Source organism: Pseudomonas japonica, from assembly GCF_900188455.1.
In the GTDB taxonomy this organism is placed as follows: domain Bacteria; phylum Pseudomonadota; class Gammaproteobacteria; order Pseudomonadales; family Pseudomonadaceae; genus Aquipseudomonas; species Aquipseudomonas japonica.
This window is the reverse complement of the sequence record NZ_FZOL01000026.1, coordinates 1-101,472: the sequence shown is the minus strand read 5'-3', so window position 1 is coordinate 101,472 and position 101,472 is coordinate 1. Positions and strand designations below refer to the sequence as shown.

Sequence of the window (101,472 nt, the reverse complement as noted above, 5' to 3'; positions counted from 1 at the left end):
GCCGGCGGCGTCGCCGTCACCCCAGGTCGCCGAGCTGACCAGGTTGAAGGTGCCGTACAGCGTGCCGTTGCCGCCCAGGCCCTGGTCGCCGCTGACGCCGTACTTGATGAAACCTTCGCGCCAGGTCGAACCGCCCGGCGTGCCGTCGTAGTTCTTGCGGCTGTTGAACATGCCCCAGACCGCGAGCATGTCGGCGTTGAGGTGCGTGTCGTCGTCCGCGTACAGCTCGTAGGCCAGCGTCGGCTGGGCCGCTGCCAGTGTGATCAGGCTCAGGCCGACGGCCCGGGCCAGCGGTAACAGGCGATGTTGCTTGTCCATTGGTGTTCCCCCATTTCTTGTTGGCAGTTGTGCTGTAGCGAGGGGTTATTAGGGCGCTGGCGGCCGGGCCAAGTCTTGTTCGTGGCTGCCAGCGCTCTTGATCGCAATGGCCAGTAATCAGCCATTACGCTCCAGGGTGGCGAGGGTCTCCGGCAGCGTGGCGCCGCCATCGACGATCAGGGTCTGGCCGGTGATGTAGGCGGCGTTGTCCGAGGCGAGAAAGAGCATGGCGGCGGCGATGTCCCGCGGTTCGCCGAGACGGCCCAGGGGCACGCTGCCGGCGATCCGGGCGTTGAGGCTGGCGTCGCCGAGGTTGTCCATGGCCGGGGTACGGATCATTCCCGGTTCGACGCCGTTGACCCGCACGCCATCGGCCGCCAGTTCCAGCGCCGCGCTGCGGATGAAGCCGTTGACCCCGGCCTTGGACGCGGCGTAGTGGCTGAGCCCCGGATAGGCCACCCGTGGCCCGGTGACCGAGGAGGTCACCAGCACGTTGCCGCGCCCCTGGCGGCGGAACAGCGGCAGCGCGCCCTGGGTCAGCCAGAACAGCGCCGACAGGTTGACGTCCAGGGTGCGCCGCAGCAGCGCCTCGTCGATCCGCTCGAACGGCGTCAGCGGAAAGTACGCGGCGTTGTGCACCAGCACATCCAGGCGCGGCAGGCTGGCGAGGAGGGCGACGACGGCCTCGCGGTCGGCCAGGTCGATACCGGCGACCCGTACCGGGTGCCCCTCATCCTTGAGCCGGTCGGCCAGGGCCTGGGCCGTGTCGCGGTTGAGATCGGCGATCAGCACCTCGGCCCCGGCGCGGGCGAAGCCCTCGACGATGGCCTGGCCGATGCCTTGGGCGCCTCCGGTGACCAGCACCTGCTGGCCGCTGAAATCGAAGCGTGCGTTCATGCGGGCGTCTCCAGGTGGGTGTAGGCCAGGGTCGGTACGTCGACGATAGTCGAGCCACCGTCGGCGGCGATCACCGCGCCGGTGACGATCGATGCCTCGGGGCCGATCAGGAACTGGCACAGCGCGGCGATCTCGTCCGCCGTGGCCGGGCGGCGCAGCGGCACATCGGCGGTGACCCGGCGATAGGCGGCGTCGAGGTCTTCGCCGTAGTGATGCATCAACGGCTGCATTTCCTCGTCGGCCATCGGCGTGCGCACCCAGCCCGGGCAGACGCAGTTGACCCTCACCCCCTGCGGCCCGAAGTCCCGCGCCAGCGAGCGGTTGAGCCCGACCAGCGCGTGCTTGGCGGTGGTGTAGCCACACACCTCGGGGCCCGCCGCCAGCGAGGCGATGGAACCGAGCAGGACGATGCTGCCACGCCGCTCGACCAGCAGCGGCAGGCAGGCCCGGGCGCTGTGGAAGGCGCTGTGCAGGTTGCCGCGCAGGGCGGCTTCCCAGGCCTCGTCGCTGGTGTCCACGGCGCTGCCCAGGCCATGCCCGCCGGCGCAGCAGATCAGCGCATCGAGACCGCCGAAGCGGGCGCGGATCTGCTCGACGAAGCCGGCCCAGGTGGCGCTGTCGGCGGCGTCGCCGGCCAGCACCAGGGCATCGCTCCCGGCCGCCACCTGTTGCAGCGCCGCGCGCCGCCGGCCGACCAGCACCAGGTTGTCACCCAGGGCGGCCAGGCGTTGCACGCAGGCCGCGCCGATGCCGCTGCCGGCACCGGTGATCAGCACGGTGCGCTTCATGCTTCGTGAACCGTGGTGTTGATCAGGTTGCAGTAGGACGACACCGGGAAGTTGCTGAAGGCATCGAAGCTGCCTTCGGCATAGCCGAAGATCTTGCCGTCGCTGCGGTGCTCGCGCAGGTCGATCATCACCAGGCCCAGGGTCGGGATGATCTTCTCGCGCCAGACGAACAGGTACAGCTCATCGGCGATCTTGTAGTAGTGGCAGCGGTCGGTGTCGCACAGGCCCTGCTCGACGCCCTTCAGGCACTGCCAGGTGTAGTAGTTCTCGTTGAGGTAGATGTGCTCGTATTCCTCGGTCGGGCTGTAGCGGTAGCGGTTGCGGATGCCCACCAGCTCGCTGCTCGGTGCGTGCGGGCAGGCGCCTTCCTGCCAGGGTTTGTCGAGGCTGCCGTGGAGGAACTGCGCCTCGACGCAGGTCAGGTTCTTGCCGGACAGGGCGCGCTGGTAGATGCCCTGCCGGGTTTCCTGCTCGGACGGCATGTTGCCGATCACCGCGGTGAAGGACTGGCTCAGGGTGTCGATGACCAGGGTGATCGACCAGGTCTGGCCCTGCTCGGTCTTGAGGAAGTCCACCAGGTAGATGCCCGGGCGCACCGAAGTGGCGCGGTAGGGCGCGCTGCCGCTGGAATGGCCGTCGGCGGCGTGCCAGTGCAGTTGCTCGGCGTCGAAACGGTGTTCGATGACCCAGCCGTTGGCGAAGTGCAGGGTCAGTTGCTGCCCGGCCAGGTCGGCCAGTTGCGGCAGGATGAAGGCTTGCGGGGCGAAGCCCTCGGCCAGGGCGCCTACGGTGATCCAGTCGGATTGGGTGGTCATGCAAGTGGCTCCACAGTGTTGTCGTTGGGAGCCGTGATGGTGACGCGGGGCGGGCGAGGGCGGTATCAACCGGATGGTTGAGGCGGCCTGGTATGCCAGTCATCTGTTTGTCATGCGCTGGTAGTAATGTGCCATCACTCAGCGGCAGGAATGAATTGCAGTGATCCGCCGGTTCCTTTCTTCCTTCAACCTTGTGCAGTTTCTGCTGCTGGCCTCGGCGCTGGCGATCCTGCTGTTCGTCTGGGTCTCGTACTTCCAGCAGCGGGCCACCTCGGAACAGCAGGCGCTCGCCGCCAAGGCCGCGGAGCACCTGAATCTGGCGAGCATGGCGGCGGAGAACCTCAGTCAGTTGGTGGACCGCGCGCAGACCATCGGCCGCGCCGCCCAGGCCGATCTGCGCGACAGCGGGCCGGGCCACTGGGGCCTGGTGCGCATGCTCGCCGAGGACCCGGTGCTCAAGCGCATGAGCCTGTACCGCTTCGACGGCAGCCTGCTGTCCGCCAGCCACAGCGACGAGCCGCGGCAGTTGCCCGAGCCCTGGCTGCTGGCCCTGCGCGAGCATATCGGCCGGCACGGCTTCAAACCCTTCCTCGCGCCCCTCGACGCCTCGGCCCGCGAAGCGGCGCAGATCAACTGGCGCCTGCCGTTCCTGCTGCCGCTGCTCGGGCCGTCCGGCGACCAGCCGGACAGCATCCTTCTGGTGCAACTGGACATCGGCTACCTGGCGCAGTTGTTCCAGCATATCGACCTGGGCAGCAGCGGCCTGATGCGCCTGCTCGACAGCGCCGGCCACGAGCGCCTGCGCATCGGCAACAGCGGCGTGGTGGTGGCGGGCGAAGCGCTCAAACCGGACCTGCCGGCGCAGGGCGAGGCGTCCGGACGGCTCGTTCAGTACAGCCTCGACGGGCGCTACCAGAGCCTGTTCCGCAAGGACCCGCCGCGCGCGTTCAGCATCGCCGTGAGTCAGCGCGAGGACGAGATACTCGCCCCCTCGCAGTTGCTCTACGCGCGTCAGTGCTGGGTCAACCTGAGCATGACCCTGCTGATCCTCGCCGGCCTGTTGTGGAGCTGGCGGGTGCTGGGCAAGCGCGAAGAAGCCTTCGGCGCCCTGGAGCAGGCGCAGCAGATCAACCAGCAACTGATCCAGCGCCTGGAAGAAGAGCATCGGCGCAGCAGCCACGCGGCGGCCACCGATCACCTCAGCGGCCTGCACAATCGCCGCCAGTTCCTGGAGACCGCGGCCAGGGCCCTCGCCGAGCAGCGCGGCAAGCGGCGCTTGATGGCGATCCTGTTCATCGACATGGACCGCTTCAAATCGATCAACGACTCCCTCGGCCACAAGGTCGGCGACCTGTTGCTGCAGGCCGTGGCCGGGCGCATCAAGCGCGCCCTGGAGGCCGGCGACGAGGCCGCGCGCTTCGGTGGCGACGAGTTCGTTGTGCTGCTGGCCGGGTCACGCACCGAAGAGCAGATCGACCTGTGGGTGCGCATGCTGCTGAACAAGCTGTCGGCGATCTACTCGCTGGACCAGCACGAACTCAACAGCAGCCCGAGCATCGGCGTGAGTATCTGCCCGCGCGACGGCGTGGCGGTGGACGAACTGATCCGCCATGCCGACGCCGCCATGTACTCGGCCAAGCAGGCCGGGCGTGGGCAGTACCGCTTCTTCGACCCGTCGCTGAACGTGGTCGATGTCGGCGAATTCGCCCTGGAGCAGGCCTTCGGTCCCGCCTTGAAGGAGGGCCAGTTCGTCCTGCATTTCCAGCCCCAGGTGCGTTTCGACTCGATGCGGGTCGAGGGCTACGAGGCCCTGGTGCGCTGGCAGCATCCGCAGTTCGGCCTGCTCTATCCGGACCGCTTCATTTCCCTGGCCGAGCGCAGCGGCTTCATCGTCGCCCTGGGCTGGGAGGTCCTGCGCCTGGCCTGCGCGGAGCTGGTGCGCTGGCAGGCGCGGGGCATCCAGGCCGGGCTTGCGGTCAACGTCTCGCCCCTGCAGTTGCGCCAGCCGGACTTCAGCGCGCGGCTGCTCGACGAACTGCGCCGGCATGCTGTCGAGCCGCAGCGCCTGGAGCTGGAAATCACCGAAACCACCGTGCTCGACGACGAAGGCCAGGGCATCAAGCACCTGCAGGCCCTGCGCGACGCCGGCCTGAGCATCAGCCTCGATGACTTTGGCCAGGGCTATTCCGGCTTCTCCCACCTGCAGGCGCTGCCGATCAACCGCCTGAAGATCGACCGCGCCCTGATCGCCCAGCTGTCCAACAGCCATGACGACAGCCCCATCGTGCTGTCCACCATCATCCTCGCCAAGCGCCTGGGCCTGGAGGTGGTGGCCGAGGGCGTGGAGACCCGCGAGCAGGTGGTCTACCTGCGCCTGGCCGGTTGCGACTTCGCCCAGGGCTATCACTTCAGCCGTCCGCTGAGCGTGGCCCAGCTGGAGCAATACCCACCCTTCATCGATGCGACGGAAACGGCATGCGAACACTGACCTGGCTGACCGGCCTGCTATTGACCAGCCTGCTCTCGGCACCGCTGTCCGCGGCCTGCCAGCAGACGGCGCTGCGCATCGGGGTGATTCCGAAGAAGAGCATGGACGTGCTGATCCGCGATTATCAGCCGCTGCTGGAGCGCCTGCAGGCCGACCTCGGCGTGCCGGTGTCGATGGTCCCGGCGTCGTCCTACGAAAGCGTGGTGGATGCGGTGGTTTCCGGCGGCGTGGACGTCGCCTGGCTGGGACCGGCGGCGTACGTCCTGGCCCAGCAGCGCGACCCGCGGATCGAGCCCTTCGCCAGCCTGGCGATCCGAAAGGGCTACTTCACCCCGGCCGGTCATCACTATCAGGCGCTGCTGCTGGCGCGGCGCGGCAGCGCGGCGGATGTGCAGGCGCTGCGCGGCAAGCGCGTGGCCCTGAGCGATCCGGCCAGCACCTCGGGCAGCGTGGTGCCGAACGTCGAGTTCGCCGCCCGGGTGGGCCAGCCGCTGGCGCGCTTCTTCGCCTCGGTGGCCTACAGCGGCTCCCATGACAAGTCGCTGGACGCCTTGCTCGAAGGACGGGTGGACGCGGCGTTCGTCGCCAGCGTGCGCGCCGATGCCTACCTCAACAGCGGGCGGATCACGCGCGATACCTTCGATGTGCTGTGGCGCTCGACGCGGATCTACTACGACCCCTATGTGTTTCGCGGTGGCCTGTGCGCCGAGTACAAGACGCGGATTCGCGCGGCGCTGCTGGAGAACCAGGAGGGGCTGGCGGGGTTCCTGGCATCGCAGGATGCCAGTGCCATCGCCCCGGTCGGCCGCGCGGAATATGCGTCGCTGGTGCGCATGATGCAAACGCCGTGATCAGCTTCGCCACCAGGTCGGCTGGCCGTCTTCGAACGAGTGGCTGTGCGGCTTGAGTTCGGCGCGTCCGGGCTCGTCGAAGGTGCCGGCCAGCAGGGCGATGGTCGGTGCGTCGTCGATCGCGCCGAGAGAACTGCCGCAGCGCGGACAGAAGGCGCGGCTGGAATAGTCCGAGGAGCGGTACAGCGCCGGCGCGCCGCCTGCGCCGGTCCACTCGATCTGGTCGCGGGGGAATTCGACCCAGAGCGCGGTGAGCGCGCCGGTGTGCTGCTGGCAGTTGCGGCAGGAGCAGGTGTGCGGGTTGGCGGCGGGGCCGCGGGCGCTGTAGCGGATCCAGCCGCAGAGGCAGCCGCCGTGGTGGGAGGTGGAGGGCATGGGGTCGTCCTTGGTGGGAGTGGGGGTGGTAGCTTAGAGCAGCAGTGATGAGCATAGGTATCTACACATCTTCGAAGGCTTGTCGGGGGACCGCATCAAGGCCGCCAGGTGCCTGTCTTGAGTCTTGCATCGCTCTCCAGATCGAGCGCCGCCCGCGCGGCGCATCGCGGATGAATCCGCTCCCACATTTGTTGCAACGTGCCATGGCCTGTGGGATTTGGGTTGTCAGCCTTTGTTTTTTCGGCGATGTATCGCGGGGAGGCTGTTGGGCACGACTCGGTATCGAGTCGAACCAACAAGGCGGTCAACCATGGCCTGACAGACATAGGTACGTTGCAACAAATGTGGGAGCGGATTCATCCGCGATGCGCCGCGCGGGCGGCGCTCGATCTCAAGAGCGCTGCAAGACTCAAGACAGGCACCTGGCGGCCTTGATGCGGTCCCCCGACAAGCCTTCGAAGATGTGTAGCTACCCATGCAGCGATAAACCCATGACCATCACTACAAGAACAACACCCCCACCAACTCCGTCCGATTCCGCACCCCCACCTTCCTGAACAGATTGATCAAATGCGTCTTCACCGTCGGCAACCCCAGCCCCAGCTCCCGTGCCAGGGTCTTGTTGCAGGCACCTCCTTGCAGCAGCAAGGCAATCTCCCGCTCCCGCGGAGTCAACCCGCCCAGCCGGTCCGGTGCGGGCGCCGGCAGTTGTCGCGCGGCCATCTGCATCAGGCCATGCAACGGCAGCAGCCGCTCCAGCTCCGCGGTGCTGAACGCCCCCAGCGAGCCCTCGCGCAGCAGCGAAACCCCCGCCGCCAGGCGCCCATCCACCCAGGCCATGATCTCCACTACATCCACCACCCGGTGCTGATCGAGAAAACCCAGGTACTCCCGGCCATGGGCCGCGTCGTGATGGGCCAGGCCCTGGCGCAGCGACACCACTGGCAGGCCGATGGCCTTGCAGTTGTCCGGCTTGAGCGGGTCGAGATGGCGATAGTGCTCCAGGTAGCGGTGATGCATCGGCGCCTGCATGCCCAGCAACTGGAAGTCGCAGGCCTGCAACTGGTCGTCGATGCGGTAGAACGCGGCCAGGCTGGCCGGTACCTGCTGGCTGAAGGCGTGCAGGCAGTAGCGGCCGAGCTCCTGCGCGCTGTTCATGCCGCGTCCAGCAGGGCGCGGACCCTGTCCACGGCCGCCCGGGCGCAGTTGGCATCCAGCGCTTCCGAGGCGCCGGACACGCCGATGGCGCCGATCACCTGGCCGTCATGCAGAAACGGCTCGCCACCGCCGAACAACGCCAGCCCGGGCTGCAGCGGCAAGCCTTCGCGTACCGCCGCCGAGGCTTTCTGCAGGCGTTCTTCCCATGCCGAGGTGGACACGCCGAAGCCGGCGGCGGTCTGGGCCTTGTGCAGGGCAATGGTCTGGCACGGACGCGGCGCGCCGTCCATGTGCGCGCTGTGGATCGGCTGGCCGCTGGCGTCGACCAGCACCAGGCTGACCCGCAGGCCGGCCTGTTCGGCGAAGTCGACGGCGGCACTCAGGGCGTCCATGGCCAGGCGCAGGGTGAGGCTGGATTGCTGACGCAGCAGGGCAGTCATGGGGTGGATTCCTCTACGGGAGATTCGGAAGCGCCACGCAGGCGCAGCAGTACCTGCCAGAGGCAGTACAGCACCAGCAGGGCGGCGGCGATGTTCATGGCCCAGGGCCCGCCCAGATGGGCGGCGAGCACCCCGGCGAGCAGGCCGCCGATGGCGTCGAAGCCGAAGCGGGTCGAGGTGTAGATCGACACCACGCGGCCGCGCAGGGCCTCCGGGGCCTGGCTTTGCAGGAGGATATTGGTGCCGACGTTGTTGATGGTCACGCCGAAGCCGAGGATCGCCATGGCCAGCAGCGACAGGGGCAGGCTGCGGCTGCTGGCGAACAGCAGCAGGCCGAGGGCGCTGGCGATGGCGGAAAACAGGATCAGGCCGCGCAGCCTGTCGGCGCCCTGGTGCCCGGCCAGCAGCAGCGTGGACAGCAGCGAGCCAAGCCCGGCGGCGCCCCACAGCCAGCCAAGGGTGCGCGCGTCGCCGGCGAAGATGTCGTGGGCGAATACCGGCAGCAGCACGGCATAGGTCGAGGCGGTGAGGTTGACCACCAGCACGCCGAAGATCAGGCCGCGCAGCGAGGCCGAGCGCAGGACGTAGTCGAGGCCTTCGCGGAACAGGTTGCGCATGTCGCCGCGGGCCTTTTCTCCGGGCGCCAGGCGGATCGCCAGCAGGCCGAGGATCAGTCCGCCATAGGACAGCGCGTTGAGGGCGAAGCACAGCGCCTCGCCGGTCAGGGCCAGGAGCAGGCCGGCCAGCGGCGGGCCGACGAAACGCGAGCAGGTGAACAGCATGGCGTTGAGGGCCAGGGCGTTGGGCAGGTCGTCGCGGTCGTCGACCAGGCGGCTGAGCAGTGACTGGCGCAGCGGCGTGTCCACCGCGTTGAGGATGCCGAGGGTGGCGGCGAGCAGGACGATCAGGGTCGGGGTGATCAGCTCCAGCCAGGTCAGCCCGGCGAGGACCAGGGCCTGGATGCCGAGCAGACTCTCCACCTGCATCAGCAGGCGGCGCTTGTCGTGGCGGTCGATCCAGGCGCCGGCGATCGGCCCCACCAGCAACTGCGGCAGCAGGGTGGCGCAGGTGGTGATGCCGAGCAGCGCCGCCGAGCCGGTCAGTCGATAGACCAGCCAGGACAGGGCCACGGTCTGCACCCAGGTGCCGAGGGTCGAGACCGCATGGCCGATGAAGTACAGACGGAAATTGCGGTGATGCAGGGCCCGCAGGACATTGGGCCAGCGGTTCGGGTGCGCAGCTTTCAAGATCGGAGACGCCATTTGCCGGAGGAAGAGCGGGGCCGCCGCCAGCGACCCCCGCGCCAGACTCTACCGGCTTGCACCACCGGCGTCTTGCCTGTGCCTGTCGCCGGCATGGATCTGCCTGCCAGATCGCCGCGGCATGCTGGCACGGACGGTCAAGTGCCCGGCACCCGGGTGCAAGACGTAGCCGGCGCGATTCCGGTCAACTCGTGATTTTTCACTGCCGAACGGTGGGCGCTGATGTTTTTCAGGAACGATCATTGGGTGCGGGAACTGCAGGCGCTGCTGGCGCGGGTCAGTGAGGGGCAGCGCTGGGCCGATCTCGAAACACCGCAGTTGCAGCGCCACCCGGCCGTGCTCGCGGCCCTGGGCGGGCTGGCGGCGCGGCGCGAGCAGGAGCAGCGCCAGCTCGACGAAGCGCGCAGTCTGGGCCAGGCCTTGCGCGCGCAGGTCGAGCAGGCGCAGGACCAGGGCCACGCCGCCGCCGCGCAGGTCGAGCGCCTGGAGCAATGCTGCGCCGACCTCCAGGCCAGCCACGACGAACTCCAGCGCCAGCTCGACGGCCAGCGCCAGCAGGCGGCGATCTGGGCGCAGCTGGAAGCCACCATCACCGAAGGCACCTGGGACATCAAGGTGGTCCAGGGCGATCTGCAGCACCCCGACAGCCATATGCGCATCTCCAATCAGTTCCGCGCGGTCATGGGCTACGCCGCGGGCGAGTTGCCCGATGGCTGGGATGCCCAGGTCAGCATCACCCACCCGGACGACCTGGCGCAGGTCCTGGCGCTGTTCGAGCGTGAGATCGTCAAGCCCGGCGGCACTGGCGAGTACGTCTGCGAATACCGCATGCGCCACAAGACCCGCGGCTATATCTGGTGCCGCGAGCGTGGCTGCGCGGTGCGCGACGAGCGCGGTGCGTTGACCCGGGTGATCGGCGCGGTGCGCGATATCAGCGACGAACGCAGCGCCCAGGACAGCCATGAACGCATGCTCGCGCAGAACCAGACCACCTACGCGCAGATCGCCACCGTGGTCGGGGTGATCAAGAGCATCGCCGAGCAGACCAACCTGCTCGCCCTCAACGCTGCCATCGAGGCGGCGCGAGCCGGGGAAGTGGGGCGAGGGTTTTCGGTGGTGGCCGAGGAAGTGAAGAAACTGGCGAACAGTACGCGCCAGGCCACGCAGCAGATTCAGTCGATGCTGGAGGAACGCTGAAACAATCTCCGGCGCTGAATTCCGGCGCCGGTATTCTGTCGTGGAATACCACTGATAAATATTCCCATCCATGCATTGACCGAACATTCATTGATTCAGGTCATTGTTTTGCAAAGTTGATTTAATTATCCGCGCGCGGTTTTTTATATATTGAACAGCCCGTGAATAATATTCGCCGGAATAATGGCTATGCGCCATTAGTGAGCGTAAGCTATGCGCCGTCCCCGCTTGGGGCTTCCCGGCCAGCAAGGCGAATCGTGACCTGCACAGCAACGCTGCGCGGTGGCGCGCGTTCGTCCGCGGCACTGTCAACCTGTGCGTTCGGATCGCGTTGATGCCCATTAGCCAGAATCTTTCTGAGATCTTCATACAAACACTCGAGCAGGCCATCGATAGTGTCGTGGCGATCGACGCCGATAATCGTGTGGTGCTGTTCAACAGTGCCGCGGAAAAGTTGTGGGGTTTCACGCGGGACGAAGTACTGGGCAACAACGTCAGCATGCTGGTCCCGGAAACCATCCGCGGCCGGCACGACGGTTATGTCGATGCGAACCGCCGGACCGGCATCAACAAGATCGTCGGCACCACCCGCGACGTGCCGATCCACAAGAAGGACGGCAGCCAGCGCTGGGGGTCGATGTCGATCTCGCGGGTCGAGAGCGCCGGGCAGATCCTCTACACCGCCTTCGTCAAGGACGTCACCGAGCAGCGCAAGGAGCGCAAGCGCGCCAAGCTGCTGTCACTGGTCGCCGACCAGACCGACAACGCGATCTTCATCACCGATGGCGGCGGCAAGGTGGTGTACGTCAACAAGGGTTTCGAAAAGCTCTTCGGCTACAGCCTCGACGAAATCGAATGCTGCCGCCCGGCGGAGCTGCTGGTGCCGCAGTTGCCGTTGCAACGCATGGCCGAACTGCGCCGGGGCCTGCACGACGGGCGCTCGTTCCGCGTCGAGGAACTGCTGCAGGTCAAAGGTGGCGAGCGGATCTGGTGCAACGTGGCGATCAACCCGGTGTGCGGCGCCAATGGCGAACTGGCCCAGACCGTCACGGTGCTCACCGACATCACTGCCTCGAAGATCCACCAGGTGCTGCAGCACTGCATCCTCGACGCCATGGTCCGCGAGATGCCGCTGGAGTCGGTGATGGACCTGCTGTGCCGGGAAATCCAGCGGATGTCGCCGGATGTGCGCGCGGCGGTGATCCAGATCGGCGAAGACGGCACCCTGCACCCGCTGGCCGCCCCGGGTTTTGCCGAGCGCTATGGTCAGTTGCTGGAGGGCCGGCCGATCCGCGACTGCATCGGTTCGTCGAGCGTCGCCGCCTGCCGCGGCGAGATGATCTACGTCGGCGATATCGGCAGCGACCCGCACTGGACCAGCATCCGCGACGACTGCCAGGCGCTGGGCATCCGCAGCTCCTGGTCGATTCCGATCAAGGACTCCAAGGGCCTGGCCATCGGCGTGCTGACCTTCTATTACGCCGAGCACCGCACGCCGTCGGCCCTGCAGCAGCAGATCGTCGAGGTGGTCATCCCGCTCTGTGCCCTGGCCATGGAGCGCGAGGTCGACCGCGAGAGCATTCGCCAGCTGGCGTTCTACGACAGCCTGACCCACCTGCCCAACCGCAGCCTGCTGCTCGCCAAGGCCGACCATGCGCTGATCGAGGCGCGGCGCGCCAAGCGTGCGCTGGCGGTGCTGTTCATCGACCTCGACCGTTTCAAGCAGATCAACGATTCCCTCGGTCACCCGGCGGGCGACGAACTGCTCAGGCTGATCGCCCAGCGCCTGAGCGCCAGTGCCGAGATCGTCGGCCGGCTGTCCGGCGACGAGTTCGTCGTGGTCTTGCCGGACTGCGATGCCGAACGGGTCAACGATGTCATCGAGGAGCTGCGTCAGGCCATCACCCAGCCGTGCCAGATCGCCGGCTCCTGTTTCTCGCCGTCGGCGAGCATCGGCGTGTGCCTGTACCCGCGCGATGGGCACGACATGAGCACGCTGATCCACCGCGCCGACATGGCCATGTACCAGGCCAAGCATTCCGGGCGCGGTCGTTTCAGCTTCTTCAGCCATGAGCTGAACGAGCTGGCGCAGCAGCGCCAGGCGCTGGAGAGTGCCCTGCGCGAGGCCATCGAGCAGGGCGCGCTGCAACTGCACTACCAGCCGCAGGTGAATATCGAGGACGGTCAGATCTACGGCGTCGAAGCCCTGGCCCGCTGGACCCACCCGGAGTTCGGCGTGGTCTCGCCGGCGCGCTTCATTCCCCTGGCCGAAGAATGCGGGCTGATCACCGAACTCGGGCACTGGGCGGTCAGGGAAGCCTGCCGGCAACTGGCGGTCTGGCGCGGCAAGGGTCTGAAGATCCCGTCGGTGTCGGTGAACCTGTCGCCGAGCAATTTCCACAACCTCGACCTCGCCGGGATGATCAGCGAGGTCCTCGACCAGCATGGGCTGGCGGCCCGGGACCTGACCATCGAACTCACCGAGAACCTGCTGCTGGACACCAATCCGAGCACCCTGAAAGTGCTCCACGACCTCAACGCCCAGGGTATCCGCCTGGCCATGGACGATTTCGGCACCGGTTATTCCAGCTTGAGTTATCTGCGCAAGCTGCCGATACAGGAGTTGAAACTGGATCGCAGTTTCGTCCTCGATCTGGAAGCGGATGAAACCAGCCGGGCGCTGAGTGACGCAGTGATGCGCATCGGCGACAGCCTGCGCCTGAAAGTGGTGGCCGAAGGTGTCGAAGAACACGGCCAGTACCGGATTCTCAAGGACCAGGGTTATCACGTTGCCCAGGGCTACCTGCTGTCGAAGCCACTCACGCCGCAGGACCTGGAAGACTGGATGATGAGGTGTTGAAGCATTGACCGTGCAAGCTGCCTGTCACTTTCGCAAACTCTGGAGGTAACCCTCATGTTTTCAGCTTACCGGCGGCTCAAGCAGGAGCTCGCCCAGGCCCGCGACCTGCTGTCGTCACTCGAACAGGTCAAGCAGAGCCTGGACAGCGAGATGCTCGTGCTGCAATTGAGCTCGCGGGGTGACGTCACCTCGGTCAACGCCAGGTTCCTTGGCGAAATGCAGTACGCGGCAAACGCCGTGCAGGGCAAGGTGCTGTTCGACCTGGTCCCGGAATACGCGCGCGGGACCAATCACTTCAACCTGATGAAGCGTGCGATCCACGGCGGCGAGCACTGGGCCGGGGCCCTGCAGCTCAAGCGCGGCGATGGCAGCGAAGCCTGGCTGCGGGCGATCGTGCAGCCGATCCGCGACAAGGATGGCCAGATCATCTATGTGTCGCTGTACGCCAACGACCTGACCCGCACCATCGAGAGCTCCCGCGAGCGCGAGAACCTGATCGAAGCGCTGCAGCGTTCCACCGCAGTGGTCGAGTTCGACCTGCAGGGCAATGTGCTGAATGCCAACGAGCGTTTCCTCCAGGCCATGGGCTACAGCCTCAAGGACCTGCGGGGCAAGCATCACCGGGTGTTCTGCGAGACGGCGGAATGCACCTCGCCGCAGTACGAGCGCTTCTGGGAGAAACTGCGCCGCGGCGAGTTCATCGCCGATCGCTTCAAGCGCATCGACAGCCATGGCCGCGTGGTCTGGCTGGAGGCGACCTACAACCCGATCTCCGATGCCCATGGCCGGTTGTACAAGATCGTCAAGTTCGCCACGGTGATCACCGACCAGGTCAACCGCGAGATCGCCGTGTCCGAGGCCGCGGAGATCGCCTTCAGCACCTCGCGGCACACCGATGACAGTGCGCGCCGCGGCAGCGTGGTGATCCAGAAAACCGTCGACGTGATCCAGGGCCTGGCGGTGCAGATGGCGGCGGCGGTGGAGGGCATCGCCGCGCTGGACAAGCAGTCGCAGCTGGTTGGCAGCATCGTCAAGAGCATTGGCGGCATCGCCGACCAGACCAACCTGCTGGCGCTCAACGCGGCGATCGAGGCGGCGCGGGCCGGCGAGCAGGGTCGTGGTTTCGCCGTGGTCGCCGACGAGGTGCGCCAGCTGGCTTCGCGGACCACCAAGGCCACCGAGGAAATCGTCGACGTGGTGACGCAGAACCAGAAACTGGCCGAGGAAGCTGTGCGCATCATCGAGCAGGGCAAGCTGCATGCCGAGCAGGGGTTGGCACTGTCGGCGCAGGCCGGCGACGTGATCGTGGAAATCCAGGACGGGGCGCAGAAGGTGGTGAACGCGGTGGGGCAGTTCACCAATCAGTTGTCCAGTTGAGTGTGGGGTTGTAGGGGCTGGTTTGCTTGCGATCGGCATGGGCAACGTTGACGGTATGGCGGGAAACCACATCAAGGCTGCCAGGCGCCTGCCTCAAGCCTTGCAGCGCCCTCCAGATCGAGCGCCGCCCGCGCGGCGCATCGCGAGCACGCTCGCTCCTACATTTTTTGCAACGTGCCATGGCCTGTGAGAGCGGCGTTGCCAGCCTTTGGCGCTTGGCGATTTATCGCGGGGAAGCTGTTGGGTCGACGCGATACCGCGTCGTGCACACAAGGCGGTCAACTATGGCCTGTCAGGCATAGGTACGTTGCAAAAAATGTAGGAGCGAGCGAGCTCGCGATGCGCCGCGCGGGCGGCGCTCGATCTGGAGGGCGCTGCAAGACTCAAGACGGGCACCTGGCGGCCTTGATGCGGTTTCCCGCCAGGCCGTCAAAGATGTGTAGATACCCATGCTGCGATCGGCGGCGCAGCCGTCGTAAACCCTGAATCCGCAGTGGGTCTGGCACACCGCGGATGCTGATTTTACGACGGCTGCGCCGCCGATCGCAGGCAAGCCAGCTCCTACAACATCAGGCAAACCTATTCGTACATGAGCTAACGCCCAGCACCATCCTGTGCCGCCTGCAGCACCCGCAACAGATTCCCGCCCCAGATCGCCGCCAGGTCGTCTTCGTCATACCCCGCCTGCAACAGGCGCTGGCTGATCAGCGGCAGCTGGCTGACATCCTCCAGCCCGGTCACGCCGCCACCGCCATCCCAGTCCGCACCGATGCCCACATGCCGCGGGCCGACCACCTCCAGAACATGCAGCACATGCTTCATGAACACATCGAGATCGGCGCGCGGCTGGGCGTAGCGCCGGTCGATCTCCGCCCGTTCGGCGAACAGCGCGCGGGTCTGCTGCGGGTCGAGGGCGGCGAGGTTGCGAAAGCGTGCGCCCAGGGCCGCCAGGGCCTTGTTGCGCTCGGGGTTGACCGCCAGGGGGATCAGGTAGTCGCTGTAGGCGGTGACCTGGATCACCCCGCCCTTGGCCGCAAGCTGGCGCAGGCGCTCATCGTCGAGGTTGCGCGGGTGGGCGTTGACCGCGCGGCTGCTGGAGTGGGAGGCGATGATCGGCGCGCTGGACAACTCCAGAACCTGGTCGAAGGTCGCGTCGGAGGCATGCGAGACATCCAGCAGCAGCCCCAGGCGATTGGCCTCGCGCACCAGGGCGCGGCCCTTGTCGTTGAGGCCGTGCCACTCCGGCAGGGCGGTGGCCGAGTCGGCGAAGCTGTTGCTGGCGAAGTGCACCAGGCCAAGCATGCTCAGGCCCTGGCGCTGGTAGGTGCGCAGCAGCCCGGGGTCGGCGGCCAGCGGCTCGGCGTTCTCCATGCTGATGAACACCACGCGCTTGCCGCCGGCGGCGATGCGCCGGGCATCCGCGGCGCTGCGGGCGAGAGCGAAGTCCTCGGGCTGGCGGTCGATCATGTCGCGGATGCGCTGCAGGGTGGCCAGGCCATAGGCGCTGGCCTGGGCCAGCCCGGCTTCGTCGCGCGGGCCCTGGGGCGTATAGATGACGAAGAAACCGCCATCGAGGCCGCCCTCGCGCATGCGCGGCAGGTCCACCTGGCTGCCGTCGGTCTGGCTGTCGTGGCGCAGGTTGATGTCCCAGCCGGGGCGGGTCAGTTGCAAGGGGGTGTCCAGGTGGCTGTCGAGCACCAACAGGCGTTGGTGCAGGGCCAGCACCTCGGGGCTGACCTGGGGCTCGGCGGCCTGGGCGGCCAGGCTCGCCAGGGCGAGCAGCGGAAACAGGATGTTCATGGGCGGTTCCACCGATAGGGGGCCGCACCCGCGGGTGCGGCCGCGGGCTTAGAAGTCGACGCTGAGGGTGGTCTGGAAGGTCCGTGGCGAGCCCGGACGGAACACCGCCGGACCGCTGGTGCTGGTGAGGATGTAGCCCAGGTAGTCCTTGTCGAACAGGTTGTCGATGTTGAAGCGCAGCTTGACGCTCTTCAGCGCGCCATCGCCCCAGGCCGCGCCGCCCAGGTCGAGGTAGGCGCTGTAGAGGGTGTAGCCGGGCACCTGCTCGCTGTTGGTGAAGTTGCTGTAGCGTTCACCGATGAAGCGCGCCGAGAGGTTGACGATCGCCCACGGCGTGATCTCCCAGGTGATGCCGCTCTGGGCCAGCCAGCGCGGGCTGTCGGGCAGGTCGTTGCCGTCCAGGGCCAGGCCCGCGGCATCGTTCTGGAACTGCGCGCGGTTGTAGGTGAGGGCGCCGTTGAGCACCACTTTGTCGGCGAGCACCCCGGGTTTCCACTGGCCGCTCAGTTCGCTGCCCCAGGCCTGGGCCTTGCCGACGTTCTGGTACCAGGTCTCCACCTGGCTGCTGCCGGGCACCGGCGCGGCGAAGGCCTGCAGGCGGTTGTCGAAGTCACTGCGATACAGCGCCCAGGCCAGGTTGAAGGTCGGCCGGTTGAGGCGCCAGCCCAGCTCGTAGTTCTTCGCCCGTTCCGCTTCCGGCGCCGGCGCCTGGGGGCTGGCGGCGCGGTAGATGTCATCGGCGCCACGAGGCAGGGCCATGTTCTCCGAGTACGAGGCGAACACCTGGCTGCTGTCGGTGAGGTTGTAGACCGCGCCGACCTGCGGCAGGAAGCCGTCGCGCCAGGTGGTGGACAGGCGCGGGCTGCGGTGGTTGATGTAGTCGCCGGCGTTGCGCTGGCCTTCGATGCGGTAGTCCAGTTCCAGGCGCTTGAAGCCGTACTGCAGGAGCAGGCGGTCGTCGAGCAGCGACCAGGTGTCTTTCAGGTGCAACTGCAGCGAATCGCGGGTCGAGGTGAAGTCGCCCTGGCGGTGTACCGGCTCGTCGAGCAGGGCATCCCCCGCCGGGCTGCCGTCGGTGAGGTTGTAGCGCGCCTGCAGACGGTTGAACACGTCCTTCTCCGCCCACACCCCGGCTTCCAGGCGGTGGTCACCCAGTTGCCACTGCAGCCCGGTGCGCCCGCCGTAGCGATGCCCGCTGAGGGCCGAGAGGCCGTACTGCACGCCGCGCGGGGCGAACAGGCCGGGCACGCCGGCCTCGGCCTTGTTCAGGGCCAGCGAGGTGGCGTAGGCCTCCGGCGACACGCCGTAGCCGCGCTTGCCCTCGTAGTAGAGGGTGGCGTACTGGGTCAGGTCGTCGTTCAGGCGCAGTTCGCCGCCGAGGCTGTAGAGGGTGTCGCGGCGCTGGTTGATGGCCTGCTTGTAGTACTGGTTGTAGCCGCTGTTGCTGTACTTCACCCCCGCTGCGGTCGGCTTCAGGTCGGGCAGGTAGTCGAGGTAGGCGAAGTCGCGTCCGGAACGGCCGAAGGCATCGTTGGCGGTGCCGTGGTACTGGGCCAGGCTGACGTAGGGCGAGTCGAAGTCGTGGAAGGCGTTGTGCACCGCCCGCACCCACACACTGTTGCCCTCGCCGAAGCGGTAGCGCACCTTCGCTTCGAGGTGTTCGCGGTCGATGGTGCCGGGGCCGCGCCACAGGTCGCCGTCGATCTTCGAGCGGCTGACGTAGGCCGACAGGCCCTGGTACTCGCCGGTCTGCAGGCGCACGAAACTGCGCCGCAGGCTGTCGCTGCCCAGGGTGTAGGACAGGCTCGCCCCGGGGGTGGGCGACGGGTCGCTGGTCTGGTAGTCGACATAGGGGCCGAGGGAGGCGTAGCCGGACTGGGTGACATCGCCGGCGCCGGTGGAGGCGGTGACCCGCTCGGTGTTCTCGTTGTCGACGTAGCGGTAGATCGGGCTGCCGCCGAACTGGTCGCTGCGGCCCAGGGGCACGCCGTCGATGGAGAAGCCGATCTGCTGCAGGTTGAAGGCGCGCACGAAGACCGAGTTGCCGAATTCGTACAGGCCGAGGGCGTCGTTGACCTGGACGTTGAAGCCGGGCAGGGCTTCGAGCATCTTCAGCCCGGAGGTGCCGGCCGGTGCCGAGAGCAAGGCCTGGTGGGAGATGGCCAGGGTGTTGCTGATGCGGTCTTCGCCGATGGCGGCGCTGGCCTCGGTGACCCGCGCGCCGACTACCTGGACCTTGTCCAGGGTGGTCTCGGCGGCCCAGCCGGGACTGCTGAGCAGGCCGCCGAACAGCAGGCCGTAGAGGGGGCGCGGAGGGAGCAGGGGGAAACGCTGGTTCATGGGCATTCCTTGGCGAACGGTTCAGTCAGAGCCCGGCGTGGGCCTGGGCGAGGTAATCGGGGCTGACCCAGGCGTGCAGGTCGAAGTCCTGTTGCAGGTAGCCGTGGCGGACCAGGAACTGCTTCTTCAGGTCCAGCGCGGCGAGGTTGCGCGGCGCCAGGTTCGGCACCAGCTCGCGACCGCGCAGGCTGTCGACGATGAAGGCGGCGTCCGGCAGGAAGGTCACCCGGGTCAGCAGCGACGCCGCCGCCTCGGGGAACTGCTCGATCCAGCGCCCGGCGCGAATGGCCGCGCGGAGGAAGGCCACCACCACCTCGGGATGGGCCTCGGCGAAGGCGCGATCGACGGTGGTGACGTAGGGACCGTTCTGGTTTTTCAAGGTCCAGTCCGGACGCTGCTCAAGGTCCTCGATGACGCTGAACTGGCCGCTGGCCAACAGCTTCGGCACATGCCCGGCCTGCACATGCAGGGCGTCCACGCGGCCATCGAGCAGGGCCCGCAGCTCCGCGCCGGGGCCGCTGTGCAGGTTGCGCAACTGGCTCCACAGCGCCGCGGGGCGCTGCGCCGGACGCAGGTCGTGGGGGTCGCCGTGGTCTTCGATCGGCACCCGCTCGACCTGTTCGGGGCGTAGCCCGGCCAGTGCCAGGGCGCTGTCGATGCCTTGTTCGGCGAAGGCCTTGAGCACGTCGATGCGCTGGGTGGCGCGGCTCACCGGGACACCGATGCGCTTGTCGACCAGGTCGGCGACGCGGCGGATCTGCCCGTCGGCGCGCACCAGGATCTGCCCGGCGCGCTGGCTGGCGGTGGTCGCCAGGAGCAGGGTGTCGGCCTTGTCGGCCCGCGCCCAGAGGGCGGGGGTGGCGCCACCATCGCGGATCAGGCCGGGTTGCTCATGGCTGAAGTGGCTCAGCCAGCCGCCGTTGTCGGGCAGCGAGCGCAGGTAGCGCGGCACGGCGCCGACGCGCTCGAATTCTTCATCGAGCCAGCCCAGTTCCACGGCCAGGTTCGAGGCCACCAGCAGCGGGCAGATGCTGTACAGGGTCGTCACGGGTTCGCTCATCGCAGTCTCCATCAGGGTTGGGTATCGGTATCGGGGTGGCGGGCGCGGGCCTGGGCGAAGGCCTGGTCGAGGTCGGCGAGCAGGTCGTCGACCGCTTCCAGGCCGACATGCAGGCGCAGCAGGTGGCCGGGTGGCAGTCCGTCGGGGAAGGCGCGCTGGCCGTGGGCAATGCGGATCAGGCTTTCGAAACCGCCCCAGCTGGCGCCCTGGGCGAACAGCCGCAGGCTGTCGAGAAAGGCGTGCAGGGCGACTTCGGGGATGGGCCGCAGGACCACGCCGAACAGCCCCGAGGCACCGAGGAAATCCCGTTCGAACAGGGCGTGTCCGGGGCAGTCGGGGAGCGCCGGATGCAGCACCTTGAGCACCTCCGGGCGACGCGCCAGCCAGCGCGCCACGGCGAGCGCCGAGCGCTGGTGCTGGCGCAGGCGCACGCCGAGGGTGCGCAGGCCGCGCAGGCCGAGATAGGCATCGTCGGCGCTGGCGATGTAGCCGAGCAGGCGCACCCGGTCGCGCACCTGGCTGTAGAGGGCTTCGGTGGTGGTGATCACGCCGAGCATGGCGTCGCTGTGCCCCACCAGGTACTTGGTCGCCGCCTGGATCGACACATCCACGCCATGCACGAACGGCTTGAAGAACAGCGGCGTGGCCCAGGTGTTGTCCATCACCAGCAGGGCGCCGCCGGCGTGGGCGGCGCGGGCCAGGGCGGGAATGTCCTGGACCTCGAAGGTGTTCGAGCCCGGCGCCTCGGCATACACCAGGCGGGTGTTGGGGCGCATCAGCGCGGCGATATCGGCACCGAGCAGCGGCGGGAAATAGCTGACCTCCACGCCCATCTCCCGCATGACCCGGTCGAACACCTGGCGGGCGTGGCCGTAGCAGTTGTCGGTCACCAGCACATGGTCGCCGCCGCGCACCAGGGCCAGCAGGGTGCCGGCGATCGCGGCCAGCCCGGAGGGCATCACCAGGCTGCGGAAGCCGCCTTCCAGGGCCGCCACCGCATCTTCGAAGGCGGCGGTGGTGGGGTTGCCGTTGCGCCCGTAGATATGCTCGCGCAGATGCGGATCGTCGGCCTGGCGCAGGTAGCGCGGCAGGGTCTCGGCGCTCGGCCAGATGAAGGTCGAACTGCGGTACACCGGGGTGTTCACCGTGCCGCCGTGGCTGGCCGGGTCGCGCCCGCCATGGGTCAGGCGCGTGTCGTCGCGCCAGGTGTTCAGTGGCTCCATCGCAACTCCAGATACCGGGCCCAGCGGGCCAGGGGGTAGACGAACAGGAAGAAGGCGGCGAAGGCCAGGGCGTAGGCGGGCAGCAGCACGTCCGCGCGCAACTGGCCGGAGAGGTGGCTCTGCAGCACGCTCATCAGTTCCTCGACACCCAGCAGGCTGCCCAGCGAGGTGGACATGCACAGGGTGCAGAACAGGTTCATCCAGGGCGGCAGCACGCTGCGCAGGGCCTGCGGCAGAATCACCCGGCGCAGCGTCTGGCGCCGCGACAGACCCAGGGCCAGCGCGGCTTCCCACTGCCCGAGCGGTACCGTGCGCAAGGCGCCGCGGAGCATCTCGGCGACGTAACCGCTGGCGGGCAGCGCCAGGCCCAGGGCGACCTTGAGCCAGTCGGCCAGTTGCAGCCAGTGCCCGCCGACCTGTACCTCGTAGGGCAGCAGGTAAGCGACGTAGAACATCACCACCAGCCACGGCAGATTGCGCAAGCCGCGCCCCAGGTGTCCGGCGAGGTTCGCCACGGGCGTCGGCGCGAGCACCTGGAGCAGGGCCAGCGCGCCGCCGGCGAGGCTGGCCACGGCCATGGCCAGCAGGCCCATGCCGATGTTCAGGGCGAAGCCCGCGCCGAGCGACGGCAGCCATTGCCAGAACAGGCGCCAGAGGGCGTCTTCAGCGAACATCGCGGGCCTCCTGTCCGGGCAGTCGCAGGTGCGCTTCGAGGCGACCCAGCAGCCAGCTGCAGGTGCCGATCAGGACCAGCCAGGTGAGCAGCAGCACCTGCATCATTTCGCCGACGTTGAAGCGCTCCGACCAGATCCGGTTGGCCGCGTAGAGCAGTTCCGGCGCGGCCACCGCATAGGCGACCGAGGTGGCCTTGAGGGTCTGCACCAGGTTGTTGCCCAGGGCCGGCAGGCTGTTGCGCAGGGCCAGCGGCAGGAGGATGTGGCGCCACAGCGACAGGCCGTGCAGGCCCAGCGCCGCGGCGCTTTCATGGATGCCGCGGGGCACCGTGTCGATACCGGCGCGCAGCGCTTCGATCTGGAAGGCGCCGCTGTACAGGGCGATGGCGATGATCGCCCAGCCGGTGCCGCCGAGCAGGCGCACCGGGCTGCCGTCGTCGCCGACGGTCAGTGGCAGCAGGGCGCCGAGGCCGAAGTAGAAGAAGAACAGTTGCACCAGCAGCGGGGTGCTGCGCCACAGCGCGACGTAGCCGTCGACCAGGCCGCGCAGCCAGCGTCTGGGGCTGCGCTGGGCGGCCACACCGAGGGCGCCGATCAGCAGCGAGGCGAGGCCGGCGACCACGGCCATGAGCAGGGTCAGGCCCAGCCCGGCGAGCAGGCGCTCGCGGTCGGTCGGGTCCCACAGCACGCTGAGGGTCAGGCCGTGGTCTTGCAGCCACAGGCGCAGGTCGGGCTCAGTCATGCCGGGCCACCGCCTGGCGTGCCTGCTGCTGCTCGACCAGCCAGGGGCTGGGCGCCAGGCCATAGTGGCGCTCCAGGGCGATGATCAGGCCCTCGGCGTGCCAGCCCTCGACGATCCGCGAGAGTGCGCTGAGCAACTGCGGCTGGCCCTTGCGCACGGCGATGCCCCAGGGGGCCGGGTCCTGGCCGGGGAGTTTGACTTCGTAGTCCTCCCAGCCCGGGGTGGCCGCCAGGGCGCGGTACAGCACATCGTCGCCGAGGGCGCCGAGGCAGCGCTGGTCGGCCACCGCCTTGCGCACTTCGGCACTGCCGTTGAAGGAAATGAAACGCACGCCGTAGCGCTCTTCCAGCGGTCTGATCCAGACGCTGGTGGCCGGCGCGCACAGGGTCTTGCCGCGCAGGCTCGACCAGTCCGCCAGCACGCTGGCCTTGGGCGCGAACACCGTGGCGGCGGACTGGTAGAAGCCGGGGCTGGCGATGTCCACCTGCTCGCGCCGGGCGGGGGTGTCGAGCATCGAGGTCATCAGCAGGTCGCAACGGCCCTGCTGCAGGAACAGGATGCGATTCACCGGATTGACCTGCACCAGACGCAGCGTCAGCGCCTTGCCGGTGGCGGTCGCCAGCTGGCGGTGCAGGTCGTCGATCAGGTCGGGGATCAGCCCGGCGGGGCGTCCCTGCGCATCGAGGAACTTGAACGGCGGGAACTCGTCGCCGCTGCACACGTTGAGGACTCCGCGGTCCACCGCGCGTTCCAGCAGCGGCTCGGCGCTGAGCCCGCCGCTGACCAGCAGCGCGGCCAGCCAGGGCAATTGGCGCAGGCCGATCATGAGGCCACCCAGCCCTGTCGCGAGCGCGCCGCGGCGCCGGCCGGGAAGGGTTGCGGCGTGCCCAGCTGGGCCGCGAGCCAGGTCAGGTGGGCCGACTCTTCGAGGTTGATCAGCAGGCGGGTGGCGGCCAGGGCATCGCGCTCGCTCCAGGCGAACGGCCCGTGGTTGGCCAGCAGCGTCGCTGGTGCCCGCGGATGCGCCTGCAGCGCGGCGATCACCGGTTCCGGCGCATAGCGCGGGCCCCAGGCGGTGAGGGGGATTTCCTGGTCTTCATCGAGGACCCCGAGCAACTGGCTGGCATGCGCGCGCAGCGGTCGGCCGGCGATGGCGAAGGCGCTCAGGTACGGCGAATGGGTATGGATCACCGCGCGCACCTGGGGCCGCTGGCGGTAGATGGCGACATGCAGCGCGGCGACTTCGCGCAGGTTGTCGTTGAGCCGGCCCTGGCTCTGTTCGAGGTCGAAGTCGAGCACGGCGGCGCGGCCGGCGTCGGGGCCGTTGAAGGCGGCGATCAGCAGGCGCTCCTGGCCGGGCAGGCGCAGGCTGAGGTTGCCCGCTTCGTTGGCCGAGAGCGCCTGGTGGCGCTGCAGCAACTGGTGGGCGCTGGCGACGTCCTGTTCGAATTGCTGGACGAGCAGCAGCAGGTCCGCGGGGGGTGTCTGGCTGGTCATGACGGTCTTCCTGTTCAGGGGGCGGGTCAGAAGTGGTAGTTGGCCTTGAGGTAGTAGTACGCACCCTCGGCGCCGGCCGGCGAGATGCTCTGGTACTGCACGCGACCGCCGACGAAGCGGTTGGCCACGTCGATCTTGTCCGGGTAGCTGTCGAACAGGTTGTTGGCCCCGGCGGTCAGGGTGAGGGCCGAATCGACGTCATAGGACAGGCTGGCGTTGCTCACCCACTGGCTGCCGAAGGTCTGGTCGAAGGCCGGGCCGGTGTTGGAGTCGAGGGTGTAGCGGCCGTAGCGCAGGGTGGTGAACGCCGCCGACCAGGGCCCCTGGCGCCAGTCGGCGCCGAGCACCAGCTTGCTTTGCGGGCTGGCGCTCTGGACGTAGCTCAGGGCCTCGCGGTTGATCAGGATGACCCCGCTGCCGCTGAGCGGGCCGGGGTTGTCCTGGATATCGGTGACCTGGGTCTTGCTCCAGTTGAAGCCGGCGTTGAAGGTCACCTGGCCGACCTGGGGCAGGGCCAGGCGGTAGTGCCCGATCAGGTCCAGGCCATGGGTGCGGGTATCGAGGGCGTTGGTGAAGAAACTCACCCCGGAGTAGTTGCCGTAGCCCTGGCTGGCGAGGATCTGGTTGACCGTGCTGCCGCGCAGGGTCTCCGACAGGGCGATGCGGTCCTTGATGCGGATCTGGTAGGCGTCGAGGGTCAGGCTGGCGTCCTCGACCGGCTGCCAGACCAGGCCCACGGAAATGTTCCGCGACTTCTCCGGTTTCAGGTCCTGGGCGCCCAGCGCGCGGGCCACGCCGGTGTCGACGCTGAGGGTGCCGACCTGGTAGGCGGTGGGGTCGCCGGCGAGGAACTCGGTCTGGGTCGCCGAGGTGCCGATCTGGCCGAGGGTCGGCGCGCGATAGCCGCTGCTCAGGGTGGAGCGCAGGCCGAAGTGCTCGTTGAAGTCGTAGCGCAGCGAGAGCTTGCCGGTGCTGGTGTTGCCGAAGTCGTCGTAGTGTTCGCTGCGCGCCGCCACGCCCAGTTGCAGGGCCTGGGTCAGTTGCTGTTCGAGCCCCAGGTAGGCGCCGAGCACCTTGCGCGAATAGTCGCCTTCATCGCTCGGCCGGGTGCCGGGAAAACCCTGGGCGCCACCGGCCCGGGACGGCAGGACGCGGCCCTGGACCCAGGACGCGGTGTCCCCGGCCAGCACTTCGTAGCCCTCGTGGCGCCAGGCCAGGCCGCTGGAGAACACCAGCGGCGCGGCGCTGTAGCCGACGGCGAATTCCTTGACATGGTCGAGGCTCAGTTGGGCCTGGTCGTTGATCAGCGCGCCGGCATCGAAGCTGCGCGGGCTGGCGGGACCGAGGCTGGCGTTGAGCGAGTCGCCGAGGTGGTAATCGATGCGGTTGCGGCCATAGGTCGCGCTGAGGTCGAAGCGGCCCAGCGCGTCATCCTCGTACTTGATACCGGCGGTGCCGGCGGCATCGCGCGAGCGCACGTCGAGCAGGGGCAGGAAGCCGTCGGGATAGACACTGACGATATTGTTGGCGTCGATCGGCCGACGGTACACGGCCTGGGACTCGGCGGTGCGGTCCTGATAGGTGGCGAAGCCGTACAGCTCGGTGTGTTCGGTGATGAAGGCGCCGGCGTTGGCCCCCAGTTTCCAGTCATCCAGCCCCGGCGAGCCGTAGCGCCAGTGCCGCTCGGCGTTGGCTTCGCGGGGGTCGCCTGCCGGGTAGAAGCGGCGCAGGTCGGCGCCGTCGGTGGAGGTGCGTTCGCTTTTCACGCCTTCGGCGCTGACGGTCAGGTAGCCGTCGCCCGGCAGGCTGAAGCCCTGCCAGCCCGACAGCGAGCGGCTGAAACCGTCGCCCTTGCTGTACTGGCCGGTGCTGGCCTGGGCCTCGCCGCCCTGGTCGCGGTCCTTGAGGACGATGTTGATCACCCCGGCGATGGCATCCGAGCCGTATTGCGCCGAGGCGCCGTCGCGCAGCAGTTCGATATGGTCGACGGCGGCCACCGGCAGCGTCGACAGGTCCACCGCCTGCGAGCCGCGACCGAGCGTGGCCTTGGTGTTGACGAAGGCCGAGGCGTGCCGGCGCTTGCCGTTGACCAGCACCAGCACCTGGTCGGCGGCGAGGCCACGCAGCAGCACCGGGCGCTGCGCGGAAACGCCGTCGGTGCCGTTGATCTGCGGGTAGCTGACCGAGGGCACCAGGGTTTCCAGGGCCTTGGCCAGGCTGTCGTGGCCGGTGCGCCGCAGCGCCTCGCCCTGGATGATGTCCACCGGCGCGCTGGCCTGCAGGGCGCCGATGTCGCTGCGCCGGGTGCCGATCACCTGGACCGTGCCCAGGCGTGGCGCGGCCGCCGGGGTCAGCGGCGCGGCGGCGGCGCTGTCGTCCAGGCGGTGGATGCGCACCGCGCCACTGGGGCTGCTGCTGTGGCCCAGGCCGCTGCCGCGCAGGGCGGTGTCCAGCGCCTGCTGCGCGGTGAAGCGGCCCCGCACGGCGGGACCGTGCAGACCGGCGACCTGCGCCTGGTCATAGACGATGGCCTTGCTGCTGCGTTGCGAAATCGCCAGCAGCACGTCTTCGAGGCTGCCGGCGGGAATGTCGTACTCGACCTGTTGCTGCTGGCTGGCGGGGGCTGTGGCGCTGTCGGCGAACACGGTGGCGGGCAGGCCCTGGATGGCCAGGACGCAGGCCAGGGAGGCGAGGGTGAATCGTTGGTGCATGAATGACTCCAGATCGGTTCAGCGCGGGCTGTTGTTTCCGACCTTGAGCGATGAGCGCCCGGGATTTTCAGCGCCGCGATTAGAACATCTGGTTGCATCGATATAACGGCTGCGACCCTCGGGCCAGAGCTGTCGCGCGGGTATAAGCACGTAACCAAACGATCTGTACGGGCAGTGAAAACTTTGCGCCTCCGGCCCACACACAAGCGGAACCGGTCGAGCCGACACGCCAGCTACGGAGTGTGTGGTCGACGGTGCCGAACCCCTTGCGTACAACCTGAAGAGGCCTGCTCCATGACCAGCTTGCAGCATCCTGATCCGACGACCTTCGACTCCGCCGTGGTGCTGGCCGCCACTGTCGAGGAAAACACCGTGCCGCGCGGCATGGTCCACCGCGCGGCGGTGAGCGAGGTGTTCCTGACCGGCGCCCAGCGCGTCGCCGAGGGCCATTTCCGCTGCCTGGCGCAACTGCCGCGGACCCACAGCTACTTCAGCGAGCACACCCACCGCGACGCGCACTACGACACGCTGTTGCTGCTGGAGGTGTTTCGCCAGGCCTCCATCTATGTGTCCCACGCCTTCCTCGACGTGAGCACCAGCGACAAGTTCATCTACCTCGACAGCGACACCTCGATCGTCGAGCGCGAAGCCCTGGTGGTCGGTGCGCGGCCGGCGTCGGCGCTGATCGACGTGCGGGTGGTGGGCGAGTACCTGCGCCACGGCCAGCGCAGCGGCGTGACCCTGGACATGACCCTGAGCGTGAACGGCCGGGTCGCGGCCCGCCATGACGGCATGTCGATCCGCTGGATGAGCGATACCGCCTGGAACAAGATCCGCACCCCGGCGCTCGCCGCCAGTGCCGCGCAGCATGACCCGCTGGCCCAGTCACCGGCGCCGCTGGCACCGTTCCAGGTCGGCCGGCACTGGCTGAGCAATGTCGTGCTCGGGCGCGAGATCGTCGTGGAGGACGGCCATCTGGTCGCCGCGCTGATCGTCGACCAGTCCAACCCGGCGATCTTCGATCACCCGCTGGACCATATCCCCGGCATGCTCCTGCTCGAAGGCTTCCGCCAGCTCGCCCTGGTCGGCGCCAAGCGGCAACTGGGCCTGGCCCCCGACGAACTGCTGCTCGGCCGGGCCAGGGTGGCGTTCACCCGCTTCGGCGAGTTCGGCCTGGCGACCCAGGTCAAAGCCAACCTGGACAGCCTGCGCGTGCTGGACGATGGCCGGGCTGTGGTGAACCTGTCGGTGGAGCAGGGCGGGGCGCAGCTGGCGCATGCCGAGGTGGAATTGCAGCGTCTGTTCCAGCCACTGGCGCTGGCCGCCGCGGGAGGTGCCTGATGAGTGCCATCGAGCGGGTCTGGTTCGATTTCGGCGGTGTGCTGTCGCCGCCCATCGACGCGTTGTTCGCGCAGTACGAAGTGAAGACCGGTCTGGCCCCCGCGGTGTTGCAGCGGGCCTTCGCCGAGGTCGCCGAGGCGCTCGGCGTGCCGCCGCTGGCACCGATCGAAAACGCGCTGCTCAGCGAAGACGAGTGGGGGCGCCGTGTCGAGCTGGCGTTGAGTCGCCAGGAGCCGCCGGCGGACCTGTCGCGGGCGCGCCTGCGGCGCTTCGGCGAGCAGTGGTTCGCCGGCGTGCAGGCCAACGCCGCGATGGTCGCGGCGGCGCGCAAGCTCAAGGAGTCCGGGTTCGCCATCGGCATCCTGACCAACAACGTGGTCGAGTGGGAACCCTACTGGCGCGCCATCGTCGGCCTCGACGAAGTCGCCGACCTGATCGTCGACTCGTCGAAGGAAGGCTGCCGCAAACCCGATGCGCAGTTCTTCGACATCGCCCGGCAGCGCGCCGGGCTGCCCGCCGCGGCCAATCTGCTGATCGATGACCTGGCCGAGAATGTCGCCGCTGCCGCTGCCCTGGGCTGGCGCACTGTGCATTTTCGCGACAACCGCCAGGCCCTGGGCGACATCACCCACGCCACCGGTGTCTGCGTTTTTTCCGTGCAGCAGCCTGAAGGAGCACCTGCCTGATGAACATCGCCCTCGACAGCCTGCCCGGCGCCGCCGCCCGGCTCGCGGATATCGACATCACCCACATCGCCAACCTGGATGCCGCGCCGGCCTACCGGCCGCTGCCCGCCGAAGGCGGTTTCCAGCGCATCCTGCTGCCCAGCGGGCACAGCGCCATCCACCTGACCCGCTATGCCGAGGTGCAGGCGCTGCTGCTCGACAACCGCGCCATCCGCGCGCCGTGCAACGAGGAGGATGGGCCGAGTTTCCTGCCCACCATCACCCCGCCGGAGCTGCTGCTGAACAACGACATCCCCGACCATGGCCGGCTGCGCAAGGTGGTGGCGCGGGACTTCAGTCCCAGCGGCGTCGCGGTGTTGCGCGAGGCGGTGCGGCAGGTCACCCATGCGCGCATCGACCTGCTGCGCCAGCAGGGGCGCGGCGCCGACCTGTTCAGCCTGGTGCTGGAGCAGGTGCCGTCCACCGTGGACTGCCAGCTGCTCGGCATTCCCCTGGCCGACCGCGACTACTACCGGCCGCTGAGCCACACCGTGCAGATCGCCTCGGACCACGATGTGCCTGACCTGCTGCGGCAGTTCTGGGGCGTCTACGACTACCTCACCGACCTGGTCACCGGCGCCCGTCCCAGCCTGCCGGACGGTTTGATCCAGCGTTTCATCGCCGCGCGCAACGACAGCGAGCCGCCGCTGAGCGACAAGGAACTGGTGGGGATTCTCCTCGGTGTGCTGATCGGCGGTGACCAGAACATCCTCAGCGTGCTGACCAAGGCGGTCTATGTCCTGCTCGCGCAACCGGTGCTGTACCGCAGCCTGGTGGACGACCCCGGGCTGATTCCGTCGGCGGTGGAGGAACTGTTGCGCCTGCTGCCGCTGGGCACCATTTCGACCTTCCCGCGCCTGGCCAGCAGCGATATCGAAGGGCCCTGGGGGCTGATCCCGGCGGGCAGCGTGATCTACGCCGATGCGTTCGCCGCCAACCGCGATCCCGAGGTGTTCAGCGATCCGCTGGCTATCCGCCTCGACCGCCAGGAGGCCCGGCACCTGCAGTTCGGCTACGGCATGCACAACTGCATGGGCGCCGCGCTGGTGCGCCTGGAGATCGCCACGGTGCTGGAGATTCTCGTCGAGCGCCTGCCCGACCTGCGCCTGGACATCGCGGCGGAGCAGGTGCCGTGGGTCGAGGGCATCATCCTGCGCCGTCCGACCCGCCTGCCGGTACGCGGCTTCACCTCTCTCTGAACCTCTGGACGGCCCCATGAACAGCAAGCTTTCGGACAACGCCCTGCTGGGCACCATTCTCCTGGCGATCTTTGTCGTCCCCAGTTCCATCTCCGGCACCGCGCTGGCCCTGCCGGCGATCGGCAATGACATTCAGGCCTCGCTGGCCCAGCTGCAGTGGGTGGTCAACGCGTTCAACCTGACCTTCGCCTGCTTCACCCTGGCCTGGGGGGCGCTGGCTGATCGCCTGGGCCGCAAGCGCTGCTTCGTGGTCGGCGCCGGCCTGTATGTGCTGGCTTCGGTCATCTCGGCCCTGGCCAGCCAGGCCTGGGTACTGGATGCCGGGCGGGCGCTGGCCGGGATTGGCGCGGCGGCGATCTTCTCCTGCGGCATCGCCATTCTGTCCACGCACTTCGACGGCGCGGCGCGGTTGCGCGCCTTCGCCCTGTTCGGCACGGTCGCCGGCCTTGGCGTCAGCCTCGGCCCGACCCTGTCCGGCCTGCTGATCGAACACTTCGGCTGGCGGGCGATCTTCTGGGCTCATCTGCTGACCCTTGGCCTGGTGCTGCTGGGCACGCCGTTGATCACCCGCGACGGCCAACTGGCCGAACGCACGGCGCGTTTCGACCTGCTCGGTTCGTTGCTGTTCATCCTCGCCCTGCTGGCCTTGATGGTGGCCATCGTCCAGGGCTCGCAGTGGGGCTGGCGCAGCCAGGGCGTGCTGGGGCTGGTGGCGCTGTCGGCGGTGCTGCTGGTGCTGTTCGCCTGGCAGGAACGTCGTCACCGGCAACCGATGCTCGACCTGTCGCTGCTGACCAGCGGGCCTTTCGTCGGGCTGGCGCTGGTTACGGTGGCGGCGTCGTTCGGCTTCGTGACCCTGCTGACCTACCTGCCGAGCTATCTGTTCGGGGTCTTGCGCCTGGCGCCGACCCAGGCCGGGCTGGCCATGCTGCTGCTTACCGTGCCGATGCTGTTCTGCCCGATTCTCGCGGGTAAGTGGGCGGCCCGGGGCGTTTCCGCGGTGGCCATCCTCAAGGCCAGCCTGCTGGCCTTGCTGGCCGGGGTGGTCGGCCTGGCGCTGCTGGCCCAGGCCCATGCGGCGCTCTGGCATCTCGCCGCACCGCTGTTGCTGGTGGGCGTGGGCATGGGGCTGTCCGCCGGCCTGGTGGATGGCCTGGCGCTGAAGACCGTGCCGGAGCAGAAGGCCGGCATGGCCGCCGGCCTGCTCAATACCTTCCGCCTGGGCAGCGAGGCCATTGCCGTGGCGGTGTACGGCTCGTTGCTGGCGACTCTGCTCGATGACCAGTTGCGTCAGGAACTGGCCCGCCTCAGCAGCGACCCGGCCACCGTCCGCGGCTGGATCGACAGCGTCGCCGCCGGCAACCTCGAAGGCGCGCTGCGCGGTGTGGCGCAGCCCGAGCTGGTCGGTGATCTGCTGCGCGGCGGTTACGACGCGGCGTTCCACGGCGTGCTGTGGTTCCTGGCGGCGGTGATCGTGGTTCTGATCCTGGTCATCGGCGCCTTGCTGCGGCCACTGCGCCAGCAGGAAAGGGGGGCGCTGGCGGTGCAGTGAGCACGGCCGCCACGGGTCTTTGGCCAGGGTGGCGCAGCCGGTCTGCCGCGGGCATCCGGCGGCGCTGGCGCGCCATTCTGGTCAAGGATGGATATGCATTAATTGAATGTTTGTAACGTTTTTTATTATTTTTCAGGATGATTGCCCTGATGCAGACTCGACTCAACTGCCAGGGAAGCAGTCAACCGATCACCTGACCGGCCACCACCTTCTTGTCCGATGGCGTGTGCAGTCCCGCAGAAGATTGTCAGACCATGAATGGACAAAACCTGCTCAAGCAGCAGACCGTGACCCGCATCTTCCAGCAGCATTATCTTTGGCTGTGCTCACGCCTGGCGTTTCGCACCGGTTGCAACCACAGCGCCGAGGACATCGCCGCGGAAACCTTCCTGCGTGTCTGGATGCTCCCCGATCCGACGGCGATCCGCGAGCCACGGGCGTTGCTGACGACCATCGCGCAGCGCCTGATGTACGAGACCTGGCGCCGCCGCGACCTGGAAAAAGCCTACCTGCAGTCACTCAGCCTGGTCCCCGAGGAACTGCACCCCTCGCCCCAGGAGCAACTGATGCTGATCCAGAGCCTGGTGGCCATCGACCGCCTGCTGGAAGGCCTGTCCCGCCAGGCCCGCAGCGTCTTCGTCCTCAGTCAGCTGGAGGGCCTGACCTACGTGCAGATCCAGCAGCGCCTGGGTTTGTCCCTCGGGCGTATCCACCAGCTCATGGCCCAGGCCCTGCGCTGCTGCTACCTGGGGCTGGAAGAATGAACCCGCAGCGCCTCGACGATCCGGTGGCGGAGGAGGCCATCGAGTGGATGGTGCGCCTGCAGTCGGGGGCCTTCGATGACGGCCAGCAGGCTGAACTGGAGCATTGGCGCAACCGCTCCAGCCATCACCGCCAGGTGTATCAGCGCCTGCTGGCGGGGCTGGCGCCGTTTCGCCAGTCGCCGTGGCGCGGTCGCGCCAGCCAGCCGTTGCTGAGCAGCCTCGAACAACCCGATGGCCGCCGGGCGTTCCTGCGAACGGCGCTGGGCCTCAGTCTGCTGGTCGGTGGCGGCGCCTGGCTCGGCGGGGTGCAAGGGTTTGCCGGCGGCGCCGCGCAGGAGTACCGCACCGCCACCGCCGAGCGTGGCAGCTGGCGCCTGAGCGATGGCAGCCAGTTGCAGCTCAATGCGCGCAGTCGGGTGTCGTTGTGGTTCGATGGCGAACAGCGGCGCCTGCGCCTGCACGAAGGGGAAATGCTGCTGCAGGTGGCGCCGCTGGCCAGTCGGCCGCTGGCGATCGAGACCGCTTCCGGCACCCTGTACAGCCACGGTGGGCAACTGGCGCTGCGCGAACTGGCGGACCGTTCGCGGCTGGTCAGCCTGCGCGAAGACATTCGCCTGCAGCCCTCCGGCGCAGCGGCGCTGTCCCTGCGCGCCGGGCGGGTGACCTGGTTCGACGCCCGCGGGGTACTCGAACAGGCCCCGATGGGCTCCATGGAAACCGCCTGGCTGCAAGGCTGGCTGGTGGTGCACAACGAACCGCTGGGCAACCTGATCGAAGCGCTGCGCGCCTACCGCAAGGGCTGGATGCGCCTGGAACCGGCGATCGCCGAGCTGCGGGTGAGCGGACGCTTCCCCCTCGACGACAGCCGCCAGACCCTGGAGATCCTCCAGCAGAGCCTGCCGATCCAGGTGCTCCAGGTGACCGACTACCTGCTTCTGATTCGCGCCCAGCGGGCCTGAACCGGCGGTTCAGCGTCGGCCGTTGAAGAACCCGGACAGCTGGTGCAGGGTCTTGGCCGCGGTGAGGATCGCCGGGCGGAAGTTGTCCTTGCCGATGATCCGCGCGTGCTTCACCGAGGCAATCAGGTCGTAGCGGCTGGAGCCTTCGGCCATGCCCTCGGCGAGGATCTTGCAGATGATATGGCTCGGGGTGACGCCGAAGCCGGAGTAGCCCTGAACATAGAAGGCGTTGCGCCGACCGCTGAGGGTGCCGATCTGTGGGAACAGGTTGGCGCTGGTGGCCATCGGGCCGCCCCAGGCGAGGTCGATCTTCACGTCCTTGAGGTAGGGGAAGATCTTCAGCATCAGCGCGCGGTTCCACGCCTTCAGGTCGTTGGGGATGTGTTCCACGAACGGCGTGGCGGCGCCGAACAGCAGGCGATTCTCGTTGGTGACCCGGTAGTAGTCGATGACTGGGCGGATATCGCTGTACGCGCCGCGGATCGGGCTGATGCGCTGGATCAGTTCTTCCGACAGCGGTTCGGTCATCAGCTGGAAGGCATAGGTGTTGATGGTGCGGCTGTGCAGTTCCGGCTCCAGCTTGTTGAGGAAACTGTCGCAGGCCCACAGCAGCTTGCCGGCCTTCACCGAGCCGCGGCCGGTGCGCACGGTGATAGTGTCGCCGTAGCGCACTTCGAGGGCGGCGCTGTGTTCGTAGATCCGCGCGCCGTGGCCGACCAGGGCCTTGGCTTCGCCGAGCAGCAGGTTGAGCGAGTGCACATGACCGCCGCCCATGTGCAGCAGGGCGCTGCTGTAGGCGTCGGAGCCGATGATCTGCTTGACCTCGCTGCCGGCGAGGAAGCGGATCTCGTCCTTGGTGTTGACCTTGCGGAATTCCTTTTCCCAGGTGCGCAGGGTCTGTTCCTGGCGGGCGTTGAAGCCCATGTAGCCGTAGCCGTGACAGAAGTCGGCGTCGATGGCGTACTTGGCGATGCGCTCCTTGATGATTCCGGCGCCCATTTCGGCGATCTCGAAAATCTGCTGCAGGCCCTTGTCGCCGACGCTGCTCTTGATCTTCTCCAGGTCGTGGCCGATCCCGGCCATGATCTGTCCGCCGTTGCGCCCGGTGCCGCCGAAGCCCAGGTAGCGCGCCTCCAGCACCACGATATTGGTGATGCCTTTCTCGGCCAGTTCCAGGGCGGTGTTGATCCCCGAGAAACCGCCGCCGATCACCACGACATCGGCTTCGATATCGTCTTCCAGGGTGGGGAAGGCGAGGTTGTACTTCTTGGTGGCGGAGTAATAGGTGGGGGCTTCGACGTTGATCATGGTGGCGGCCTGAATAATTGGAGTTGGCTGAGGCGGCAAGGGCGACCGGGAGCGATTGTTACACTTTGCATTAAATGCCTAACGAGCGGTAGGTTCTTGACTCAGCCTGCTATCGGATTTGATCGGGGCTGCCAGGGGGAGGGTGAAGATGGAGGGGGTTGCACGGACCCTGTGGGGGCTGGCTTGCCAGCGATGAGCATGGGTATCTACACATCTTTGACGGCCTGGCGGGGGACCGCATCAAGGCCGCCAGGTGCCCGTCTTGAGCCTTGCAGCGCTCTGAAGATCGAGCGCCGCCCGCGCGGCGCATCGCGAGCGCGCTCGCTCCTACATTTGTTGCAACGTACCTATGCCTGACAGGCCATGGTTGACCGCCTTGTGTGCACGACGCGGTATTGCGTCGACCCAACAGCTTCCCCGCGATAAATCACCAAGCGCCAAAGGCTGGCAACGCCGCTCTCACAGGCCATGGCACGTTGCAAAAAATGTAGGAGCGAGCGCGTCGGGGCGCCGAACCGTCGCGATGCGCCGCGCGGGCGGCGCTCGATCTGGAGGGCGCTGCAAGGCTCAAGACAGGCACCTGGCGGCCTTGATGCGGTTTCCGCCAGGTTTCCAGAGATGTGTAGATACCCATGCCAATCGCTGGCAAGCCACACCACAGGGTTTTGTGGCCAGCCACGAGAGTGTGGTCTGGCCGGGAGAATGAACTTACAACCGGCCCACGGCCGCCAACTGTCCCGCCGACGCCTGCGCCTCGGGAATCGCCGAGCCATCCTGCGGGGTCACCGGGAAGATGGCATTGATCTGCCCGGTCGCCGACGAACCGAAGTACGGCGTCACCACCTCGGCCTTGCCGTCGTACTTCGACCAGCCCAGCGCGCCCAGCAGCATCGCGGTGTCATGCATGAAGCCTTCGCCGTGGCCCTTGACCGCGTACTCCGGAAGCATGCTGCAGAACGCTTCCCACTCGCCGTCTTGCCACATCTGCACCACACGATGGTCGAGGGTTTCCAGGAACGGACTCCAGACCTTGTCGGCGAATTCCGGGGCCTGGCCATTCTGCGCGAAACGGTGCGACAGCGAGCCGCTGGCGAGGAAGGCCACGGTGCCGTCGTAGTGGTCTTCCACCGCCTTGCGCAGCGCCCAGCCCAGGCGCGCGCTGTCGTTGAGGTAGTGCGAGGTGCACAGCGCCGAGACCGAGACCACCTTGAAGTGCTGGTCGGCGTTCATGTAGCGCATCGGCACCAGGGTGCCGTACTCCGGGCCGAGGCTGGTGGCGTCGTGGGCCATGGTCTCGACCCCGTAGCGATTGGCTTCCTCGGCCATCAGCCGGCCCAGCTCGGCATTGCCCGGCACTTCGTAGTCCATGTTGGCGATGAAGTGCGGCAGCTCGTTGCTGGTGTAGGTGCCCTTGAAGTGCGGGTTGCAGTTGATGTGGTAGTTGGCGTTGACCAGCCAGTGGGTGTCGAACACCACCAGGGTATCGACGCCCAGCTCGCGGCAGCGCCGGGAAATCTCTTTGTGGCCATCGATCGCGGCCTGGCGATAGCCCTGGCGCGGGCCGGGCAGTTCGGACAGGTACATGGAGGGAACGTGGGTGATCTTGGCAGCCAGAGCAAGTTTGCCCATGACGGTAACTCCTGGTGGCGGACGCCCTCGGTCGGGGCGCGGCGATTATGGGGGTGTTGGCACGCAGGCGATACCGGCCATTGTCGGCTCTTGTTGGTCAGGCCTGGCACCTCCCGACCCGGGAAATGCAGGCTGCCCATTGGACACGGTTGCCCGGCGCGCTGCTTGCCTTCCTCTGCCACCCATTTGATTCAGCTTGCCACGGGCTGTCTGGCCTCACCAGTCAGGCCCACCAGTAGCGGACGAAATGAAAGAAGATCGGTGCGGCAAAGCACACCGAATCCATGCGATCGAGCATGCCGCCATGGCCCTCGATCATGTGCCCCCAGTCCTTGACCCCGCGGTCGCGCTTGATCGCCGACATCACCAGGCCGCCGAAGAAGCCCATGACGTTCACCACCAGCGCCATCAGCGCCGCCTGCCAGGGGTTGAACGGGGTGATCCAGTACAGCGCGGCACCGACCAGGGTGGCCAGGGCCACGCCGCCGACCAGCCCTTCGAGGGTCTTCGACGGCGACAGCGCCGGCGCGACCTTGCGCTTGCCGAACAGCTTGCCGCAGACGTACTGCAGCACGTCGCTGATCTGCACCACGAGGATCAGCCAGGCGATCAGCAGCAGGTTGCGCCCCTCGAAGCCGGGGATGTCCAGGGTCATCAGCGCCGGCACCGAGGACAGGCAGTACACCGCGATCATCAGCCCCCACTGCACCTTCGAGGCGCGTTCGAGGAAGCGCGTGGTGTCGCCGCCGAAACTGGCGAGGATCGGCAGGAGCAGGAACAGGTAGACCGGAATGAAGATGCTGAACAGCCCGTACCAGTCGAAGCCGATCAGCAGGTACTGCACCGGCAGCGCCACGTAGAAGGCCAGGACCAGCGCCGGGTAGTCGCCGCGCCGGGTCGGGGTGAGGGTGATGAACTCGCGCAGGGCGTAGAACGACACCAGGTAGAACAGCACGATCACCCCGGTCTTGCCGAAGATGAAGGCCAGGCCGATGACCAGGACCATCACCCACCAGGCGTCGATGCGGGCGTTGAGGTTGTCGATCACCGCGTGCGGGCCGGGGCCGACGCGCCATTTCAGGATCCGTCCGACGATGCTGGCGAGCAGCAGCAGGGCGCCGATGCCGGCGAACAGGGGCCAGGTGTTGTGTTCCATCTCAGACCTCCTTCGGCGCGAGTGCGAGCAGGGCCTGGCTGGCCCGCTCGATGAAGGCCTGCTTGCTCTCGTCCGCCCGCAGTTGCAGCGGCTCGCCGAAGCTCAGGGTGCACAGCAGCGGCAGCGGCAGGGTGCGGCCCTTGGGCATGACCCGGTTGAGGTTGGCGATCCACACCGGCACCACCTCGATGTCCGGGCGCGAGGCCGCCAGGTGGAACAGCCCGCTCTTGAACGGCAGCAGCGGCTCGTCGCCGAGATTGCGCGTGCCTTCGGGGAAGAAGATCAGCGAGTCGCCCTGGGCCAGGGCGTCCTTCACCGGTTGCAGCGGGTCGGCCTGCGGTTCGCTGCGCTGGCGATCCAGCAGTACGCCGTTGAACACCTTCTGGATCAGGAAACTGCGCACGCCGGGCTTGAGCCAGTAGTCAGCCCCGGCCACCGGCCGGGTACGTCGGCGCAGGGTGTCCGGCAGTGCCGCCCAGATCAGCACGAAATCACCGTGGCTGCTGTGGTTGGCGTAGTACAGGCGCTGGATCGGCAGCGGCGTGCAGCCCAGCCAGAGGGCGCGGGCGCCGGTGACCAGACAGGCGAAGGAGGTAATGAGGAAGGCGGTGAAGGTGGCGAGCATGACGAGTCCTTATGCAGCCAGTGGAAGCCAGGGGAGAAGCAGCAGAGCGAACAGCGCCAGGGCGACCTGCAGGCCGAGGCAGATGGCCTGCCAGCGCAGCAGGCGCAAGGCGCCGCGACAGCGCGACAGCCAGTCCCGCTCGCGGCCGGCGGCCTTGAGCCCCAGTTCGTGCAGGCTCTGGTCGAGGGCGCGGGTGCGGCTGCTCAGGCGTCCGGCGTCGTCGGCCAGGTTGCCGATCAACTCGGCATCCAGCGCCACGCGTAGGGCATGGTACTTCTGCGCCAGACCGAGGATCAGCAGCAAGGCGCAGAGCATGCCTGTCAGCAGCGGGTGGCGGGCCGCGATGAACAGGGGCGCCAGGCCAACGGTCAGGGCGATCAGGCTGATGCCGTCGGACAGGCGTTCGAGCTGGCGGCCGCGGCGCAGCATGCGCGCGGTCAGGGCCAGTTGCGGTTCTTCGCTCATGGGCAGGTTCCCGGGGGCAATTGGGCCAGCACGTGGCGATGGGCGGGGTGCAGCACCACGCCGGGGCGGGCACGGCGGATCAGCGCTTCGGCGCCCTCGACGTCGGCGCAGCGCCCGCTCAGCACCAGCCAGGCCGCCACCGCGCTGGCGCTGCGCGAGTAGCCAAGGGCGCAGCAGACCAGCAGCGGGCCGTGGCCGCGCAGGGACTCGATGGCGTGGGCGGCGTCACGGCAGAGGGTAGTGTCCGGCGCCACCAGATCCAGGCTCGGCAGGTTGCGGTAATGCTGGCCAGGCTCGGGTTTTACTGGCAGTTCGGCGCACAGGTCGATCAGGCTGGCGAATTGTCCGGCTTCGCCGCGCGCCGGCAGGCGCCCGAGGAACACGCCGTCGCAGACCTCGTCGGCCTGGGGATGGCGGCGGGTCCACAGCCGCGAATTGATCCAGGCCGCGGCCAGGTAGGGCGCCAGCAGCCAGCGCACGGCGCAGGACTGACGGCCATCGGCGCGTTTCTGGAAGCCGCCGGCACCGATCAGCGCGTAGTTGAGCGCCACCAGCAACAAGGCCACGCCGGGCCACAGCAACCACAGCCAGCTGCCTTGCAGGACGAAGGCCAGCGTGGCGAACAGCGCGGCGCCGACGGCATAGCGCGTGGCCAGCCGATAACGCTGGGCCGAGGCGGGCGGGCGCGCCAGGCGCAGCGGCGAGGCCGCTTCCCGCGGCCACAGCCACAGGCACAGGAAACCGGCGAGGGCACCGGTGGGCAGGTCGATGAAGTGATGCTGCCAGGTGGTCAGCACCGACAGCCCGATCAGCGCCATCCAGCCATGCATCAGGCCACGCAGCCACAGGCCGCGGGTATGCCGGGCGAACATCGCCCAGATGATCACCAGCAGCGCGATATGCAGCGAGGGTGCCTGGTTGTAGGGCTTGTCGAAGCCCATCAGTACATCGAACAGCCAGCCGAACAGGCCCTCCAGTTCGGGGCGCTCGAAGGTGAAGCGCAGCGGCCAGAGCAGGAAGCAGGCCACGCAGATCAGCTGGGCGCTGAGCAGGCGCAGGGCATGCAGGTCCATTTCCCGGCGGCTGCGCGGCAGCAGGAAGGACAGGCCGTAGAGCAGATCGATCGACCAGTACGGCACGATGCTCCAGGGCCACAGGGGAATGCTGCGTTCCCAGGCGAACACCAGGCTGCCGACATCGTCGCGCTGGGCGGTGAAATGGTTGCTCAGGCCGTAGCTGAGAAAGAACAGCGGGCCGAGCAGAAGCAGCCAGAACACGCCGCGTCTGATCAGCCCGGCTTCCCGTGGCGCGTGCATCAGCGCACCCGCTGGGCGAGGCTGACGCTGAAGATGCCCCATTCGTCGATGCGCTGCTCCAGCTTGCGGAAGCCGGCGGCCGCCACCAGTTGGTCCATTTCCGCCTGGCTGCGCCGGCGCATGACCCACGGCTGGCCGTCGCGGTGGCTGGTCAGGGCGCGGGCGATCATCTCCAGTTGCGGGTGCCATGGCTGGCCGGTGTAGACCAGGTAGCCGCCATCCTCGACGGCCTCCGCCAGGCCAGCGAGGGAGGCGCGGATCAGGTCGTTGTCGGGGAACAGTTCGTACAGGCCGGACACTACCGCCAGGCTCGGGCGCGGGTCGAGGGCGGCGAGGGAGGCGCGGTCGAAGGCGTCGCCGCGGACGAAGCGGGCGATATCGGCCAGGCCCTTCTCGTCGATCAGCGCGCTGCCCTGGCTGACGTTCAGTTCGCTGTAGTCGCGCAGCAGGATCGAGTCGGGACGCTGCTCCAGGCCCTGCAGCGCTTCGAGGATGTAGCGGCCGTGGCCGGCGGCGATATCGACGATATGCACCGCGCGCCCTTGTTCGCGCAGGCGCGCGATGGCCAGGCGCAGCAGTTCTTCGGCGTGCAGCTTGCGCTGGCGGATGCCGCGCCAGCCGATGGCATCGAGGTAGTTGCGGTCCACCTGGCGGCCGAAGCCCCCCTTGCCGGTCGGCTGGTTGCGGTACACGTAGTCCAGGGTGCTGCCGGAGTCGAAACCGGTATCGAAGCCCAGCCTGATGCCCTCGGAGAACTGCCGGCCCAGGCGCAGCGAGGCGCGGGTGGCCTGCCAGTAGAGGTTGGCCGGCGAGTACCTGGGCAATGGCGCGGCCAGGCTTTCGGCCTCGGCGCAACTGGCGCCCTGGCGGTCGGCGGCGAGCAGCGACGGGCGCCCGGGCGGCTGGGCGAAGCATTCGCCGACGAAGCGGCGGATCCGCGCTAGGGCATGGCCGCGGTCGCGTTCGCCGAGGGTGTCGTGGAAGAAGCCGGGAAGCAGGTGCTTTTCCTTGTGCAGGGTGCCGAGGCGTTCGAAGAACTGCTCCTGCGGCTTGCGCCGGACGACGAAGTCGGACCCGGAAATCAGTACCTGGGTTGGGATCTGGATCGCCTGGGCATCGGCCACCACGCGGTCGGCGGCGTCGTACAGGCCGAGCAGCATGTTCACCGAGATCGGCCGGGCGATCAGCGGGTCGCTGCGGTAGGAAAGCACGCGCTCCGGGTCGTGGGTGAGCAGTTGCGGCTTGACGTAGCTGTTGACGAAGAAGTTGCCGCGCCAGGCCCGCAGCAGCTTCAGGCCGGGCCGGGCGAAGGGCACGTAGAGCTTGATGTCGAAGGCCGGCGAGGCCAGCACCAGGCAGCGGACCTTCGGCGCGTAGTCGTGGGCCCAGGTCGCCACCAGCACCGCGCCGACGCTCTGCGCGAGCACGGCGATGTCTTCCTCGCCGATGCCGTGCTGTTCGCCGATATGCGCGATGAAGGTCTGCACGTCGCGCACGCTGTGGGCGAAGCCCGGGCTGTCGCCGCGGGTGCCGGGAGACTGGCCGTGGCCGCGGGCGTCCCAGGCGAAGAAGTCGTGGTCGGGCAGGTTCAGTTCGTCCACCAGGTGGGCCATGCGCCCGCCGTGCTCGTGGCCGCGATGGAACAGCACCAGCGCCCGCTTTTCCTGGCCCGGTTCGCGTTGCGCCGGCCAGTGGCGGTAGAACAGCTCGACGCCGTCATGGGTGGTGAAGTGCAGCGAGTGCGCCTGGCGCATGGGACGTTTCCTTATCCGGCGGGGAGATCAGCGGGTTTCGGCCAGACCGCGGCGTACCCGGTTGTAGAGGGTATAGAGGCAAAGCAGGAGGACCACCAGCAGCACGCCGTCGACCCAGGCGGCGGGCACGTCGAAGGCCACCGCCAGGCCCAGGGCGCCGAAGACGAAGGCGCGGTCGCTCTTGCCCATGGGCCCGTCGTAGCGCCGCGAGGCCCCGGCCAGCGGGCCCATGACCCCGGCGTATTCGCTGACCAGGGCGGCCACGGCCACCAGCACCACCAGCAGCGGCGAGACCCCGGGCAGCAGGGCGAAGGGCAGGTACAGGGCGGTGTCGGCGATGATGTCGCAGAGCTCGTTGAGGTAGGCGCCGAGGCGCGACTGCTGGCCGAACTCGCGGGCGAGCATGCCGTCGACCGCGTTCAGCGCCATGCGCAGCAGCATCCACAGCGGCAGCAGGGCGAACAGCCAGGGGTGTTGCGCGCCCCAGGCGAGCAGCAGGCCGAGCAGGACCGAGACGACGGCGGCGAACAGGGTCACCTGGTTGGCGGTGACACCACGTTGCTGCAGGCGGGTCACGCCCGGCCGCAGCAGCGCCTGGAAACGCGGTTTGAGCTGGTAGATGGATGGCACGCGACGGACTTCCTTGAATTTTTCACGAGGGCCTGGACAAGCGTAAGCGCGAAACTGTGCTTTTCCAGCGCGCCGCCGTACAGCGAGTCGAGCGGGAAATGTTACCCAGTGCAAATTTTCAGTTAATATACGAAGCATCTATATTTCGTATAGGAAATTTCCGTGGGTATCGTAAAGATCTCGGAATCCATGCATGAGAGCCTTCGCGTGGCGAGCAACGCCCTCAGTCGCTCGATCAACGCCCAGGCCGAACACTGGATGCGCATCGGCATGCTCGCCGAACTGCATCCTGACCTGAACCACAACGAAATCTGCCGCCTGCTGATCCAGGCCGAGCAACAGGGTGGCCTCGACCTCAAGCGTGTCTGCGCGCTCGAAGGTACGCCCATCGCCCTTGCCATGGAGGCCCAGCATTGAAAGGTGTGACGTTTCACTCGAAAGAACAGATCGCCCAGGCCCGGGTCGCCGCGGAACTGGCCGCCGACGTGCTGGCGATGATCGCCCCGCATGTGCAGCCGGGGATCAGCACCGATGAATTGGACCGCATCTGCCACGACTACATCGTCAACGTGCAGAAGGCCATTCCGGCCAACGTCGGCTACCACGGCTTTCCCAAGACCCTGTGCGTGTCGGTCAACGAGGTGGTCTGCCACGGCATCCCCTCGTCGCGGGTGCTGCAGGAGGGCGACATCGTCAATATCGACACCGCGGTGATCAAGGACGGCTGGTTCGGCGACACCAGCCGCATGTACGCCGTGGGCCGGATCAGCGCCGAGGCGCAGCGTCTGGTGGACGTGACCTTCGAGGCGATGTGGGCGGGGATTCGCACGGTGAAGCCGGGGGCGACCCTCGGCGATATCGGCCATGCCATCCAGGCGGTGGGTGAGGGCGCCGGTTTCAGCGTGGTGCGCGAGTACTGCGGGCACGGCATCGGGCGCATCTATCATGACGAACCGCAGGTCCTGCACTTCGGCCAGCCCGGCTACGGCATGAAGCTCAAGCCGGGGATGATCTTCACCATCGAGCCGATGCTCAACGCCGGCAAGCGCCAGACCCAAACCCTGGCCGACCGCTGGACCGTGGTCACCCGCGACAACTCGCTGTCGGCGCAGTGGGAGCACATGGTGGCGGTGACCGAGGACGGCTTCGAGGTGCTGACCACCTGGCCGGAAGATCGCTGAGGATCAGTCCACCCGCCACTTCATCGTGCCTAGCGGCTGAATTGTGCGATTACCGGCAAGTGTGTTGCGTGACGTGTCCGAAAAGGTGCGACAATCCCGCCTGCTTTTCTGCGTGACCTGAGTGGACCTAGCCGGCGTCAAGGCTAGGTTCGTCTGCATTTCCGCAGCGAGCGCTCTTTGTGAACCCGTGCAATCCCATTTGAGGTAGCAAGCAAGATGGCCAAGGCCGCCGATGTCGTTGTGCAATGCCTGGAAAACGAAGGTGTCGAGTATGTGTTCGGCATTCCCGGCGAGGAAAACCTCGACCTGCTGGAATCCCTGCGCAAGTCGAAGATCAAGCTGGTGCTGACCCGCCACGAACAGTCCGCCGGCTTCATGGCCGCCACCTATGGCCGTCTGACCGGCAAGACCGGCGTCAGCCTGTCGACCCTCGGCCCTGGCGCGACCAACCTGGTCACCGCCGGCGCCTACGCCTACCTCGGCGGCATGCCGATGCTGATGATCACCGGCCAGAAGCCGATCAAGAAGTCCAAGCAGGGCCGCTTCCAGATCATCGACGTGTGCGCAATGATGGACCCCATCACCAAGTACACCCACCAGTTCGCTTCCGCCGACAACATCCCGTCGCGCATGCGTGAAGCCTTCCGTCTCGCCGAGGAAGAGAAGCCGGGCGCGGTGCACCTGGAACTGCCGGAAGACATCGCCGCCGAGCAGACCGACGTCCTGCCGATTCCGCCAAGCCTGCACCGCCGTCCGCTGGCCGAGCACGTGGCCATCGACGCCGCCATCGAGAAACTGCGCATCGCCCGCAGCCCGATCCTGGTGATCGGCGCCGGCGCCAACCGCAAGATGACCGCCAAGGTCCTCGAACAACTGATTGAGAAGACCGGCATCCCGTTCGTCACCACCCAGCTCGGCAAGGGCGTGGTCGACGAGCGCAACCCGCGCTTCCTCGGCAACGCCGCGCTGTCCTCCGGTGACTTCGTCCACCGCGCGGTCGAGGCTGCCGACCTGATCATCAACATCGGCCACGACGTGATCGAGAAGCCGCCGTTCTTCATGGTTCGTGGCGGCACCGAGGTCATCCACATCAACTTCCGCTCCGCCGAAGTCGATGCCGTGTACTTCCCGCAGATCGAGGTGATCGGCGACATCGCCAACGCCGTGTGGCAGATCGGCGAAGGCCTGGGCGATGTGTCGCACTGGGACTTCACCCGCCTGATGACCATTCGCGAGGCCAACGAAGCGCAGATCGCCGAAGGCAAGGACGACAACCGCTTCCCGGTCTATCCGCAGCGCCTGGTCGCCGATATCCGCCGCGCCCTGCCGTCCGAAGGCATCGTTGCCCTGGACAACGGCATCTACAAGATCTGGTTCGCCCGCAACTACAAGGCGCACAAGCCCAACACCGTGCTGCTGGACAACGCCCTGGCGACCATGGGCGCGGGCCTGCCGTCGGCCATGGCCTCGCACCTGGTGTATCCGGACCGTCCGGTGATCGCGGTATGTGGCGATGGCGGCTTCATGATGAACAGCCAGGAACTGGAAACCGCGGTACGCCTGAACATGCACGTCACCGTGGTGATCCTGCGTGACGACGGCTACGGCATGATCCGCTGGAAGCAGGCGAACATGGGCTTCACCGATTTCGGCCTGGACTACGGCAACCCGGACTTCGTCAAATACGCCGAAGCCTATGGTGCCAATGGCCACCGCGTGGAAAGCGCCGAAGGTCTGCTGCCGCTGCTGGAGCACTGCATCAAGACGCCGGGCGTGCACGTCATCGACGTGCCGGTGGACTACAGCGAGAACGATCGCATCCTCAATATCGAACTGCGTGAGCGCGCCCTGGCCGTTTAAGTCGTTTCGAGATTGAGCAAGAACGCCGCGCTCCGGGCTCCGGAACGCGGCGTTTTTTCATTTCGTGGGCTTTGTCGCTGCATGGGTATCTACACATTTTTGAAAGCCTGGCGGGAAACCGCATCAAGGCTGCCAGCTGCCTGTCTTGAGCCGTGCAGTGTTCTGAAGATCGAGCGCCGCCCGCGCGGCGCATCGCGGGCAATCGGAACGCCGCCCGGCCCGCTCCCACATCGGTTGCAACGTGCCATGGCCTGTTGGATTTGAGTTGTCAGCCTTTGTTTTTTCGGCGATGCATCGCGGGGAGGCTGTTGGGCTCGACTCGGTATCGCGTCGAGCCAACAAGGCGGTCAACCATGGCCTGTCAGGCATAGGTACGTTGCAACCGATGTGGGAGCGGGCCGGGCGGCGTTCCGATTGCCCGCGATGCGCCGCGCGGGCGGCGCTCGATCTGAAGGGCACTGCAAGACTCAAGACAGGCACCCAGCCAGATCCGATGGCCGCCAACAAAGCCCCGCCGCCGTGCACGGCGGGGCTTCACTGGCTCAGGCAAGCCGCATGGCGCTTGCCATGCCGTCACCGCCCGTCAACGGTTCTGCCGTGCGTAGATACCCTCGGCAGCCGCCTCGAAGTCCTTCAGCGGCAGCTCGCACCACATCGGAATGCCCTGGACGTTCTGGCTGCGCGCCATGTCGTAGCTCACCGGGATGAAGCCGACATCGCAGCGCAGCCCCTTCTGGCCATTGACGAGCATGGCGCCCCGGGACATGGAGACCACGGCATTGTCCGTGCCCTGCTGTTCGACGACGAACGAAACGTTGCCGGACTCGGAAAACACATAGCCCTCGGGCCAGTTGAGGTTCTCCAGGTCGTCGCCATCGTCGTCCTGGGTGATCGGCAGGCCCGGTTGCAGGCCCAGCATCCTGGTCCGGTAGGGGCAATACACATTGGAGACGACCGGCGCCACCGTGCCGGTGCTCCAGGCATCAAGGCTCATCTGCGCGATGACGGCCCAGCCTCCCAGGCTCTCGACCTGCGGTGGCGTAGCCGAGGGCGCGACACCTTCCATCGCGATGTCACGCAAGCTCTCTCGCTCGCTGGCGGCGGGAAGGCCGGAATACAGATTGTTGATATAGGTCGCGAGGATGAACATCGGCTGCTTGTTCACAACCCGGATGATCGGCATGAAACGATGGCATTTCTCGCTGAGGAACGCGTCATTGACCTGTCGATTGGTGATGCTGATGGGGTCGTGGGGAATGGGCAGCCCGGGGTAGAGAAACGGCGCATTGTCGTTGCGCGTGAGGTAGAACGACTTGGTGGGAAACGTTTTCACATAGGGAAGGGTGTTGTGCTGCACGTTCAGGACAAAACCGAAGGGTGCGCTTTCCAGCATGCGGAAATGCTTCAGGAAGTACAGGTTGATGATGCAGATATCCGGGTCGTGCCCCTGGTCGTGGGGGCTGGCGAACGCGTCGCGCAACCTGGAGAAGAACTCGCTGCGCAGGCGATCGCAATCCTCGGCGCTGAGGGTTCCGCCATTGCTCAGCTTGGCGGCGGTGGTTTCCCGGCTGGAGGTCGCGTACTCCTTGACCAGCTTCTCGAACTTCTCCGCCGCGGCTTTATCGATGCTGGTGCCGCGCAGCACCTCCGGCAGGTCTTTGACGTAGTTCAGGTACTGAGCGATCAGTTGCTGCATCAGCACGAACGTCTGATGCCTGACCACATGGATGCCCGCCAGGCTCAGCATGTCGGCCCGGGTGCGAAGGGCCGGGAACAGATCGGCGTAAGGGGTGAACTCGATGCCGCAGATGGCGTAGCCACCCAGTGCGAGGTCCGGAGAACCCGCGCCTTCGCTTGCCTTCTCGGCCAGCGCCAGAGGCGCATGAACCTGCTCGACGGGCTTCTTGCGATCGGCGCTCTTCAGCGCATCGTTGGCAATGCTCTGGGCATCCAGCAACTTCAGGGATTCACGGTTGCTGGCGTCCGCCGCCTGGGCCATGGCCTTCTTGCTGGCGGCATCCTTGCGCATGAACTCCTCCAGCGATACATCGTCGGAGCCATTCTCCTTCAGGTGGTTCTTCACCTTCAGGTAGCTGACCAGTTCATCCGTGTTGCTGATATGGATCTTCGCTTCCGGGAGCGGGTTTTTCCCCTTTGGCGGTACCACCGCCGGAATTTCCGGGGCCTTGGCGCTCGTCGTCGGCAAGGCCAGGTTCTCCGGCGGGGCCTTGAGCAGGGTGTCGATGCCCTTGCCGGTGTAGGTGTCGATCATGCCTTTGACCCAGCTCAATGCCGGGCTGCTCGCCGGAACGCCAAATACCGAGGCCTGCAACTCGCCGCTGCTGCCGGCGCTCTTCACGCTGCTGGCGTATTCCGAACTGGCACTCGCCGAGCTGCCGAGGGTACTGATGGCGAAGCTGCCTCCCCACTTCTGGTTGTCGCTTTCCAGGTGGGTGCTGTGGTTGAACTGCAGTGAGCCACTGGCATAACTGATGAGTTTCAGCTTGCTGACGAAGCCGTGTCCGAAGGTGTCGTGAAAGGCCTGGTAGGCAAGCAGCCAGTCCGATGGCGTAGGGGCGTCGGCGATAGCCTTGTAGAACTGCTGGAACTTGGGCGTCGCGCACTCGTACAACTGCTGCTCGGTCGCCTGTTTGGCCAGAACGATCTCATAACCGCTCTCTTCGTAGATCACGTCGAGGGTCATGCCCGAAGAACTGCTCGAGGAGCCCGATGCGAGGTCGGCATGGAAACCCAGTTCGGCGTTGCAGACCAGGAAACTGCTCTTGATCTTGCTGTCCACACTGAAGCTCCAGGCCCTTTCCGTGGCGCTGCTGAAGGTGTTGGCGCGCGTGGTGAGCCTCACGGTCGGGGTGTTCGACGCCAGAAGATTCAGGCCATTGAGCTTGGCCATTTCGAACGCGTAGAACGTCGCGTTGAGTTCCCGGGTCGAGTAATTGATGGTGCTGCCAATCCGGGCAAAACCATAATCCGCCGGGAATTGTATTTCTTTGCTCATGATTCGCTCCCTCCTAGGAGACGGCCCACTCGAATACCGCCGGTACCGAAAAGGCATGATTTGATATCATAGTGATATCACTCCCCAATAGATCAGGATCCGCCTGGCCTGTCAAAGAGAGCCTTGTCGCCACCGGTCGGCTGCTCGTTTCCTGGATACACTGGCCAACCTGCTGCCGATGGATACCGCGCAATGCTTGAAGAAGGGCTGTCCCGCCTCGCCACCTACCTGCTGCACATCACTCCCGGCCTGGCCCTCTGTGCCCTGTGGTTCTGGCTGACCCCGCGCAGCCGTAGCGGCCTGCGCATCCTGATCCTGCTGCTGGCCTTCGTTCTGGCTCGCGATGCCATGACCCCCACGGGCCTGTGGGCACTGGATGGCCAGGTGCGCATCGGCTTCATCGCCAACCCGCTGGTGCTCGCTGCCCTGGGCGTGATGTCCCTGGGCCTGATCGCCGTGCTGTCACGCCTGGCACCCGAGCTCTGGGCGCTGATCGTCTGGCGCAAGGGCCACCTGCCCAACGGGCTGGCGCTCGGCCTGCTCGCCGGCTGCGCCATCGGCCTAGCGCTGCGTCTGTATCAGGGCAGTGCATTCGCCGGCTTCGACGGCTGGCTGGCGGGCATGGTCGTCCTGGCCTACGGCGGCAATGCCTTGGAAGAAGTGCTGTTTCGCGGTGTGCTGCAGGGCTGGCTGGAGCGCCACACGACCCCGCTGCGCGCCGCGCTGAACAGCGCCGTGGCCTTCGCCGCCTGCCATGTCTTCCTCGCCGCCACCGTCACCCAGGCCGGCTGGCCGGTGCTGGCGTTCACCCTGATCGAAGGGCTGGCCTGTGCCTTGCTTCGGATGCGCTACGGTGTGATCGCGGCCATCGTCGCCCACGGCACGGCCATCCTGCTGATCGCGGTGCCCTATGCGCAGCGCTGAACCGCCAGCGCCTCGCGCACCCAGCCCATGAACGAGCGGGTCAACGGACTTTTCTCGCTGTCCTGATGCACCAGGCACGCCCATTCCGGGCCCGCCACCCGGCGCTCGCTCAGCGCGCGCAACAGGCCTTTTTCCTCGGCCCGCGCGGCCAGCAACTGGCTGACCAGGGCCACCCCGTGCCCTTCGCACGCGGCATCCAGCAGCAACCCCGGGTCGGAGAAGTTCAGCCCGTGGGTGCGCTGCCCGACATCCTCGCCGCCCAGCACCGACCAGCGACTCCAGTCCATCTCCCGCTCGCCGTGCAGGGTGGTGCGCTGCGCGGCCGGCTGCGCCAGCAGGTCGGGGTGGCAGGCGGGGTAGAGGCGATCCTCGAACAGCACCTGGTGGCTGCATTCGGCCTGCGGTTCGAGGTCGTCGCGCAGGCTCAGGTCGACGGTCTGGGTGGCCATGTCCGGCACCTCGAAGGTGGTGAACAGCCACAGATCCACCTCCGGGTGCTGGCGGTGGAAATCGCCCAGGCGCGGCAGCAGCCAGTGACGGGCGAACGCCGGGGTGGTGTTGACCACCAACTGGTTGGGCTTGCGGTACTGGTCCAGGCGACGGATGCCCACCGACAGGTGCTGCAGCATGGCCTGGGTGGTGGCATGCAGGTCGTACCCGGCGTCGGTGAGGCTGACGCTGCGTCCACTACGATGGAACAGCGGCTGTTCGAGAAAGGTTTCCAGGCTGCGGATCTGCTGGCTGATCGCCGACTGGGTCAGGTGCAGTTCCTCGGCGGCCTTGTGGAAGCTGCCCAGGCGGGCGGCGGCTTCGAAGCCGCGCAGGGCGTTGAGAGGTGGCCAGTGTTTTAGCATGATCGATAAGTCTCGCTAATCAGTTGTCGGCTAAATCCATCGTTTGTCGTGCATCAGGATGGGACATAGCATGACATCCATTCCGCGATCGCGGTTTTCAGTAATAAAAAATACTTAACTGAAGGTGGATGCGAACATGCAGAGCAACGGCGAACGCAGCAACGGCTGGAGGATGCCCGCTGAGTGGGCCCCTCATGCGGCGACCTGGATGGTCTGGCCACACAACCGGGCGCTCTGGGAGAGCACCTGGACCGTGCGCCTGGAAGAGGTGCAGGCCGACTTCGCCCGGGTGGTCAATGCCATCGCCCGCTTCGAGCCGGTGAAACTGGTGGTTCATCCGGGCGCCCGGGCCAGCGCCGCCGATCTGTGCGGGGCCAATGTCGAGCTGATCGAGCTGGCGGTGGACGACAGCTGGTGTCGCGATTCCGGCCCGAGCTTCGTCTGCCATCCACAGCACGGCCTGGCCGGGGTCAGCTGGCGCTTCAATGCCTGGGGCGGCAAGTCGGCCCACGGCCTGGACGAAAGCCTGGCCCGGCGCGTGCTCAACCGGCTCGGCGCGGACTGCTTCGGCACCTGGCTGGCCAATGAAGGCGGGGCGATTCACGTCGATGGCGAAGGCACCCTGATCACCACCGAATCGGTGCTGCTCAACCCCAACCGCAACCCGGGCCTGGACAAGGCCGAGGCGGAGGAGATCTTCGCGCGTCTGCTGGGCGTGACCAAGACCATCTGGCTGCCCGGCGATCCGCAGTACGTCACCGGCGACATGACCGACGGCCATGTCGATGGCGTCTGCGCCTTCGCCCGTCCCGGCGTGCTGCTGGTGGACGCGACCCACGAGAAGACCTCGGTCTATGCCGAAGTGGTGCGCGAGAACCGCCGCGCCCTGGAGCTGGCCCGCGATGCCCAGGGTCGCGCCTTCGAGCTGATCGACCTGTACGAAGCCAGCGCCGCGGTGGACCCCGAGGCCGAGGTGTTCTGCGCCTCGTACACCAATTTCTACATCGCCAACGGTGCGATCATCATGCCGGCCTACGGTATCGAGGCCGACGCCGAAGCCGCCCGGGTGCTGGCCGCCGCGTTCCCCGAGCGCGAAGTGGTACCGGTGCGGATCAACCATCTGGCCCACGGCGGCGGCGGGGTGCATTGCATCACCCAGCAGCAACCAGCCTGGCCTGTGCAGGAATAAGGAGCGAGCGCCATGACTTTCCTCACCGTCGCCACGACCCAGATGCCGTGCAGCTGGAACCTCGGCGACAACCTCGACCGCGCCGAGCAACTGGTCCGCGATGCCGCCGCCCAGGGTGCCCAGGTGATCCTCCTGCAGGAGCTGTTCGCCACCCCGTATTTCTGCATCGAGCAGGACCACAAGCACCTCGCCCTGGCCGAGGAATACCCGCGCAGCCGCGTGCTCCAGCGCTTCGCCGCGCTGGCCCGGGAGCTGGGCGTGGTGCTGCCGCTGAGCTGGTACGAGAAGGCCGGCAACGCCTACTTCAACTCCCTCAGCGTCGCCGATGCCGACGGCCGTCTGCTCGGGGTCTACCGCAAGACCCACATCCCCAACGCCATCGGTTATCAGGAGAAGGAGTACTTCAGCCCCGGCGATACCGGCTTCCGCGTCTGGGACACCGCCTTCGGCCGCCTCGGCATCGGTATCTGCTGGGACCAGTGGTTCCCGGAGACCGCGCGCTGCCTGGCGCTGATGGGCGCCGAGGTGCTGCTGTTCCCCACCGCGATCGGCTCCGAGCCCGGCGCGGCGGCGTTCGACTCCCGCGACCACTGGCAGATGACCATGCGCGGTCACGCCGCGGCCAACCTGCTGCCGGTGGTGGCGGCCAACCGCATCGGCCGCGAGGTAGCCACGGGCGATCCTGAATTGCACATGGATTTCTACGGCTCGTCATTCATCAGCGACCACAAGGGCAAGCTGCTCGCCGAAGCCGACCGCGAGACTCCCGGCGTGCTGATGCACACCCTCGATCTCGCGGCGATGCGCGAGGAACGCCTGACCTGGGGCATCTTCCGCGACCGCCGGCCGGAAATGTACCGCACGCTGCTCAGCCTGGACGGCGGGTCCACCAGCATCTGGCGCACGGGCCGGGAGGTGTGAGATGAAACCACGCATGCTGACGCTGCTGGGCCTGGCGCTGTGCCTGACCCAGGGCCTGGCCCATGGCGACGACCAGGACCGCACCCTGCGGCTGTACAACTGGGCCGACTATTTCGCCGAGGACACCCTGGCGCGCTTCACCGCGGAAACCGGGATCAAGGTGATCTACGACGTGATGGACAGCAGCGAGGTGCTGGAGGCCAAGCTGATGACCTCCGGCAGCGGCTACGACCTGATCTTTCCCGGCGACACCGTGGCCGAGCGCCTGATGCGCGCCGGCAGCCTGCAGAAGCTGGATCCGGCGAAGCTTGCCGCCCTGGCGGATATCGAACCGGGGTTGCAGCGCCTGCGCGAGCACTACCCGCATTCGGCGGCGGCCACCGTGCCCTATACCTGGGGCAGCATCGGCCTGACCTACAACGAAGAGCAGATCCGCAAGCGCCTGCCGGACGCCCCGGTGAACAGCCTCGACCTGCTGTTCAAGCCGGAGCTGGCGGCGAAGTTCGCCGACTGCGGGATCTCGATGATCGACTCGCCGGACGAGGTCCTGGCGGTGGCCCTCAACTACCTCGGTCGCGAGCCGCGCAGCGCCAAGCCCGAAGACCTGGCCGCGGCCAGCGAACTGCTGATGAAGGTGCGGCCGTATATCCGCAAGTTCCAGTCGCAGCCGGTCACCGATCTGGTCAACGGCAACCTGTGCCTGTCCCTCGGTTACAGCGGCGACATGACCCAGTCCCAGCGCACCGCCGATGCCGCTGGCAAGCCGGTGCGCTTCCAGTACCGCATCCCTCGCGAGGGCACCACGGTGTGGATGGACAACATGGCGATTCCGGTGGATGCCAAGCACCCTGAATACGCCTATGCCTTCATCAATTTCGTCATGCGTCCGGAGAACATGGCGGCCATCAGCAACTTCACCGGCTACCCGACCTCCAGCGCCAAAGCGCGACCGCAGGTCGATCCGGCGATGCGTGACAACCCGGATATCTATCCTGATGAGGGCGCCTTCCAGCGTCTGATTCCGGGCAAGGACATCCCGCAATCGGCCATGCGCGCGCGAATGCGTGCCTGGACCAAGTTCAAGACAGCCAGTTGACCCTGAAAGAGTGAAATGACCATGCCGACCCGCCGCCACTTCATCCGGCAGCTTTCCATCGCCAGCAGCCTGGGCCTGATCGCCAGTGCCGGGCTGAACCCCTTGCGCGTCTTCGCCGCCGACGAGGACGACTGGTTCATGCCCGACGAGGGCGAACGCCAGCGTCATGCCTGGATCGCCTTCGGCGCCCAGGAGGCGATCTGGGAGGACTTCACCGGTGATGTGCAGGAGGCGCTTGGCCGGATCGCCCGCGCGATCGCCCGGTTCCAGCCGGTCACCGTGCTGTGCCGCAGCGACGAGCGCGAGCTGGCCGAGGAGCTGTGCGGTGGCGCCAATGTGCGCTTCCTGGAGACCGCGCTGGACGATATCTGGATGCGCGATATCGGCGCCAACTTCCTTACCACCGAGGACGGCGGCCTGACCGCGCTGGACTTCAATTTCAATGGCTGGGGCGGCAAACAGCAGCATGGGAAGGATGCCCGGGTCGCCGCGTTCATGGCTCGCGACGTCGGTGCGCGTTACCTGCGCAGCGAGCTGGTGGGCGAGGGCGGCGGCATCGAGGTGGACGGGCACGGTACCGGGATCATGACCGAGAGCTGCTGGGTCAATGGCAACCGCAATCCCGACTGGACCCGGGCCGAGGTGGAGGAGGAACTGAAGGCTTGTCTGGGGTTGCGCAAGATCATCTGGCTGCCGGGGATTCGCGGCAAGGACATCACCGATGCCCATGTGGATTTCTATGCGCGCTTCGTCAGTCCCGGGGTGGTGGTGGCCAACCTGGATACCGATCCGGACTCCTATGACCACGCGGTGACGCAGCGGCATCTGGAGATCCTGCGCAACGCCACCGATGCCGATGGGCGCAGGTTGAAGGTGCATGTGCTGTCGCCGCCGTTGAAGCCGCGGCGCAGCAGGTTCAATCGCGACAACCCGGATTTTGCCGCGGGGTATATCAACTACTTCGTGATCAATGGCGCGGTGATCATGCCGCAGTTCGGTGATGCAGAGGCGGACCGCAAGGCCAGGGATCTACTTGAAGAGCTGTATCCGGACAGGGAGATCGTGGCGCTGGATATCGATGCGATCGCGGCGGGTGGTGGTGGGATTCACTGTGTGACGCATCAGTTGCCTTGGGTCTGACTGGGGATCTTCGTTGTTCTTGAGGGCCTCATCGCGGGCAACGCCCGCTCCCACAAGGTTCGGCGGCGCCGCCGAATCTTGTGGGAGCGGGCGTTGCCCGCGATGAGGCCCGGAAGATCAATGAAGATCCGGGACTTAATTCCCGGTTAATCACGGCTTCGGACAATGCGCGGGCAACTGATTATCGTTATCCACGCAAAGGTTTTCCCACATGTCCGTTCTCAAAGCCGCAACCCTGTCCATCCTCTTTGCCCTGCCGGTCCTGGCCCATGCCGAAGGCGGCAGCGACCGGGTCAACGAATGGCACGCGCAATTCCAGCAGGCACAAAAAGAGGCACCGCAACAGGCGGTCGCCGACAAGAAAGCCGAGTCGAGCAAGCGCGACTCCTGATCCGCAAAGGGCCTGCATCCGCAGGCCCTTTTTCATTCACAGGTCATACCGCACGCTCAAGGTAATGGTCCTCGGATCGTTCACCGAGTAATACGCGGTGCTGCTCGCCGCCGAGTAGGCGATGCTCTGCGGATAGGCCCGATTGAGCAGGTTCTTCACCGCCAGGGTGGTGGTCCAGTGACCATCGCCGCTGCTGTAGCTGGTGTTGGCGTTCCAGAAGCTCTGTTGCGGCACTTCGTAGATTTCCCCGTTCACCGCATTGGCATAGGACCGGGTCTGGAACTGCCAGTCGGTGCCCGCCACCAGTGCCCCCGGCAGGTCCACCGGGACGGTCCAGTTCAGGCCCAGCGCCAGGTTCCAGCGCGGGGCGAAGACCATCCGGTTGCCATCGGCGTCCACCCCCGGTCCCGCGGCGTTCTTGAAGTCGTCGTACTGTGCTTCGAGGTAGCCGAGATTGGCACTGAGGGTCAGGTCGCGGCTGAGCAGGGCGGTATTCTCCAGTTCCACCCCGTAGCTGTGCGCGCTGCCGACGTTGGTGCGCAGGTTGGCGCTGATCGCCGGGTCCCAGGCGTTGGTCTGCAGGTCCTTGTAGTCGTTGTAGAACACCGCCATGTTGCTGCGCAGACGTCCGCCGAGATAGTCGCCCTTGAGCCCGGTCTCGTAGGTGATGACGTTTTCCGGGTCGAAGCCCTGCAGGGCGGCCAGGCGGGTCGGCGCGCGGTTGTCGAAGCCGCCGGCCTTGAAGCCCTTGGCCACGTAGCCGTACTGGATCAACTCGTCGCTCCAGGCATATTCCAGGCCCAGCTTGGGGCTGAACGAGGCCCAGCTTTCGCTGGTCTCGGCGCTGAAGTTGAGGCCGGTGATCTGCCGCGCGGTGGTGATCCGGTAGTTGTTGTAGTCGAAGTTCTTGTGTTCGGCGGTGTAGCGCAGGCCGGCGGTCAGCGACAGGCGCGAGGTCAGCTTGTAGGTGCCCTGGCCATACAGCGCGTAGCTCTCGGTGTCGGTGGTGCTGTACTGGCCGCTGGCATTGACCCGGTCGGCCGCCACCGAATAGGTGAGGCTGTCGCGCTCGGCGCGGAAACGCTCCTTGTACAGGTAAGCGCCGAGGGTGAAGTCGAGGCGCTCGTAGTCGCCGTTGAGCTGGAATTCCTGGGTGGCGTAGCGCTGCTTGTAGCGGATCAGGTTGTTCTGCGTGGGCGCGGCGTTGCCGACGTTGGCTTCGCCGGAGTTGTCGTAGTTCACCGGCTGGTCGAACGCCGACCAGCCGGTGACCGATTTGAAGCTCAGCTGGTCGTCGAAGTGGTAGATCGAACGCAGCACCGCGCTGCCCTGGTCGAGGCGGTTCTTCGGGTTGAGGCTGCTGTAGGTCTTGAACTTGTCGAAGTGGCTGTTGGCCGGGTCGAACGGGGTGTAGCTGGTGGTGTCGCCGCGGTCGAAGGTGCCGGCCAGGGTCAACTGGGTGTCCCACGCCGAGTCCACCGGGGCCAGGCGCAGCTTGCCGCGATAGGACTGGATATCGACGCTGTTGACGTCCTTGTGGCGGGTGCGGTTGTACACCGTGCCGTCGCGGCTCAGGCGCAGGGCCGAGAAGCTGGCGAACAGGGTGTCGTCCACCAGCGGTCCGCTGACCAGCAGGCGGCCGTTGCGGGCGTCGTAGTTGCCGGCGCCGAGTTCGACGAAGGCGCGGGTCTTCTGGTCCGGGTCGCGGGTGATCACGCGGATCGCCCCGGCGGCGCTGTTGCGCCCGTACAGGGTGCCTTGCGGGCCGCGCAGGACCTCGACGCGCTCGACATCGTTGAAGTCGAGCATCGAGGAAATCGCCCGCGGGATGTACAGGTCGTCGGCGTACACCGCCACCGCCGCTTCCTGGATCGGGTCGGTCTCGCCGATGCCACGGATGCCGTAGGTCTGCGCGCTGTAGGAGATCGACTGGCGGCTGAGGGTCAGGTTGGGCACGCGCCCGGAGAGGTCGCGGATGTTGTTGATCTGCTGGTCGCGCAGGGTGTTTTCGTCGAAGGCGCTGATCGCCAGCGGGGCTTTCTGCAGGTCTTCCTGACGGTGCTCGGCGGTGACGGTGACGCTGGGCAGGCGGTCTTCCCTGGGTGGCTCGGCGGCGGCGAGGGTGGTCAGGGGCAAGGACAGCAACAACGGAGGGAGGGCGTGGCGCAAGGCGGGTCTGGGCATGATCGGTTTCCGGCTGTTCTGGGGGCCTCCCTGGGTGGGGGCGGTAGTCATCTGGGCCTGCTTTGCAGGCCTTCGCGGGCAAGCCACGCTCCTACGAGGAGAGCGCGTATCCCGTAGGAGCGTGGCTTGCCCGCGAAGGACCGCAAAGCGGTCCCCTTGCACATCACTGCTTGTAGTCATCCCCCTCCCGGTCCAGCTGGCGGATCAGCGCATCCCAATGCCGCTGGATCCCCGGATTGTTGCCATCGAGGAAGGCCGCGCTCTGCTGCTTCACTTTCTCGATCGCCGCCTCCGGCGCGAACAGCAGGTCGGCATTGCCCCCGGCCTGCGCGGCGATCTGGATATTGCAGGCCCGCTCCAGTCCATGCAGCTCGCGGAAGGCATGCTCGACACTGCTGCCGCCGGTCAGCAGCCCGTGATTGCGCAGGATCAGGATATTGCTGTCGCCCAGGTGGGCGACCAGGCGCTGCTGTTCATCCAGGTCCAGCGCCACCCCCTCGTAGGTGTGATAGACAACCCGGCTGTAGTAGGCCAGCGCATGCTGCGACAGCGGCAGCAGGCCATCGCGCTGCGCCGACACCGCCGCGCCGTCGCGGGTGTGGGTGTGCAGCACCGCCTTGAGGTCCGGGCGGGCGCGGTGGATGGCGCTGTGGATGACGTAGCCGGCCTGGTTGATGCCCAGCCCCAGCGGGTCGTCGATGAGGGTCCCGTCGACATCCACCTTGACCAGGTTGGAGGCGCTGATTTCATCGAACAGCAGGCCGTAGGCATTGATCAGGAAATGCTCGTCCGGCCCCGGCACCCGCGCCGAGAAGTGCGTGTAGATATGGTCGGTCCAGCGAAACAGCGCGGCCAGGCGGTAGGCGGCGGCGAGCTTGACCCGCACCTCCCATTCTTCGGCGCTGACCCGCTGGCGCACGCTGGCAGGATCGGAGGAAACGGGCAGAACGGATACGGCAGTCATTGCGGTGCTCCCCACGCGCCAGGGGCGCGTTCAAGTTCGGTGAAAAGTCAGTAGCCGCGCTGGTGGTCGACCAGGTTGCGCAGTGGCTGGCCCTGGTGATAACGCTGGAAGTTGTCGGCGAAGTCCTCGGCGAAGCCACGGATGCCCTCGGTGGAAATCGCGCAGGTGTGCGGCGAGATGAACACCCGCGGATCGCGGTACAGCGGGTGGCCGGCCGGCAGCGGTTCGGGTTCGGTGACATCCAGGGTGGCGCGGCCGATGCGCCCGGCCTCCAGTGCTTCGACCAGCGCCTGCTGGTCGAGCAGGCCGCCGCGGGCGATGTTCACCAGGTGCAGGCCGGGTTTGGCGCTGGCCAGCACCTGGCGATCGATCACGCCACGGGTCTGCGCGGTGAGTGGCGCGGCCAGGACCAGATGGTCGGACTCGGCGAACAGCTGATGGATATCCGCCACGGCCTGCACCGGCACGCCGGCCTCCAGCGCTTGCCCGGGGCGGCCGAGGGCGATCACCCGCAGGCCCAGCGCCGTGGCCTTGGCCGCCAGGGCCCGACCGATGCTGCCCAGGCCGAGGATGCCGAGGGTCTTGCCGCGCACCGGTTGCAGCGGGCTGAAGGTCCAGTCGTCGTCCTTGACCCAGATGTTCGGCAACTGCTTGGCCGCGGAGAAGATCGCCGCCAGGGCGAACTCGGCGACCTGCTCGGCATTGCTGCCCTTGCCGCTGGTGACCGGCGGGCCCTGGAACAGCCAGTCCGGGTAGAAGTCGATGCCTGACGACACCAATTGCACCCAGCGCAACGACCATGGCCAGCCGCGCGGCGCTTCGTCGACACGGCGCCCGCGCACGTTGACCGGGCGCACGATCAGCACGTCGGCGCGCTCGGCATTGAATTGTTCGGGGGCCAGGTCGATCACCCGGTGTCCGGGCAGACGCTGGCGCAGCAGCTCGTTGGCCTGGGCATCGAGCTGGCTGGCGATCACGCTGATGGCGCTCATGAGGCGACTCCTGCATCGAGGGCAGCGCGACCGCTGCCGTGGAAGACCACGTCGTCCTGGGGGGTATGGATACGTGCGCAGAGCACGTCGCGGTAATGCCGCTCCAGCGGGTTGTGCCGCGACAGACCGGGATTGCCGGTGGCCTCGATGGCCAGCTCCACCGCCTGGATGGCGTTCTGCGTGACCAGTTGCTTGAGCTGCCCGGCGTTGCCCGCGTCGACCAGGCCGGCGGCGGCAGAGTCGAGCAGGTTGCGGTTGGCGAACAGCAGGGTGTCGATGCGCCCGACCCGTTCCTGGAAGCGCGGCAGGCTGGCCAGCGGCTGGCCGAGGTTGGATGGCACCCGCTCGCGCAGGAAGGTCACCAGCCAGTCACGGGCGGCCTGGGCCACGGCGTCGTAGATGCTCGACAGCAGCACCGCCATCCACACCAGGCTTTCGCCGTCCAGTTCAGGGCGCGGCGCGCTGGCCGGGCTGACCGCCACGGCGTGCTCCAGCGGCAGCAGGACGTCGTCGAACTCGACCCGGTGGCTGCAGGTGGCGCGCATGCCGAGGTGGTCCCATTCATCGACGATGCGGATGCCGGGGGTGTCCTTGTGCACCAGGAAGCCGCCGACCAGCGGATCGGCATCGTCGCTGCGCGCCCACACCAGGTACCAGGTCAGGCCATGGCTGCCGGTGGAGTACAGCTTGGTCCCGGACAGCCGCCAGCCCTCGGCGGTGCGCCGCGCCACGGTCGCCGGCAGGCCGCCGCGAGCCGGGGTACCCAGCTCCGGTTCGACCCGGAAGGCGTTGATCAGCGCGCCGTGCTCCACCGCCTCGCGGGCCAGCCGCTCGCGCAGCGGGGCTGGCCAGCGCAGGTCATCCTGCAGGCGGAAATGCTGCAGGTACTGCATCACCAGGATCAGCGCGGTAGAGGGTTCGCCCTTGGCCACCGCGCTGACCACCTTGCGCGCGGTGGGCAGGTCGGCGCCGCCGCCACCGAGCGCCGCGGGTACCGTCAGGGCGAGCAGGCCATGGCGTTGCAGCAGTTCGAAATTGGCCGCGGGAAAGGCGCCGCTGCGGTCGAAACCGGCGGCGCTGGCCGCCAGCTCCCGGGTGATGTTCGCAAGGACCGGGTCCAGGCCGGAAGGAGGGCTGTCCGGTACGGACGGCCGGTGCAGCGGGACAGCAGCGGAAGACTGGCTCATCGGGCACTCATCGCATAAGACGCTGGGGGCGCCCCTGCGGAGCGCCGTTGGCCCGCCCTGGACAGCGGATCCATGCCGGCGGGGCTTATGACCGTATGCGTTGGATAGTGCTATGTAAAATTCTTTATGGTTCTAAGCTAATGGCGATAATGAAAAATTGTTCGCATATTAGGTTATGACCAAAATGCATTTCACTGATTATTCGCGGCTCGCTACAGTCAGCTCACATTCGCCACGCCGCGGATGGAACCCAGAACCTGACAACAGGCTGCCGTCCAGCCTTGAGGAGCGTCGCGATGATCCCCTTCACCCGAATCCTGGCCCTTGGTGCCGCCTTGCTGCTGGCGAGCCCGGGTTTCGCCGCCGAGCGCGTCGAACTGCGTGTCGGCGACCAGAAAGGCAACATGCGCGCCCAGCTGGAGGCCGCCGATGAGCTGCGCGACCTGCCGTACGACATCCGCTGGGCCGAGTTTCCCGCCGCCGCGCCGCTGGCCGAAGCGTTGAACGCCGGCGCCATCGATGCCGGGATCATCGGCGATGCGCCGCTGCTGTTCGCCCTGGCCTCGGGCGCGCAGGTCAAGGCCATCGCTGTCGACAAATCCGATCCCTACGGCATCGCGGTGCTGGTGCAGCCGGCTTCGCCACTGCGCAGCGCGGCGGAGCTGAAGGGCAAGCGCATCGCCACCGGGCGCGGTTCCATCGGGCATTTCGTGGCGCTCAAGGCCCTGGCCAGCGCCGGGCTCAGCGAGAAGGACGTGGAGTTTCGCTTTCTCGGCCCGGTGGACGCCAAGGTCGCCCTGGCCAATGGCTCGGTGGACGCCTGGTCGACCTGGGAACCCTACACCGCGCTGGCCGAGCTGAGCGGGCAGGGGCGGGTACTGGTCAACGGCCGCGGCCTGTCCAGCGGCAACAGCTTTCTCGCCGCCACCGACAAGGCCCTGGCCGACCCGGCGCGGCGTGCCGCCCTGCAGGATTACCTGAGCCGTCTGGCCAGGGCCGAGGACTGGGCCAAGCGCAATATCGACAGCTATTCGAAAAACCTCGCGCAGATCATCGGCTTCCCGGTGGAGGCCGCGCGCCTGCAGTACGAGCGGCGCCAGGCGCGCTGGCAGGCGCTGGACAGCACGACCATCGCCGAGCAGCAGGCCACCGCCGACTTCTACCAGGCCCACGGCCTGATCGCCGAGCGCCTCGATGTGGCGCCGACCTTCGCCAGCGGTTTCGTGCTGCCTGGCAGCGCACAACTCACCAAGACCCCCTGATCCGGAGCGTTTCCCATGATTCCTTTCAAGCGTCTGTACCGGCTCGCCGCCGCCGTGGTGCTGGGCGCCAGCCTTGCCGGCACCGCCAGTGCCGAAGCCCTGCGCATCGGCTACCAGAAGTCCTCGACCCTGCTGACCCTGCTCAAGGCCCAGGGCAACCTGGAACAACAGCTCAAGGCCCAGGGCATCGACGTCACCTGGCACGAGTTCGCCAGCGGCCTGCCGCTGCTGGAGGCCCTCAACCTGGGCAATGTCGATGTGTCCGCCGATGTCGCCGATACCGTGCCGGTGTTCGCCCAGGCCGCCGGGGCGAAACTGACCTACTTCGCCCGGGAGACGCCATCGCCGCTGGCCCAGGCCATTCTCGTGCCGGCGGATTCGGCGCTGCGGAACCTCGCCGACCTCAAGGGCAAGAAGATCGCCGTGACCAAGGCCGCCGGCAGCCATTACCTGCTGATCCAGGCGCTGGCCAAGGCCGGCCTGAACTTCAGCGACATCCAGCCGGCCTACCTGATTCCGGCGGATGGCCGCGCCGCGTTCGAGAACCGCAAGGTGGATGCCTGGGTGACCTGGGACCCCTACGTCGCCAGCGCCCAGCGCCAGCAGCATGCCAAGGTCCTCAGCGACGGCCAGGGCCTTTCCAGCTACCAGCGTTACTACCTGGCCTCCAGCGACTACGCCAAGGCCCATCCCGAGGTGCTGAACACCCTGTTCACCGCGCTGAGCGGGGCGGGCAAGTGGCTCAAGGCCAACCCGACCGAGGCCGCCAGGGTCCTCGGCCCGCTGTGGGGCAACCTCGATGTGGCGACGGTCGAGCAGGCCAATGGCCGACGCAGTTATGATGTGCAGCCGGTAGGGGCCGACAACCTCGCCGAACAGCAGCAGATCGCCGATGTGTTCTTCGCCCAGGGCCTGCTGCCGCGCAAGATCGACGCCAGTGCCGTGGAGCTGTTCCAGCCCCGTGTGCGCTGAAGCCGTCACCGAATACAGGCTGCCGGCGCCGTTCGCGGTGTCGGCGGCCTTCGCCGTTTCGACAAAGGAGTGATTCATGGAAAAGCGTCAACTGGGCAACAGCGGCATCGCCGTCAGCGCCATCGCCCTCGGCACCATGACCTGGGGTGAGCAGAACAGCGAGTCCGAGGCCTTCGAGCAGATTCAGGTGGCGCGCGAGGCCGGGATCAACTTCATCGACACCGCGGAGATGTACCCGGTGCCGCCGATCGCGAAAACCTACGGCGAAACCGAGCGCATCATCGGCAACTACTTCGCCCGTTTCGGTGGTCGCGAGCAGTGGGTGCTGGCGAGCAAGGTCGCCGGCCCGCAGCGTATCGAGCATATCCGCGGCGGCACGGCGCGGCTGGACCGGGCCAATATCACCGCGGCCCTGGAGGACAGCCTCAAGCGTCTGCGGACCGACTATCTGGACCTCTACCAACTGCATTGGCCGGACCGCCAGACCAACTTCTTCGGCCAACTGGGCTACGTGCACGACGCCAACGACGAAGCGGTCGCCATCGAGGAGACCCTCGAAGTGCTGGATGATCTGGTCAAGGCCGGCAAGATCCGTCATATCGGCCTGTCCAACGAAACCCCGTGGGGCGTGGCGCGCTTCCTGCACCTGGCCGAGACCCGTGGCTGGCCGCGGGCGGTGTCGATCCAGAACCCCTACAGCCTGTTGAACCGCAGCTACGAAGTGGGCCTGGCGGAGATCTCCATTCGCGAGAATGTCGGCCTGCTGGCCTATTCGCCGCTGGCGTTCGGCGTGCTGTCGGGCAAGTACCTCAATGGCGCGCAGCCGCCGAAAGGGCGCCTGACCCTGTTCGACCGCTTCCAGCGCTACAACAACCCGCAGGTCGAGCGCGCCACCGCGGCCTACGTGGCGCTCGCCCGCGAGCATGGTGTGGATCCGGCGCAGCTGGCGCTGGCCTATGTCACCAGCCGGCCGTTCCTGACCAGCAACATCATCGGCGCGACGACGCTGGAGCAACTGCAGAGCAATCTGGCCAGTGTCGAGGTGCAATTGACCGAGGAATTGCTGCAGGGGATCGAGGCGATCCATGTGCAGCAGCCGAATCCGGCGCCTTGATCCGATAATCCGGGGCCGCTTTGCGGCCCTTCGCGAGCAAGCTCGCTCCCACAAGGGATTGGCATGCACCGAACCACTGTGGGAGCGAGCTTGCTCGCGAAAGGCTGCAAAGCAGCCCCCTTATCTCACCACTGGTAACTCACCTCGGCCACCACGCTGCGTCCCTCGCCCATGTTGCAGGCCAGGGAGAAGAAGCATGAAGCGACGTAGTACTTGTCGGTCAGGTTGTTGACGTTGACGCTGGCCTTGACCCCTTGCAGCGTCGGGTCGAGTTTGCTCAGGTCGTAGCGCACGGCCGCGTCGTACAGGGTGTAGGACGGCACCTCGAAGGTATTCAGCGCGTCACCGTAGGTGTAGCCGGTGTAGCGCGCGCCGATGCCGATGCTCAGGCCCTGCAGGGGATCGAACGGAACGCTGTAGTCGGCCCAGATCGAGGCCAGTTTCGCCGGCACCTTGAACGGTTGCTTGCCCTGGTTGCCGTCGTTGCTCTTGGTCACTTCCACATCGCTGTAGGAAAGCGAGCCGGTGAGCTTCAGGTCCTCGGCCACGGTGGCGATCGCTTCCAGCTCGACGCCTTTGGAGCGGATCTCGCCGGTCTGGATGCTGTAGCGTTCGTTCAGCGGATCGTTGGTGATCGCGTTTTCCTTGCGCAGGTCGTACAGCGACAGGGTGATCTGGGTTTCGCTGCCCGGCGGCTGGTAACGCACGCCAACCTCGTACTGCTTGCCACGTTCCGGTTCGAAGTTCTTGCCGCCGCGCTCCGGCGCACTGCTGCCGGTCACCGGGTTGAACGACTCGGCATAGCTGACATACGGCGCGAAACCGTTGTCGAACAGGTACACCAGGCCGGCGCGGCCAGTGAAGTCATCCCAGTCCTGATCGGCGGTTTCCGTGCCGGTCCAGCGGTCGGTCGTGCGACTGCGGGCATAGTCCTGGCGCCCGCCGAGGGTCATGACCCAGCGATCGTATTTGAGCTGGTCCTGGAAGTAGTAGCCCAGTTGAGTGGTGCGCTGGCGGTTGTTGACCCAGGCGGTGTACGCCGAGGTATCCACCGCCGCGCCGTACACCGGGTCGAACACGTTGAGCGGGGTGGCGTTGCCCCATTTCTCGTTGCGCACCGAGCGGCTCCAGCTGTAGTCGACGCCCAGCAGCGTGGTGTGTTGCACGGGGCCGGTGGCGAAGCGCGCCTGCAACTGGTTGTCCAGCGCCAGGTGTTCGCCATAGGCATGGCGGAGCTGGTAGTTGCGCCTGATCGAGGCGTTGGGCACGCCGTCGCTGCCGGTCACCAGGCCGCTGACCCGGGCCAGGTAGTTTTCCTGGTTGTCGTAGTCGCTGAAACGCAGGTTCTGCCGGAAGGTCCAGGTGTCGTCGAAGGCATGGCTGAATTCATAGCCCACCGAGGTGCTTTCCACTTCCTCGAAGTCGAAGTCCGGTTCGCCGATGAAGCGTTCCATCGGCACCTTGCCGTAGGGGCTGCTGCCGTTCACCGCGGCCCAGGGAATATTGCTCGGGGCCAGGGCCTTGTTCTTCTGGTAGGAGGCCAGCAGCGTCAGGCTGGTGTATTCGTCGGGGCGCCAGGTCAGGCTCGGCGCGACATAGGCGCGGTCGTCGGCGGTGTGGTCGTAGGCGCCGTCCGCCTCGCGACCGAGGGCGACGAAACGGTAGCTCAGGGTCTCGCTGAGCGGGCCGCTGGTGTCCAGGGTCAGTTGCCGGCGGTGGTTGTTGCCGAAGGACAGGCCGACCTCGCCGCGCTCGTAGTCGGTCGGGCGCTTGGAGATCGTGTTGACCATACCGCCCGGTTCGCTCTGGCCGTAGAGGATCGAGGTCGGACCCTTGAGTACCTCGACCCGCTCCAGGCCGTAGGGCTCCTCGCCGAACATGCCGAAGAAGCCCAGCGGCCGCAGGCGCAGGCCATCACGGTAGGTCAGGGAAATCGCATAGCCGCGCAGGAAGATATTGTCCGCCGCGTTGTTCGCGCCGCCGCCGTCGGTGCGTACGCCCGAGGTGTAGCGCAGTACTTCGTCGAGCCGCTGGGCACCCATGTCGTCCATGCGTTCGCGGGTGATCACGGAGATTGCCTGCGGGTTCTCCAGTATCGGTGTGTCGGTCTTGGTCGCGGTGGTGGTGCGCCGGGCGATGTAGCCTGCTACCGGTCCCAGCGGGTTGTCTTGGGTCTCCCGCGCCATGACGCTCGTGGCGTCCAGTTCCAGCGCGGTGGAGGCGCCGGCCTGCGGGATCAGGCGATAGCCGCCGCTCGCCAGGGCCACGGCCTGCAGACCGCTGCCGGCGAGCAGTTGCGCCAGCGCCTGCTCGGCACTGAAACGACCCTGCACGGCGTGACTGTGCTTGCCGGCGAGGTCGGCGGGGTTGAAGGCGATGTTCAGGCCGGTCTCGCGGCTCAGTTGGGTCAGGGCCTGGTCGAGGGTGCCGACGGGAATGCTGAAGACCTGCTCGGCTGCCTGCGCGTGGGTCACCAGGGGAAGCGTGGCGGCCAGGCCGAGGGACAGGAAGGCGCTGCGCAACAGGGCGCGCATCGGGGTGGGCGTCGAGGGAATACGGCTGTTCAAGGGTGGTTCTCGTGTGCAGTGTTGGAGGAGTTCTGATCTGTATGCCGGGCCAGATCGAAAACCCCTTCACGACGCGGAGGATTTTTTTCGTGGTGGTTACACGGGCAGCAGGCGTACCCAGTAGCGCGTCAGGCGTTGCAGGTGCAGGCGGTGAGCCTGGGCGATGAAATCGAGGGTGGCGTCCGGGTCGTCCAGCTGGAAATTTCCGCTGACCGGCAGGTTGGCGATTCGCGGATCGCACCCCAGGTAGCCATGGCGATAGCGCGCCAGTTCCGCGAGCACCTCGTGCAGCGGTTGGTTGCGCGCCATCAGCAGTCCGTCGCGCCAGGCCGCGGCTTCGCTGGGCGGCGTGTTCAGGCGGCGCGCTTGTCGGGCATCCAGGCGCCAGCTTTCTCCCGCACGGGCGATGGCATCCTCGCCGCCCTGGGCGGGATGCAGGCGCACGGCGCCCTCCAGCAGGGCCAGGCGCGCGCCATCGTCTTCCAGACGCACGCTGAAGCGCGTACCCAGTGCCTCGAACAGACCGAAGGGAGTGGCGACCCGTAGCGGCCGTTTGCTCGCGGACGCGGAATCGCTGCCGCTGAGCAGGTGGATTTCCCCGCGCAGCAGTTCGATCAGGCGCTGGTTGGCATCGTAGCGAAGGGCAACGGCAGTGTCGGTGTTGAGGTCGATCAGGCTGTCGTCGCTCAGGCGCCATTGCCGGCGTTCGCCGACCCGGGTGCTGTAGTCGGCGTTCAGGCGCTGCCACGGGGCGCTGCCGGCGGCGCCCCAACTGCCGGCCCCGACGATCACGAACAGGCTCAGCAGCTTGAGCATCGTGCGCCGTTGCAGGCGTGCCTCTGGCAGTTTGCGCAGGGTTTGCAGCGCCAGTTGCGGTGGCATGCCGGCGAAGCGCGCGGTCAGGTTCTGGATGCGCTGCCAGGCGCGGGCGTGGTCATCATGCTCGTCGAGCCAGCGCTCGAAGGCTGCGTGGCTGGCCGCGTCGACCGTGTTGTAAGCCAGTTTCACCTGCCAGTCGATGGCCTGCTCGATGACCCGTTCCGGCAGCGCCGGTGCCGTGTCCCGGGTCATGACGGCTGCTCGAAGACCAGCGCATAGCAATGGCGCAGGGCCTTGGCGATATGGCGTTCGACGGTGGACAGCGATACGCCCATCTGCTCTGCGATGCGCGGGCAGCTCATGCCCTCCAGCTGGGCCAGGAGGAAGGCTTCGCGGGTTTGTGGCTTGAGTTGGTCGAGCAGGCGATCGATGGCGATCAGCGACTCGATCACCAGCAGGCTGGTCTCGGGTGAGGGGGCTTCGCCCGCGGGCTGTTGCGCCAGGGTCTGCAGCCAGGCCTGCTCGATATCGCGGCGTCGCCAGAGATCGATCACCAGACCGCGAGCCACCGTGCGCAGATAGGCGCGTGGTTCGTGCATCAGGGTGTGCTGGCGACGGCGCAGGAGACGCACGAAGGTGTCCTGGGCCAGGTCGGCGGCATCGGCGCTGTCGTTCAGGCGGCTGCGCAACCAGCCTTGCAGCCAGCCGTGGTGGTCGAGGTAGAGGCGTTCGATATCGTGAGGGCTGGACTCGCCGGGCATGCAGGCGCCTCCTTTTGCAAGTGATAAGTCGAATCATTATCACTTATGACAAAAGGTTTCGATAGAGCCTCGTTCAAGGGGCTGGCACCTGTCCGCACAGCCAGTCCTGCAGGCATGTGGCTTGCGCCGACAACGTCCGGCCGGGCGGGTACACCAGGTAATAGGCACGCTCCCCGGTTTCGCCGAAGTCACCGAACGGCGTTACCAGCAGCCCGGTGTCCACATGGCGCCGCACCAACCTGCGGCGACCGATGGCCACCCCGACATGACCCAGTGCCGCCCCGGCGCACAGGTCCGAGCGATCGAAGGTCATGCGCCGCGCGGGCAGCACGTCTTCCAGTCCCGCGGTGCGCGCCCAGGCCCGCCATTCCGCATCGAACGCCGCGTGCTCCCAGGCCAGGGCATCGTGCAGCAGGGTGCAATGGCGCAGATTGCGCGGATCCTCGAACAGGGCGAACTGCTCGGCATAGCGCGGACTGCACACCGGCGTCACCGCCTCATCCATCAAGCGCCGATTGACCAGCCCCGGATACTCGCCACTGGCATACACCAGGGCCAGGTCGATGTTGTGGCTGCGAAAGTCCAGGCGCTCGTTGCCGACCCGCAGGTCCAGGGCAATCTCCGGATAGCGCTGGTGCAGGTCCGCCAGTCGCGGCACCAGCCAGTCGCTGGCGATGGACGGATGGGCATACAGCACCACCGCGCCGGCGACGCCCGCACCGTGCGGACGCAGGGCATCATCGAGGGCGGCGACGGTGTCGCGCAGGATCGCGTAGATCCGCTCGCCTTCGGCGGTCAGGCGGATGCGTCGGGTCAGGCGTTCGAACAGGCGCAGCGACAAAGCCTGCTCCAGCCGGGCGATACGGTGGCTGATCGCGCTGGGCGTCAGGCACAACTCCTCGGCGGCGAGGGCGAAGCTCAGGTGCCGCGCCGCGACGAGGAAGGTGTGCAGGTTGCCGAACTGGCTGTTGTCCAGGCGCGCGGCCAGCAGCGGTGGGAGATTGAGCATCAGCGCGGATCCAGCAGGGCGCGGCCGGTGGCCAGGTAGGCGTCCATCTCCGCGCTGGGCACCATGCTGCCGCCGGTGGCCCAGACCAGATGGGTGGCGTTGGCCATGTGCCGTTCGCTCAGGCCGAGGCGCTGGCGATAACCCTGGCGTTCCTCCAGCACCCGCTGCATGCCCGGCACCCCGGCCAGGGCCGAGGGCTCCAGGCGCAGGCCTGCACAGCGCTCCATCCGGGCCAGCAGGCGATAGAGGTTGTCGTCGCTGACCGTGTAGTAGCCATCGATCAGGCGCTGCATGGTCCGGCCGACGAAGCCCGAAGGACGGCCCACCGCCAGGCCGTCGGCGGCGGTGGCATTGTCGATGCCGAAGTCGTAGACCGACACCGCCTCGTGCAGGCCGGTGTACACGCCGAGCAGCATGCACGGCGAATGGGTCGGTTCGGCGAACAGGCAGTGCACCGCGTCGCCGAACACCTGCTTGAGGCCGAAGGCCACGCCGCCGGGACCGCCACCGACGCCGCAGGGCAGGTAGACGAACAGCGGGTGCCCGGCGTCCACCTCGATGCCGGCCTGGCGCAACTGACCCCGCAGGCGCAGGGCGGCAACGGCATAGCCGAGGAACAGCTGGCGGGAATTCTCGTCATCGACGAAATGGCAGAACGGATCGCCTTCGGCCTGACGCCGGCCTTCGGCCACGGCGACGCTGTAGTCGGTGGGGTACTCGATCACCTGCACGCCGTGGGCGCGCAGTTTGTCCTTCTTCCATTGGCGGGCGTCGGCGGACATGTGCACCGTGGCCTGGAAGCCCAGGCGCGCGCTGATGATGCCGATGGACAGGCCGAGGTTGCCGGTGGAACCGACGGCGATGCGGTACTGGCCGAAGAAGGCGCGGGCGGCGTCGCTGTCGAGTTTCGCGTAGTCGTCGCCGGGTTGCAGCAGGCCGGCGTCGAGGGCCAGGCGCTCGGCATGGGCGAGCACCTCGTAGATGCCGCCGCGGGCCTTGATCGATCCGGAGATCGGCAGTTCATTGTCGGCCTTCAGCCATAGCTGGCCGGGGTGGGTGCCGAGTTCGCGCTGCAGGGCGGGCAGGGGATACAGCGGCGATTCGATGATGCCGCCGGCCTCGCGGGTCTGCGGGAAGGCGGACTGGATGAAGGCGGCGAAGCGTTGCAGGCGTGCGCTGGCGTCATCCATGTCGGCGCGGGTCAGGGGCACGTCCGGCAGGGCGTCGGCGACCGCGGCGATGTTGGGGTTGAACCAGGTGGTTTCGTCGAGGGCGACCAGTTCGGCGATGACCGGGTGTTCGGTGCACCAGTCCTGGATTGTCTTGGTGAGAGGCATTGGGTGGCTCCGCGGAGTTTTCGGGGACCGCATTGCGCTCCTTCGCGGTGGTTCGTCACACGACGAGCCACGCTCCTACAAGGGCGGTGAACTGCGCCATTGTAGGAGCTGGCTTGCCTGCGAACGGGCGCGCAGCGGCCGTAATCCAGGCCACCATTTAGCGCGATGGCACGCCACGGAACAAGCGATCATCCGCCCATCACAGATGACCCCAATTCACCCATCAAGCCATTTCCACCTTCGCCACCGGCGCCACCCGCGGCTTGCACAGCGGCAGCAACCGCGAGCTCTCGTAGCGGCTCTCGCGAAACAGCTTCCAGCGCCCGAACAGCCCGTAGACATGCATCACTCGCCCCTGCTCGTGATAGCCCATGCGCAGGTGCAGTTTGAGCGCCGGCACGTTGTGCGTCTCCACCACGTCCACCACCCGGCTGCAGCCGAGCTCGCGCATGGCATTCCACAGGTTGACCTGGGCATCCACCGACAGGCTGCTGCCGAAGTAGGCCGGGATCATTTCGCCACCGAACTCGAAGAAATCGCCGCGCGCCACCGGGAAGGTGCAGCCGTAGTAGTGGCGGTCGTCATAGTCGCGGGTGCTGGCCCAGATGAACGCCACCGCGTCGCCGTCGTCGTCCAGGTACATGTGCCCGACATGTCCCTCGCGGGCCAGTTCGCGCATGGTCTGCACGCGGTCGCCGAAGTGGCGGGCGAAGGCCCCGGCGTTGCCTTCGGTGATGGTCACCAGGCGTACCGGCGGGTGCTCCTTGAGGTTGTGCGCGGCCACCGGGGTGACCAGGTCGCGCTCCATCCACAACAACTCCCAATGGAAGAACACATGGCGCTGCCACAGGGTGACCAGAGTACGGCTCAGGCCTTTGCGGCGGATTCGGGCGAGGATGGTTGGCAGTGCACGCATAAAGCCTCCGACGGGGGTTGTGTCAAGAAAATGAACTTTTTTTCATGTATAGCGCAGCAATTTGCCATCCCGTCAAAATGCCACCGCATTAGTTGTTTCAAGATATTTTCTCATTCAAAATCCCGCTCTATCACGGGCTTATCAGTCGGATGGCAGGTGATCGGAAAAGAAAGTCGGGATTTTGACGATATTCTGGCGCCTGATTTTCCATCAGCCCGAAAAAGCCCTCGCAGAGCGTTTGCGACGTGGGATGGGCTCACGTAGACTCGGCGGCACCCTTTTTCCTACAACGACCGCATGGCACATCCGAACCCCGGGTTCATGGATGCCTTTGTCACGTCCGCGATTCGTCCGTTTCCAGGAGTCTTGTCCACCGCATGCATAGCCCCGAACCCCGCAACGGCAGTTGGCTCAGCGTTTTCGCCCTGGCCCTGGGCGCCTTCATCGTCAACACCACCGAGTTCGTCCCGATAGCGCTGCTCAGCGATATCGGGCGCAGCTTCGACATGCCCAGCGCCCAGGTCGGCCTGATGCTCACCGTGTATGCCTGGGTGGTGTCGCTGACCTCGCTGCCGATGATGCTGCTGACCCGCAATATCGAGCGTCGGCGTCTGCTCGGCCTGCTCTTCGTCCTGTTCATCCTCAGCCATGTACTGTCCGGGCTGGCCACCAGCTTCGGCATGCTGCTGGTCAGTCGGGTGGGCATTGCGCTGGCGCATGCGGTGTTCTGGTCGATCACCGCGTCGCTGGCGGTGCGCGTGGCGCCGCCGGGTCAGCAGGCCAAGGCCCTCGGCCTGCTGGCGACCGGCACCACCCTGGCCATGGTGCTGGGCATCCCGTTGGGGCGGGTGGTGGGGGAGGCGCTGGGTTGGCGTACCACCTTCCTCGGCATTGCCGTGGTTTCGGTGGCGACCCTGCTCTGGCTACTGCGCTCGCTGCCGCTGCTGCCGAGCCAGAACTCAGGCTCCCTGCGCAGCCTGCCCATTCTGCTCAAGCGTCCGGCGCTGATGTCGGTGTACGCCCTGGTGGTGCTGGTGATCACCGCGCAGTTCACCGGCTACAGCTATATCGAGCCGTTCACCCGGGAAGTCGCGGCCATGAGCAGCGAAATGACCACCATCCTGCTGCTGGTGTACGGCGGTGCGGGGGTCTTCGGTTCGCTGCTGTTCAGCCACTTCAGCGAGCGTTTCCCGCGTGGCTTCCTGATCGTTTCGATCGCCGCGCTGGGTGTGTGTCTGCTGCTGCTCCTGCCGCTGGCCGGGGTGCCGTGGCTGCTGTGCGCCCTGTGCGCGCTGTGGGGCATGGCGATCATGTGCTTCAGCCTGGCCCTGCAGTCGAAGGTCCTGCAGTTGGCCTCCGATGCCACCGACGTGGCCATGGCCATGTTCTCCGGGCTGTACAACGTCGGTATCGGCGGCGGCGCGCTGCTGGGCAGCATCGTCGTCAGCCAGGTCGGCCTGTCCGCGATCGGTGCTGTCGGCGGCGCGCTGGCGGTCAGTGGTCTGCTCCTGTGCCTGTACGCCACCTGGCGTTTCTTCGCGGTTCAGCAGGGCCGCAGCGAGCGTTCGCTGAAGTAGCGCTCCAGCGCCGCGGTGGAGGAAGACGCTTCGGCCAGCGCCACGTAGCTGTCCGGACGCAGCAGGTACAAGGCGTTGCGCGCCAGCCCGGCGGCTTCATGGGCCGGGCTCCAGGGGAACACGTGCAGCGGCATCTGCCGCGCCGCGCACCAGCCCGTCAGGTCCTTGCTGGCCAGGCCATAGACATGCACCTGCCAGCAGGGGCGCGCCAGGTCGGCGAAATTGTCGCCCGCTCCATCATGAGCCCAGGGCAGGCGATCGCCGCCATGGACATGCCCGGCGCTGCCGAAACTCAAGGGCATCAGCCGATAGTTGAGGGCGGTCTGCGAGACCGTGCGGAACATGAACGCGCGCACCTTGGCCATCGCCACCAGGCGCGACAGCAGCACCGGTGCCAGGCGGGTGCGCAACAGGTTGGCGATGCGCCCGTTGGCGCTGACGAAGTTGAACACCTGGTCGGTGGTCGCCACCAGGCGCTCGGCGAAGGCCTTGCGCTCGATCTCGTAGCTGGCCAGCAGTTCGTCGCTGGCCTTGCCGTGGAGGACGCTGGCGAGTTTCCAGGCCAGGTTGATGGCATCGCCGATCCCGGTGTTCATGCCCTGGCCACCGGCCGGGCTGTGCACATGGGCGGCGTCGCCGAGGAGAAACGCGTGCTGGTCGCGAAAGTGCGCGGCGACGCGGTGATGCACGCGGTAGGTGGAGAACCAGTTGACCTGCTCCACCTGCACGTTCATGTGCGCCATGGCACGGCTGCTGACGTCCTCGAAACGCAGGTTTTCCGGGTGCTCCGCGCGTTCGTCGCGGACCGTGCCGATCAGCCGCGCGCGGCCCTTGCCGGCCAGCGGGAAGACCGCGAGGAAATCCGCGTCGTCGAGGTCCACATGCAGTTCGCCGTCCAGCGCCGGGCCCGAAGCCTGCACATCGGCGACATAGAACACCTGCTGGTAGGTGCCCCCGGGAAAGCCGATGTCCAGGGCCTTGCGCACCGTCGAACGGGCGCCGTCGCAACCGGCGAGGAAGGCCGCGGCGCAGTCCTCTTCGCCGCCATCGGCGTGGCGCAGGCGGGCATGGGTCTGTTGCTCGTCCTGGTGCAGTTCGAGCAGTTCGGTATTCCACTCGACGCTCACCCCGAAGCCCTGCAGGCGCTCGATCAGCAGTTTCTCGTGTTCGTCCTGGGGGAAGATGTGCAGGAAGGGGTAGGGCGTCAGGCTGGCGCCGATCGTGCCCAGGGACAGCTTCGCCGCCGGCTGGCCCCTGACCCAGAGATTGGCCGCCGGCACCCGGTGACCGCGCTCGACCACGGCATCGGCCAGGTCCAGCTGGCGATACAGCTCCAGGGTCCGCGCCTGGACCGCCAGCGCCCGCGAAGTGGTCCCGGGACCCGCGGCCTTGTCGACGATCCGCACCGCCACGCCGAGCTTGCTCAACCACAGTGCGAGGACCAGGCCCGTGGGGCCGGCGCCGATGATCAGGACTTCTGTGCCATTCATGCCACGCTCTCCCGGTGATGGTCAGGAGAGTGTAGAGGCGGGTATCAGTCTTCGCCGAAACGGTCCAGCAGGAAGTGCCGCACGCTGGCGAGGATTTCTCGCGACAGTTCGTCATCCGCACAGGCCCGGGCCAGGCCGAGGGCGCCGACCATGGCGCTGAAGGCGACGATGGCCTCCTCGCGCTTTTCCCCGTCGACGCCGCCGAGCAGGGCGGCGATGCCCTTGAAGTTGCCGCGCAGCTTGCGTGTGTACAGCTCGCGGGCCTCGCCCTCGACCCGGCCGATATCGCTGACCAGGGCACCGACCGCGCAGCCGGTGCCGACGCCGTCACGGTGTTCGGCGCTGAGGTAGTCGCCGACCATGGCCTGGAAGCTGTGTCGCGCCAGTTTCTCCGGGTTCTCCGAGCGCTTGAAGGCGGCGTCCAGCGCCTCGGCCACCAACTGGTCGCGGGAGTCGAAATGCTTGTAGAAGCCGCCGTGGGTCAGGCCGGCTTCCTTCATCAGGTTGGCGATGCTCAGGCCGTCGAGGCCCAGCTCGCAGAAACGCTCCGCCGCGAGGTTGACGATGCGCTCGTGGGTGTTCTGCTTGCTGGCTTGGGAGTGGCCCATGCTGGTTGTCCTCGTGGCGTGATCCGGGGGCGGATCATAGCACCCGGCCCCCGGAGGCGGTTCACCTCACCAGGTCTCGCCGTACGGGCGCACTTCCGTGAGGAAGGTCCAGGCGCTGCGCGGCTGCTGGATCAGGTGGCCGACCTCGGCGGCGATATCCGCCGGCTGGATGAAGAACTCGTCCGGCTTGGTCGGGTGCAGCTTGCGCGTCCATTCCATGTCGATCACCGCGTCGATCACCAGGTAGGCCACATGCACACCCTTGGGGCCCAGTTCGCGGGCGATGGATTCGCTGAGGATGCGCTGCGCCGCCTTGCTCGGCGCAAACCCGGCGAAATGCGTCCTGCCGCGCAGGGCGGAGGTGTTGCCGGTGACGATGATCGCACCCTGGCCCTTGTCGACCATGGCCGGCGACAGCGCGCGGGCCAGATGCAGCAGGGCCATGACGTTGGTCTGGAAATTGGTGTCCAGGGCCTGCGGGTCGATCTCCATGAAGTTGCCGAAGGTGGCGCCGACCGCGTTGTGCACCAGCACATCGGCGTGGCCGAGGCGGCTGTGGATCTGCTCCAGGGTCTGTTGCAGGCCTTGGCTGTCGGTGACATCGACGGGGAAGGCATGGGTGTCCGGCAGTTCGCTGGCCAGTTGCGCCAGGCGCTCGGCGTTGCGCGCGAGCATCGCCACCCGATAGCCGTCGGCGACCAGACGGCGAACGATGGACGCGCCGGTGCCGGGGCCGACACCGGTGACGATGGCGAGTTTTTTCGTGGTCATGCGTGAACTCCTTTTGCTTGCTGAAGGGCGGCGCGCACGAAGTCGAGCCGGTCGTTGCCGAAATACATCTCGTCGTTGCAGAAGAAGGTCGGTACGCCGAACACACCTTTTTGCACGGCCAGTTCGTTGTTGGCGGCCAGTTGTTCGCGGACTGCCGGGGTGTCGGCGAGGTGCCAGATATCGCTGTCGATCTTCAGGGTGCGCAGGAAGGCGCCGCGGGTGTCGCTGCTGGTGAGGTCGTCGTTGCCGGCCCAGACCGCGGCGAACAGCGCCGGGTGGAAGGTTTCGAAGACCCCGGCCTGCTGCGCGGCGACGGCGGCGCGGACCAGCAGGGCGCCGTCGAAACGACCGGCGCGCATGGCCTGGAACAGACCGCCATTGGGCGCGAACGGCACCTGGTACAGCGCCGCCCAGCGCGCGGCGTCGATGCCGGAGTACTTGAGCTTGGGCGGGCAGGCGGGCGAGGGCTGGTTACCGACCTGCTTCATCACCGCGAGGATATCGATGGGCATGTACTCGACCGGGTGGTCCAGGCCGGGCAGGCGGGTGTTGGCGAGGTAGGCGTAGGGGCTGAGGTAGTCGAAGACGGATTGCAGATGCATGGATCGCGGTCCTGTGTGGGTGGGTGATGGTGTGGATGTTAGTCATCATCCTTTTTGGATGTCAATTGACATCCTCACGATCGGCATGCAGAACCTTCGGTCTGGTCGGGACGGATCGCTGTGATTGCGGTGGTGAATTCAGCGTTGCCCGACGCGAAACCCGTGGGAGCGAGCTTGCTCGCGAATGGCCGCAAAACCTGCATCCGCAGCCTACTTGCCAACCCCGGAATTATCGGTCTGCGAGGCCTTTTCGCGTTGAGCGATAGATGAGGTTTTCACTTCGATGTCTGATTGACGCTTTGGATGCTATCCAGCAGCCGTTGAAGTACCACGCTGAGGCGGCGGGTTGTGTTTTCGGCGCTTATGAATGACAAGGGATCTTGTCTCCCGTCATGTTTCTGCTTAGTGGCGGCAACAATTGGCTTGCCGTTCGCGTCTGACTTGATCGTGAGGAGCCCACGCATGCCAAGGTGGTCCACGAACGCTACGTGCTTGAGGTTCGGAAGAAGTTCCAGACGCAGCAATTCTCGTGATGCCAGCCTGGCTTTACATCCGCAGAAAACTACAAGTTCGGTGACGTGGCGGAGTTCGTCTGCCAGTCGGTGAAGGTTGTCGGTTTGCATCACTTCGGCGTCAGTAGCTTCTGATCTGAATGTCTTTTGGCGATATTCGATCATGTCCCATGCATTCGTGATGGTAACGTGCGCACGCTCGAGCGGTTGCAGGTCGAGCCGCTGCCCAAGTATGGCGAGCAAACGATTCAGATTGCTGCCCGTCACTCCCGCGGCAGGGTGCTTGGCCTGCTCTTCATGGCGGCCGGGGCAGGAGAGGACGAAAGCAACCTTGTTCCTGGAGCCTCGTGAAAAGTGTGCGCTCATGAAACGTACCTGGTTTGTAGCGATTGGAGATTCTGAGTATCCCGGATATTCATGAAGCGTTTTGGGTCGATAACGTCCCTGCGCGAAGGACGGCTATGGGTCGGTTAGCGCCTCTGGATCGGGCTGACCATCCTTGTCCTCCCACACCTGGAGAACAAGCCATGAACGCCATCAGGACCAGCCGCCATCAACCTTGGAACAAAGGAAAATTGGTCGGGCAGAAAGCTCCGCTCCGACTGAAAGATATCTGGGCCATTCGGGTAAGACTCCAAATCGCGGGAGAAACCCGTGATTTAGCTCTCTTCGATCTGGCCATCGACAGCAAGCTACGAGCCTGCGATTTGACCAAGCTTCGCGTACGCGACGTTGCTCATGGGGAGCACGTGTCATCGCGAGCAATAGTGATGCAGCAGAAAACACAGCGACCCGTGCAGTTTGAGATTACAGAGCAAACGCGGCTCGCCCTAGAGGCCTGGATACATCAAGCTCGTCTCCATAGCGAGGATTGCCTTTTTCCAAGCCGGTTACACGCCTCAATGCATCTCTCCACCCGGCAGTACGCCCGAATCCTCAAGGCGTGGGTCAATTCTATCGGCCTTGATCCAGCTATGTACGGCATCCACACAATGAGACGTACGAAGGCATCGCTGATCTATCGCAGGACAAAGAACCTGAGAGCAGTTCAGGCCCTGCTCGGTCATACGAAGCTTGAAAGCACGGTGCGTTACCTAGGTATTGAAGTCGATGACGCCCTGGAGATGGCGGAGCAGACGGAGGTATGAACGCGTACAGCGACGGTCGAGGTATGACCGTCGCTATCCGACCCATAGCTGCCCTTCGCCAAGTGCAGCTATCGGCCAGAAGCGGCCATTGATCATCTGCAAAATCAGGATCTATTCAGACTGGAATGAACGGGCTACTACATTTAGGATCGTCATGCCCCACAAGGAGAACGGGTATGACGATAAACCTGATAGCGTTGGGCTCGAAGTTGTCTCGCTATCGCGAACAGCTTCAGCTGAGTACTGAGGAAGTGAGTTCGGCCATTCGCATCTCTCCCGACCGGTTACGGTCCGTTGAGGCGGGTACTTTGGAGCCCTCGGGCGATGAGGTGCTTATGCTGGCCGATCTCTATCGTTGTGACTTCAAATTCTTCATCTCGAATGAGCAGCTAGCTCCGTTTGAGCAGACGGATATTCTTTATCGCAAGCACGGTAGTGAGTTCACCAAGGACGATCGCAGGGCCATTCAAGAGTTTCTTTACCTCTGCGAAACTGAGCACTTCCTGATGGAGGAGCTGAATGCCACCCATCGCGAGTTCTCGGCACCCCCAGTATCGGGACATTTCAAGACCGACGGGATTAAAGCGGCTGAGGCTTTCCGCCGCTTCAATCAGCACCAGAGCAATGAAGTTCCAAGGGATATTTACAGTGAAATCCGCCAAACAGGCGTGCATGTGTTTCGCCACAAGCTAGGCAATTCCAATATCTCAGGCTTGTTTCTGGCCCATCCCAAGGCCGGCAAATGCATTCTGGTTAACTACAGCGAGGATGTGTATCGGCAGCGATTTAGTGCAGCTCATGAAATGGCACATGCGCTTTTCGATGCGAAGGGTGGCCCCAGCATCACCTATTCCCGCACTGATAAAAACGATTATGTAGAACTGCGCGCAAACACTTTTGCTTCCCGATATCTAATGCCCCCGGAAGTCCTCCGGCAGCTTCCCAATCCCGAGCGATGGACCCCAGCCGACGCCGGGCATTGGGCACAAGAGCTTCGAGTAAGTTGCCATGCCTTAAGCATAGGCCTAAAGGCCGAAAGGCTCGTCAGTGAACACGCATTCCAACGGATCAAATCCGGCCGTGTTCCCCGGACCAGCAAGATTGACCCTGAGCTGCCGGCTCATCTGACAGACCGGCAGCTAGAACGCAAAACGCGTCTATTGGAAAGAGGGCTTTCTAGTAGCTACGTCGCGCTATGTTTGGATGCCGCGAGCCAGGGGCTTATAACTCAAGGCCGCCTAGCTGAGGCACTTCTGTGTGACTCCGCAGAGCTGCAGGGTTTGCTCGCTCTTTACGGGAGGGCGCCCAATGTCGATTGATCCGTCCCGCTTCCACCCCATCAACGTGACAGATACGTGTTCGGTCTGGAATCTCTTATCTTCAGTCACTTTGTACAGAGCTGCGCTCGCCGCTCAATGCCACTTCTGTGTCACCGGTTTCGTGAACTATGAGTGTTTAATCAAGCCTCGCACTTTGCCAACCGCTGTCACCCGTGAGCTTCAACATCGATTGGAAGAGGCGCGTTGCGCCGGCCAGTTCGAAATCCATTCCTGTAACCTAGACGACCTTCAGATCATCAGTATGCTGGAAGGCCGTAAGCGACTGGGTAAGGGCGAGCTGTCATCAATCGCCTTCGCTATGGGCCGCGGCCTAGCTGTGCTAACGGATGACCAAGGGGCAAGGAAGCTATCATCGGCAGCAGGTAACCACCCTACGCAGACGACTCCTCACCTGCACAGCTGGCTGATCTTTACAAGGAAGCTTGATGACTCAGACCACTCGAATGTGCTGAGCCAACACCGTCAAATGGAAGGCAGCCTGGCGCGTCATCTCCAGGATGCGTATTTCCTAGCGCTTCAATGCGCTCGCAACGCGTTACCTCCAACTTAGGGTGAATCTGCCTCACCGTTGCGTCAACGCAGTATCCAGTACCTAGCCGGCCAACCTATACCCACGTATGACGCTCGTTGAGCAAACTAAGGAAAGTTATTGAACCAGAGCCAACCCCATTTACCTTGGATGCAGGGCGGTGTCAGCAGAGGCAACGAGGCAGAACATGGCAAGGCGAAGGCAGCCAGTGCACGCGACCGAGGAGAACTCCACGTGCACTTCAATGGAGCGATTCCCGCACCTATAATTCGAGAGATTCTAGCCGACGAAGCAACCGAGCTGCCGCCCGGGTTTCTGATCGAGCGTGACCTGCTTCGAAACACTCCCTGCCAGTCCTTGGCGTCATACTTAACTCCTTGGCAGGCACTGAGGCTCTTTCCCAAGAAGCGCGAGAACCTGGATCGCATTTCCAGTGCAGTCTTCGCTGGCTTCGTGGAGAACGGAATACGCTTTGTCGAACTACGAAGCAGTGTCTTGTACCTCGCCCATCTGCAGAATTGTTCGCCCACACAAGCGCTAGAACATCTGATCGAATCAACCAGACACGCCGCGCATTGCCACGGCATTCATCGCGGTCTGATTCTTACAGTGACGCGCGGCGACTACAGTGCGGTTTGCCTTTCCACACTACTACAGGCCTATCAAGACCTCGGTGAGCCGAAAGACGTGGTGGGGCTCGATCTTGCGGGTGATGAGGAAATCGCCTATCCATCGGAGTTGCCGTCACTCTTCCGAAAGGCAAAAGATCGATTCGGACTCGGGGTCACCATACATGCCGGAGAAACCGGCCGCGTGGAAAACGTTCGGGCTGCTGTTGAGTTATTTGGTGCCGATCGTATTGGCCATGGGACAGCAGCAGGTAAGGATCCTCACCTGCTAGACAAATTGGGAAAGCAGGACATCTGCATCGAGGTATGCCCGATTAGCAACAGACTAACCGGCGCGGTACCTTTCGATGAAGCCCATCCTCTTCAAGAATTTCGGCGCTTTGGGGTTCCGTTTGTTATCTGCTCAGACAACCCTGCAATTCATCAGCGCGGTCTTGTGGATGACCAAACGATCGCGCTGGATGAGGGCCTTACCGCCAGCGACCTGGACCAGCAGTACGAAGCAACTAAGCGCTACTCATTCATAAGGGATCTAGATTGAAAATTCGATTCATGTCTGGAAATGCGCACAAGATCGCCGAGGTGCAAAGGATCTTGGCACCGGCTGGCGTGGAAATAGTGCCTGTATCAAGAAAGATTGAGGAGTTGCAGACCGAAGATGTTGATCGCTTAGTACGGGACAAGCTAATTAAGGCATTCGAGGTTATCGGCCGTCCTCTTTTCGTAGAGCATACTGGCCTGTACTTGAGAGGTCTCAACGATTTACCGGCAGGATTGACTCAAATCTTTTGGGACAAGCTGGAGGCGGATCGCTTCGTCAACCTCGCCGCGGGCCTCGGAGATACGACTGTAATGGCGAAGACGGTACTCGGCTATTGTGATGGGCGCGAGATTCGCCTGTTCGAAGGTTCCATTGAAGGAACAGTGCCACCTGCGCCGGTTGGCCCAAGGGGCTTCCAATGGGACTGCGTTTTCGTTCCGAATGGACACACCCAAACCTTCGCTGAAATGGGTGAGGCCAAAGACGAAATTTCTATGCGTCGCAAAGCCCTTGACCATTTCGCGGCATACCTCAATTCCGTAAGAGGCGTGAAATGAACGCTGAATTACTTCACGCTCACCGCACCAACAAGCTGATGCTTTTTGTAGGTTCCGGAGTGTCTGCCAATCTCAACCTGCCGACCTGGAGCCAGTTGACAGCACACATCGCAACGGAACTGGGTTACGACCCTAAGATTTTCGATACCTACGGCTCCAACCTAGCTCTTGCGGAGTTCTACAAGAAGAAAAAAGGAAGTCTGGGGCCGCTAAGAAGCTGGATGGACCGTGAATGGCACAGGCCCGATACAGATATCACTCAATCGGAGATTCATCGGCTGATTACCCTTGGGAAATTCTCGCGGATCTACACAACCAACTACGACCGGTGGCTGGAAATCGCCCATGACAAATTCGGCGTTCCCTACGATAAAGTCGCAAGCGTAGCCGACCTCGTGTCCGTTACAGACGGCCGTCGCCAGATTGTGAAGTTCCATGGGGACTTCGATGACGACGCATCAATCGTCCTTGATGAGACCAGCTATTTCCAGAGGTTAAATTATGACTCGCCATTGGACATCAAGCTCGGCAACGATGTCCTAGGGAACTCAGTGCTCTTCATCGGATACAGCCTATCCGACATCAACATCCGACTCCTTTTCTATCGACTGACAGAGATGTGGGGCCGTTCCGCCATCTCGTCTGCAAGACCCAAGTCCTACGTGTTTACGAACCGACCCAACCCGGTTGCACAGGAGGTTTTGGGGCAATGGGGAATCGAGATGATTGTTTCAGAGGAGGACGACCCGAAGAAAGCACTGACCGATTTCCTTAAGGAGCTTGTGAGTTAAGTAAGGCTGGCCGCGATTGGGTGGCTATTTTGGATGGAGTCAATCCGGAATTTGCAGGCGTTGCTGGGTGGCCGCTTCTGGCGGTTTGCTGCCCTTCGCGAGAGGCCGCTATGGGTCGTTAGCTGCCCGCCGCAAAGGGCAGCTATGGGTCGACAGCAGCCATCTCCGACTGACCGCTAACGACCCATAGCTGCCGGTGGTGAAGGGAAGCAATCGGCCAAAAGCGGACGGCGACGCCGCAACAGTTTTTTGCTATTTTCAGCACCGTATCGCCTCCATTCGGGCGAATATTAGATATGGGACTTGCAATGGATTTGCCGAAAGCAGGCACAACGTACACACAAGAGCGTTTAGGTATTGCCGCTGTCCAGCTTTATGCAGCTCGAAGAAATCAGATTTGGCGCGAAACGGGTACAGGGGATGTGGGAATTGATGGAAATATCGAATTCGTAAACGCTGAAGGATTTGCTACAGGCCGGATAGTGGCGGTGCAAGTAAAATCTGGTCCGTCTTATTTCAAAAGACCGACTTTGCAGGGATGGAAATTTTACCCTGAACGCAAGCATAGAAACTATTGGGAGTCATTTTCACTTCCTGTCTTGCTTGTTCTGCATGATCCGGATGCCAATGAAAGCTATTGGGCTGATGCACGGCAAGCACTTAGAAGTACACGTGAAGAAAGTGCTTTTATAGAAGTGCTGTCGTCAAATCATCTAGAAGAAACAGATGCTATTGCAATATTTGAAAATGCCGGCGTTCTAGACCAACCCTTCATCTCGGAAATATCAGAAATTCTTCGATGCTTAATAGCTACTAAATCCAATGAGGGGACATTCCCTTTAAGCTATTTTGACTTATTTGTTCATGGGCTAACCAATATATGTCGCAGCATCTACTACGGCATGGATATGGTTGTCAACTCAGTAGAATACAATCTTGAGGCAGCAAACTCCCCACATGGAATGGGCATGGGGCACCAGGAGCACCAATTTGCATTTGGGTTCGTAAAATTCCTTGTCGCACAAGGGTTAGCTCACATCGACCTATCAGACTGTCTCATCGACTGGGTAGATCGTGATATGCACCCGCACTTTGTTGCGCCGCTCAGCTCGAGAGGCCGTGCCCTAGTTCGTCTGATCCATCAAGAGGAAACCCGCCTCGTCGCAGATGGACAAATGCAAGATGAAGGCAGTCTACACGTTGCTCAAGAAGCTTTCTTTGAGATGGTACCGGCGTCATATTTTCGGCGCTTCCCACGAATTCGAAAGTTTCAGGATGCTTTTGGGAGCTAAATAAGCCTCGTATTAAAAGATATTATTTTTAACTATCTAATCTCCCGTCAGAGATCGCGCTGACATTTCCTGCCACGAGATTCAATATGGACATGAGTTTTTTAGCATTATAGACACAACAGTGAAAATCGGTCTTGGAGCCTTAATTTCCGGAATTTCAACTTATTGGGTTACTCGACTCCAACATGATAATGAGATTTCAAAGACCAAACTAAGAAGACAGCGAGAGCTAATTGAGGAGGTGGCAGCCCAAGCAGAGGATTTTTCCTCTGCAGTCCTTACATACTGGGCTTATATGGTCGAGCATGTCCGTTATTCAAAGCGTGATAAAAAGCCACCCGAAGACTTACCAGTTAGAATAAAAAAATCCGAAACAGATCTGTTTGATAAATTTAGCCAGCTTGCAAGTGCAGAAGGGAAATTAATACTTTTTGGCTCGACTAAAGCCCAAGAGCTTTTACGTGAGTACGGCGAGTACATTAAAGACTTTAGGCGAATTGCTTGGCATGGAAACACAAACCTTAAAGAGGAGGACTTGGAAGCTTATAGAGCCAACATTCTTGCGAAGCGCAAAACTTTCTATGAAGAGATACGCGCAATGTATGCGTAGCAAATTCACAAAATTGTGAGAGCTAATTCACTTTAGCCGCTAATTTCTTCAGCCCCTCAGGCAAAACTTCGCCTAAGGGTCGTTAGGTTTGTTGAATGTCGGCTTTGGGCCTCGGGCTGTGTGAAAACGTGTTAGAGCAGGTTTGACGGTCAGTACCGGAACGGAAATCGCGCGCCTATGAAAATTTTAGGTCTGCTGACTAAGCAAGCGCTGGCAGATTTTACATAGCGACGTAGACTTCAAAGCGATGTCTGCGTTTTCACACAGCCTGGGTCGATTGCAGCCCTTCGCCACAGACAGCAATCGACCCATAGCTGACCTTCACGATAGGCAGCTACGGCCAAAAGCGGACATCGGCAAGCTACCCGTTCGGGTTTGCAAAAAAAAAGCAGCGTACAGCCTGTCGGCGGGGGGATATAAGTAGATTTTCATCAGATTTTTCCTTCGTAGTAGCATTTTTAAGGTTGCACTACGCCTTCTTGAATCTAGCCTAATGCTGACTATAAGATTGCCAGCCTGAGCGCCTGCGCCCCCCTCCCTGTGCTGGCTATGATCAGTGCCACACAAACAAGATTAAAAATTTATGGACAAGGTGAACAAATGAAAATATCACTCATTGATAACGGGCTAGACTCTCTTCTAAAAGGATATGAACACTTAGGCAAGTACGGGGAGCTTCTGGGTGAGAGTGCAGATGAGGCCAAAAGATTTTCAGCACTAAAGGATTCCGTGCTTTCAATTCAACACGGCATAGAAATACTTGTAAAGTACATACTGAAAGAAAAAAACGAATTATTAATATATTCTGATATCTCAAAACTCAAGGCTGCATTTAAACAACGAAGAGCAAGAGAAATTGTTGAGTTATTCGAGGTGGAAGGTGTTCACACCGTCACGTATAGAGAGTCACTTGAAAGACTTCGAGATATCTGTGGAGTAGAAATTCGCGAGCGACTATGGAAGGTCTTATTAAAAGTAGAAAAATGGAGAAACAGCATCACTCACAGCGCGGTACTTTTAAATGAGGATGAAGTTTCAGGCGTCATAGTAAAACTTCTAGACGATCTCGATGAGCTTTTCGGCCCCCTTATCGGAGAGAGTTACCTAAGAGGGCAAGAACGCACAGATTTGGACCGCGCATACCGAGTGACAAAGGCCGTATACGGCAAGCTGAGTAATGATGTGAAAGCAGCCACTGTAGAATGTTTAATTAGGGCGCTACAGAAAAATTCAATCAAAGGAACAAGGGCGCCAGATGCGATACTGGTAGAGGACCCTAATGTCGCTCATTCAATACTCAAAGAAATCCAAGAAGGGGGACTCACATTTGGCTGTGATTTTATCAACGAGCATTGCTCTGGACATGCGATAGTACAGAATATCTCTGACGATGGAATCGTTACCATCTATACAAAAGACAATGAGTGCGGCTATCAATTTAAACTATCTGGGATGATGATTTACATCCCTGAGCTAAACAACGACATCTCTCCATTAGTGTTTATGTACTCAGACGAACAGACACACCAAGGAAAGGACCCATACATAACCGAATCCAAATTATACAAAACACAGACAGGACTAGTATTGGATGATGGTTCTGGAGTTCTTTGGGAGAAATCCCAATACGAACAATCTTACGAAGATGATTACCTCGACGAACCTACTCTACCTGCGCACAAAGAAGTGTTTCGCTTCTTGTCTGCCGGCGCCATTTGCTTTATGAATATACAGAAATTAAATTACAACCGTGCCGCTTATATCCTCAAAGAAACAGGTGATGCAAGTACCATCCACAAGATATTCAAAGATTTATTAGAAAAAACAACGAGCGAATTGTAATATAATGACTTGCCCCGAGTTTCATAGCTGCTTTCGAGCCTCAGGGATAACAGCCCAGTCCCAGTGAGACTGTCCGCTTTTGGCCGATTGCTGCCTTTTGCGAAGGGCCGCTTAGGATCGAAAGCGGCTGCTCGCGGAGGACCGCTATCGGCCAAAAGCTGCCCTTCACCACAGGTAGCTATCGGCCGATGGCTGCCCCTCAATAGCACGACTTGAGCATGCAGCCCAAGACGAGCAACTGTAGCGAAACCAAGCCTCGCCTACAGAGGAGGGTCATGCGTGGTTCAATTGGTGCATTCGCAGATCATGCCCTGCGTCTTGTCGTTGATATTTTCAGGCAGCCGCGGTGTAGTTTCCTTTACCAGCACATGGCCTTGGCCCAGGCCAGGCGTCATGAAGAAAACGGCCTTGCAGTTCGGCGACAACTCGACAGCCGAGATCATGTTTCGCCAGCTCGGATCCCAGAACGTTCTGTTCTTCCGGGCCGGAAGATGCCGGTCTTCGGGCGATCCTTGAACGGCAAACCGCACGTAATCATTGTCCTGTACCACGCCGGTTTGCCCCTGAAAATCCCAATGTTCGGAGATCTTGCAGGCCGCATTGGCCTGACCCGCAACAAAGACAATGCTCGCTGCAACGCATGAGCGCATGAGGTTAGACATCATGAAAACTCCTTCTGAGTTATGAATGAATTATGTGAGATAGCGGCTACCAGAGACGCTGTACTTCGATGTGTAGCGATAAGGGCGCGGCGTACCTTGGCCCTGCGGCCCTTCGTACGACGAACGCGGAGGGTTGTTAGTCTGCGTCAATCACATAACGCGTTTCGTCTTCAGAAACATCGAAGGAATAGAGCTCACTCCCGCTCATATCGACAAAGCGGAACACATGACCGGGGTAGGTATTTTCCTGAGTGCTGCTATTCGCGGGAATTGTGCGGAGTACGTTGACCTCACAATCGAATCCAATCCACTGCATGGTGATCGGCTCGTTGAGCGTATTGACGAATTCGACGGTGAATTGACCATTGGTGCGCGGTGAGCACTTGCCTTCGGTGTGTTGTTCACCCTCTGCGGCAACTTCCGCTACTTGGCGGTCATCGACCACGAAGGTGCGATTGCTGCTGGAGGCCACAAAGGTTGTCAGAACCTGTTCGCCTTTGCCGCGAACGAGGAAAATGTGGCCGGGGTAAGTGATGCCCTTCTCACGCTGGCCAGGAGCCAGTTTTGGTCCTCCCCCCTCCGAGCAGTCGAAGCCCATCCAATGGAAACTGACAGGCTGACTGGAGTTGTTGATGAACTCGACCTCCAAAGCACCCTGAGTACCTGGAGAGCAGAGCGACACCGGCTCCTGGGCTTGCACAGCCTGACTATGGCTCACGAAACCGGCGGCAGCGAGCAGTGCCAGACACAATGGGGTAAACGTTGACCGCTGATGATACTTGATCATGAATCTTGTACCTTGAACGATGAGTGAAACGCGTAATTAAATACTGGAATGCAGCAGGGCAATGTTGATATCCCCGGCACTGCTTTAATAATCCCGCCATAAAAAGTGTTCAACGCCACTTGATGAACGGCGGCACACGAACTCTCCAAGATTAAAATACCCTGGAATTAATTAACCTTAACTCAGCGATAGCTCAATTTTTTCACGTTAAAAACTGACCGATCGGACCAGGTTGCAGAGGGTGATATCAAAGGGCTATGATCCATGATATAGCGACCATTCGACCCTGCCCATAGTCCATTTGGACTGACGACACGAACGGATCACTTTCACAACGCTTGGATGCGCTCCATGACAACAAGAATCCTCCTGATAGACGATCATGCACTGGTTCGCTCAGGAATAGGCATGGTCGTGAGCGCCGGCTTGACTGATGTGGAGATCATCGAGGCGGACTCGCTGGCTTCGGCACTAATTTGCACGGAGGCGTCTATCGATTTGGTGCTTCTTGACATACAACTGGAGGCGCTGAACGGTCTTGAAGGTATCGCGTTGCTCAAGCAGAAATGGCCTGGTTCGAAGATAGTGGTCATATCAGCAATACAAGGAACCCTAGTCATCCAGGAGGTTATTGCACGGGGAGCACAGGGTTTTGTCCATAAGTCCGAGCAGCCTGCAAGAATTCTACAGGTGATAAACCAGGTTTTAACGACGGGTCCGAAAAGCCAGCAGATGATGGTGCAGGAAAATACAGTATCGGCCAGCCGAAAGCCCACTTTGACGCCCCGTCAATATCAAGTGCTCGATCTGTTGTGCCATGGGCTTTCAAATAAGATGATTGGCCGAAAACTCAATCTTTCAGAGCACACCGTGCGTGGGCATGTTCAGGCAACGCTTCAAGTATTGCAGGTCTCCAGTCGTTCCGAGGCCGCGTTCACGGCGCGGCACTTGGGGTTGATCGTTTGATGCAAATACAGGTACACCCTGACCCCGATCTTGATATTCGTGTCGAACAAGTAAGGCTCGTTTTCCAAAGCATGAAAAGTTCATTGCTTCTGGGGACCGCGCTTGCACTTGTACTGCTGTTCGCACTCACGACCCCTGATAACCATCCCTGGATGCTGGGTTGGTTCACTCTCGTGACGCTCAGCCGAATAGTGTGCGTCGGCCACGCCTGGCTGGCGCTACGTCGTGGCGTAACTGCGCACAACGTTTCCCGACTTACACTGCAGATGTGCGCCATCAAGGTCATCGAAGGGCTGGCCTGGGGCTCTCTGAGTTTGATCGTGATGGGCAAGGCTTCATTGCCAGAGCAACTTCTGGCCATGGCGGCACTGGCCGGTGTAAGCAGCAATGCCGTTTCACTATTGGCGCCGGTACTCCCCCTGTACCTCTGCATGCAACTTGCGCAGTTACTCGCAATCAACAGCAGCTTGCTGTTGATTGAAGACAATGAATACAGCCTGTTGGCTATTGGATGCACGCTTTATGTTATTGGCCAAATCGGCCAGGCGCGGCTCGTTCAAAAAACCTCACAACGCTCGATTGCCCTGCGTTTCGAGAATCTGGACCTGGTCGAGCGTCTTCGGTTGGAGTCTGAGCGAGCTGAGGAGGCCAGGATCAAGGCAGAAAATGCCAATCTGGCAAAGTCGAAATTCCTTGCTGCTGCCAGCCATGACTTGCGTCAGCCTGTTCATGCCCAGGAGCTTTTCCTCGAAGTGCTGGCAGGCAGTGAACTTACCGATATACAGCGCAAGACGCTTGGCAACGCACGAGCTGCCGGCCTCGCTTCAGCAGGCATGCTCAATGCGCTGTTGGATTTCTCTCGAGTCGAAGCAGGCGTTGTCGAGCCGAAGCCCTGTGCATTCCACTTACAGCCGCTGCTACATAAGTTGGAAAACGAATTCGGTAGTCAGGCAGATATGAAGGGAATCATCTACCGCAGCAGGGAGACTCGTCTTGCCGTGTATTCAGACCCGATGTTACTGGAGCTGATCCTGCGGAACCTGATCAGTAATGCCATTCGCTACACCACCACCGGCGGGGTGCTGATTGCTGCTCGCAAGCGCAGGGAGGGTATATCCATAGATATTGTCGATACGGGAATCGGTATCACCGCGGAACAGCAGAAAGACATCTTCCGTGAGTTCTACCAAGTGGGTAACCCTGAACGAGACCGTCTCAAGGGCCTGGGACTCGGGCTGGCAATTACCGACGGTTTGATCCGGTCGCTGGGGCATAGCCTGAGCGTGATATCACAGCCGAGTCGTGGCAGCGTATTCCGCGTCCAACTGCCCAACGCCAAACAACATGATTTCAGTAACAATCCAGCCGAAGCGTTTGTGACGATGCCATTGCAATTCACATCGCTGAATGGCCTGCGCGTACTGGTTATCGAGGATGATGCGAGCGTTCGTCTAGGAATGATGGAATTGCTCGGCAGTTGGGGTTGTGATTGCAGGGTGGTTGAGCATGTCGAGGACGCGTTAGCACTGGTAAACCAATGGTCAGTGCAGTTCATCATCAGCGACTATCGTCTGCGTTCGAACCTGAGCGGCGACCGTGCTATCGAACTGGTACGGGAAGCCCTGAAAAGTGTGGTTCCCGCGCTGATAATTACAGGTGACACCGCTCCCAGCCGCCTGCGAGAAGCCTATGAATGTGGGATTCCACTGTTGCACAAGCCTGTCTCACCGACTCAACTACATCGGATTCTCAACTTCTCTATCGCGAGCTATGGGGATATGTAGCGCACTCATCCTTGGCCATCCTTGTCTTTCCAAAGGTGAGGACATGTCATGAACATCATCGCTACCCGCAGCCGTCAGCCTTGGAACAAAGGAAAGTTGGTCGGGCAGCCCCCCGCTACGACTGAGAGGTATCTGGGCCATCCGAGTAAGGCTTCAAATTGCAGAAAGAACTCGGGATCTGGCTGTCTTCGACCTGGCCATCGACAGCAAACTTCGAGCTTGTGACTTATTGGCGTACCGCTGCTTTTGGCCGATTCCTGCCTTTCGTGAAGGCCTGCTTCGGGTCGAAAGCAATCGCTCGCGAACGGCTGAAAACAACCCAGAACTGCCGATCACAACATCTAAACATCAGGACGAGGGAGATGTCCGTGATTCAGCTCGCTCACCGCTGCCCGCGCGCATCGCCGCGACAGATCCTGGGTGAACGCAGCCCCCTGACGCTCCTACCGCGCCCCCAACCGCACGCTCCAAGAACGCCAAAACAACCGACCACAATCAACCCACCAGACTCAGCAGACTTTCAATGCATGGCCCTTTGACGCTATGTTGGCAAGGTGTCGCCCAACGTCAGGCACTTGGACATGTAAGGAATACCGTCATGCGCACCATCTGGTTCTTGCTGCTCCCGGGCACACACATCCTGGATCTCGGCGGGCCGTTGCAGATCATGGCGAGTCTCGAAGAACTCCAACTGGCGCCGATCAACGTGCGTTGCATCGCGGCGAAACAGCAGATCAGCAGCTTTCAGGGCGTGACCTTGAGTGGTTTGCATCCGTTGCCGGAACAGCTCTCGCCCCAGGACCTGCTGTTCGTCGTTGGCAACAAGCTGTCTGTGAGCACCAGCGAAGCCGCGATATTGGCCGCGACCGCCCAGTGGCTGGCGAAGGTGGTAGGGCAAACGCCAGATCTGCAGTTGTGCTCCATCTGCACCGGTGCCTTCCTGCTGGGCGAAGCCGGCCTGCTGGATGGCCGTCAATGCACCACGCACCACCGTTACGTCGGCTTGCTTCAGGCACGCTACCCAAACGCCAAGGTGCTGGAAAATCGCCTTTTCGTGGAGGACGACGGTGTGTTCACCTCGGCAGGCGTGTCCAGCGGGACCGACCTGGCCTTGCATATCGTGTCTCGGCTCTATGGAAAAACGGTGGCCAACCAGCTGTCGCAGGAACTGGTCATCTACCGTCGCCGCGCCGGCGAAGATGTGCAGTTGCGCGCGGCGGACCTGGCACGCAATCACATCCACCCGTTGGTACACACGGCACAGGACTATATCGATACGCACCTGGGCAGCAATTTCAGCTTTGAACAGCTGGCCAGCCAATTCAATGTCAGCTACCGGCACCTGGCGCGGCTGTTCCGCGACAATACCGGTCAAACCCTGCAGGACTACTTGCGCGCCCAACGCATTGACCTGGCCCGTGAGCTTTTGCGCGGCAGCCGCCTCAATGTGGAACAGATCGCGGAACGCTGCGGTTACGGCAGCAGCCACGCCTTTCGCCTGGCATGGCGCCGGGAAATGCCGCAACCGCCGCTGCAGTTTCGCAGTGTGATCACTCAGGAAAATGCCTAGGCACCCGTTGTCATCGGCCACTCACGGTCGTCGTGGTGAAACTGTCAGTGAAAAACGCGACCACTGCCTTGCGCGACGCCTCCCGCGCCACTGGATCCGGTGCCGAACGCCCCAGACCGCCCTGGCCACGGTGCAGGAAGGGATCCTTGTACTCCTGAACGGCTTCCAACCCATTGAAGCCGTGCTCGGCGCCGGGGTAGACCACCACCTGCGCTCGTGCCTGGTCTTCGGCGGGCAGGCTTGAAACAAGGGTTGTACAAGCAGTGGGGTCATCCTCGTACTGGTCCTTCTCACCCACCAGCACCAACAGGCGTGCCGGCGCCAGGTGCTTCAGGTTGTAGCCGGGAACGCGGTTGTACCCCCAGCACACGGGATAGAAGGCTGCCAGCGCGACGGGACGCACGCCGGAGGCCTGCTCCAGTTCGTCGTTGATGGACGCGGAAGCCGCGAGCATGGCCTGAGCGCCGCCCCAGGAGAAACCGAGTACCCCCACCCGGTGGCTGTCGACACCGGGCTGAGCGGCCAGATAAACCAAGGCACCCGCCAGGTCCGGCAAGGTATCGTGAACACGCGGCGGCCGCCCTTTTGCACCGCCAGCGAGGCGGCGTGCGCCCCACATGTCCAGTTCAAGCGTGGCGATGCCGCGGGCATTGAGGTCACCACCGTGCAGGGGGCCGCGCGAGTCCATCCCCGCCGAGCCGTGCAGGATCACGACCGCCGGTGCCGGCCCCGTCGCGTTGGCGGGCAGTGACAGCACCGCCGGAACCCGTATCGGTGTCGACTTGCCGGCGGAAGGCAGGGGCTGACTGTAGAACGAAACAAGCCGTTTGCTGACGGTGGCAACACTGTCGCCAGCGCTCGATGCAACCTCACCCTGTGCCGCTGCGAACGGTAGCGCACACCCCAACAACAGGCTGATGGCCATTATCTTGTACATTTGCATACCCCAGAACGCCCAGGCGGATGTTGATCCAGCCCCGGTTCACCAAAGAAACGACGCCAGCATCAGCCGCACATCGCCATTATTGCCAGGCCATCGATGTGCCAGCGGTCAAGCGCCAGGGGATCCAGCATCACCATCCCCATCAGCACACAGCACCCCAGCCCGAACGCCACGGCATACCCACGCGCTTCCTTGCCAGAACTCGTGCCATACACCGCGATCAGCGCGAGTAGTTGCATCCCCACGGCAAACATGCCAATCGCGAAACCTGAAGCGAGTATTTCAGCCATTGCACACCGCACTCAGGGACAGGCCTGGCGACGCTTGCACCGTTCGTTGAAAGGACACGGCGTCGAACGCCTGTTGCAGATCGGCCTTGATATCGCTCACGCGCTCCAGGCCGACACACAAGCGGATCAGGCCGTCGCTGATACCTGCCTGATGCCGCGCCTCCGCATCCAGGCGGCCATGGGTGGTGCTGGCCGGGTGGGTGACCATGCTGCGGGTATCACCGATGTTGGTACAGCGGGCCACACAACGCAGTTCATCGATCCATTGCCAGGCCGCGGGCTGCCCCCCGACGATCTCGAAACTCAGCAGCCCGCCATGACCGTCCTGCTGACTGCATGCCAGGGCATGCTGGGGGTGGTGAGGCAGACCGGTGTAATGCACCGCGCTCACCAGAGGCTGGCCGCTCAGCCAATCGGCCAGTTCCAGGGCGCTCTGCTGCGCACGCAGCATCCTGATTTCGAGGGTTTCCAGACTCTTGAGCAACAACCAGGCATTGAACGGGCTGCAGGAAATACCCAACGTGCGCAATACGCCTCTCAACGCCTGCATGAGGCGTTGCGAACCCGTCACCACACCCGCCAGAGCACGCCCCTGGCCATCCATGTACTTGCCTGCCGAATGGATGACCAGGTCCGCGCCCAGGGTGTGCGGGCGCTGGAACACCGGCGTCAGCAGGGTGTTGTCCACCACGACCAGAGCGTCCTTCTGGTGTGCCAGGAAGCTGATGGCACGAATGTCGCCGATTTTCAGCAGCGGGTTGGAGGGTGACTCGAGCACCACCAGGCGGGTCCTGTCGTCGATTGCCTGCTGCCACTGGGTCAGGTCGGTCAGATCGACGAACCGCGCCTCGATGCCGAAACGAGCCATGTAGACGCTGAAGGCACTGACGGTCGTGCCGAACACATCGCGGCTGCAGACAATATTGTCACCTTGCTGCAGAAACGCATGGCACAGCGCGGTGAACGCGCCCATCCCGGAGGCGAACGCCACGGCACCTTCCGCATGTTCGAGCGCCGCCACGCGGCTTTCGAACGCTTGCACCGTGGGGTTGGTGAAACGGCTGTACACATTGCCCGGCTGTTGGCCGCTGAAGCGTTCCGCCGCCTCCTTCGCCGAAGCGAAGGTATAGGCAGACGTCATGGCCAGTGGCTCGCAGAAGACATCGGACAAATCACTGACCCGATTGCTGTGCAGCGCCGAAGTGGCGTCAAAACCATCCAGGCCAATCGCAGACGATTGCATGGTGCACCTCCTTGTTCGCATTGAACGATGCGCAATTGATCGGTGAACTACTCAGGTTCAGCCACTGGTGGGGTCGGGGTTTCTGCTGCGGTGTGCGCGGATACCAGCCACAAGGACGCCAGCGCAGCCACCACGGTGGCCGTCGCCAGGCCAGCCAGGGTCAACTGGTAGCTTTGATGCCGGTCGAAATCCAGTGCGCCGAGCTGCGTGGCCAGCAGGGCGCCCAGCTGGTGCACCAGGAACAGCAGCCCGAACACCTTGCCTTTGATTTCCGCGCCATAAAGGGCAAAGCAGAATGCCGACGTCAGTACCACCGTGCCCAGGTAACTGGCACCGAACAGCACAGCAAACAGGTAGGTGCCGAGCGGTCCCGGCGTGGTCAGAAGGACAATGACCGCCGCCGTACGCAGCAGGTAGAACAGCATCAACAGCAGGCCTTTGTTGTAGCGGGTGGCCAGCCACCCCGCCATCAGGCCACTGATCAGTTCCAGCACACCCAGCAGGCTCAGGCCACTGGCCTGTACCGAGCTGGGCAGCGCCTCGCCCTGCCAGAACGACACCAGATGGACGTCGATGAACGCCATGGTGGCTCCACAGCTGGCAAAGCTGAGCGCCAACACGAAGAAACGCGAGTCACGCAGCAGGAACGCTACCGAGTGCTTGACCAGGGCGGCCTGCGGATCGGGCTTCAGCGGCACCGTCCGGGCCACCCAGTACAGCGCCAGGCTCAGCGGAATCAGGAAGACCAGGCCAACCCAGGAGAACACCGGCTGCCAGCCTACGCGTTGTTGCAACATGATCCACAGCGGCGAAAGCACGATGAAGCCGATCGACGTGCCATTGGTCACGAAAGCGAACGCAAAGGCCTTGAAGCGTTCGGCCACCAGGCGATCGACCAGGATGCCCATGGGCACGTAGGTCATCGCCGCCAGGGCAAAAGCGCCAAGCAGGCCATACAACAGGGTGAACAGCATCAGCTGAGTGTCGACCAGGGTCACCCCCAGCAGCACCAGCCCCGCACTGACGCTGCCCAGGGCCACCGTGCTCAACGGGCCGACCCGGTCGCTCAGCCAACCCACCACGGGCGACACCAGGCCAATGGTCAGGACGAACAGCGAACCGGCCGTGGCCAGCGCCGCACGCCCCTCGCCGAAGTGAGCGGCGAGGTCGACGAAGTACACCTGGTACAGCCCTTTCAGGGCGCTGGACAGAAACATCACCACGAAGCCGACGACCAGCACCGAGACGATCAAGGTCGAGCTGAATTTCTGATTCATGACCAATCCTTTTCGCGGGGTATCAAACCGCTTCGGTCTCGGGAACCCGGCAATACGCCTGGTACATGTTTTCGTACATCGCGTAGAACAGCCGGCAGGTGTGGTCTACCGCGTGCAATGCCTCCTCTTGCATCTGCGCCGTGGTGCAGAGTTCCGAAACCAGGTCCAGCCCTTCGTTGACGTGGCCTACGTCCTCCTTCTGGTGCACGGAGAAAAACAGCAGATCCTGTTCAGCCAGGCCATAAGCACGCCCGAGCAACACATGACGTGCATCGCCGGCGACGGTTTCGAGGTTTTGCCCTTCGCTGGCGATCATCACCGCCGCAGCGCCAACGTGGTAACGCGCCGGGTCACGCACCGCCTGCAGACGAAAGTCGATCAGCTCCCAGGTGGCCGGCAGCGGTTGCTCGGCATCGCGCTCGGCATCGCTGATGCCCAGTGCGCGCAGGAAATTCTGCATGAGCACCACATGGTTATCGGTGCGCGACAGCCGCCCGGTTTCTTCTTCGAAGCAATTGGTGACCAGCGCCCGCTTGTGGCCAGGTAGCGGGCAATAAAAGAACAGGTGCTCGACATAGGTCAGGAAGTACTTGGTCAGTTGGTAGCCCTGCAGAGCCACCTTGCGCAACAGCGGCTTGTTGCCTTCAGGCGAAAGCAGCGCCTGGAATATCGGGTGGGACAAGGTCAGGTGATGGTGCAGTTTCTGTTCCAGCTGATCGCGAAAGGCGGCAGTCGACAGGGCCATGGAGGCATTCCTTGAATGATTGAAAGAGGAGCCCTCGGCGACGATGACCGCAGGCGAACGATTGATGGCGAGTCAGTTGAGGTTGAATCGCAGGGCCAGGTTTTGCACTGACTGGGCCATGTAGTGGCCGCGATGTTTCACACCCTTTACCCGCGCATAGTCCTCAAGCACGCCGTAGGTCTGAAACCCGAAACGTTGCCAGAGACGGTGAGCACGAGTGCCTTCGCGTACGTCCAGGGTCAGCAGTTCGATACCGTTTGCCTGGCACAACCGCACGATTTCCATGAAGGCGCGAGCCACCAGTCCGGAGCCACGGTGGGCCGGGTGTACCACGCCCTTGCTCAAGTCGGCGATGTGCCGGCAGTTCGGCATGCTGCTGCGCGAAACGATCACCAGGCACGCCGGCCCGGCAGGTGCGCGGCCGAGCAACGCATGGGTATCTCCACCCTGGATGCGCGCCTGCAACGCCGCGGTGAAATCGACACCCTGGTCGACCGACATCTCTTGCTCATAGCCCAGGACACCGCCATCCCCAACGGTGCTGTTGATGAGGTTCATGATGTCCGCGGCGAGGGTGCTGTCAGCCTGGTTCAGCCATTGCAACCGCGTCTCGGAAGAGACCCGCGGCGCCAGGGAAGGGGAGGTGTTCATGGTGTAAATCCCGTGTACGTTCAGGCAGGGATTTAACCGTTTAGGTGTTATGTCGAGTAAGCAGGGAATCGGACAGAAAACGGAAAGATAGTGACAACTCGAAGCGTAATGACATCAATATCAGCGTCCGGGCCAGATCGCTGGTAGGCCAGTCGCGAGCTTGTCAGCGATTTGGCCCCTCTCCATTCGCTGACAAGCCTAACGGCTACGAAATGATGAAAATGCCTCAGCTCGCCTGAACGCTTTCACCCCTCAACAACGAATCAACCAGCGCTTGTCCCATCTCCAGCGACTGCTGGGTAGTCCAGGCTAGCCCTTGCAGCGGCTTGCCTGCCAATTCGCAGACCTGGAAGTTGGTTTCACTGGCGGCCACCAGGGTCATGGCCAGATGCGTTAGGGCATCTTCCATGCTGATGCCCGCGCAGACGCTGAACAGGTGGGGGTGGGTGTTGTTGCAGGAGCCGAAATGAGTGTGGGCTGTTACGGGACGGCGGGGAAGGGCAGGTGGATCAGGAACGATCTTCTTCATGGCAAAACTCCTTGGTTGGAGTCGCCACGCACGCGACCAGACGATGGGTGGCAACTGTACGCAGGCTGGTCGACCGGGAACCAAGGCAACCCGGCGCACCCGAAGGCGCCCTGCGCACAGCCGCCATGGAACTGGACAGCGAGCACAATAAAGCGCCAACAGAATCGGAGTGGCGCTTACGCGCCTTGGTATCGACAGGCGACCAAACCTGATCGCTGAATTGGCAGCGACGGGGGCAGACTAGGGATCGATTCCAAGGCACGCAATGGGTGAAGCGGGGCGGAAGTATGATCGGGAAATTGCCTACGTGAAAGTCGGAACTGGATACGGGTTCGTAGTTTCATGCGATACCAGGCCAGAGATTCTGGTGGCGGCTATGTAAGAATTTGCTCGGTGTGCCGAGTTCCGCTGTCGAGTAGCGAACGGTTACTGAGCTCGTAACGGTGCCTAGAGTCACCAGAATCTCTACCGCAATGGCGTTGCTAGCGACTCGGTCTCAGCCCTATCCTAGCCCGACGTTCGACATCAAGCGGGAAGCGCGTCCATGGATGACAGAGAGCATTGGTTTGGTTTGTTGGCGCAGAAGGACTGGGAGGCGATTGGAAAACTCCTTTACCAGAAGAAGAAGGCAAAGGTGCAGGATCCCTTTCTGACACAAATGACCGGCTTCTTTGAGACAGAGTTCTTCGCCTTCGCTGAACCACTACCACCTATCGAGCGTTCAAGACAGTTCGAGTCCACCAACCTGATCATTGAGCTGAACCAGCATGGTTTTAGCCAAGGTTTTGTGGAACGCTTCATTGATGAGCGGTTGAAGCTGATGCAAGTGACCAAACATACAGCGCTACTCAACTATGCTCAGACTCATCAACATCGTCCGCTGGCCAGAGAAATAATTCAGTCTTTTCTTCAGGGTAAGCCAGAAGCGGTTGCTGCAAGCCTGCGGGAAAACATGACAGTCCGTGCTACGGAAGTGACGCCCGGAAATCCCAAGACCATCCGCCTGTTTAAATCTAAGCAGGAAGAAAATTTCTACGAAGCGGTGCGGCGGGTCTTCCCGACCTTTCACCCATACCCCAACGTGGCCTTGAGCTGCGTACTGGATTATCAGGCCATCGAGCATCAGCTCTCTGAGAAAGCCAAGTCGTACTTTTTCCGGGGTATCGTTGACAGCGTCGTATTCGATGTAAGCAGTGGTTACGTGCCGAAATACTTCATCGAACTGGACAGCAGCTTCCATGATAATCCTCAAGCGCAAGCAAATGACCAGTTAAAGGACGCCATCTTCCGAGCAGCCAATGCCAAGCTCATACGTATCAGGCCCTTGGACGCCAAGGGCTCCAGCGTGGAAGAGTTTGAGCGCCTGGTACGGGAGCTGATGCGTCAGCTCTGATCACCAGATGCAGCTTCCACAAGGGGGATGAGGCCGGAAGGAGACATATTATTCTCTAAGCCTTGCACCGCCGAAGAATATATCTGTCCCTTGTCCCTTTTTTTTGGTGATTTTTGATTTTTATAAAGCTAGGTGCGTCAGTTGTGTTGAACCAAGAGAATGTTCTAATTTATATCTAATTAAATAAGAAGATTATGGCAAAAAAAGAAATTAAGATATCTTTCGAAGTGGACTTTAGAAAAGGCTTGGTGTTGGGGGCTAACGAATCAACATTGATGCCTCCGGACCTTCTTAGGGAACTTGAGTTGGCAATGTCAGGTTTTTTGCCTGGGTTCGAAAAGAAATGGGTTGATGAATGTAATTCGTTGATAAGTGCGGGGCAGCATAAAAAAGCATTGGATTTGTTTTCTTCGATGTTTGTTACTATTTCTGAAGGGTTTTCGGTTGATTTGGTCGGGCTTCTTGGGAGGCTAGATATTTCTGAGTTTGATGTGGAGTCCAGAGAGAATTATTTTCTGCTTTCTGTTGGCGTGGCTGGAAAATGTGATCTTCCTGATATGGCGTTATCAAGTATCTCCGAGCTGTTACAGGGGCAAAGATCTAAGGAGGATGCCGCTTTCAGGCAGGCGCTACAGTTGGAGAAAGCAAACTGCTACTCAATGCTAGGAAAAAATAACGCGGCAAGTTTTTTGTACAAAGACTTGGCGTCCTCCTGTGAGGATTCACGGACAATTGCATATGTATATCAAGGTCTTTCTGCTATTTCGGAAAGCGAGGATGATATGTCTATGTATGCTCAGCAAGCTGCAGACAAACATCTGGAGGCGGGCAGTAGATTTGAGGCAGCGAAGGTTTATGCCAGACTATCAGATAACTACAAGAGCAAGTGTGCAGAAAAAGCGTTGGGTTCAATAGATAAGGCTATCGATTTGGTTGAGAGTGAGCGCTTATCTGATCGTGAATTTTATGCGGCTCTTCTCGCTAACAAAGCGCAGTATCTATATGAGCTTGATCAAGCCTCTGATGCTTTGCCAGTCGCTAAAAAATCGTGCGATCTTCGCCGAGGAGTGAGTGGGGTCGAAGTTCAGTTGCATACGTCGTTGGTGCTACTGGCAGAAATAAGGAAAGAAATTGACTCCAGTGATGATTGCTCAGATATAAACATTGAATTGCACGACTTAGTTGAATGTATAAATGATGAAGAGTTCCATTTTAGAATAAAGCTGTTAGAGCTTGTTAGGCAAAAGAAGCCACTTGATGAAATAGATATGGGTTCTATTGACGGTCTTAACGATCCGTGCGCAAGAGCAGCTTCGTATGTGTATACGGTTTTTACTCTTGATCAGAGTCTTCTGGAGGGGCTTGAGTTACTAGATCGTGCAAAAGAGATTGCTATGTTTGTTAAAGATAAAAAACTTTTGGCTTTTGTATTGTTTAGTGTTGGTGAGTTGTATCGCCGTAATGAAATGTTTTCTGAGGCAATCGGTAGCTATGAGAAATCTATTGTTGCCCATTCATATTTTTTACCTTCAGTGCAAGCATGTATTTCTGTGATGATAGATCAAAAGCTCTGGTCGGATCTAGAAATTTTACTAAAGCGTCGTATGGAGCTAATTGGGGATCATCCGGGGATATGTTTAACTCTGGCAAGGGCCTTATTTGAGCAGTCAAAATTTCTGCTGGCGTATAGGTACTTCATGAAATCTGGATCAGACGATGAATATGTAAAGCGTGCTGTTCTAGAGTGCTATGAAAAAATGTCGAAAGAAGAAATTGAAGCGTTACCAAGACCGTGCGCGACTGCTTCCTTGCGCAGTGTTTCACTCGATGAGTTTCAAGCTGCTTTGAAAGAATTTTCGCGATCTATTTCGTCTAAGTCCAGGATGCACTTTTGGGTCAAGGAAAAAGTTGGTAAGGGTTATAAGTGGGCAGCTAGGCCTGAGGAAATTTCAAAGCAACTCTTGATTGCTTTTCTTTCTGGTAGGTTTGGTCATGGTAGTGTGGAAATACTTCAAGAGACGCGGGCGGGTGCGGGGTTTATCGACTTGTACGTCGGATTGCCAGGAGGATTGAAGGTTGTAATCGAATTAAAGATGTGTGGAGGTAGCACCTACAGTGAGCAATATGCCCTGTCTGGTGTGGATCAAATAGTTCATTACCTAGGCGCATTTCCTACAAAAGTCGGCTTCCTTGTGATTTTCGATGGTCGAAATAGAGATTATGGGAAAAATATAATTGCGATGCAGGGTGTCGGTGAGATGACTATATTTTCTATTGCAGTGGATTTGCGAAATACAGTTAAGGGTTAGGCGCGGCGTGTGAATTTTGAAGTTGCGAGACAGATTGTCTGCTTGGTTTTTTTTGATTCTTGTTGTTTCAGGGTGCGCTGTGGGAGAAGTGGGAAAAGGGGACGGACTTATTTTCGGGTCCGCGTCAGCGAAAATATAGATCTGTCCCTTTTACTTGTTGGGATTGATGTGTAACTGCAAATCATAGCAAGCGCGCTGTAGGCACGTCCGGCAGCGGCGTTTTCCCAATTCTTTGGCAGTTTTAGCCGCACTTTAGGTTTTACGATCTCTTCGCAGCTGGCTGCAGATACAGACGCCTTTGTTCGCTGCGCGGCAGAGCGGCTTGGCAGAATGCTGCGTGTTGCTCTGTCTTGGCCAAATCGCTGGCAAGCCAGCTTGTGTCTTCAGGACCTCTTAAAATCAAGGTGTGAGAGCGGTGGATGGCAGACTGGATGCCAGCGGTGCCCTAGAGCACGAGTGGGAGCATAGTCGCCATCCACCTCTCACTCTGACCCGAAGCCCGAACAGTTGAATGAGCCTGCAACTCGGAATC

General features: G+C 63.6%; 87 protein-coding genes and 3 pseudogenes. 39 read left to right on the top strand and 51 right to left on the bottom strand.

Annotation, left to right across the window (positions count from 1 at the left end):
- From CHB99_RS25275 to CHB99_RS25260, 4 genes and pseudogenes are all read right to left on the bottom strand, one after another.
- A pseudogene (locus tag CHB99_RS25275) lies at window positions 1-318 on the bottom strand (hypothetical protein); the annotation flags it as partial.
- Between the two features lie 117 nt (window positions 319-435).
- Window positions 436-1,215 (bottom strand): SDR family oxidoreductase, encoded by a 780-nt coding sequence (locus CHB99_RS25270; protein WP_042130676.1) that lies wholly within the window; start codon window positions 1,213-1,215, stop codon window positions 436-438.
- The gene (locus CHB99_RS25265; protein ID WP_042130678.1) at window positions 1,212-2,003 is read right to left on the bottom strand and encodes an SDR family NAD(P)-dependent oxidoreductase; all 792 of its coding nucleotides are present in this window, start codon (window positions 2,001-2,003) and stop codon (window positions 1,212-1,214) included. The genes CHB99_RS25270 and CHB99_RS25265 overlap by 4 nt, the downstream gene beginning before the upstream one ends.
- Window positions 2,000-2,818, bottom strand: a complete 819-nt coding sequence (locus CHB99_RS25260) for a molybdenum cofactor biosynthesis F family protein (protein ID WP_042130680.1) — start codon at window positions 2,816-2,818, stop codon at window positions 2,000-2,002. Before CHB99_RS25260 ends, CHB99_RS25265 begins: the two co-directional genes overlap by 4 nt.
- 160 nt (window positions 2,819-2,978) lie before the next feature.
- Between CHB99_RS25260 and CHB99_RS25255 the strand changes: the two genes are divergently transcribed.
- Window positions 2,979-5,306 carry a putative bifunctional diguanylate cyclase/phosphodiesterase gene (locus tag CHB99_RS25255; protein ID WP_042130682.1) on the top strand — a complete coding sequence of 776 codons (2,328 nt, stop codon included), beginning with the start codon at window positions 2,979-2,981 and terminating at the stop codon, window positions 5,304-5,306.
- The gene (locus CHB99_RS25250; protein WP_052419578.1) at window positions 5,294-6,157 is read left to right on the top strand and encodes a phosphate/phosphite/phosphonate ABC transporter substrate-binding protein; all 864 of its coding nucleotides are present in this window, start codon (window positions 5,294-5,296) and stop codon (window positions 6,155-6,157) included. The genes CHB99_RS25255 and CHB99_RS25250 overlap by 13 nt, the downstream gene beginning before the upstream one ends.
- Here CHB99_RS25250 and CHB99_RS25245 read toward each other — a convergent pair whose 3' ends face one another.
- The 4 genes from CHB99_RS25245 to CHB99_RS25230 all read right to left on the bottom strand — a co-directional run bounded on the left by CHB99_RS25245 (window position 6,158) and on the right by CHB99_RS25230 (window position 9,392).
- Window positions 6,158-6,532: a GFA family protein gene (locus tag CHB99_RS25245; RefSeq protein WP_042130684.1), complete on the bottom strand. Its 375-nt coding sequence runs from the start codon at window positions 6,530-6,532 to the stop codon at window positions 6,158-6,160.
- 501 nt (window positions 6,533-7,033) lie between these two features.
- A complete protein-coding gene (locus CHB99_RS25240; protein WP_042130621.1) occupies window positions 7,034-7,690 on the bottom strand; it encodes a helix-turn-helix transcriptional regulator in 657 nt (218 codons plus the stop codon).
- Window positions 7,687-8,130: a GlcG/HbpS family heme-binding protein gene (locus CHB99_RS25235; RefSeq protein WP_042130622.1), complete on the bottom strand. Its 444-nt coding sequence runs from the start codon at window positions 8,128-8,130 to the stop codon at window positions 7,687-7,689. The genes CHB99_RS25240 and CHB99_RS25235 overlap by 4 nt, the downstream gene beginning before the upstream one ends.
- Window positions 8,127-9,392 carry an MFS transporter gene (locus tag CHB99_RS25230; RefSeq protein ID WP_042130624.1) on the bottom strand — a complete coding sequence of 422 codons (1,266 nt, stop codon included), beginning with the start codon at window positions 9,390-9,392 and terminating at the stop codon, window positions 8,127-8,129. Before CHB99_RS25230 ends, CHB99_RS25235 begins: the two co-directional genes overlap by 4 nt.
- A gap of 222 nt (window positions 9,393-9,614) precedes the next feature.
- Here CHB99_RS25230 and CHB99_RS30390 point away from each other — a divergent pair, with 222 nt between their 5' ends.
- The 4 genes and pseudogenes from CHB99_RS30390 to CHB99_RS30710 all read left to right on the top strand — a co-directional run bounded on the left by CHB99_RS30390 (window position 9,615) and on the right by CHB99_RS30710 (window position 14,826).
- A complete protein-coding gene (locus CHB99_RS30390) occupies window positions 9,615-10,589 on the top strand; it encodes a methyl-accepting chemotaxis protein (RefSeq protein ID WP_042130626.1) in 975 nt (324 codons plus the stop codon).
- A gap of 334 nt (window positions 10,590-10,923) precedes the next feature.
- Window positions 10,924-13,449 carry an EAL domain-containing protein gene (locus CHB99_RS25220; protein ID WP_042130628.1) on the top strand — a complete coding sequence of 842 codons (2,526 nt, stop codon included), beginning with the start codon at window positions 10,924-10,926 and terminating at the stop codon, window positions 13,447-13,449.
- A 54-nt stretch (window positions 13,450-13,503) separates the two neighbouring features.
- A pseudogene (locus CHB99_RS30715) lies at window positions 13,504-14,280 on the top strand (PAS domain-containing protein); the annotation flags it as partial.
- 135 nt (window positions 14,281-14,415) lie between these two features.
- Entirely contained in the window at window positions 14,416-14,826 is a 411-nt protein-coding gene (locus tag CHB99_RS30710) for a methyl-accepting chemotaxis protein (RefSeq protein ID WP_377697389.1), read from the top strand.
- Window positions 14,827-15,420: 594 nt separating this feature from the next.
- On the opposite strand, the gene CHB99_RS25210 is transcribed toward CHB99_RS30710, so the two are convergent.
- From CHB99_RS25210 to CHB99_RS25170, 9 genes are read right to left on the bottom strand one after another with little or no spacing between them, the layout of a single operon-like run.
- Complete coding sequence (locus tag CHB99_RS25210) at window positions 15,421-16,626, bottom strand: dipeptidase (protein WP_042129892.1); 1,206 nt, start codon at window positions 16,624-16,626, stop codon at window positions 15,421-15,423.
- A gap of 48 nt (window positions 16,627-16,674) precedes the next feature.
- Window positions 16,675-18,966 (bottom strand): TonB-dependent receptor, encoded by a 2,292-nt coding sequence (locus CHB99_RS25205; protein ID WP_089266674.1) that lies wholly within the window; start codon window positions 18,964-18,966, stop codon window positions 16,675-16,677.
- A 25-nt stretch (window positions 18,967-18,991) separates the two neighbouring features.
- Window positions 18,992-20,026, bottom strand: a complete 1,035-nt coding sequence (locus CHB99_RS25200; RefSeq protein ID WP_212555923.1) for an ABC transporter substrate-binding protein — start codon at window positions 20,024-20,026, stop codon at window positions 18,992-18,994.
- Between the two features lie 11 nt (window positions 20,027-20,037).
- Window positions 20,038-21,249 carry a cystathionine beta-lyase gene (metC, locus tag CHB99_RS25195; RefSeq protein WP_042129898.1) on the bottom strand — a complete coding sequence of 404 codons (1,212 nt, stop codon included), beginning with the start codon at window positions 21,247-21,249 and terminating at the stop codon, window positions 20,038-20,040.
- Entirely contained in the window at window positions 21,237-21,923 is a 687-nt protein-coding gene (locus CHB99_RS25190; protein WP_042129900.1) for an amino acid ABC transporter permease, read from the bottom strand. The genes metC and CHB99_RS25190 overlap by 13 nt, the downstream gene beginning before the upstream one ends.
- Entirely contained in the window at window positions 21,913-22,665 is a 753-nt protein-coding gene (locus CHB99_RS25185; RefSeq protein WP_042129902.1) for an amino acid ABC transporter permease, read from the bottom strand. The genes CHB99_RS25190 and CHB99_RS25185 overlap by 11 nt, the downstream gene beginning before the upstream one ends.
- Entirely contained in the window at window positions 22,658-23,491 is an 834-nt protein-coding gene (locus CHB99_RS25180) for a transporter substrate-binding domain-containing protein (RefSeq protein WP_052419555.1), read from the bottom strand. Before CHB99_RS25180 ends, CHB99_RS25185 begins: the two co-directional genes overlap by 8 nt.
- The gene (locus tag CHB99_RS25175) at window positions 23,488-24,162 is read right to left on the bottom strand and encodes a class II aldolase/adducin family protein (RefSeq protein ID WP_042129904.1); all 675 of its coding nucleotides are present in this window, start codon (window positions 24,160-24,162) and stop codon (window positions 23,488-23,490) included. Before CHB99_RS25175 ends, CHB99_RS25180 begins: the two co-directional genes overlap by 4 nt.
- 26 nt (window positions 24,163-24,188) lie before the next feature.
- Window positions 24,189-26,873, bottom strand: coding sequence for a TonB-dependent receptor (locus tag CHB99_RS25170; protein WP_052419556.1), 2,685 nt, complete (start codon window positions 26,871-26,873; stop codon window positions 24,189-24,191).
- 294 nt (window positions 26,874-27,167) lie between these two features.
- Here CHB99_RS25170 and CHB99_RS25165 point away from each other — a divergent pair, with 294 nt between their 5' ends.
- From CHB99_RS25165 to CHB99_RS25140, 6 genes are all read left to right on the top strand, one after another.
- Window positions 27,168-28,214: a ScbA/BarX family gamma-butyrolactone biosynthesis protein gene (locus CHB99_RS25165; protein ID WP_042129906.1), complete on the top strand. Its 1,047-nt coding sequence runs from the start codon at window positions 27,168-27,170 to the stop codon at window positions 28,212-28,214.
- On the top strand, window positions 28,214-28,900 hold the full coding sequence (locus CHB99_RS25160) for an HAD-IA family hydrolase (protein WP_042129908.1): 687 nt from the start codon (window positions 28,214-28,216) through the stop codon (window positions 28,898-28,900). Before CHB99_RS25165 ends, CHB99_RS25160 begins: the two co-directional genes overlap by 1 nt.
- Entirely contained in the window at window positions 28,900-30,138 is a 1,239-nt protein-coding gene (locus tag CHB99_RS25155; RefSeq protein ID WP_084702996.1) for a cytochrome P450, read from the top strand. Before CHB99_RS25160 ends, CHB99_RS25155 begins: the two co-directional genes overlap by 1 nt.
- Before the next feature lie 16 nt (window positions 30,139-30,154).
- Window positions 30,155-31,690: an MFS transporter gene (locus tag CHB99_RS25150; RefSeq protein WP_042129910.1), complete on the top strand. Its 1,536-nt coding sequence runs from the start codon at window positions 30,155-30,157 to the stop codon at window positions 31,688-31,690.
- A gap of 254 nt (window positions 31,691-31,944) precedes the next feature.
- Entirely contained in the window at window positions 31,945-32,454 is a 510-nt protein-coding gene (locus CHB99_RS25145; RefSeq protein ID WP_042129911.1) for a sigma-70 family RNA polymerase sigma factor, read from the top strand.
- The gene (locus CHB99_RS25140) at window positions 32,451-33,413 is read left to right on the top strand and encodes a FecR family protein (protein WP_042129913.1); all 963 of its coding nucleotides are present in this window, start codon (window positions 32,451-32,453) and stop codon (window positions 33,411-33,413) included. Before CHB99_RS25145 ends, CHB99_RS25140 begins: the two co-directional genes overlap by 4 nt.
- A gap of 9 nt (window positions 33,414-33,422) precedes the next feature.
- Here the strand turns inward: CHB99_RS25140 and CHB99_RS25135 are convergent, their stop codons facing one another.
- The 8 genes from CHB99_RS25135 to CHB99_RS25100 all read right to left on the bottom strand — a co-directional run bounded on the left by CHB99_RS25135 (window position 33,423) and on the right by CHB99_RS25100 (window position 42,296).
- The gene (locus CHB99_RS25135; protein WP_042129915.1) at window positions 33,423-34,721 is read right to left on the bottom strand and encodes an NAD(P)/FAD-dependent oxidoreductase; all 1,299 of its coding nucleotides are present in this window, start codon (window positions 34,719-34,721) and stop codon (window positions 33,423-33,425) included.
- A 708-nt stretch (window positions 34,722-35,429) separates the two neighbouring features.
- The gene (gene hpaD / locus CHB99_RS25130; RefSeq protein WP_042130492.1) at window positions 35,430-36,350 is read right to left on the bottom strand and encodes a 3,4-dihydroxyphenylacetate 2,3-dioxygenase; all 921 of its coding nucleotides are present in this window, start codon (window positions 36,348-36,350) and stop codon (window positions 35,430-35,432) included.
- Window positions 36,351-36,573: 223 nt separating this feature from the next.
- Window positions 36,574-37,506 (bottom strand): phosphatidate cytidylyltransferase, encoded by a 933-nt coding sequence (locus CHB99_RS25125; protein WP_042130494.1) that lies wholly within the window; start codon window positions 37,504-37,506, stop codon window positions 36,574-36,576.
- A 1-nt stretch (window position 37,507) separates the two neighbouring features.
- On the bottom strand, window positions 37,508-38,131 hold the full coding sequence (locus tag CHB99_RS25120) for a lysophospholipid acyltransferase family protein (RefSeq protein WP_042130497.1): 624 nt from the start codon (window positions 38,129-38,131) through the stop codon (window positions 37,508-37,510).
- A 9-nt stretch (window positions 38,132-38,140) separates the two neighbouring features.
- Entirely contained in the window at window positions 38,141-38,596 is a 456-nt protein-coding gene (locus tag CHB99_RS25115; protein WP_042130499.1) for a hypothetical protein, read from the bottom strand.
- On the bottom strand, window positions 38,593-39,912 hold the full coding sequence (locus CHB99_RS25110; protein ID WP_042130501.1) for a phosphatase PAP2/dual specificity phosphatase family protein: 1,320 nt from the start codon (window positions 39,910-39,912) through the stop codon (window positions 38,593-38,595). Before CHB99_RS25110 ends, CHB99_RS25115 begins: the two co-directional genes overlap by 4 nt.
- Window positions 39,912-41,666, bottom strand: coding sequence for a bifunctional alpha/beta hydrolase/class I SAM-dependent methyltransferase (locus tag CHB99_RS25105; protein WP_042130503.1), 1,755 nt, complete (start codon window positions 41,664-41,666; stop codon window positions 39,912-39,914). Before CHB99_RS25105 ends, CHB99_RS25110 begins: the two co-directional genes overlap by 1 nt.
- Before the next feature lie 27 nt (window positions 41,667-41,693).
- Entirely contained in the window at window positions 41,694-42,296 is a 603-nt protein-coding gene (locus CHB99_RS25100) for a CDP-alcohol phosphatidyltransferase family protein (protein WP_042130505.1), read from the bottom strand.
- A 162-nt stretch (window positions 42,297-42,458) separates the two neighbouring features.
- Between CHB99_RS25100 and CHB99_RS25095 the strand changes: the two genes are divergently transcribed.
- The 3 genes from CHB99_RS25095 to CHB99_RS25085 all read left to right on the top strand — a co-directional run bounded on the left by CHB99_RS25095 (window position 42,459) and on the right by CHB99_RS25085 (window position 45,337).
- Window positions 42,459-42,713, top strand: coding sequence for a ParD-like family protein (locus tag CHB99_RS25095; protein WP_042130507.1), 255 nt, complete (start codon window positions 42,459-42,461; stop codon window positions 42,711-42,713).
- Entirely contained in the window at window positions 42,710-43,477 is a 768-nt protein-coding gene (map, locus tag CHB99_RS25090) for a type I methionyl aminopeptidase (RefSeq protein ID WP_042130509.1), read from the top strand. The genes CHB99_RS25095 and map overlap by 4 nt, the downstream gene beginning before the upstream one ends.
- Before the next feature lie 216 nt (window positions 43,478-43,693).
- Window positions 43,694-45,337: an acetolactate synthase large subunit gene (locus CHB99_RS25085; RefSeq protein WP_042130511.1), complete on the top strand. Its 1,644-nt coding sequence runs from the start codon at window positions 43,694-43,696 to the stop codon at window positions 45,335-45,337.
- A gap of 583 nt (window positions 45,338-45,920) precedes the next feature.
- Here the strand turns inward: CHB99_RS25085 and CHB99_RS25080 are convergent.
- Entirely contained in the window at window positions 45,921-48,353 is a 2,433-nt protein-coding gene (locus CHB99_RS25080; protein ID WP_042128144.1) for a hypothetical protein, read from the bottom strand.
- Between the two features lie 192 nt (window positions 48,354-48,545).
- On the opposite strand from CHB99_RS25080, the gene CHB99_RS25075 reads away from it, so the two are divergent.
- Entirely contained in the window at window positions 48,546-49,277 is a 732-nt protein-coding gene (locus CHB99_RS25075; RefSeq protein WP_042128142.1) for a CPBP family intramembrane glutamic endopeptidase, read from the top strand.
- Here the strand turns inward: CHB99_RS25075 and CHB99_RS25070 are convergent.
- Entirely contained in the window at window positions 49,262-50,131 is an 870-nt protein-coding gene (locus tag CHB99_RS25070; RefSeq protein WP_042128140.1) for a LysR substrate-binding domain-containing protein, read from the bottom strand. The genes CHB99_RS25075 and CHB99_RS25070 overlap by 16 nt on opposite strands.
- A gap of 136 nt (window positions 50,132-50,267) precedes the next feature.
- Between CHB99_RS25070 and CHB99_RS25065 the strand changes: the two genes are divergently transcribed.
- From CHB99_RS25065 to CHB99_RS25045, 5 genes are all read left to right on the top strand, one after another.
- Window positions 50,268-51,320, top strand: a complete 1,053-nt coding sequence (locus CHB99_RS25065; RefSeq protein WP_042128138.1) for an agmatine deiminase family protein — start codon at window positions 50,268-50,270, stop codon at window positions 51,318-51,320.
- 12 nt (window positions 51,321-51,332) lie between these two features.
- On the top strand, window positions 51,333-52,241 hold the full coding sequence (gene aguB / locus CHB99_RS25060; protein ID WP_042128136.1) for an N-carbamoylputrescine amidase: 909 nt from the start codon (window positions 51,333-51,335) through the stop codon (window positions 52,239-52,241).
- A 1-nt stretch (window position 52,242) separates the two neighbouring features.
- The gene (locus tag CHB99_RS25055) at window positions 52,243-53,337 is read left to right on the top strand and encodes an extracellular solute-binding protein (RefSeq protein ID WP_042128134.1); all 1,095 of its coding nucleotides are present in this window, start codon (window positions 52,243-52,245) and stop codon (window positions 53,335-53,337) included.
- Window positions 53,338-53,358: 21 nt separating this feature from the next.
- Window positions 53,359-54,477, top strand: a complete 1,119-nt coding sequence (locus CHB99_RS25050; protein ID WP_042128165.1) for an agmatine deiminase family protein — start codon at window positions 53,359-53,361, stop codon at window positions 54,475-54,477.
- A gap of 211 nt (window positions 54,478-54,688) precedes the next feature.
- Window positions 54,689-54,868, top strand: coding sequence for a co-regulatory protein PtrA N-terminal domain-containing protein (locus CHB99_RS25045; protein WP_042128133.1), 180 nt, complete (start codon window positions 54,689-54,691; stop codon window positions 54,866-54,868).
- 36 nt (window positions 54,869-54,904) lie between these two features.
- On the opposite strand, the gene CHB99_RS25040 is transcribed toward CHB99_RS25045, so the two are convergent.
- From CHB99_RS25040 to CHB99_RS25025, 4 genes are all read right to left on the bottom strand, one after another.
- The gene (locus CHB99_RS25040; protein WP_042128131.1) at window positions 54,905-57,052 is read right to left on the bottom strand and encodes a TonB-dependent receptor; all 2,148 of its coding nucleotides are present in this window, start codon (window positions 57,050-57,052) and stop codon (window positions 54,905-54,907) included.
- Between the two features lie 163 nt (window positions 57,053-57,215).
- Entirely contained in the window at window positions 57,216-58,016 is an 801-nt protein-coding gene (locus CHB99_RS25035) for a class II aldolase/adducin family protein (protein ID WP_042128129.1), read from the bottom strand.
- Between the two features lie 47 nt (window positions 58,017-58,063).
- Window positions 58,064-59,008 (bottom strand): D-isomer specific 2-hydroxyacid dehydrogenase family protein, encoded by a 945-nt coding sequence (locus tag CHB99_RS25030; RefSeq protein ID WP_042128127.1) that lies wholly within the window; start codon window positions 59,006-59,008, stop codon window positions 58,064-58,066.
- Window positions 59,005-60,195 carry an acyl-CoA dehydrogenase family protein gene (locus CHB99_RS25025; protein ID WP_084702880.1) on the bottom strand — a complete coding sequence of 397 codons (1,191 nt, stop codon included), beginning with the start codon at window positions 60,193-60,195 and terminating at the stop codon, window positions 59,005-59,007. Before CHB99_RS25025 ends, CHB99_RS25030 begins: the two co-directional genes overlap by 4 nt.
- Before the next feature lie 296 nt (window positions 60,196-60,491).
- Between CHB99_RS25025 and CHB99_RS25020 the strand changes: the two genes are divergently transcribed.
- The 3 genes from CHB99_RS25020 to CHB99_RS25010 all read left to right on the top strand — a co-directional run bounded on the left by CHB99_RS25020 (window position 60,492) and on the right by CHB99_RS25010 (window position 63,543).
- Window positions 60,492-61,457 (top strand): ABC transporter substrate-binding protein, encoded by a 966-nt coding sequence (locus CHB99_RS25020; protein WP_084702878.1) that lies wholly within the window; start codon window positions 60,492-60,494, stop codon window positions 61,455-61,457.
- A gap of 15 nt (window positions 61,458-61,472) precedes the next feature.
- Window positions 61,473-62,429, top strand: coding sequence for an aliphatic sulfonate ABC transporter substrate-binding protein (locus CHB99_RS25015; protein WP_042128125.1), 957 nt, complete (start codon window positions 61,473-61,475; stop codon window positions 62,427-62,429).
- A 76-nt stretch (window positions 62,430-62,505) separates the two neighbouring features.
- Window positions 62,506-63,543 (top strand): NADP(H)-dependent aldo-keto reductase, encoded by a 1,038-nt coding sequence (locus CHB99_RS25010; RefSeq protein WP_042128122.1) that lies wholly within the window; start codon window positions 62,506-62,508, stop codon window positions 63,541-63,543.
- A gap of 125 nt (window positions 63,544-63,668) precedes the next feature.
- Here CHB99_RS25010 and CHB99_RS25005 read toward each other — a convergent pair whose 3' ends face one another.
- From CHB99_RS25005 to CHB99_RS24980, 6 genes are all read right to left on the bottom strand, one after another.
- Window positions 63,669-66,110, bottom strand: coding sequence for a TonB-dependent siderophore receptor (locus CHB99_RS25005; RefSeq protein WP_141137339.1), 2,442 nt, complete (start codon window positions 66,108-66,110; stop codon window positions 63,669-63,671).
- 96 nt (window positions 66,111-66,206) lie between these two features.
- The gene (locus CHB99_RS25000; RefSeq protein ID WP_042128121.1) at window positions 66,207-67,181 is read right to left on the bottom strand and encodes a FecR domain-containing protein; all 975 of its coding nucleotides are present in this window, start codon (window positions 67,179-67,181) and stop codon (window positions 66,207-66,209) included.
- Window positions 67,178-67,690 carry a sigma-70 family RNA polymerase sigma factor gene (locus CHB99_RS24995; protein ID WP_042128119.1) on the bottom strand — a complete coding sequence of 171 codons (513 nt, stop codon included), beginning with the start codon at window positions 67,688-67,690 and terminating at the stop codon, window positions 67,178-67,180. The genes CHB99_RS25000 and CHB99_RS24995 overlap by 4 nt, the downstream gene beginning before the upstream one ends.
- Window positions 67,691-67,763: 73 nt before the next feature.
- Window positions 67,764-68,699 (bottom strand): DNA-binding transcriptional regulator DsdC, encoded by a 936-nt coding sequence (dsdC, locus tag CHB99_RS24990; RefSeq protein ID WP_042128117.1) that lies wholly within the window; start codon window positions 68,697-68,699, stop codon window positions 67,764-67,766.
- The gene (gene dsdA / locus CHB99_RS24985) at window positions 68,699-70,036 is read right to left on the bottom strand and encodes a D-serine ammonia-lyase (protein ID WP_042128115.1); all 1,338 of its coding nucleotides are present in this window, start codon (window positions 70,034-70,036) and stop codon (window positions 68,699-68,701) included. Before dsdA ends, dsdC begins: the two co-directional genes overlap by 1 nt.
- Before the next feature lie 223 nt (window positions 70,037-70,259).
- Window positions 70,260-70,952: a GNAT family N-acetyltransferase gene (locus CHB99_RS24980; RefSeq protein WP_042128113.1), complete on the bottom strand. Its 693-nt coding sequence runs from the start codon at window positions 70,950-70,952 to the stop codon at window positions 70,260-70,262.
- A 377-nt stretch (window positions 70,953-71,329) separates the two neighbouring features.
- Here CHB99_RS24980 and CHB99_RS24975 point away from each other — a divergent pair, with 377 nt between their 5' ends.
- Entirely contained in the window at window positions 71,330-72,529 is a 1,200-nt protein-coding gene (locus CHB99_RS24975; RefSeq protein WP_042128111.1) for a sugar transporter, read from the top strand.
- Here the strand turns inward: CHB99_RS24975 and CHB99_RS24970 are convergent.
- The 5 genes from CHB99_RS24970 to CHB99_RS24950 form a co-directional block, all read right to left on the bottom strand.
- Window positions 72,496-74,019 (bottom strand): FAD-dependent monooxygenase, encoded by a 1,524-nt coding sequence (locus tag CHB99_RS24970; protein ID WP_042128109.1) that lies wholly within the window; start codon window positions 74,017-74,019, stop codon window positions 72,496-72,498. The genes CHB99_RS24975 and CHB99_RS24970 overlap by 34 nt on opposite strands.
- A 44-nt stretch (window positions 74,020-74,063) precedes the next feature.
- On the bottom strand, window positions 74,064-74,627 hold the full coding sequence (locus tag CHB99_RS24965) for a TetR/AcrR family transcriptional regulator (RefSeq protein ID WP_042128107.1): 564 nt from the start codon (window positions 74,625-74,627) through the stop codon (window positions 74,064-74,066).
- Window positions 74,628-74,693: 66 nt separating this feature from the next.
- Window positions 74,694-75,398 (bottom strand): SDR family NAD(P)-dependent oxidoreductase, encoded by a 705-nt coding sequence (locus CHB99_RS24960; protein ID WP_042128105.1) that lies wholly within the window; start codon window positions 75,396-75,398, stop codon window positions 74,694-74,696.
- Window positions 75,395-76,000 (bottom strand): 2-hydroxychromene-2-carboxylate isomerase, encoded by a 606-nt coding sequence (locus CHB99_RS24955; RefSeq protein WP_052419516.1) that lies wholly within the window; start codon window positions 75,998-76,000, stop codon window positions 75,395-75,397. The genes CHB99_RS24960 and CHB99_RS24955 overlap by 4 nt, the downstream gene beginning before the upstream one ends.
- Before the next feature lie 275 nt (window positions 76,001-76,275).
- Window positions 76,276-76,878 (bottom strand): uracil-DNA glycosylase family protein, encoded by a 603-nt coding sequence (locus tag CHB99_RS24950; RefSeq protein WP_042128103.1) that lies wholly within the window; start codon window positions 76,876-76,878, stop codon window positions 76,276-76,278.
- A 161-nt stretch (window positions 76,879-77,039) separates the two neighbouring features.
- On the opposite strand from CHB99_RS24950, the gene CHB99_RS24945 reads away from it, so the two are divergent.
- The 8 genes from CHB99_RS24945 (at window position 77,040) to CHB99_RS29660 (ending at window position 85,791) form a co-directional block, all read left to right on the top strand.
- A complete protein-coding gene (locus CHB99_RS24945; RefSeq protein WP_042128100.1) occupies window positions 77,040-77,660 on the top strand; it encodes a tyrosine-type recombinase/integrase in 621 nt (206 codons plus the stop codon).
- A gap of 176 nt (window positions 77,661-77,836) precedes the next feature.
- On the top strand, window positions 77,837-78,979 hold the full coding sequence (locus CHB99_RS24940; RefSeq protein WP_245655648.1) for an XRE family transcriptional regulator: 1,143 nt from the start codon (window positions 77,837-77,839) through the stop codon (window positions 78,977-78,979).
- A 670-nt stretch (window positions 78,980-79,649) separates the two neighbouring features.
- Window positions 79,650-80,699: an adenosine deaminase family protein gene (locus tag CHB99_RS24930; protein ID WP_245655647.1), complete on the top strand. Its 1,050-nt coding sequence runs from the start codon at window positions 79,650-79,652 to the stop codon at window positions 80,697-80,699.
- Window positions 80,696-81,256: a non-canonical purine NTP pyrophosphatase gene (locus tag CHB99_RS24925; RefSeq protein ID WP_042128099.1), complete on the top strand. Its 561-nt coding sequence runs from the start codon at window positions 80,696-80,698 to the stop codon at window positions 81,254-81,256. Before CHB99_RS24930 ends, CHB99_RS24925 begins: the two co-directional genes overlap by 4 nt.
- Window positions 81,253-82,047, top strand: coding sequence for an SIR2 family protein (locus CHB99_RS24920; RefSeq protein ID WP_042128097.1), 795 nt, complete (start codon window positions 81,253-81,255; stop codon window positions 82,045-82,047). The genes CHB99_RS24925 and CHB99_RS24920 overlap by 4 nt, the downstream gene beginning before the upstream one ends.
- A gap of 308 nt (window positions 82,048-82,355) precedes the next feature.
- A complete protein-coding gene (locus tag CHB99_RS24915) occupies window positions 82,356-83,339 on the top strand; it encodes a DUF4365 domain-containing protein (RefSeq protein WP_042128095.1) in 984 nt (327 codons plus the stop codon).
- A gap of 121 nt (window positions 83,340-83,460) precedes the next feature.
- Entirely contained in the window at window positions 83,461-83,949 is a 489-nt protein-coding gene (locus tag CHB99_RS29665; RefSeq protein WP_141137338.1) for a hypothetical protein, read from the top strand.
- 600 nt (window positions 83,950-84,549) lie between these two features.
- Window positions 84,550-85,791 carry a hypothetical protein gene (locus CHB99_RS29660; RefSeq protein ID WP_141137337.1) on the top strand — a complete coding sequence of 414 codons (1,242 nt, stop codon included), beginning with the start codon at window positions 84,550-84,552 and terminating at the stop codon, window positions 85,789-85,791.
- 284 nt (window positions 85,792-86,075) lie between these two features.
- Here the strand turns inward: CHB99_RS29660 and CHB99_RS24905 are convergent, their stop codons facing one another.
- Window positions 86,076-86,456 (bottom strand): hypothetical protein, encoded by a 381-nt coding sequence (locus CHB99_RS24905; protein WP_042128091.1) that lies wholly within the window; start codon window positions 86,454-86,456, stop codon window positions 86,076-86,078.
- 133 nt (window positions 86,457-86,589) lie between these two features.
- Window positions 86,590-87,240 carry a hypothetical protein gene (locus CHB99_RS24900; protein WP_042128089.1) on the bottom strand — a complete coding sequence of 217 codons (651 nt, stop codon included), beginning with the start codon at window positions 87,238-87,240 and terminating at the stop codon, window positions 86,590-86,592.
- Between the two features lie 342 nt (window positions 87,241-87,582).
- Between CHB99_RS24900 and CHB99_RS24895 the strand changes: the two genes are divergently transcribed.
- From CHB99_RS24895 to CHB99_RS24880, 4 genes and pseudogenes are all read left to right on the top strand, one after another.
- A complete protein-coding gene (locus CHB99_RS24895) occupies window positions 87,583-88,206 on the top strand; it encodes a response regulator (protein WP_346426413.1) in 624 nt (207 codons plus the stop codon).
- Entirely contained in the window at window positions 88,206-89,990 is a 1,785-nt protein-coding gene (locus tag CHB99_RS24890) for an ATP-binding response regulator (RefSeq protein ID WP_042128087.1), read from the top strand. The genes CHB99_RS24895 and CHB99_RS24890 overlap by 1 nt, the downstream gene beginning before the upstream one ends.
- Window positions 89,991-90,038: 48 nt before the next feature.
- Window positions 90,039-90,231, top strand: a pseudogene (locus tag CHB99_RS24885) (integrase); the annotation flags it as partial.
- 357 nt (window positions 90,232-90,588) lie between these two features.
- The gene (locus CHB99_RS24880) at window positions 90,589-91,560 is read left to right on the top strand and encodes a GlxA family transcriptional regulator (RefSeq protein ID WP_042128085.1); all 972 of its coding nucleotides are present in this window, start codon (window positions 90,589-90,591) and stop codon (window positions 91,558-91,560) included.
- A 10-nt stretch (window positions 91,561-91,570) separates the two neighbouring features.
- Here the strand turns inward: CHB99_RS24880 and CHB99_RS24875 are convergent, their stop codons facing one another.
- The 7 genes from CHB99_RS24875 to CHB99_RS24845 form a co-directional block, all read right to left on the bottom strand.
- On the bottom strand, window positions 91,571-92,497 hold the full coding sequence (locus tag CHB99_RS24875) for a dienelactone hydrolase family protein (protein ID WP_042128148.1): 927 nt from the start codon (window positions 92,495-92,497) through the stop codon (window positions 91,571-91,573).
- Between the two features lie 68 nt (window positions 92,498-92,565).
- Window positions 92,566-92,793: a hypothetical protein gene (locus CHB99_RS24870; protein WP_042128084.1), complete on the bottom strand. Its 228-nt coding sequence runs from the start codon at window positions 92,791-92,793 to the stop codon at window positions 92,566-92,568.
- Window positions 92,786-94,036 (bottom strand): aminotransferase class I/II-fold pyridoxal phosphate-dependent enzyme, encoded by a 1,251-nt coding sequence (locus CHB99_RS24865; RefSeq protein ID WP_052419515.1) that lies wholly within the window; start codon window positions 94,034-94,036, stop codon window positions 92,786-92,788. Before CHB99_RS24865 ends, CHB99_RS24870 begins: the two co-directional genes overlap by 8 nt.
- A 47-nt stretch (window positions 94,037-94,083) precedes the next feature.
- Window positions 94,084-95,313, bottom strand: coding sequence for an MFS transporter (locus CHB99_RS24860; RefSeq protein ID WP_042128082.1), 1,230 nt, complete (start codon window positions 95,311-95,313; stop codon window positions 94,084-94,086).
- Between the two features lie 22 nt (window positions 95,314-95,335).
- On the bottom strand, window positions 95,336-96,058 hold the full coding sequence (locus CHB99_RS24855; RefSeq protein WP_042128080.1) for an iron-containing redox enzyme family protein: 723 nt from the start codon (window positions 96,056-96,058) through the stop codon (window positions 95,336-95,338).
- A 72-nt stretch (window positions 96,059-96,130) separates the two neighbouring features.
- The gene (locus CHB99_RS24850) at window positions 96,131-96,709 is read right to left on the bottom strand and encodes a GNAT family N-acetyltransferase (protein ID WP_042128077.1); all 579 of its coding nucleotides are present in this window, start codon (window positions 96,707-96,709) and stop codon (window positions 96,131-96,133) included.
- A gap of 226 nt (window positions 96,710-96,935) precedes the next feature.
- Complete coding sequence (locus CHB99_RS24845; protein WP_042128075.1) at window positions 96,936-97,238, bottom strand: hypothetical protein; 303 nt, start codon at window positions 97,236-97,238, stop codon at window positions 96,936-96,938.
- A 544-nt stretch (window positions 97,239-97,782) separates the two neighbouring features.
- Here CHB99_RS24845 and CHB99_RS24840 point away from each other — a divergent pair.
- Together CHB99_RS24840 and CHB99_RS29655 are read left to right on the top strand one after the other, a co-directional pair.
- Entirely contained in the window at window positions 97,783-98,631 is an 849-nt protein-coding gene (locus CHB99_RS24840) for a DUF2726 domain-containing protein (RefSeq protein ID WP_042128073.1), read from the top strand.
- Window positions 98,632-98,825: 194 nt separating this feature from the next.
- On the top strand, window positions 98,826-100,940 hold the full coding sequence (locus tag CHB99_RS29655; protein ID WP_141137335.1) for a hypothetical protein: 2,115 nt from the start codon (window positions 98,826-98,828) through the stop codon (window positions 100,938-100,940).
- The last annotated feature ends 532 nt before the right edge of the window (window positions 100,941-101,472 follow it).

Coding starts and splice junctions, on each gene's coding strand:
- dsdA (WP_042128115.1), bottom strand. CDS start 70,036: ATGCCTCTCACCAAGACAATCCAGGACTGGTGCACCGAACACCCGGTC.
- CHB99_RS25210 (WP_042129892.1), bottom strand. CDS start 16,626: ATGAACATCCTGTTTCCGCTGCTCGCCCTGGCGAGCCTGGCCGCCCAG.
- CHB99_RS25170 (WP_052419556.1), bottom strand. CDS start 26,873: ATGCACCAACGATTCACCCTCGCCTCCCTGGCCTGCGTCCTGGCCATC.
- CHB99_RS25180 (WP_052419555.1), bottom strand. CDS start 23,491: ATGATCGGCCTGCGCCAATTGCCCTGGCTGGCCGCGCTGCTGGTCAGC.
- CHB99_RS25055 (WP_042128134.1), top strand. CDS start 52,243: ATGAAACCACGCATGCTGACGCTGCTGGGCCTGGCGCTGTGCCTGACC.
- CHB99_RS25085 (WP_042130511.1), top strand. CDS start 43,694: ATGGCCAAGGCCGCCGATGTCGTTGTGCAATGCCTGGAAAACGAAGGT.
- CHB99_RS25200 (WP_212555923.1), bottom strand. CDS start 20,026: ATGAGCGAACCCGTGACGACCCTGTACAGCATCTGCCCGCTGCTGGTG.
- CHB99_RS24890 (WP_042128087.1), top strand. CDS start 88,206: ATGCAAATACAGGTACACCCTGACCCCGATCTTGATATTCGTGTCGAA.
- CHB99_RS25020 (WP_084702878.1), top strand. CDS start 60,492: ATGATCCCCTTCACCCGAATCCTGGCCCTTGGTGCCGCCTTGCTGCTG.
- CHB99_RS25205 (WP_089266674.1), bottom strand. CDS start 18,966: ATGAACCAGCGTTTCCCCCTGCTCCCTCCGCGCCCCCTCTACGGCCTG.
- CHB99_RS24840 (WP_042128073.1), top strand. CDS start 97,783: ATGGATGACAGAGAGCATTGGTTTGGTTTGTTGGCGCAGAAGGACTGG.
- CHB99_RS25240 (WP_042130621.1), bottom strand. CDS start 7,690: ATGAACAGCGCGCAGGAGCTCGGCCGCTACTGCCTGCACGCCTTCAGC.
- CHB99_RS25075 (WP_042128142.1), top strand. CDS start 48,546: ATGCTTGAAGAAGGGCTGTCCCGCCTCGCCACCTACCTGCTGCACATC.
- CHB99_RS25105 (WP_042130503.1), bottom strand. CDS start 41,666: ATGCGCCAGGCGCACTCGCTGCACTTCACCACCCATGACGGCGTCGAG.
- CHB99_RS25250 (WP_052419578.1), top strand. CDS start 5,294: ATGCGAACACTGACCTGGCTGACCGGCCTGCTATTGACCAGCCTGCTC.
- metC (WP_042129898.1), bottom strand. CDS start 21,249: ATGGAGCCACTGAACACCTGGCGCGACGACACGCGCCTGACCCATGGC.
- CHB99_RS25135 (WP_042129915.1), bottom strand. CDS start 34,721: ATGATCAACGTCGAAGCCCCCACCTATTACTCCGCCACCAAGAAGTAC.
- CHB99_RS24970 (WP_042128109.1), bottom strand. CDS start 74,019: ATGAATGGCACAGAAGTCCTGATCATCGGCGCCGGCCCCACGGGCCTG.
- CHB99_RS24945 (WP_042128100.1), top strand. CDS start 77,040: ATGAACGCCATCAGGACCAGCCGCCATCAACCTTGGAACAAAGGAAAA.
- CHB99_RS25010 (WP_042128122.1), top strand. CDS start 62,506: ATGGAAAAGCGTCAACTGGGCAACAGCGGCATCGCCGTCAGCGCCATC.
- CHB99_RS24975 (WP_042128111.1), top strand. CDS start 71,330: ATGCATAGCCCCGAACCCCGCAACGGCAGTTGGCTCAGCGTTTTCGCC.
- CHB99_RS25025 (WP_084702880.1), bottom strand. CDS start 60,195: ATGAGCCAGTCTTCCGCTGCTGTCCCGCTGCACCGGCCGTCCGTACCG.
- aguB (WP_042128136.1), top strand. CDS start 51,333: ATGACTTTCCTCACCGTCGCCACGACCCAGATGCCGTGCAGCTGGAAC.
- CHB99_RS24960 (WP_042128105.1), bottom strand. CDS start 75,398: ATGACCACGAAAAAACTCGCCATCGTCACCGGTGTCGGCCCCGGCACC.
- CHB99_RS24940 (WP_245655648.1), top strand. CDS start 77,837: ATGACGATAAACCTGATAGCGTTGGGCTCGAAGTTGTCTCGCTATCGC.
- CHB99_RS25235 (WP_042130622.1), bottom strand. CDS start 8,130: ATGACTGCCCTGCTGCGTCAGCAATCCAGCCTCACCCTGCGCCTGGCC.
- CHB99_RS24950 (WP_042128103.1), bottom strand. CDS start 76,878: ATGAGCGCACACTTTTCACGAGGCTCCAGGAACAAGGTTGCTTTCGTC.
- CHB99_RS25230 (WP_042130624.1), bottom strand. CDS start 9,392: ATGGCGTCTCCGATCTTGAAAGCTGCGCACCCGAACCGCTGGCCCAAT.
- CHB99_RS25070 (WP_042128140.1), bottom strand. CDS start 50,131: ATGCTAAAACACTGGCCACCTCTCAACGCCCTGCGCGGCTTCGAAGCC.
- dsdC (WP_042128117.1), bottom strand. CDS start 68,699: ATGCTCAATCTCCCACCGCTGCTGGCCGCGCGCCTGGACAACAGCCAG.
- CHB99_RS25160 (WP_042129908.1), top strand. CDS start 28,214: ATGAGTGCCATCGAGCGGGTCTGGTTCGATTTCGGCGGTGTGCTGTCG.
- CHB99_RS25000 (WP_042128121.1), bottom strand. CDS start 67,181: ATGACCCGGGACACGGCACCGGCGCTGCCGGAACGGGTCATCGAGCAG.
- CHB99_RS24845 (WP_042128075.1), bottom strand. CDS start 97,238: ATGAAGAAGATCGTTCCTGATCCACCTGCCCTTCCCCGCCGTCCCGTA.
- CHB99_RS24955 (WP_052419516.1), bottom strand. CDS start 76,000: ATGCATCTGCAATCCGTCTTCGACTACCTCAGCCCCTACGCCTACCTC.
- CHB99_RS25115 (WP_042130499.1), bottom strand. CDS start 38,596: ATGAGCGAAGAACCGCAACTGGCCCTGACCGCGCGCATGCTGCGCCGC.
- CHB99_RS25165 (WP_042129906.1), top strand. CDS start 27,168: ATGACCAGCTTGCAGCATCCTGATCCGACGACCTTCGACTCCGCCGTG.
- CHB99_RS24920 (WP_042128097.1), top strand. CDS start 81,253: ATGAACGCTGAATTACTTCACGCTCACCGCACCAACAAGCTGATGCTT.
- CHB99_RS25155 (WP_084702996.1), top strand. CDS start 28,900: ATGAACATCGCCCTCGACAGCCTGCCCGGCGCCGCCGCCCGGCTCGCG.
- CHB99_RS25015 (WP_042128125.1), top strand. CDS start 61,473: ATGATTCCTTTCAAGCGTCTGTACCGGCTCGCCGCCGCCGTGGTGCTG.
- CHB99_RS29660 (WP_141137337.1), top strand. CDS start 84,550: ATGAAAATATCACTCATTGATAACGGGCTAGACTCTCTTCTAAAAGGA.
- CHB99_RS24865 (WP_052419515.1), bottom strand. CDS start 94,036: ATGCAATCGTCTGCGATTGGCCTGGATGGTTTTGACGCCACTTCGGCG.
- CHB99_RS24860 (WP_042128082.1), bottom strand. CDS start 95,313: ATGAATCAGAAATTCAGCTCGACCTTGATCGTCTCGGTGCTGGTCGTC.
- CHB99_RS25175 (WP_042129904.1), bottom strand. CDS start 24,162: ATGACCAGCCAGACACCCCCCGCGGACCTGCTGCTGCTCGTCCAGCAA.
- CHB99_RS25145 (WP_042129911.1), top strand. CDS start 31,945: ATGAATGGACAAAACCTGCTCAAGCAGCAGACCGTGACCCGCATCTTC.
- CHB99_RS25030 (WP_042128127.1), bottom strand. CDS start 59,008: ATGAGCGCCATCAGCGTGATCGCCAGCCAGCTCGATGCCCAGGCCAAC.
- CHB99_RS24870 (WP_042128084.1), bottom strand. CDS start 92,793: ATGGCTGAAATACTCGCTTCAGGTTTCGCGATTGGCATGTTTGCCGTG.
- CHB99_RS25270 (WP_042130676.1), bottom strand. CDS start 1,215: ATGAACGCACGCTTCGATTTCAGCGGCCAGCAGGTGCTGGTCACCGGA.
- CHB99_RS25190 (WP_042129900.1), bottom strand. CDS start 21,923: ATGTTCGCTGAAGACGCCCTCTGGCGCCTGTTCTGGCAATGGCTGCCG.
- CHB99_RS25220 (WP_042130628.1), top strand. CDS start 10,924: ATGCCCATTAGCCAGAATCTTTCTGAGATCTTCATACAAACACTCGAG.
- CHB99_RS24915 (WP_042128095.1), top strand. CDS start 82,356: ATGGATTTGCCGAAAGCAGGCACAACGTACACACAAGAGCGTTTAGGT.
- CHB99_RS24895 (WP_346426413.1), top strand. CDS start 87,583: ATGCGCTCCATGACAACAAGAATCCTCCTGATAGACGATCATGCACTG.
- CHB99_RS25110 (WP_042130501.1), bottom strand. CDS start 39,912: ATGCACGCGCCACGGGAAGCCGGGCTGATCAGACGCGGCGTGTTCTGG.
- CHB99_RS25065 (WP_042128138.1), top strand. CDS start 50,268: ATGCAGAGCAACGGCGAACGCAGCAACGGCTGGAGGATGCCCGCTGAG.
- CHB99_RS25035 (WP_042128129.1), bottom strand. CDS start 58,016: ATGACTGCCGTATCCGTTCTGCCCGTTTCCTCCGATCCTGCCAGCGTG.
- CHB99_RS29655 (WP_141137335.1), top strand. CDS start 98,826: ATGGCAAAAAAAGAAATTAAGATATCTTTCGAAGTGGACTTTAGAAAA.
- CHB99_RS25260 (WP_042130680.1), bottom strand. CDS start 2,818: ATGACCACCCAATCCGACTGGATCACCGTAGGCGCCCTGGCCGAGGGC.
- CHB99_RS24880 (WP_042128085.1), top strand. CDS start 90,589: ATGCGCACCATCTGGTTCTTGCTGCTCCCGGGCACACACATCCTGGAT.
- CHB99_RS25045 (WP_042128133.1), top strand. CDS start 54,689: ATGTCCGTTCTCAAAGCCGCAACCCTGTCCATCCTCTTTGCCCTGCCG.
- CHB99_RS24900 (WP_042128089.1), bottom strand. CDS start 87,240: ATGATCAAGTATCATCAGCGGTCAACGTTTACCCCATTGTGTCTGGCA.
- CHB99_RS24905 (WP_042128091.1), bottom strand. CDS start 86,456: ATGATGTCTAACCTCATGCGCTCATGCGTTGCAGCGAGCATTGTCTTT.
- CHB99_RS24965 (WP_042128107.1), bottom strand. CDS start 74,627: ATGGGCCACTCCCAAGCCAGCAAGCAGAACACCCACGAGCGCATCGTC.
- CHB99_RS30390 (WP_042130626.1), top strand. CDS start 9,615: ATGTTTTTCAGGAACGATCATTGGGTGCGGGAACTGCAGGCGCTGCTG.
- CHB99_RS25125 (WP_042130494.1), bottom strand. CDS start 37,506: ATGGAACACAACACCTGGCCCCTGTTCGCCGGCATCGGCGCCCTGCTG.
- CHB99_RS25080 (WP_042128144.1), bottom strand. CDS start 48,353: ATGAGCAAAGAAATACAATTCCCGGCGGATTATGGTTTTGCCCGGATT.
- CHB99_RS25185 (WP_042129902.1), bottom strand. CDS start 22,665: ATGACTGAGCCCGACCTGCGCCTGTGGCTGCAAGACCACGGCCTGACC.
- CHB99_RS24855 (WP_042128080.1), bottom strand. CDS start 96,058: ATGGCCCTGTCGACTGCCGCCTTTCGCGATCAGCTGGAACAGAAACTG.
- CHB99_RS24980 (WP_042128113.1), bottom strand. CDS start 70,952: ATGCGTGCACTGCCAACCATCCTCGCCCGAATCCGCCGCAAAGGCCTG.
- CHB99_RS30710 (WP_377697389.1), top strand. CDS start 14,416: ATGGCGGCGGCGGTGGAGGGCATCGCCGCGCTGGACAAGCAGTCGCAG.
- CHB99_RS25245 (WP_042130684.1), bottom strand. CDS start 6,532: ATGCCCTCCACCTCCCACCACGGCGGCTGCCTCTGCGGCTGGATCCGC.
- hpaD (WP_042130492.1), bottom strand. CDS start 36,350: ATGGGCAAACTTGCTCTGGCTGCCAAGATCACCCACGTTCCCTCCATG.
- CHB99_RS25040 (WP_042128131.1), bottom strand. CDS start 57,052: ATGCCCAGACCCGCCTTGCGCCACGCCCTCCCTCCGTTGTTGCTGTCC.
- CHB99_RS24995 (WP_042128119.1), bottom strand. CDS start 67,690: ATGCCCGGCGAGTCCAGCCCTCACGATATCGAACGCCTCTACCTCGAC.
- CHB99_RS25140 (WP_042129913.1), top strand. CDS start 32,451: ATGAACCCGCAGCGCCTCGACGATCCGGTGGCGGAGGAGGCCATCGAG.
- CHB99_RS25150 (WP_042129910.1), top strand. CDS start 30,155: ATGAACAGCAAGCTTTCGGACAACGCCCTGCTGGGCACCATTCTCCTG.
- CHB99_RS24850 (WP_042128077.1), bottom strand. CDS start 96,709: ATGAACACCTCCCCTTCCCTGGCGCCGCGGGTCTCTTCCGAGACGCGG.
- CHB99_RS25050 (WP_042128165.1), top strand. CDS start 53,359: ATGCCGACCCGCCGCCACTTCATCCGGCAGCTTTCCATCGCCAGCAGC.
- CHB99_RS25265 (WP_042130678.1), bottom strand. CDS start 2,003: ATGAAGCGCACCGTGCTGATCACCGGTGCCGGCAGCGGCATCGGCGCG.
- CHB99_RS25120 (WP_042130497.1), bottom strand. CDS start 38,131: ATGCTCGCCACCTTCACCGCCTTCCTCATTACCTCCTTCGCCTGTCTG.
- CHB99_RS24875 (WP_042128148.1), bottom strand. CDS start 92,497: ATGTACAAGATAATGGCCATCAGCCTGTTGTTGGGGTGTGCGCTACCG.